Below are 115,343 nucleotides of genomic sequence, written 5' to 3'. Positions count from 1 at the left end.
TGCTGACACGTTAAAGTCAACTGGTGGATTAGGTACTGTAGCTACACGAGCTGATATTATCGACAAGTTATTCAATTCGTTCTTACTTGAAAAACGTGGTAAAGATATTCATATTACTTCAAAAGGCCGTCAGTTACTTGATTTAGTGCCAGAAGAACTGAAATCTCCTACACTAACTGGTGAATGGGAGCAAAAGTTAGAAGCTATCGCTAAAGGAAAATTAAAGAAAGAAGTATTCATTTCAGAAATGAAGAACTATACGAAGGAAATTGTTACTGAAATTAAATCAAGCGATAAAAAATATAAGCACGACAACATTTCAACAAAGTCTTGTCCAGACTGTGGTAAACCAATGTTAGAAGTAAACGGTAAAAAAGGTAAAATGCTTGTATGCCAAGATCGCGAATGTGGTCACCGTAAAAATGTATCCCGCACTACAAACGCACGCTGTCCTCAGTGTAAAAAGAAACTAGAACTTCGTGGTGAAGGAGCAGGCCAAATTTTCGCATGTAAATGTGGCTATCGTGAGAAACTTTCTACATTCCAAGAGAGACGTAAAAAAGAATCTGGAAACAAAGCTGATAAACGTGACGTCCAAAAATATATGAAACAACAGAACAAAGAAGAAGAAGAACCATTAAACAATCCATTCGCAGAAGCATTAAAGAAATTAAAATTTGATTAAACAAAAAGGTTCCTACCACTATCGGTAGGAACCTTTTATTTTTAATGAATAATTTTACTTCCTTTTGCGTTCTCAACAAACTTTTCACTTGATTTGTTAATTGGTTTTTTCAGTAATAATGCAGCTACAACCATGATTACTACGAAAGCACTTAACACAAGTAAATCTCTAGTTACTATATCCCAAAGCATTCCACCTACTGTTTCACGAATTGCACTAATAGCATATGTGAATGGTAAGAACGGATACAATGCTTGGAAGAACGGTGGTGTCATTTGAATTGGGAACGTGCCGCCCGATCCTGCTACTTGCAGTACAAGTAAAATGATCGCCATCGATTTCCCAACGTTTCCGAAAATAGAAACGAGTGAGTACACGATACAAACAAATACTCCCCCAATAAATAAACTAAATAACACAAACCAGAATTTATCGACTACGTACGTACCGAGTAAGAACATATCCCCCATCGATACGATAAACGCCTGTGAAAGACCTATCGTTAAGAATGTTAATAAACGTCCAAAGTATATTTCATGGCTCTTATAATTAGCGCCCTCTTCATGTACTTCTACCGTTAATAATGAAACCATTAATAATGCGCCTACCCATAATGCAAGCACTGTATAGAATGGTGACATTGCTGAACCGTAGTTCGGCATCGCAAATAATTTATTCTCTTTTAAATTTACTGGATTCGCGAAGTAATCACTTTGCTTTTCAACATCATTTTTCAATAAGCGTATGATGTCTTTTATATCCTCTTCTGATTCAAAATCACGAATTTTATTTGCTAATTCTTTAATCTTTTTCTGAGTAGCTGGCATTTCAGCTTTAATATCTGCAATTTTCTTTTGGCCATCTACTAAGCCTTTTGATGAGTCTTCAAGTAATTTTTTCACATCTGGAAGCTTCTTATTTGCCTCGCCTAAAATTTGAGATGTATTTTTAGACATCTCTTTTGTACGAGCAATTGCTGTGTTAAAGTTTGGAACAATTTCTGAATCGTATGTTGCTAAGAAATCTCCTAATTGAGCTGAAGCATTTTTAGTTGCTTCATTAATACTTTCTACAACCTCTTTTGTAGGCTTCTGTCCATTGTTAATTAGTGTAGTTGCCTTATTCGTTGCATCTATACCTTTTTGAACAGTATTTTGTGCTTTATTCAATTTTGCAATTCCATTATTAAGGTTTTTGCCACTATTTACATCTGCTAATACCTTATTTGTGCTTTCTAGAACCGGAATCGCATCACCAATTAGATTCTTAGTAGCTTGTAATTGACCATTTAAATCGTTTAAAGCTACTTTTGTGCTATCTAATCCATTAACACCTCTATTATTTACGTCTGCTATAACACCTTCAAAATTATTTTTTGCCTTATCATATTCATTTTTCACAGTATCGTATGCTTCATTTGCATCAGCTTTAGCTTCATTTGCATCAGCTTTAGCTTGATCAACTGTGCTAACTGCTTTTTTATAATCTGCTACAAATGTTTCATTGTAATCTTTTTCAGCTTGATCAATTAATCCATTTGCTGCATCTAGTTTTTGATTTGCTACATCTGTTACATCTTTCTTTACTTCTTGTCCTGTACCAATAACATTTACAATATCTTTAATACCGTTGTTTGCATTTTCCATACCGCTTTTAAGCTTAGTTAAGCGATCCACTCGCCCTTGGAAAAAGCTTTGACCAAAATCAGTCGTAGCCGATTTTTGAAGTTCAGTAAATACATTAATAAGGTATGCAACACTATCTGTACGACCTTGAAGATTTTCAGAAACCGCATTAAGATCTTGCTTTGCCTTTTCTGGATCAAACTGTCCATTTTGCAATCCATTCACAACACTTTTTCCATATGCTGTTCCTGCACGTGCTGAGTTTAAAACATTATTCGCCGTTTGATTAATATTTCTTGCAATATTTTTATAACCTTCATCATTTAACTTTGAAAGATCTGGACGTGCTGGAAACTCAGGTAATCCCTTCATACCAGAAAGGTCTATCCCTGGATTCATTAAAAAGTTCGTAAACGTATTTGCTTTGTCCATTACATCTTTAGCCGTTGTTAAATGATTTCGTATCGTCCCAGGTGCATTTTGCAATGTTTCATCATTTCTCGCAAAGAACTTATCTAAATTCCCTAACGCTTCTTGCCCATCATTAATAACACTCTCTACAACTGGCAACTCTTTCTGCGCTACCTTCACAACATCTTCTGCCCGAGTCGCATCATCTAATGCCTTATCCACAAGTGTATTCATTTCTGGGAACTGCGCTTCTAACTTAAATACGAGATCCTTGACCTTCTCAATACTTGGTAAGTTAGTTTCTAAATCGATTCCAAGGTCATTGAAGATTTTAAAAATCTCACCGTTTGCTGTTTTAACAAAGTTTTTACTAACCTCTTCTGTAAGACCCGATGCACCTTTAGCTGTAATCTTCGGTGCAATGGCATTCACCTTTTCATTTACGTAATAATCAATTTCCGGTTTCTGTGGATTTTCATTCAAGACTGTTGCAATCTTTTCAGAAAAATCTTTTGGAATAGTAATACTTGCGGAATAATCTCCACGCTCTACTCCATAAATTGCTTGCTTTTCATCGACAAACTTCCACCCAAAATTTTTGTCCTTCTTAAGTGAATCTACAATTTCTTTCCCAATGTTAATATCTTTCCCTCTTAAATTCGACCCAACATCTTGGTTAGAAACTGCAATCTGGATTCCTTTCGTATTTCCGTAAGGATCCCAAGAGGCTTTAATGTTAAACCATGCATATAACGATGGTAGAACCATCAAACCTAATACAATAACAATTGCAGCCCAATGTTTGGCTACATTCCGTAAATCTGTCTTATAAATACGCCAAATCTGTTTCATATAAGCAATCACCTAATTATATATTTTTCCTTCTTTAGAAAATGATACATACATTTTGTAATTATATCACTTTCTACATCGTGGATTAAACGAAAACATACTATTTTTCCCATTAAATATTTCACTTACTTCATTATATAACGAAGTAAAAAAAGTATGCATACAAAATGACCAAATTAGTTTTACATTCAATAATAACAAATATATAGGAAATGTCATAAAAAATACAAGTATTTTCTCTTGGGAATACTTGTATTTATCAAAAAACCCTCCCAGCTTTTCATTATCTGTGAGGGTTTCTTCTATTATATACCTAATTGTACTTCTACACCGAAATGATCAGAAATTACATTTCGATTTGTGCCATTAAAAATGACTTTTGAAGAATTAACTGTTTTACTTTGATTGCTTAATATTAGGTCGATTCGTAAGTTTTGTTTATTTTTATCCCAACCAGCAATTTCACCTTGGACAGTTGTTCCTTCATCCTTCTCTATCGCTAGTTCATATGTGTCATATAAACCTTTTTGCATCATATACTCATAGCCCTCTCCTTCCAAACGAGCATTGTTATTAAAATCACCCATTAAGAAGGAAAGTTCATTGCTATTTACACGCTCCATTAAACGATCAACTTGGTCTTTGAATGATTCTTCTTCATCATTCCACCAACCGAGATGGCAAGAATAAAACGTTATATTCTTATCATTATAAGCAATTGTTGCACTTACAATTTTGCGTGTTTTCCAATACGTTGTATCCTTATTTTCTGAGACAAAGAACGTATCTTCCTTTACAATGTTGTGCTTTGTTATAATTGCTAATCCTTCTTCGTACACATCATATCCAATATGAGAGAAATCCCAAATAATATTGTATTCTTTTACATTTAATGCTCTTAACTCTTCTAGCAGTAAAAGTCCAAAATTATCTTTTTTCTTGTTACCGCATACATTTTCAGCTTGTATAGACTGACTTACTTCTTGCAATGCGATCACATCATAATCTTCTTCTTGAATTACTTTAGCAAGATACTTTATTTTTTCAATTTGATTCTCTTCTTGCCAAGAGTGACAATTTAAAGTTAGCAATTTCATATTATTACGCACCTAACATATCTTGAATGTCTGACTTTAATACGTCAGCTTTCGGGCCATATACTGCTTGTACACCTTTATCTTTAACGATAAGTCCTAAAGCACCATTTTGTTTCCATTGTGCTTCTGGTGCAACAACATCTAAATCTTTTACTGTTACACGTAAACGTGTCATACAAGCATCTACGTCAGCAATATTATCTTTTCCACCCAATAAATTAATAACTTTTGTTGCTAATGAACCATCTTGTACATTTCCTGTTCCTTCTGATGACTCATCTTCATTATCAATATAGTTACCTGCACGTCCTGGTGTTGGTAAATTGAATTTTTTAATTAAGAAGTTGAATAATGTAAAGTTAAGACCGAAGAACACTAATGAAACAATGACAAAGTTGATTAAATCTCTCGTTAAACCTGCATTGACCATCATTGGTGTACGTGTAATTAACTCAATAAACCCAAATGCATGAACACGTAAATGAATCAAATCTGCTAATGCGAATGCAAGTCCTGTTGTAATTGCATATACAACATATAATACTGGTGCAATAAACATGAACATGAATTCAATTGGTTCTGTAACACCTGTTAAGAATACTGCTAATGCTGCTGATAAGAACATTGGTTTATATTTTGCACGCTTATCTTTATCTACGTTACGGAACATCGCGAATGCGATACCCATTAATGCTGCTGATGAACCAATAACTTGTCCAGCTTTGAAACGAGCTGGTACAACATTATTTAATAAATCGTTATATGCTTTCGTATCTCCATTTGCTAATAAGTTATTTAAATCTGTAATCCATGCAAGCCATAATGGATCTTGTCCTGCTACAATTTGTCCAACCTTTGAGCCAGTTAACATCGTATATGTTCCGCCTAGCTCTGTGTAGTTCATCGGAATCGTTAACATATGATGTAATCCAAATGGTAATAATAAACGTTCTAACGTTCCGTATACAAACGGTGCAACAACTGGTGCACTATCTTTAGATGCTGCAATCCAGCGACCAAATTCATTTAATCCACTTTGGATAAATGGCCATACAAGTGATAATACAATCGCAGTGACTGTAGACCAAACAATTACAACGAATGGTACGAATCGTTTTCCATTAAAGAATGCTAGTGCCTGTGGCAGTTTATTATAATTGTAGTATTTGTTATATAGAGTAGCTCCTAAGAAACCTGTGATAATCCCTACGAAAACTCCCATGTTTAATGCTGGTGCACCAAGTACAGAAGTGAAATAATCTTTTACAAGTAAATCACCTGCTAATGATGAAGAAACTGTCGCTTTTGAATCCGCTAACATTTGGGCGTTTACGCCAAAGATAGCTCCTGTAATTCTGTTTGTTAAGACGAATGCTAATAGTGCTGCAAATGCACCACCTGCGCGATCCTTCGCCCAAGATCCCCCAATTGCTACTGCGAATAAAATGTGTAGATTTGTAATAATTGCCCAACCGATGTCTTCCATTACGCGAGCAATTGTATGAACTGCGTTAATATCCCCAGCAGACATCCCAATTAACTTACCGATGGAAATCATTAAGCCAGCTGCCGGCATTACAGCTACAACAACTAATAACGCTTTCCCGAACTTTTGCCAAAAATCAAAAGACGTAATTTTCATCTGTTCTTCCTCCCTTTATTTATAACAACATAATGATTTAAATTATAATTTCTGTTTCTATTATGAAAACGATTCCTTACATCCCTTCTTTTTTGTTACGCAACCGTTTTCATAAATCTATTTTAATAAAAGCGTTTTCACATTGCAATAGAAATTTATTTTTTTTCATAAAAAAAGATGCTCTAAGAGCATCCTTTTTTATTATGCAATGCGATAAACCCTTGTTTCATAAGGTTTTAACGTGATTGTAGTTAATTGATCATGTTCGGCAACTTTATAGTTATTTAAAAGCAAACGTTTGCGTTCTAGTGCAAATGTATCCTCATTATACACTGCTTCCTCTTTCGAGATATTACTAATAACAATGATTTTTTCATCGTTTAATGTACGAGTATATGCGTAAATTTGCGGATTATCTTCTAAAAGTAAATCATACGTACCATAATTTAATACATCGTTCTCTTTTTTCAAGGCAATCATTTTTTTATAGAAATTGAAAATAGATCCCTCTTCATTTTTCTGCTTTTCAACATTAATTTCTTCATAATTTGGATTCATGCCAAACCAAGGTGTGCTCGTTGTAAATCCAGCATTACTTTCAGCACTCCACTGCATAGGTGTACGTGAATTATCGCGGCAAGAAGCCCATATAATTTCCATCATATCTTGATGCGATACTCCTTCTGCAATTTTCTCACGATATAAATTTTTAACTGCTACATCATCATAATCTTCAATATTTGGGAACTGAACATTTGTCATACCAATTTCTTGTCCTTGATAAATAAACGGTGTGCCGTGCATAAAGAAATACATCGCGCCTAAAGCCGTTGCACTTTCACGCCAATATTCTTTATCATTTCCCCAAGTAGACACAATACGTGGCTTATCATGATTTTCAATGTATAAAGCATTCCATCCCTTATTTTCTAAACCTTTTTGCCACTTTGTTAATACTTTTTTCAACTCAACAACGTCAAGATCTTTCTTCTTTTCTGCATCCCATAAGCTTAAATGCTCAAATTGGAATACCATATTGAATTTACCGTTCTCTTCTCCAACCCAAAGATCAGCATCTTCAACTTTCACACCATTTGCTTCTCCAACAGTCATAATATCGTATTTAGCAAATGTGTTTTCTTTTAATTCTTCTAGTAATGGCTGAATACCATTGACATTCATATGTTTGTCAAAAGAAGGCACATACTTTAACCCTTTTGGGTTTGGCATATCCTGTAAACCATCTTCTTTTTTTATGTGGCTAATCGCATCGACGCGGAAACCATCAATACCTTTATCAAGCCACCAATTAACAGTATCATATAAAACTTCACGAACTTCTTTATTCTCCCAGTTTAAATCTGGTTGTTTACGCGAGAATAAATGTAAATAATATTGCTCTGTCACTTCATCATATTCCCATGCAGAACCATTAAAAATACTTTCCCAATTGTTTGGTTCCACGCCGTCTTTACCATCCTGCCAAATATACCAATCACGCTTCGGATTCTCTTTAGAAGAACGTGATTCAATAAACCACGGATGTTCATCACTTGTATGATTAATAACTAAATCAATAATAAGCTTCATGTCACGCTTATGAACTTCATCTAGTAATGCATCAAAGTCTTCCATCGTACCAAATTCATCCATAATATCTTGATAATCACTAATATCATAACCATTATCGTCATTAGGTGATTTATACATTGGACAAATCCAAATTACATCTATACCTAAATCTTTTAAATAATCTAGTTTTGCAATAATACCTTGTAAATCTCCAATACCATCACCATTTGAATCCATAAAGCTGCGTGGATAAATTTGATAAGCAACCGCTTCTTTCCACCATGTCTTATTCATAATCATTCTCTCCTTTTGCACCCCATTGAAATTTATGCAAACGTTTTCGTAACACTATCATAACAAAATATGAATAGTTTGCAACTGTTTTCATTGAACTCTATGTAGATTCCTTATTCTTATGCTTTATTTATTTCTCACAAAGGCAAATCTCATTCCTCACCTGCTCTTGTCCACGCACGTTACATACGCTTTTCATATATTAATTAAAAGCACTGCTTATTTTAGAAAGGAGTGATAAATTGAAACAAACAAAATTAACAGGTCGTATCGTTGTTCCCTCAGATCCTGACTATGACGTAGCCCGAATGAATTTAAATTTAAGTATTCCAAAACTCCCTTGTATTATTGTTTTTTGCCAAAATAAAAATGATGTCTGTAACGCCTTAAAATGGGCACGCGAACGTCATATACCATTTCGCTTAAGAAGTGGACGTCATAGCTATGAAAATTTCTCTCTTTTAAATCACGGACTTATTATTGATTTGAGTGAAATGAATAGAATTACTGTCCATACAGGGAATTTAGCAGCAACAATTGAGGCTGGCGCAAATCTAGGTACTGTTTATAAAGAGCTTTGGAAATATGGTGTTACAATACCAGCTGGTACAAGTGCAAGCGTTGGAATTGTTGGATTAACACTTGGCGGTGGAATCGGCATGCTTTCACGCTTATTTGGATTAACATGTGATCAATTAGTAGAAGTTGAAATGGTACAAGCATGTGGAAAGTTTGGTGCAAAAACCATTCGTGCCAATGAAAAGGAAAACCCTAACCTTTTTTGGGCATGCCGCGGTGGTGGTGGTGGAAATTTCGGAATTGTTACTTCCTTAACTTTTCGGACCCATCCTATAAAAAACGTATCCATTTTCTCAATCACATGGGAATGGGATGACTTTGTTGCTGCATTTCAAGCTTGGCAAAACTGGGCGCCTTATATAGATGAGCGTCTTACTTCATCAATTGAATTATTCTCCAAACAACGAAGTAAAATCGAAGTGAAAGGTGAATTTGTCGGCCCTCCCTCTGAACTCTATCTCTTATTATCCCCACTTCTTGAAACTGGTAATCCTTCTCTATTTATAGATGAAGTTCCTTATATAAAGGCTGTTCAATTCTTTAACAGTGGTAATATTCCTGAAAACTTCAAACGCTCTGGTTCCTATGTATATAAACCTATCCCTCTTAAAGGCATTCAAATCTTACAACATTTCCTTTCTCATGCACCGAATAAAGATGCGAGTATTTGGCACCAATCACTCGTAGGTGCTGTAGAAAATATCTCTCCTAATGAAACTGCTTATTTCCATCGCAAGGCAATCATTGCTCAAGAATATATTACCTCTTGGAAATGCGACGATGAAGAAAATCGAAATATACGCTGGGTTAAAGATTTACGAGAAAGCTTAGCGCCTTATACACTAGGTGACTATGTCAATTGGCCCGATATCGACATAAAAAATTGGCAAACTAGTTATTATGGATCTAACTTTCAAAGGTTACGTAAAGTGAAGACTGCATATGACCCTTGTAATGTTTTTCGTTTTCAACAAAGCATTCCTCCTTTCCATACGTAAAAAAGGAGGAATAAAATAAAAAATCATCCAACATGTCCGCTGCCTTATAGCATGTTGGATGATTCAAGTTAATGTTCTATATCGTTTCAAATTATTGCTCCTACTCATAAACTTTCAATTACGGGTTAATTGTATTTCTCATCATTTTCATGCAATGAATGTAATTTAATATTTGGTACTTTATCTTTTTCAATACTGCTATTATAAACAACAGGAATTTGAAATTCGAATTGCTTTGTCTCATGTTTTTGTAAATAGACTGGTTTCGGTACTTGATAACTTTTTGAATTCTCGTTTGCATTATCATATAAAACAACTTTTAATGCTTGTGAATGATTCCGATAATTTTTTAAAGTAACAATGCACTTTTGTTCGATATCCTCTCCATTTTTCTCCATTCTACACTGGCTATCTTCTTTTTTATATTCTATTGCTTCTACCCCTGTTTTTCCTGCGTAGTACCATGTTTTATTCAATGTCTGGAGGATGTTATTTAAAATAAACGGCATCATTAAAATCAATATACTAATGCCTACTACTTTTATCTTATTCATTGTTCTAAATGTACTAGATTCCTTTTTTCCTAGCCATTTTAAGAATAATATAAATGCAATTACATGTAGTACGAAAGAAACAATCAATATATTTGAGACTTTATAATCCATATAAATATATGTATGTACCGGAACCTTATAGAAATTGAATAGTTTTTCTCCAATTAATTCATTATCATTTGGAATTTTTAATAATAACAAAACCCCTATACTGTAACAAATAGCTACTAATCGATCATACTCAATTCGGACCATTCTTTCTCCCCGTCCCTTTGCTTTTTTATTATCGATTTTAGCTATTATTACCATACTATACAATCTTTTTATAGAGGATAACGTAAAAAAGCTCCTTATAAATATATAAAGAACTTTATTAATATGCAGTATGAATTAGAAAATCAATATGCAATTTTCACATAGAGATTTCCTCAAAATATGTTGGATTATGTATTGTAATTTTTTTATCCAGAATTGTAACAATACTATCATTTTTTAATTGTTTTAATACGCCGCTAACCGTCTCTCGAGACGTACCAGATATTTTCGATATTTCAATTGTTGTAAGTGGACAGGAAATTACAATCGTTTCGCCACTCTGTTCTCCTAAATCCTGCATTAAATAATTTAATGTTTGAATGACCCGATCTTGTGCATTAGGAATTGTAATATTTTGCACTCGATTTTCGTTTAGTTTTAATATCGATGATAATTGCTGAACAACGTACATTAATTGCGTCCTACTAGATTTCACCATATCTTCGAAAATTACTGTCGGAATATAATATACCTCTACATCTGTCATCGCTTCTGCCGTATAGTTATATCCTCTGTCTGTAAACATACCACCATAAGGAAAAATAGAATACCGCTTTACATAGTCATCATATAATAAATTTCCACTCTGATTTACCCGCTCTAACTTTACGAATCCATCTAACATGAAGTAAATTCTTTCTCTTGAATCCCCTTCTAAAAATAAAAATTGACCCTTTTTATAAGTTCGCCAATAGACAAACTCCGTCAAACCTTTCAATTTCTTTTCTGTTAAATGAGCAAATAATTCAAACTGCTTTAAATCTTTAACTACGTTCCGTCTATTCATAAAATTCCCTCTCTCTTGCTGTATGTTGGAGCGAAAAATCAAGAAAGCGTATTCAAGTTGAATTTTATCATAATTAACTTATATATTCGGATTTCACCATGAAAACTTTATGAACAATGAGTACAAAAAATATTAATAAATAAAAAGAATGAAGTTACTAACTTCATTCTTTTTTTACCAATAAGTAGAGTACATAATTATTTAAACATACATGCATACATCCTGTTTAGAAATAATAGTACCAGCTTTTTCTTCTAGTGCTTCATATACTTTTTCTAAAGACGTAATAATTGTTTTTCGTTTTGGATTTGTATTAACAAAATTAATAGCAGCTTCAATTTTTGGAAGCATACTTCCCGCAGCAAATTGCTGTTCCTCAATGTATTCTTCTAATTTATTCACTGTGACATGCTCTAATTTTTTTTGATTCAGTTGATTATAATTTACATACACATGATCAACTGCAGTTAAAATTACGAGCGTATCGGCATCTACTAATTCAGCTAATTTCTGCGCAGCGAAATCTTTATCGATAACCGCTTCAGTTCCTTTTAGCCCTTCTTCGGAATCAATTACTGGAATTCCACCACCGCCAACAGCTATTACTATATTTCCATCCTCGACCAAAGAATTAATCACTTTATGCTCATGAATACTTACAGGCTTCGGTGATGGAACAACACGTCTCCACCCTCTGCCAGCATCTTCTTTAAACACTGCTTTTGTTTCTTCCATTAATCTTCTGGCTTCTTCTTCTGTATAAAAAGGACCAATTGGTTTAGTTGGATTTTTAAATGCCTCATCTTTTTCATCCACGACAACGCGTGTTATAACCGTTGCTACGTCTTTTTTTATATTCCGTTTTTTCAATGCCTTTTCAATCGCATTTTCCATCCAATATCCAATCATCCCTTGGCTCATTGCACCACAAGTATCTAATGGCATTGCAGGTGTCTTTTCCGTTTCTGCAGCTTTTTGCTGTAATAAAATATTCCCCACTTGTGGGCCATTTCCATGCGCAATTACTATATCTACATCATTTTCCATTATTTTCACAAGTTGTTCCGCTGTTTTTTCTAACGCTTCTTGCTGTGCTCCCGCAGTAGCTTTTCCAGACTGTATCGCATTTCCCCCTAGTGCAACTACAATTTTTCTTCGTGCCATATTTCAGCCCTCCAGTTGATTTCGCTTTCACAGCGCTTTATAAAGTAATACTGCCTGTAATTAATCCATAAATCGCAAAGAATGCTAAAGCACCAATTGCTACCGATGATGCTAATTCTACTCGAGTAAATATTTGCTTTGAACTCTTTTGCTTTTGAACATTATAAAAAATAAAAATACCTGGCGCATATAAAGTCATTGTTAATAATAAATACTCTAAACCAGCTGCATAAACTAACCACACACCATAAATACTTGCTATCAGGCCAATTATTATATTTTTATTCCGATCTGCTCCTTCAGACTTTAAGCTATGCTTCAATTGATAAAATGCTGAAAAAGCATATGGGATTAAAATAGCTGAAGATGCTAAAGAAAATGCAAAGTTATACGCCTGATCGGAAACGATGAATGTTAATAAGAACATTTGAATTAAGCCATTTGTTATCCATAATGAATTTATTGGAGCCTTATTTTTATTTTCTTTCGCAAACCATTTTGGAAATACTCCGTCTTTAGCCGCTAAATATGGAATTTCAGAAGCGAGCAAAGTCCAACCTAACCAAGCACCTAATACAGAGATTACTAAACCTAAATTAATAAAGATAGCACCCCATTTTCCAACAACACTTTCAAATAAATAGGCCATAGCCGGGTTTTTCAAATTAGCAATATCTGCTTGCTGCATAAGTCCAAGAGACAATAATGTAATTAAAATGTAAATGATGAGTGTACCTATTAAGCCAATAACCGTTGCTTTCCCTACATCACTTCTATTTTTTGCTCGACTAGATAAAACAACAGCCCCTTCTACCCCAATGAACACCCATAAAGTTACAAGCATTGTACTTTTAACTTGGCTGCCAACCGCTCCCCATGAAAAAGAAACAGTTTGTCCCCAAAATCCATCTAGGAACGTATCAATATGAAACGCGAAGATTCCTATGACAATAAATACAAATACAGGTACTAATTTTGCGATTGTAGTTACTAAATTCACAAGTGCCGCTGATTGGACTCCACGTAAAATTAACATGTGAACACACCATAATAATACGCTCGCACCAATAATAGATGCCACATTTTGACCGCCTTCAAAGATTGGGAAGAAATACCCTAATGAAGAAAATAATAATGTGCCATAAGCTACATTACCAAGCCAAGCAGATAGCCAATATCCCCACGCACTATTAAACCCCATAAAATTACCAAATCCTGCTTTTGCATAGCTAAAAATACCCCCATCTAAATCTGGCCGTTTTACAGTTAGATTTTGAAAAGATAATCCAAGCGCAATCATCCCAATTCCTGTTATAACCCAGCCAATAATAATGGCTCCAACACCAGCACCCTTTGCCATATCACTTGCTAAATTAAATGCTCCACCACCGATCATCGAACCAACTACAAGAGCCGTTAATGTAAACAACCCTAATTTCTTATCTTCACCCATTCCACTCACCTCTCTTTAATTGCAATAACAATACTAAAGCAATAGTGAATGATAGTGTCTAAAGGAGGAGAAAGAAGAAAGGAAGACTCCCTTTCTTCTTTACTCCATGTTTCCTAAATTAGCTGCCATAACCGCTTTAATTGTATGCATTCTATTTTCAGCCTGATCAAATACTTTTGAATGTTTACTGCGGAATACTTCGTCAGTTACCTCCATTTCTTTCAACCCATATTTCTCATAAACTTCCTCGCCATACATCGTTTCAACATCATGAAATGCAGGTAAACAATGTAAGAAAATCACATTTTCATTTCCTGTTTCTTTAATCATTTGCATATTTACTTGATAAGGTTTCAATAACTCGACACGTTCAGCAAATTTTTCTTCTTCTCCCATAGATACCCATACATCTGTATAGATTACATCTGCATCCGCAACAGCTTCTTCCACATTACTTGTTATCATTACCTGTTCATTATATTTTTTTGCTAAATCAATTACTTCTTGCTCTGGCCATAAAGATTCCGGTGTACAAATACGTACATCCATTCCAACGATTGCCCCACCAACTAGTAAGCTATTAGCAACATTATTTCTTCCATCGCCAACGTAAACGAGCTTCACGTTTTTTAGTTTCCCTACATGTTCTCTAATAGTTAATAAATCTGCAAGGGTTTGTGTTGGATGCCACATATCTGTTAACCCATTCCAAACGGGTACACCAGAATTTTGCGCTAAAGATTCTACAGTTTCATGATTAAACCCACGAAACTCAATTCCGTCAAACATGCGTCCCAACACTTTTGCTGTATCCTCTACGGATTCTTTTTTCCCAAGCTGAATATCACCTTTCCCTAAATATTCAGGATTCGCCCCTAAATCTGTACATGCTACTGTAAATGCGCATCGCGTACGAGTAGAAGTTTTTTCAAATAAGAGCGCTACATTTTTGCCTTCTAAATAACGATGTGGGATACCATTTTTCTTTTTCTCTTTTAATTCTGCTGCTAAATCTAGAAAATATATTAATTCCTCTTGTGTAAAATCTTTTTCAGCTAGAAAACTTCTTCCTTTTAAATTTGGTCTAGTCATTAACATACTTCATCCCTACCTTCTCCGTTATTTATACTAAATATCTTTACGAACAATTGGCATACTCATGCAACGTGGACCCCCACGACCACGAGATAATTCCGAACTTAGTACCTCAATGACTTCTATACCATGTTCCCGTAATAAAGTATTGGATACATAGTTGCGATCATATGTAACAACTACACCTGGCGCAATTGCTAATGTATTCGAGCCATCATTCCATTGTTCACGAGCAGAAGCAATTACATCTCCTCCTCCACAAGGAATAAGAACTAATTCATTTAAGCCTAATACCTCTTTTAATGCTTCCATTAAAGAAGTACGATGTGTGATTTTAAGAGTTTCTTCATCTGAGCCTTTTTCTAAAATATAAATATTCATATTTCCTTTCGGCCCTTGAATGGCCGGGTGAATTGTAAATTTGTCATAATCGACCATTGTAAATACTGTATCTAAGTGCATAAACGCTCGGCATTTTAGAATTTCTATCGCTAACACTTTCTTAATTTTATTTTGTCGGCTAAAGAGATTTTTAGCTAAACGTTCAATTGCTTTAGCTGAAGTACGGGCAGATACTCCAATTGCAATTGTTTCTTCATTTAAAATTAGCTCGTCGCCACCTTCAATTGGAAACTTATAATCACGATCTAGCCAAATTGGCACATTGTGATTTGCAAATCTTGGATGATATTTAATGATGTACTCCATGAATAATGATTCACGTCTACGCGCCGGTTCTCTCATCTTATTTATCGTTAAGCCATCACCCACGGTAGCTGCTGGATCACGAGTAAAATATAAATTAGGCATTGGGTCTAAGTAAAACGGATAATGGTCTTCCATTAATTCGTATAAATGTGTCTTCTTACTTGTTTCAATTTCGCTTTTCCGTACACCACCCATAATTTTTTGAATTAATTCTTCATTTGAAAAGGAAAGTAAATATTCTTTTAAAGTTTGATGTGCAACATTTACGTCAGCCTGTCCTTCTTCTAAAATACGATCAACAAATTCTTCTCGAAGTTTTTTATCTACTAATGCCTCAGCAGCTAGTTTTTCTAAATAAAGAACTTCAACACCCCGATTGCGTAATGTTTGTGCAAAATAATCATGCTCTTTTTGAATAATTGGTAAGTATGGAATATCATCAAATAATAATTGTTGCAAATAATCTGGCGTTAAGTTTTCCACTTCTTTACCAGGTCGTTTTAATAAAACCGTTTGTAATTCCCCAATTTCTGAAGTAACATGTATCGGATGCTTCATTTGTTGTACCTCCTTTTAAATATGTTTGATGTCTTACAAGTACATAATAAATGCTATGCGCTTTCATCTTTGTGAAAGCATCCACATTATCATTGTGAAATATTAAACAAGTTATTTTTTAAAAATCATATAAATTTGTATTTTTATAACACTTTATCCCACTTTTTCAACAAAAAAAAATATATATTACGCATATATGTTGAATATTTAACTTCCGTATTTAAACAAAAATCCTGTTTTTAATTTTTATTAAAAACAGGATTTTTCATCTAAATAATTAAATTTAACCTTTCTTCTAAAATCTCCCTATCTGATTTCGACTGAGAAATTATAAGGCATGTATCATTTCCACATATACATCCTATTTTTTCTTTCCAATCTAACTCATCAAATAAAACACCAATAACATGTGCATTACCAGGTAATGTTTTAATAACCATTAATTGATCTACACAATCAATTTTTACAACAACCTCTCGTAATTTTTTCTTTAACTTTATATCAGTTTGTAAATGCTCTTCTGAGAAAAATTTATATATCATTAATCCTTCTTGAGAAGGTACCTTCGTTAAGTTTAACTCACGAATGTCTCGAGAAACCGTAGCTTGTGTTACTAATACATCTTTTTTTGCTAACAATTCTACTAATCTTTCTTGCTTCTCTATTTCATACTCCTTTACAAATTGTTTAATTAATCGTTGTCTTTTTTCTTTTTTCATAAAAGACACCCCTTTTAATATTATAGCTCGCTATAATTTTCATCCGAAAGGGACAGAACAGAATGTTGCGGAAACGTTCATAGTTTATATCTTTTAACTATAGATATTAAATCTAGCTAAAAAAGAGAAGGACAGCATTCTGTTCTTTTCTTTACATTGAAAATCGTTCAATCGTTTGTTTTAAATCGGCTGCTTGCTTCTCTAAATCTTTTAATAATTGATCGATTACCACCATATTTTTGGACTGTTGTAGCATCACACGCGCCACTTCTTGTGAACCAGCTGACGTTTCCTCTGCAATTGCTGCTACAGCCTTTGTTTGTGATCCTGTTTGCTGAATGTGACTTACTTGTTCATTCATATAACTACTAATTTGCTTCGTAGCATCGGCTACTTCTATAATACTTGATGACATTTCTTGTAAAATCAATTCAGTAGCCTCACCACGTTTTGCTTCTTCTTTAGCTATTTTCACTTGCCTTCTCATTTTCAACGCTACTTGTTGCACTTCTTCTTGCATATTCCGTAATAATTGCGATATGTTTCTCGCAGAATGATCACTTTCATCAGCAAGTTTTCGTACCTCTTCTGCTACAACTGCAAAGCCTTTTCCATGTTCTCCTGCACGAGCCGCCTCAATAGAAGCATTTAATGCTAATAAGTTTGTTTGGCTAGCAATCTCACTTACCACAGAAACTATTTGTTCCACCTGTTTCATTCTTTCTTCTAATTTCTGTACATTTTGCAGTGAATTTTCATTTTCTTTCGCCAATGTTTGAATGCCTTGAATTAAAGAAACAAAAACACGTGTGCTTTGACCTAAATCTTGAACCATTTCTGAAGACAACCCGTCAGACTGCTTTGCTTTTTCTTCTACTTCACTCGCAATAGAAGTCGTTGTATCTACAGTAGAAACAATGGCATGAATCGATGCTGCTGATTGCTCTGCACCTAAAGAAATTTCTGCAAGTGTCTCAGATACACCTTGCGATTGCCTTGTTGCTTCGCTTGTTTGTTTCCTAATTCGCTGAACTTGATTATTCGTATACGAGAATGTAGTATCAATATTTTTCACCATTATCCTTAAGTTTCCTAGCATCATATTAAATGCAACACTTAAAGATTTAATCTCATCATCTGTCTTTGGCAATGGGACATCTTCACGAATATCACCATCAGCCGCTTTCCTTGCAGCTTCCTCTAACTTCCGAAGTGGTTTAATTAAAAATATGGCTGCCCCATATGCTAAAATTCCAGACCATACTACACCTAATAACATAACGATAATATTATAAACAGTTTGACTTACATAACTTTGAAAATAATCATATATAACGTAAATAAAAAATAAACTTGTTGAATATGTAATTAAAGCTAAAACTGTAGTAAATAGCATAAGCTGTATACGTAAACCAAAGGAAAATGTTTTCCTTTCTTTTCCCATCTCTTCTTTCCCCCTTCTTATAAGCAATATAAGTACTACCTATATATTATTATCCATATTTTCGCTATAGAAAGATATAGAGATTTTAAAAATCATAATTTCCTTGAATATCAAATCCCACCGAAAAAAATAAAGGATTCTGACAATTTATGACTAATAACACAAATAAGGGGCGACATTTGTAAAATCTATTTTTGACTGGGGGTTTTGTATGATTCAGGTTCGCAATCTAGTAAAATCATTTGGCTCACTTGATGTTTTAAAAGGAATTGATTTAGAAGTAAAAGAAAAAGAAGTTGTCGTTTTAATCGGCGCCAGTGGCTCTGGGAAAAGCACTTTACTCCGTTGCCTTAATTTTTTAGAAATGTACGATGAGGGAGAAATTCACTTACAGGAGGAAAAAATCAACCCCAAAAGTACAAACTTAAATAAAATCCGCGAAAATGTTGGAATGGTGTTTCAACATTTTAATCTCTTTCCTCATATGACCTCACTAGAAAACATCATAGAAGCACCTATTCATGTAAAGAAATTAGACGTAACAAAGGCGAAGGAGGCCGGTAATCTTTTGCTAAAAAAAGTCGGCTTACAAGATAAAGCAACTGTAACCCCGCACCTATTATCAGGTGGACAAAAGCAACGTGTTGCAATTGCACGTGCACTTGCAATGAATCCAAAAATTATGTTATTCGATGAACCTACTTCAGCCCTAGACCCTGAACTTGTTGGAGAAGTGTTGCAAGTTATGAAAGAACTTGCTGAAGAAGGAATGACAATGGTCATTGTTACTCATGAAATGAATTTCGCAAGAGATGTAGCTGACCGCGTCATCTTTATGGATGACGGGAAAATTGTAGAGGATGCTCCGCCAGCGCAATTCTTTTCAGCTCCATCGCATGAACGAGCAAAACAATTTTTACGCAACGTTTTATAATGTAACTTCTATTTCAAACGTAAGGAAATACATTCATACGGCGCACAACTAATTGTCCAAATAAAATATCTCGATAACATACTTAAAACCATCCGTATGATCAATATATAGGAGGGGTTTTATGAAAAGAAAGCTATTAACCATTATTGCGAGTATTACACTATGTACATCCTTCATACTAGGAGCCTGTAGTAAAGAAAGCTCTACCACTTCATCTAATGGTGAAAAAGAATTTCGTTATGCGATGAGTGGTTTATACAAACCTTTTAACTATAAAGAAAATGACGGGAAACTTGTCGGTTTTGATGTAGAAATAGGGGAAGCTCTCGCGAAAAAGATGGGAATGAAACCTGTTCCTGTTACAAATCCTTGGGAAACATTGATTCAAGGTCTACAATCAAAAAAATATGATGTGATATTAGGAAGTATGGCAATTACAGAAGAACGATTAAAAGCCGTGAATTTCTCAAATCCATATTATCGCTCTGGTGCACAAATTTTTGTAGCTAAAAAGAATACATCTATCTCTTCTCCAGAGGACTTGAAAGGTAAAAAAATAGGTGTTGTAAAAGCAAGTACTTTCAAAACCCTTGTTGCAAAATATACAGATCAAATTACAGAATATGATAGTGATATTACTGCACTTATGGACTTAGAACCAGGACGTGTAGACGCAGTTATTACTGATCAAATGGTTGGTCTTCGTATGATTAAAGAAGGTAAATCAAATATAAAAGAAGCTGGAAAACCGTTAAACCTTGATGAAATGGGGATTGCTATTCATAAAGACAATAAAGACATGGTTGAAAAGGTAAATAAAGCGCTAGATGAAATTATTAAAGACGGCACGTATGAAAAGATTAGTAAGAAATGGTTTGGGCGTAATATTCTTGGAGACGAAGCAAAAACAAAGTAAGTTGGCTATTCAAAGATTTCATAAATCATGCCCCACTTTTTATGTGGGGCATTTCATTCCCTACTAAAATCCATACAATATGAGGTGACACATATGTTTGAAATTTTTATCTCTACCTATCCCACACTCTTAAAGGCTACTATTGTCACATTACAATTAACACTAACATCCCTATTACTCGGTTCACTAATTGGATTACTAGTCGCTTTCTTTCGAATCTCTAACAATAAGGTTTTAAATAGTATTGCTCATGTATACATCGCCATTATTCGTGGTACACCTTTAATTGTTCAAATTGCCATTCTCTATTTTGGGATTACATCTGTTGTTGTTTTTACCCCTTTTTGGGCAGGAGCAATTGCTTTAGCAATTCATAACGGTGCATATATTACTGAAATTTTCCGCGGATCAATTCAATCCGTTGACCGTGGACAATTAGAAGCTGCTCGCTCTTTAGGGATGCCTTACCCTTTAGCGATGCGCCGGATTATATTACCACAAGCATTTCGTCTGTCTCTTCCCCCTCTAGGGAACCAATTTATTATTGGATTGAAAGATTCTTCTCTTGTTGCTTATGTAGGAATGTCCGAATTATGGGGATCCGGTTTATCAATTGCCGCAGGTAACTTCCAGCAATTAGATACATATATCATTGTTGGTGTATACTATCTCGCACTAGTTCTTCTATTTACTTATCTTGTTAGTCTTCTAGAAAAACGACTACAACGGAAAGAAAATAACTCTGTCCACGTCAAGACAAAGAACAAGAAAGAAGATTCTTTATAACAAAAAGCAAGCTCTAAGAGAGCTTGCTTTTTCATCGTAAAATATATCTATTATTGATTTACTTTTTTTATAGTCTCTTTTTCCTCTATATGATCCTCACGATATGAAATATTATAAGGATCCAATCCATTTCCTAAAGAACCATAGAAATGCTCCCTATGCGGATCAACTAATTCACTTCCGTGATAATACACACGTGGTGTATTCCAAAGTGCTGCCAATGCTTTTGTCATCGGCATTTCGTGATAGCGTTCCGGCCACATTTCTTTAATTTTATCTTTTACTAATGGATAGTATTTAGAACTCATAGCAGGAAACAGATGATGTTCTGTATGGTATGAGAAATTGAAATGTAAAACGTCTACCCAACGCGGCACTGTTACCGATAAACAGTTTGCTAACGGATCATTTACTGGAACAATTGGATTTAAGCGGTGATTTGTTGCGATATACGCCATTACAATAAAGTTAGCAATTAACAACGGAATCACGTATGCAAAGAACCACTTTGTAGGTCCCATAATAAACAATAAACTAATCCAAACTGTCCAGGGCAAAAGAAGTTGCAGCCATACAGATTTTTGATTGGATGACTTAAATTCTTTTATAAAATGAAAGAACATTCGAGTCGAATGTAACGTAAATTGAATTGTTAGTGACAGAAAACTAAAAAATGAACGTACATGAAGAGGCATGCGATATACCCAATTCAAAAACTTACTCTTTTTAAGTTTCTCAAATGTCGGCCATGCATCTGGATCATTCTCTTCATGCTGTGTATGAACATGATGCGTTGCATTATGCCACTTTCTCCAAAGTTTTGGGCCAGTTGATAATGGCATAAATGCTATCGCACCTAAAAAGTCGCGAAGCCATGCCTTTCTTACAACCGTTCCATGTAAAATTTCATGTCCTAAAAATCCAAGTGAAGCAAAACATAATCCAAGAACAATTGCAATTCCTAGATTCGCCCACACATTCAATTCAAATACACCGATCGTTATTAAACCAGCCAATGCCACAAGTAAATAAGCCAGTCCACCAAATAAACGAGTAGGAACTGGTTTAAATGCTTTTTTTGGCAAATGTGGTGATACACGCGCTGCATACCACCCAAACGTATGAAGCTCCTTCATCCTTTTGCCCCTTTCTTATGCCGCGCCCTACGCGACTTGCATATATCAATTCTTGCTTCCAGATTGATTTTACTAGGTGATCCAAAAAAGCATTTATCATAAGGAAAATATACTCACTCTATCGTCACTTATTTCTCGCTTTTATTATCAATGAAAAACATTTCTCTTTTTACTCTCTATCAACCTTTCCACATGATGAATCATAACAATAGAATTTCTATATTGTCAACAACTTTTATGACCTAGTAATAAAAGTTGGTTATATTTTTATAATTATACTTTATTCCACTAAAGAAAAAGTATAGATTTCACAAGGTTTTACCGCTATACATACACATCCACTTAAACTCCATAGACTCTACCTTATTCAAGAACTCTCTATGTAATCCACAAATGGAATCACTTAAATTTAGCTTTATATAAATCCTACTTCCTCATACTGCCCTAATAAAATAATTATATTAAAATAATTTTATATTTCTTTTAATAAAAATAGGATGCTACTAAAACAACATACATGAATTCCATATAATATGGAAATATTAAAAGGAAAATTGTTCTAAATTCAGGAGGTTTCCAAAATGACAGATGACACATTTCCGCAGTTACCATCATCCTATTGGATTGAATCTACTCAATTGCCTACTTTTCCTCATTTATCCGAAAATATAAAGACAGAAGTTGCTGTTATCGGTGCTGGTATTACAGGCATTACTACCGCCTATTTACTCGCTAAAGAAGGAATGAAAGTCGTTTTAATTGATTCTGGTTCTGTTTTAAATGGGACAACTGGGCATACAACCGCAAAAGTAACAGCTCAACATGATCTTATTTATGATGAATTAATAAACAATTTTGGCGTTGAAAAAGCTCAACTTTACTACGAATCAAATAGTAAAGCTCTACAATTCATAAACGAGACTGTGCAAACATATAAAATCGACTGTAATTTCACAAATGAAGATTCGTATTTATATACAACTACCCATAATGGCCTGCGAAATTTAACGAAAGAATATGAAGCCTATCAAAAATTAAATATTCCTTGTGACTATGTTCAATCCCTGTCGATTCCTATTCCCGTACAATCTGCACTTGTGATGAAAAATCAAGCGCAATTCCATCCCCTCCTTTATTTAAAAACACTTTTAGAAAAGTTTGTGGAAATGGGCGGAAAAGTTTATGAGCAAACAACAGCTATTGATGTGGAAAAAGGAGATTATCCACAAGTAATTACAAAGGGTGACCATCGCATCAATTGTAAATATATTGTCTCTTGTTCACATTTTCCTTTTTATGATGCTAATAGCTTTTTCTTTACGCGAATGTACGCAGAACGCTCCTATGCTCTTGCAATAAAAGCAAAAACAGATTATCCAGGGGGCATGTATTTAAGTATCGATGATCCAAAACGCTCCATACGTTATACGACAAACAATGGAGAAAAGCTGATATTGATTGGCGGAGAGAGCCATAAAACAGGCCAAGGAATTAATACGATGCTTCATTATGATGCACTATATTCCTTTGCTGAATCTACTTTTGGAGTAGATGAAATTCCTTATAGATGGTCTGCACAAGACTTAATTACTTTAGATAAACTTCCTTATATCGGGCATATTAACGAAAATAATCCTAATATATTTATTGCAACAGGATATCGTAAATGGGGTATGACAACTGGAACTGCTGCAGCTCATTTACTGAAGGACTCCATTCTAAAAATCCAAAGTCCATATAAAGAACTGTTTGCACCATCACGTTTTCATGCAAACCCGGATATAAAAACATTTCTCTCACAAAACATTGACGTTGCGAAACATTTAATTGAGGGGAAAATTGAAGTTGCTTTACGTAAGCCAGAGGATCTTGAAACTGGCGAAGGATCTGTTGTACATGTAAATGGAAAACGAGCAGGTGCTTATAAAGATAAAGAAGGAAAATTACATATCGTCGATACGACTTGTACACACCTCGGCTGTGAAGTTGAATGGAACAACGGTGATTGTACTTGGGATTGTCCTTGCCACGGTTCTCGTTTTTCAATTGATGGGAATGTTATGGAAGGCCCAGCAGATCAACCATTAAAACGAGTTGATAACGAGTAAAAAAATAAAGAAGTTCAACGGGAATCCTGTTGAACTTCTTTATTTTCTATGGCACCTTTTCAGATAAATTTCGACACAAGAAGGAAAAAATTAACATTAAGTAAAATAATATATTCATCTACAAATAAAGTAAAACTTTAATCAGAGGAGGTTTTGTCCATCCCCTCTGATTATTAGCCCGCACCAATCGGGCTTTTACGGGCAGTTAATCTCCCACCTAACTTCCTCCCATGTGCCTAATTTGAGGTGTGAGTCTTACTGCCCGCAAAAAGCGTGAACAAAAAAGAGCACAAACTTACTTGTGCTCTTTTTTGTTCACTTCAAACAACATGTTTCTAAATAATGTATTCAAACTCTCAATATCAATCCCTAATCCCTTTTCAATCCCTTTTACGTATTGCTGGTAGTAATCAATTTGCTCTTCTAAAAATTGATTTAACACATTAATTTTTAGACCAATATCCAATTCAGTACCTGATTTTTTCTTTATTAACAACTTTTCAATTTCATTCAATACACTAGGCTCTACTGATAGTTCCGTAATTAACCGGTCAAACTCTACTGGGGGCAATGTCCCTTTCTCTTCTAACCATTTACAAGCTAAAATCGGACGTAATACATAGAAGTACTTTTTCAACTTTACATTTTCACCTTGTAAAAATTCACGATAGTTTTTTGAAGCCATATGTAAGTAATGGTATATTGTTGATTTCGGATCAAAATCCTTTTCACTCATTTGCTGAAGTTGTTCTGGAAGGCTAGAGTTTTTCGAATAAAAAATTGGTGATCGAATCCATTCGAGTAACGCTGGATTTGACTTTGCAAATAGTTGCAATGCCTTTTTAATATCCCAGCCACTTATATCTAAATCATCACTAATTGGATACTCGATTACATCACGTTTATCATGAATTGATAAATACCATTCTACAGGACGTATATAAACAAACCTAACATCATAATCACTATCTTTCGATGGAAATCCCCACGCCCTGCTCCCTGATTCTACAGCAAATAAAATTTTCACATCATTCTCTTTTTCAATTCTTTCTAGTTCCAACTCAATTTTTTCTCTCATTTCATACCCTCCCCATTTTTTGATCATTTCCCTGGAAATTCGACAAATATAAGACTAATTTTACTACATACTAAAATAGCTGTCAGAAAATTCCCGACAGCCTAACAAAACACCTATTTTTTCTTTTCAATTACAGCAACTGCAATTCGTTCAATCTCTTTTTGGATTTCTTCTTTATATGCATCGACTTTTGAAAAATCCATAGCGGCAATATAAATTCGTTCTAATTTATCACGAACTGATTTTGCCTTTGCTAAGAAAGACATCGCCTCATTCATTTTTGTTTTATACTGAATTGAAACGTCGCGAATTTCCGTAGCATACTTCTCATCTGTCCCTGGTGCAACAATGAGATCATACATATCGATAATCTCATCCCCCTCACGGCTTGGGAAGTATTCATGCGGTGCTGTACTATCAAAAATTGCAAATCCTAATTCCCTTACAATAATCATATCGAGACTATTTGGATCAAATCCACAATGATACACTTCTACTTCAAACCCTTTTTCTTCTGCTGCCTTAGCTAATTTTTTGAGCATCGTTGATTTTCCAGAGCCTGGGCGTCCCTTTATAAAATAACGATGTGGTAACCCTTCTGTTAAATTAGGAACAAAATCAACTGCTCCTTTCGGTGTAGCAGCCCCTAAAAAACGGTGTTTCACGATTGATTTCTTCCCGCCTTTATCTGCAAATAGTTTCTGTATAAGCTGATCTGTTAATTCGTTTGCTTTATTAAAATCAATGTTATTAATATATATTTTTTCCCACTCATCATGTATAACTAACGCTTCTTTAAAACATCCATAAGCTGCTTGAAAGGCTTTACTCGCTTCTGAAACAAATCGTTCAATCTCTAATTTTTGCTTTCTTAATTTATCTGAGTCCCAAGCAACGCCTAAATTTATATACTCTTCTACAACTCCAGGCATTTTCGGCTCAATAACGTGTGGCGATGTCCCATCGACAATTCCTACATTTAGCTTCGGAATAATTACACCGTCAACTGACTTATTGTCAGAAGAACAATGTAAAAATTCAATATCATATCCTTTTCCAGTCCATTCACGCCCAATTGCTTTTATTAAAGAAGACTTCCCTGTTCCTGGACCGCCTTTTAAAATAAATAGCCTATCTAGCCCTTTTAAGCTCTCTTCATACAAGCTATAAAATCCTCTAGCTGTATTTCCACCAGCAAAATAGTTCAATACATTCCCTGTCACTGCACCCACCCCTTCGCAGCATTCTACTTACATAAGCTACAATATGCGAGAACCTTTATTTGGGTGAATACCTATTTTGTATTGCACTAAAAAAGGAAATGAATTACAATTTAAACGTACAGAAAATTCTAAACCTTAAAACTAAATAGACCTTTATCAAGAGAGGCAGAGGGACCGGCCCTTTGAAGCCCAGCAACCTCAGTTTATAAGAACTGAATAGGTGCTAATTCCTACAAAATACTTTGCATTTTGGAAGATAAATTTAACTACTGCATGTAAGGCTCATCTTTCTTGATTATGAAAGATGAGCTTTTTATTATTTGAAATACATATATTGGAGGTATTTAAAATGAAAGTAATTGACCTATCACAAACATTTGAAAACAATATGTCTCAATTTCCTGGGACACCAGAAATCCAACTAGAAGCAATTACAAGTGTTGAAGAGACAGGATATCAAGTTACAGATTTTCATTCTGTCGTTCATGTTGGCACGCATTGCGATGCTCCTGCACATTTTATTTCTGGTGCAACAACAATTGATCAATTATCTCTTGACCAATTTGTAGGCGAAGCAGTTCTAATCGATGTAACACATGTTCAAGGGCGAAAGTTACCTAAGGAAGTATTAAATACTACCGACATAAAAGAAGGAGATATTGTTATTTTCCACTCCAATTTATCTAATAAATGGAACACAGAAGCTTATGCGAAAGAAGCATTTTATCTTTCTGAAGAATTAGCTGAAGAACTAGTTAATTTAAAAATAAAATCTGTCGGTTTAGATTTCATTTCTCCCGATGAGGTAACTACAGAAACATCGCCTATTCATCACATATTACTAGGGAATAACATTTATTTAATTGAAAATCTAACAAATCTAGATGCCATTAAAATGAAGCGTTTCTTTTTCTCAGCAGCACCTTTAAAAATTAAAAATAGTGATGGTGCTTTTGCAAGAGCATTCGCCGTTATTTTTTAAAATAAGAACTACTTAAGAACACAAAAAAAGCAAAGATCATTTTTGACCTTTGCTTTTATATTTTTTATTTAAGTTAAGAAAGAATTGTTCCACCCTCGGACGTACCCAAGCTAAATAATCTTTATCTTTTTTCTTTGTACAAGCTATCTCTTCTCCATCTACCATTCCGACAAGTTCTAGCTCTAACAGCTGCCTCGTGAATGCTAGCATATTTACTTCTTCTGCTGGATACTCTTCTTTTAATTTCTCCTCAATTTCTCCCAATAAAAAACCGTCACGCATCATTGCTAGTGCATCAATCCAAAGTGGCGGCATTTCATATGTCTCTCCTGTAATCGTATCTTTTACAATATAATTCTTTTGCTCTTTTCGAAATTGAATCGTGTGTAAACATACAGTTGAATTTAATGTCAATTCCATCATACCACCCCTTTCATCATATCTGCATAGAAAAAAGGATGCGCGTGCACCCCTGCTTTTCTTTTCATAACACTACCGAACCGTTACACGAGCTAAAAGCTGCATGTCGATATTTTCCTCCATTATAAACGAAGTGTTTTATAAAAAAAACCCTTCTTTAAACATTTTATAAAATGTTTATATTTACACAACAAGAACACTTTTCTGAAAATAGTTTCTTCTAATGTACTACACTGTGGGTAAATAAATTTCCACTTTCGTTCCTACGCCCATACTACTTTGAATCGCGATACTCCCTTGATGTTCCTCAATAATTTTATATGTAATCATTAGCCCAAGGCCTGTACCATTCTCCTTTGTTGTATAAAACGCCTTTCCGATTTTCTCTATTTTCTCATTCTCTATACCAAATCCTTGATCCTCGACAGAAATACACAAATGTCCCTCAGTTTTTTCATATGCACAGATATGAATGTCTCCACCTTCTGGCATTGATTCTATTCCATTTTTAATAATATTTAATAAAACTTGTTTTAATTGTTTATCATCACCGTTTATAACTGGTAAATTTTCATCTACTTGCAAATGAAATTTCACTCCATATTTTGTTGCATAACTTTCCATTAGCTGTACAACATATAAAAGAATTTCCCGTATATTACACCATTTATAATTTGTTGGTTTCGGTTTTCCTAATAACATCAATTCACTAGCAAATCCGTTAATCCTTTCAATTTCTTGTAACATAATGTCGTAGCTCATCGTATCAGCAGGGTTTCTTTCTTTTTGCATTTGCGTAAACCCTTTCAAAGCCGTTAATGGATTTCGAATTTCATGCGCAATTGTTGTAGACATTGTCCCAATTACAGCTAAATTTTCTGTCTCTTTCATATTGTTCATCATCTCAACAACCGTTCTTACATAAGACTGAAATCGTTTTAACAAAGAATGTGAAATAATGAAATAGAATACACATAAAACAAGTGGAATCACAACTTTTAGATCTTTTAATATCAACGTAAAAAATACATATTTTCCAATGACACTAAAGGAAACTAAATAAAAATATTTTCTGTTCACGAAAACCGGTGCAAATAAAACTAATAATATTTCTACCATACTACCATGTTCAAAAGCCCTATCCGTTCGCAAATAAATCATTAAATTATTAATAAGGTTGATAAACATGTACCCAAATAAAAATAAATATTTTACAAAATATACATAGCCTCTTTTTTGAAGATATATCGAAATAGGAAATAATGATATTACAAATATGTATACACCTATCCCAAGACTACCTTCTGGCCACCCTATCGCTGTCCCATTAATATTCATAGCGGGATACATAAAATAATATATAGCGTCATATAAAAATAATATAATATAGAATAATAATATAAATACTTTTAAAGCTTCTCTTTCTTCATAAATCAAGCTCTTGTATTTGTTCATATAAAAACTCCTCTTGATCAATCCCCAAAAAACATTTCAAATGTTATCTCTTTAAATTATAAATATGAAATTGCTTTCAGGGCAATATGTAAACTTCTAATACTAAAACAGCTCCTTCCTTTTCAGTCACAATTTATAACCACCTTACCCTATCATGTAGCAATCCATCTGTAAAATTATTATGCCCTATTACAAAATCCTTCATATATAAATTAAAATATTCCCCATACTTACTTTCAGTATTTAATAATAATTCTTCTACATAATAAGCACCTTGTCCAAAGGTATCTAAAAGTAAACTACACAAGCCCGCATAAATCCCACATCCTACTTGGAAGTAAGTTGCGTTTGTTTTATACTTTTGAAAAACTTGGCTACTATTCATTACATTATACATGTATGTCTCGCTATTTTCATATACGAGTAACACACCAACTAAGTCCTCTCCCGTAATATCTTCTTCTGCGGGATTAAATACTTTACGATTCCAATTCCATAAATCTTCTACTTTATCTAAGTTCTGTCTAATTAAATTTGTTGTATATTCATTAATCCGATAAAGAAAACCAACTTCCATATTAAAAGTTTTCCCTAAAATTAGGACTTCCTCATGCGGCATTAAGCAACCATAAAATTCTTTTGCTCCTAACTTCACTTTATACTCTGAAGCATATACATCCTCATAAAAATAAAGAGGACGATGATGGCTCATATACATCGGATAACTCCATATCGCTTCATCTAGAAATCGTTCTACTGCCCATGAAGCGTAAAGTGTATGAGGCTTTATGAGTGCTGTATCATTCAAAAACGACGTATCATGTTCTACAATATAGCATGCTCGTGGCTTTTCATTTGGCCGTTCTTTCATGAGTTCAACAACCATCCATTGAACAACCCCCGGATTCATACCTGAACCTATAATCGCTTTTGTATTTGTAAATTTTTCTTTCTCCTTCTCAAATCTCGTATATCTTTCCGTAAGCTGAAAGCCGAGTAAACTATCGTCCTGATCTACTGCCTCATTTTCCAAAGCTGAATTAATATAAAAAATTCCAAGTTCATTACAACAGCTCAGTACCCTGATCGTATCTGCACCAGAGACATCAATAACAACACTTGTTCTTTTTTCTTTTAAATGTTGTTTAAATTTCACTACATCTTGAAGGTCCATTTCATATAAAAACAATTTCTCCTTTAAATTCGGAAACAGCTCATCATAATAAGTCCTATATTTTTGTTTTATATCAACCAAATGAAATTTAACATTCTTTATCGCTTCATAAATTGGATCTTTTTCATTTGCTATCGCTTGATTTACAATTGCTAAAACTGCCTTTGCTGCTCCACCAGCACTACCAAGTAATGTAATCGATAACGAATTTGGAAACTGCTCCACAAACAAAACCCCTTTAATAGATTAGTTGAGCAGTACTTCCTCAAAAAATGAATTGAATACAACAAAAGATGGCTCGTACATATTTTTTATAATTTCGTACAAGATTACCTTTTCATAAGTAAAAAAACAGTGACATACTTATATATTCAATTCACTTTCCCCCTCATATCCAAATAGCGATAAACAAATAGGCTCGACCTTTTCTTCCGCATATATAAAAGAAAAAGCCAGCCCTTTAAACTAGCCTACGGACAATGGACAGATTTTACATGTTGAATATTCACGTACATTTTTGCGTCACGTGCTTTTAATATTTCAATATGCCCTTCATCAATTTTCACCATTTTTCCAATTTTATTAGATTCCTCACCTAAATCAAACACCATAATTCTCCCAGCCATTTTAATAAGCTGTTCTTCAAACGTTCTAGCTAAAGTAATATTTAATGGATTTACGGGGAGTTCATTTTTATTGAGGGAATAAGGTACTTGGTTCTCTTTATAAGGAATTAACCATTTCAAATGCTTTAAAGATATATATACCGTTTTATAAACTGGGCTATAAAAAACAATATAATCGTTCATTACACTTGTAACATAACCATGTATTGGAGCATTTCCTGCTACATAAACTTCTGTAAAAATCCCTTTAGAAGTGCTTAATACTTTTCTCAAAGAAATTGAAGGTGATTCCCTCTTAATTACAGAATCAACATCTGGTTTTAATATTTCTTCATCATATGGTCTTAAAAATTTATAATATTGGATATGGTATAAAGATATATATACATAGTCTTGTCCATTGTAGAGAACAACAATATCATTTCCTACATCAATTAATACACCTTTAAATCTTTTTTCACCGATTAATTTAACGCATATATTTTCCCCAATGCTCTTGTTTAATTCATTCATCTATATCCTCCTTCCTATGAAATGCTGCTTTTCCTGTCTTCTATTTCTAAAAAATAATCAGGGGCAATGTTTCGTCTTTTAATAGTAAGGAATTCCTTTTCATAATATCGCAACATAATTGTATCGATATAAGAAATCGTTCTTCACTTCCAATCATAATGCCCCTCTTATTTATTAAACATTATTCATCTTCATTCTTTTTACATTTAACTACTTGACTCACACTCTTAATATGATAAATAATCACGTAAATAACTTCATCACCATTTACTAGTGTTATACATTCATCATGTACTTCACTTAATAAGCCTTCCACACACTCTGGTCCACCACGGTTAATTTTTACCCACTTATACTTCAAGTCACGTAATACATCGACAAAATTATCATCATCAGAGTAGAAACGTGAGATATAGCCATCGCCACATTTACTTTCTTTCACTTTCTTAACTAGACTCTTCACATGTTTCAATTGGTAATATACTAATTCTCCATGAGGTAGTTGTAGTGTAAGGTAATCTCCCCCTAACGATACAAGTATTCCCACTCGACTTTCTGGTCCGCGAAGATTTACTTTTACATTCTCACCAACTAAACTTTTAATTTGCTCACAGTATAATACACTCTCCAAATTTGTATCCTCCTTTCTTATTATCATTATCTTCTTGATTGTCTTTGTGCACGAGCTCGACTTGAATTATTGCTACTTTCATCACTTTTCTCATCGCTCTCTTCGCATACTGGTTCGTTATAACTAACACTTTTAATATGAGCTAGTGCTATTAATACAACTTCTTCTTTTATAATTAACGTTACGTAATCGCAAGAAACGTCTTGTAAAATCCCTTCAACTTTCTCTGGGCCACCACGATTAATTTTTACCCAACGGTATTTAAAGCTTAGAAGTAATTTTTCGAAATCTTCTGCATAATCATATTCCAACCATCCACAATCATCTTCTACACAATCTTTCGTATTTTTTGTAACACTTTTCAGATGACGAAGCTGATAGTAATAGTGCTCTCCTTTTTCATTCTTTAATACGAAGTAGTCCGTACATACTGATACTATTGTCCCTTTTTGAGATTCTGGTCCACCTCTGTTTACTCTTACATAAGATCCAATTAAATCTTTCAAAAAATCACAATGAAGTAAACTCACGAGAAAACCCCTTCCATTAATTTATAAGCTTTTGCACTGATAGTATATGTATCTGTACAGGTTATGTTCGCTATGTTTGTCCCCGCTATGAAAAAATATGCTTTTAACTAATAGTACTAATCCCTATAAAATCTTCTTTCACTTAAAGTAAATCTAGGATTTCGGATGACTTTTTCATCCCTTAATATAAAAAGCCCCCGTATTAAGATACATTTCTGCATATCTTAATACGGGGGCTTTTTATAAATTTAATCTTCGTCTTTAACATCCATATCTTCTGGAATTGGTTCGTTTAATATTTCTTCCACTAACTGCTTATATTTCTCCATTTGTTCTAAATGTGTATTAAACTGTTCCTTGTTTATTAAATATTGCTCTCCATCAAACAGTGCACGAACTTTCTTTTGCTGAATTAAGTCTTCAACATACGATTTTGGTAATTTCAAATACTCCGCAGCCTCTTCTATCGTTATATACAATGTGTTCATTCCTTTATTGTTTTTTCATATATATACTGTATCTTACTTTATTTTTGTAAACAAATAAAAAAGATTTTGTAAATACGAATCAAAAAGCAGGTAGATGCATTCCATATATTGTATAATAGTATAGTAAGTATTTTTTTAAAATATAGAATGGTATTACCCATTTACACAAAGGAGAGTTAACATATGGCTACTCGTCACATCATTACAATGTTAGAAAAAACATTACGAGTTGAAACAGAAAACACAATTTCTCATCTATCTAAGTCTTTATCCGATCGTATTCTTTCACAAAGTGCAGCAGTACATGAAAGCAATTGCTACCATACGATTGGTGAATGGTACAAAAATCATTTCTTGTTCCAACAAGATGATTTCCTTTGGGCTAAATACGTTTTCTATGACGCATATTGTGAGGCTATAAAAAAACAAGGTCATCTTACAAAACGCGTTCGCCAAATATTAGAATCATTAGCTCGACAACATGGAAAACAATATATTGTTTCTATACAAAATATTCCATTCCCTAATGAACAGGCAAAAGGGACCGCATAATTTAATAATGATCAGCACAAACCAACTATAGATTCATTGTTTCCTAAAAAGATTTACAAATAAAATGTTCAAGTCTTTGTATTCCCTTTTTATAGAAATACATTTGTATGACATGAACTAATGAAACCGGTGTCATAATAATGATTGAAAATATAGTAAACAGGAAAACCCCCATTTACACCTCTCTTCCATAGAAATAGAGATGTAAATGGGGGTATACTTGTTTCTTTATTAATTCATCATCTGCTTTATCAATTCTCGATTTCTCTTCTTAAATACTTCATTATGCGAAGAAACCATTCCGTACTCACTTGCATCTGGTTGAATAAATTGTTTTGCTTTATTCACAGCATTTCCAGCATCTTGGAACGCTCCTGCGATTAAATGTAATTTTCCGTCATGCTTTAAAATATCTCCAGCGGCATATAATCCGTCTACCGAGGACTCACTATTTGCATTCCCTGCAATATAATAATTATCAACAATAGCGACATCTAGCTCACTATTTTCCAATAATGTAATGTCACGTTCATATCCATGATTAATAATAACTTCTTCAACAGATAAATGAGAAACCTCTCCAGTTTCATGATTTGTTAATTCTACATGTTCAATCGCTTCATGGTTATCACCGGCAATTAATTTTGTAATCGATGTATTAAAGAAACATTCTGCTGAACTGTTCATAAGTTGTTTTACTTGTGCTTCATGACCAGATAATTCTTCTTTTCTATATGTTAAATAAACTTTTTTCGCGATTGGTTCTAATTCGTTCGCCCAATCAATTGCCGAGTTCCCTCCGCCTGAAATAATTACCGTTTTATCTTTGAAACGTTTTAACGATTTAACTGTATAATTTAAATTTGAGACTTCGAATCTCTCCGCACCCTCAATTGATAACTTTTGTGGATTCAATATACCACTCCCAGTTGCGACTATCACTGTTTTTGAAAAATGTTCTTCCCCAGAGCTTGTTTTCAACGTAAAAATGCCATCCTGATTACGAATAATCGATTCTATTTTTGTATTCAATACAACTTCAGGCTGAAATGTTAATCCTTGTTGTACAAGTTGCTCAATTAATTTTTCACCAGTAACTGGTAATAATCCACCAATATCCCAAATCATTTTCTCCGGATAAACATGTATTTTACCACCTAACTGTGGTTGAAATTCTATTATTTTCGTTTTCATCTCTCTTAGTCCACTATAAAACGCTGAATAAAGTCCTGCAGGTCCTCCGCCTATCACGGTTACATCAAACAATTCTTCTTGATTCATTCATGCCCACTCCTCAGCTATTAATCATTGATTATCATTCTCAATAAAATATAACTTGTTTTTATAAAATTTACAATCAAAATTACTATTGACAATACACCTATATAAAATTATAGTATTTAAAGAATCAATAGTGATAATCATTATCAATTTGTTAATTATTAGCAACCGTGAGATTACATCCTCTTCTATTACTATGGTGAATACTATATGGTAAAATCTCAAGTTCAAGATTGTTAATAAGACTTTTGTATTACCACTAACTTTTCAAAAGATCAAAGCTAAACAATTTATTGTATATCACATATCATCTATCAAAAGGAGAAAGACGATGAAAAAATTATTTATTTCACTAACAGTTCTGTTCGTCTTTGTTATGAGTGCTTGTAGCAATGGTTCAACAGACAAGAAGAACGACGCAAAAGGTAAAAAATCAGAAACAATTACATACCAATCAGAAAATGGTAAAGTGGAAGTTCCAGCAAATCCACAACGTGTTGTTGTCCTATCATCATTCGCTGGTAACGTAATGTCATTAGGTGTAAATCTTGTTGGGGTAGATTCATGGTCTAAACAAAACCCACGTTTTGATAGCAAACTTAAAAACGTCGCTGAAGTATCAGATGAGAATGTTGAAAAGATTGCAGAATTAAATCCAGACTTAATCATCGGTTTATCAAATATTAAAAATGTTGATAAGTTAAAGAAAATCGCTCCTACTGTAACATACACTTACGGAAAAGTTGATTACTTAACACAACATTTAGAAATCGGTAAGTTATTAAATAAAGAAAAAGAAGCAAAAACTTGGGTTGATGATTTCAAGAAACGTGCACAAACAGCTGGAAAAGAAATTAAAGCGAAAATCGGTGAAGATGCAACAGTTTCTGTTGTTGAAAACTTCAATAAACAGCTTTACGTATACGGCGATAACTGGGGCCGTGGAACAGAAATTCTTTACCAAGAAATGAAATTAAAAATGCCTGAAAAAGTAAAAGAAAAAGCATTAAAAGAAGGTTACTACGCATTATCTACTGAGGTATTACCTGAGTTTGCTGGTGATTACTTAATCGTAAGTAAAAACAAAGATACTGATAACTCATTCCAAGAGACAGAATCATATAAAAACATTCCAGCAGTAAAAAATAATCGTGTATTTGAAGCAAATATGATGGAATTCTATTTTAATGATCCACTTACATTAGACTTCCAATTAGATTTCTTCAAGAAAAGCTTTCTTGGTCAATAATACAACAATGAGGAATTCTTAATTTAAGAATTCCTCTTCCTTTATTCTATGAAAAGAAAAGATGTGAAACTGATGACGAAAGATCATGACAACCTACGTTCTACCGCTTTTACATACAAATTAATTTTGAGCGTTATTGCATTCTTTCTTATTTTTATGGTGGCAATGGTATTCGGTGCTGCAGATACTTCTATAAAAGATGTATGGTTAGCACTCACTTCCTCTGCTAAAGGAGATAAGCTATCTATCCTTCGTGAAATACGTTTACCACGTGAAGTTGCTGCTATTTTTGTAGGCGCTGGACTCGCTGTTTCTGGTGCAATTATGCAAGGATTAACACGAAACCCTCTTGCTGATCCTGGATTACTCGGCCTAACTGGTGGTGCAAACGCAGCGCTTGCACTGACACTTGCTTTCAATCCTTCCATAAGCTACCTTTACTTAACGCTAGCTTGCTTTATCGGTGCTGCCATTGGTGCTATTATGGTATTTGGAATTGGTATGGTAAAAAAGGGAGGACTTTCTCCTCTTCGAATTGTATTAGCTGGTGCTGCTGTTTCAGCGTTCTTACTCGCAATTTCAGAAGGTATTGGTATTTACTTTAAAATTTCACAAGATGTATCAATGTGGACTGCTGGGGGCGTAATTGGAACGACTTGGAGCCAATTGAAAATTATTATTCCGGTTATTTCAATAAGTATATTTATCGCTATTTTACTCGCAAAGAAATTGACAGTCCTTAGTTTCAGTGAAGAAGTTGCCATTGGACTCGGTCAAAAAATTATCGTCATTAAAACGATTTTATTTATCATTATTATCTTGCTTGCTGGTGCTTCCGTAGCACTTGTCGGGAATATGGCATTTATCGGCTTAATGATACCTCATATGGTTCGTCCAATCGTTGGGCCAGACTATCGTTTTGTCATACCGATGTCAGCAATCGCTGGTGCGTCCTTTATGCTACTCGCAGATACAATTGGGCGTACAATTAACGCTCCGTACGAAACGCCAGTTGCTGCAATTGTCGCTATTGTAGGGTTACCAGTCTTCCTATTTATCGTTCGTAAAGGAGGAAGAACTTTCTCATGATGCAATCTATTCTAAGAAAACAACGTATTATCATACTCGCTTTACTTATATTGACCATTACAACCATTGTAGTTGGAATGGGGCTCGGTTCAGCATCTTTATCTTATGATCGATTACTCCCAACACTAATGGGACAAGGTACATTTAAAGAGGAGTTTGTTTTATATTCTTTACGACTACCTAGAATTGTCATTACATTATTAGCTGGTATGGCGCTCGCTTTATCTGGTGCTATCCTGCAAGGTATTACACGTAACGATTTAGCTGAACCTGGTATTCTTGGAATCAACGCTGGAGCTGGTGTTGCAGTTTCCATTTTCTTTTTATATTTTCCAATTGACGTAGGTTCGTTTCTTTACTTACTACCAGTCGTTGGGTTTATCGGTGCTTTCCTTACTGCTGTTCTAATTTACGTATTTTCATATAGTAAATCAACAGGACTTCAGCCAATACGATTAACATTAACCGGTATCGGATTTTCATTTGCACTATCTGGAGCAATGATTGTTCTTATTTCATCAGCAGATCGTATGAAAGTGGACTTTATTGCAAAATGGATAGCCGGAAACATTTGGGGAGATGACTGGATCTTCGTTTACGCAATGCTTCCATGGTTAATCGTATTAATCCCATTTGTTTTCTATAAAGCAAATCGATTAAACATTCTAGCATTAAACGAACCGGTCGCAATTGGTGTCGGCATTGAAATTGAAAAAGAACGAAGATACTTATTAATTGCAGCCGTTGCGCTTGCAGCTGCAGCGGTTTCCGTAACAGGAGGAATTAGCTTTATCGGGCTGATGGCTCCTCACATCGCAAAATCTTTAGTCGGACCAAGACATCAAATATTCATGCCAATCGCCGTTTTAATAGGCGGATGGCTATTACTACTAGCAGACACAATTGGACGAAACATCGTCGAACCTAGCGGTATTCCAGCCGGTATTGTCGTTGCTTTAATTGGTGCACCTTACTTTATGTATTTGTTGCTTAAGAAAGCGTAAAGAAACCCCCTCAAGATTTTTTCTTGAGGGGGTTTTCATTTTACTGTTGCCCATACCCTTCAAACTTCTTCGCCAAATTCTCCATCTCGTCTTCTGGCAGTAGCTTCGGTTCGCCGACGCTTTTCGTTTGATAATAAATTTGAGCACAAAACTCAATTTCTTCTGCAATAGTAAACGCCATTTTTATATTATTTGCACCAGCCATTAAACCATGATTCGCAAGTAACACAGCACGTCGATCAATCATGCCTTCAAAAGCAGCATCTGCTAATTGCTTCGTACCAAATGTTTCATACGGCGCACAGCGTACGTTCGGGCCTGCAAAAGCAATTAAATATGAAACAGCAGGAAGCTCCCATCCTAATGATGCAATCGTCTTCGCATAAGGAGAGTGTGTATGCACAAGCGCATTTATATCTTCACGATTTCTATAATAGATAAGATGCATATCTAATTCACTTGATGGTTTTCTCTCTCCCTCTACCACTTCACCATCTAAATTCAATATAACTACATCCTCGGGCGTTGTTTCATAATAATCTAAACCACTTGGGCTAATTGCAACAAGTCCTTGTTCACGATTAAAAATACTAATATTACCGCCAGTCCCTTTTGTTAAACCACTAGAAATCATTTTCTTTCCGTACGCTACAATTTCTTCTCTTTCTTTTTGCAGTAACATATACATCCCCCTAGTAAGAAACTTATGATGACTATTTTCTGAAAACTATCTACTTATTGAAATAGCTTTTTTAAATTCTCCGTAAACGGTTCTTTCACAATTCCTTTTTCCGTAATAATCGCTGTTATATTTTCATGTGGCGTAACATCAAATGCCGGATTGTATACTTTACTTTCTTTCGGAGCCGAATATTGTCCGAAACGATTGATCACTTCAGAAGCATCTCTTTCTTCAATCGGAATTTCTTTTCCTGTCAGTGTTTTCAAATCGATTGTCGGCGTTGGTGCTGCTACATAAAACGGAATGTTATAATATTTAGCCAAAATCGAAACACCTAATGTTCCAATTTTATTTGCTACATCACCATTTGCCGCTACACGATCACATCCAACGATTACTGCATCGATTTTCCCTTGTGACATGACCATAGCCGCCATATTGTCCGTAATGACTGTTACATCAATCCCTGCCCGTTGCAATTCTAATGCCGTTAATGTCGAGCCTTGTAATCTAGGTCGTGTTTCATCCGAATAAATTTTAAGGTCCCACCCTTTTTCTTTCGCTAAATACATCGGAGCTGTTGCAGTACCATACTTAGTCGTTGCTAACGCACCTGCATTACAATGCGTTAATACACCCATGCCATCTTGGAATAAAGTTAATGCATTCTCTCCAATTTGACGGTTAATCTCTTCATCTTCTCTATGAATTTCCTTTGCCTCTTCTAATAGTCTATCTTTCAATTGTGCGATTGATAAGTGAGCATTAGCTGTCGCTACATTTTCCATTCTTTCAAGGGCCCAGAATAAATTTACTGCAGTCGGTCTTGATGTCGCTAAATATGCACATACCTTTTTTACTTCCGCTATAAGCTCTGCCACCGTACTTTTAGCAACGTCATTTACCCCTAAATATATGCCGTAAGCTGCTGAAACACCTATTGCTGGAGCTCCTCGCACTTTCATTACTTGAATTGCATCCCAAACACCCTCAGCTGTTTTAAAAGATTCATAGACTACTTCGTTTGGTAATAAAGTTTGATCCAATAAAACTAAAGCATCATTTTCCCACTGAATTGGTATTAATTGCTCTTCCATCATCTTCTCCCCTTACTTCGCACTATGCATGGACTGTTTTTTTAACGTTTCTACAAAACTCGTACCTGTTTTATATTGATTTGCTCGTAAAATAAACTTCTTCGCTACTTGAAGACAAATTCGCTCCGCTCTAGCACGTGCTTCATCATTCTCAATACAGGTAATATCCTTTACTTTCGCTAATCCAACAATACGACGAATTAACTCAAGACCCGTCACTGCAGCTGTATCCTCTAACACAGATTGTAAATATACGTGGTTAAAGCCTTCTTCCTTCGCCATAATTTCTGTCACATGAATATCCCAAGCATCTAAAAATTTCTTCTTAAATAAATCAATTACCTCTACCATCGTAGTTTTTAGCCAATCCATATACGTATCTTTCTCAGCTCCAGGTGGCATCGTTGCATCTGCATTCACCCAAGCGAACATTAAATTCGCCATTACATTCCCAATGTCATATCCCATAGGTCCATAAAAAGCAAACTCAGGATCAATAACCTTTGTAGAATCATTTTTTACAAAAACAGAACCAGTATGTAAATCACCGTGAAGCAACGCCTGCGCGTTCGTCATAAAAGAAAATTTAAGTTTCGCTACTTCCATACGAAGCTCTTTATCACTATAAATATGCTCTCTAATCCACCCTTCATTTAATTGAAATAATTCGTTGCGTTTATTATGATTTGTAAATGGCTCTGAATATACGAGGTCCTCTGTAATCTCACATAACTCTGGATTTATATAATTCTTCACGAGTTCCTTCTTCTCTTTATGATTCATTACAACATCTGATGTTAATAGAAGCGTATTTACCATAAAAGTAGTTAAATCTTCAGCAAGCCTCGGAAATATTTGATGATTTATAAGTGCTGTACGTAATATTGTGTGATCTGATAAGTCTTCCATTACGCAACAATTCATTACACTATCAAATAAATACACCTTTGGAACAAGTCCTGATGCTAACTCCTCCTCTAACTGCAAAACATCAGATTCAATACGAATACGATTCGTCGACAACTTAAACTCATCTGAAATACGTGCTGTATCCCCAGCCTGCTTCACGATAATGGAATTATTACTCTCCTCATCCCAAACACGAAACACATAATTTAAATTTCCATCTCCTATTTCTTTACATTGTAACCCCTTTGTATCCTCAAACTTAGATAATTTCTCTTTCACATATGCAATCACATCTTTAGCTTCCATTAAAAAATACTTCGTGAACTTAGACATGGTTTCCCCTCCACACTAAATGTAAACGTTTTCTAAAAGCCATAAAAAATAATAGACTGAAATTTTTTCAATCTATACTATATCTTTTTTATTGCAATACATATCTCGTTTTTATTATATCTTTTTAGAAATGAGCGTCAATGTTTCTATTTCTCATTGCAATATACTTCTTATTATATATATTTAAGATGACAATAATTGTTCAAAAAGATTCCGATACATTTTGTTGTATTTATTGCACAATTCTTTGTACAATAAAGTAAGAAGTTACTTTTCAAATCCACAACTTCTAAGAAAGATTTCCTTCCTAAGAATTTATACTTACACCATATCTCTAATATAAACACTAACCTTTCAACCACTCATTTAAAATTTATAAACTTAAAATTACCTTTCCAGTCCCTAGTAGCTTTAATTGAGAATAAATATTAATTAAATTGGAATAAAGTTAGTTTATTCTCTTGACAAAATAACCACTTCTATATGATAATTAATATCGAATTAGAATTATTATAGTTAATTAAAAAATATATTTTATGAGCAAACTAATTTCCGATGCTCAAAACCAACCTTTAGGAGGAATTTTAATATGTTATTAATCGGCACAGAAGTAAAACCGTTTAAAGCTAATGCTTATCATAATGGAGAATTTATCCAAGTTACTGACGAAAGTTTAAAAGGAAAATGGAGCGTAGTTTGTTTCTACCCAGCAGACTTCACATTCGTTTGTCCAACTGAACTTGAAGACTTACAAAACCAATATGCAACTCTAAAAGACTTAGGCGTTGAAGTATACTCTGTATCTACAGACACTCACTTCACTCACAAAGCATGGCATGATAGCTCAGAAACTATCGGCAAAATCGAATACATTATGATTGGTGACCCAACTCGCACAATCACTACAAACTTCAACGTTTTAATGGAAGAAGAAGGTCTTGCTGCTCGTGGTACATTCATCATCGATCCAGACGGCGTTATCCAATCTATGGAAATCAATGCTGACGGTATTGGCCGTGACGCAAGCATTCTTGTTAACAAAATTAAAGCAGCTCAATACGTACGTAACAACCCAGGTGAAGTTTGTCCAGCTAAATGGCAAGAGGGTTCTGCAACACTTAAACCAAGCCTTGACCTTGTAGGCAAAATCTAAGGAGTTCGATCAAAATGATACTAGATGCAGATATAAAAACACAACTATCCCAATACCTTCAGTTAATGGAGAACGATATTTTACTTAAAGTAAGCGCAGGAGACGATAACGTATCTAAAGATATGTTATCTCTAGTAGATGAATTAGCTACTATGTCATCTAAGATTACAGTAGAAAAAGTTGAACTAGAGAGAACACCAAGCTTTAGCGTAAATCGCCCTGGCGAAGACACTGGTGTCGTATTCGCTGGTATTCCATTAGGACACGAATTTACTTCATTAGTGTTAGCTTTACTGCAAGTTAGTGGACGTGCTCCAAAAGTTGAACAAAAATTAATCGATCAAATCAAAAACATTCAAGGCGAATATCATTTTGAATCTTATATCAGCCTAAGTTGTCATAACTGTCCTGATGTTGTACAAGCTCTTAACGTAATGAGCGTTCTAAACTCTAGTATTACACATACTATGATTGATGGCGCTGCATTCAAAGAGGAAGTAGAAAGCAAAGACATCATGGCAGTACCAACTGTTTACCTAAACGGCGAATCTTTCGGAAGCGGTCGTATGACACTTGAAGAAATTTTAGCTAAAATGGGTAACGGTCCAGATGCATCAGAGCTTTCTGATAAAGATCCATACGATGTTCTTGTTGTTGGTGGCGGCCCAGCTGGTGCAAGTGCAGCAATTTATGCAGCACGTAAAGGCATCCGCACTGGTATCGTTGCTGAGCGCTTCGGTGGTCAAGTAATGGATACTATGGGTATTGAGAACTTCATCAGCGTAAAACGCACTGAAGGTCCTAAGCTAGTAGCAAGCCTTGAAGAGCACGTAAAAGAATACGACATCGATGTAATGAATCTACAACGTGCGAAACGTTTAGAGAAAAAAGAACTTATTGAAGTGGAACTTGAAAACGGCGCTATTCTGAAAAGTAAGAGCGTAATCGTTTCAACAGGTGCTCGCTGGCGTAATGTTGGCGTACCAGGTGAAGCTGAGTTCAAAAACAAAGGTGTAGCATACTGCCCACACTGTGACGGCCCATTATTCATCGGAAAAGATGTAGCGGTTATCGGCGGAGGTAACTCTGGTATTGAAGCAGCTATTGACTTAGCAGGTATTGTTAAGCACGTAACTGTTCTTGAATTCATGCCAGAATTAAAAGCTGATGCTGTATTACAAGAGCGTCTTAACAGCTTACCAAACGTAACTGTTCTGAAAAACGTTCAAACGAAAGAAATCACTGGTACTGACAAAGTAAACGGTATTTCTTACATCGATCGTGAAACTGAAGAAGTTCATCACGTTGAATTACAAGGTGTATTCGTTCAAATCGGTCTTGTGCCAAACACAGACTGGTTAGGCGAAACTGTTGAACGCGCTCGCGGTGAAATCGTAACAGATAAGCACGGCGCTACAAACGTACCAGGAGTGTTTGCTGCAGGTGACTGTACAAATAATCCGTACAAACAAATCATCATCTCTATGGGTTCAGGAGCGAATGCAGCTTTAGGTGCATTTGATTACTTAATCCGTAACTAATAAAACAGATTTGAAGAAGCATAGCTATCATTTCGGTAGCTATGCTTCTTTTTTTTATAAGATTATATAATTAAAATAATAATATCAAAAGGAATTACATCTGTATTCTCTGTGTTTCCAGTTCTTCTGAAATAACATCAATTTGACGATCTAGCTTATAAAATTTCATAATGATAATTCCTAAAATTGCTGCGAGCAGCGGTGCCCACAAATAATTTATTTTTATCGCAACAAGTGCGGAATGTGCTTGTTGTTCTGCACCAGGTACATATTTCCCAAAAGAAAGCATCGCTGCCGATAGTGCTCCTCCCACTCCCATGCCTACTTTTGCTCCAAAACTAATAGCCGCAGATAATAACCCTTGAGCTCGAACACCAGATTTCCATTCTCCATAGTCAACAGTGTCTGCAACCATCGCAAATGCCATACTCATAGAAAAACCTTACCCTAAGCTGTTTATAACCATCCCTGTTAAAATGAGAGGAATCGATTGAATATTACTACCGAATAAGGCAGTAGTATAGCCAATAATCATAATCGAAGAACCCATAATCATCGTATTTCTCTTCCCAATTTTCTTAGATACAAATACTGAAAGTGCCAGTGTGATTAATGATACTAGAGATAAAGCCATCGTAACTGCTATAAGATCTGGTCGTTTCATATTATATGTCCAAAAATAAACTGTTGTCTGCGTTTGCATCGTCATAATAGTCATTTGAACAAATCCACTCGCTAAAAGTAGGAACCATGGTACATTTCCTTTTACCGCCTTTATAGACTCACGAAACGGCAAGGGTTTATCATTTGGAGAAACAACCCGTTCCTTAACGTTCAAGAAAGTAATAATGAAGAAAATCCCGCCAATGACACTAAATAAAATCATTGTGAAGAAGAAACCTTTCTGCTGATCACCACCACCAAGTGCTTTAACAATTGGAAGGGTACCAACAGATACCATAATTATCCCAATAAAAGCGAAAAACATTCTAATAGAAGCCAGTTCTGTTCGCTCTTGCGGATTACTCGTCATGCTAGGTAAAATTGATGTAATCGGGATATTTATACCAGAATAAATAATACCAAGAAGTGTATAAGTGATGTAAGCGTATACAATTTTACCTGTAGAACCAAGGTCTGGCGTATAAAATGTCATGACTGCAATAATAGCAAACGGAATACCTAACCACAAAAAGTAGGGCCTGCTTTTCCCCCATTTTGAATTTGTTTTATCAATGAGAATCCCCATCATCGGATCAGCGAAAGCATCCAATACACGTGTTATTAGGAACAAAGAAGCAACAGCGGTAGTACTAATCCCATATACATCCGTATAAAAAAACATCAAATATATAGTAATCATTTGAAAAATCAAATTGGAAGCCGTATCTGAAAGCCCGTAACTAATTCTTTCTCTCCAACCTACTTGTTTCTTCATCATCTCAACTTGCTCCTCTCCTACATATATTCATTCCTATAAGAAAGCTTGCTCAAAAACATTTTTTCAAGCAAGCTTCTAAATTTAGATAAACACTCTCTTAATCTCTTTCGCAATTTCATTCATTAAATCTTCTGCTTGTGGATATAAACCAATCTTATCCATGAAGGCATGATCTGTACCATTGTACTGAATAAGCTTAGTAGTTACACCACTGCGCGCTAGTTTCGCTGCATAAGCTTCACACTCTACTTTTAAATAATCGAATTCAGCAGTTACAATTAGTGTTTGCGGCATGTTACTTAATTTATTTGATAGTAATGGTGAAACATGAGGGTCTGTAATTTCTCCATTATTTTGTAAATACAATTGGAAAAGCAGCTCACTACTTCCAGCCATACCTTCAAGCATTGGAATAATTAATTCCGAATGGTTACGGATTTCATACTGATCGCGGCTCCACTCAAAATCCTCTGTTTGAACACCTGCCATATTCACTGTAGGATAAATAAGTGCTTGAAGCTTAATCATCTTAGTTCCTTTTTCACTATCCATTAGTGCACATACAGTAGCTAAATTACCACCCGCGCTATCTCCAGATACCGCAATTTGTTGTGGGTTCACTCGAAGCTCTGTAGCATGTTCATATACCCATGTTACAGCCTCAAAAGAATCCGTTAGCCCAGCTGGATATGGATGCTCAGGAGCTAATCGATAATCAACAGAAATTACCACAGCGCCAGCCTTTTCAGCTAATGCTTTACAAGGATTTTCTACAACATCGACACTGCCGCCAATAAACCCTCCACCATGGAAGAAAACTACAGCAGGCAAGTTACCTTCATTAGAAGGTGTATAAATTCGTAAAGGAATTGTTCCATTCTTGCCCTCAATTACTTTATACGTCGTTTCAATTTTACTTGTCGTAACGTCTTCATTATTCCAGCCCATCATAGCTCGCATGCCATTAACAAAACTCATAGTATCCGCCGGGTCAAATGATTGATTACCCATCATAGCCATTTGCTCTGCTACTTGTAAATTTACGTGAAGAACCCTAGGATCTAATCCACCAGTTACACTAGAATCGGGAATCGGTTTAGCGATAAAATCAAATCCTCTTTTTTTAACAACGGATGTCTCTTCACTTAAATTCGAAAGAAGATTAGTATATAAAGTTTGATTACTCATCGTTATCATCTCCATCTTAAATATTTTCGAATATAGCTTTCATATATGAATGAACGGTCAATAACTAAAGATTTCTACGATATGTTTTCGTACGAGAATCTTCAATTACATCATTCCAATTCATTCCAAAGGCAAAGTCATATACATGTCCTTCAGAATCAATATGGCATTCCATATCATGTGCCACATCTTCCAGTTGTTCCTCGACTGTTTTCATATTTAGCGGCATTTGCATCGGTAACAAACCGGATGGTTCATAATGCCCAGACAAGATATCCATAATTACTTGATCTTGCACCCCAAAATTCGCTACAATGGCATCCACTTCAGATTCAAATTCTGCAACAACAGTTGGATTCGATAATAAAATTGATACGATGACTGGCTTGCCCTTCATCATTTTTTTTGTTTCCAGTACCATATCTAAATCCGATTCATTATGAGCTGTAACCGTCTTACCTTTATATGAACGATTCATTACATCATTTTCCCTAGAATCACCAGCTATACTATGTGAACGGGCATACTCAGCTGTGTATGGCTTGTATTGAAGACTAATTGGTACATAACCATTTCCTCCATTAGCAGCATCGTCTTGACTGTATCCCGTTCCTGACTTTGGACTTTGAATAAACACAAGTCCGAAATCAGCTTCATCTGAACTAGTAGTAATATCGAAATATTGAGCCACAACGTCAAGATTGACTGGACACTCTAGTTTCTCTTGTGTTGGCATACCAAGCCAGTCTTTCCCAGCCGGTAAATAACGCTTCGGAATATATACTTTGCTTCTAGGCTTCAGCGGCAACGTCTGTCCTTTGTTCTTCAGAAGTACAACTGACTTCAACTGCGCTTCATAACCTGCTCTCATAAATTCTGGATTACTGACGACCTCTTTACTTTTTTCCGACTGTAAATAAGGATTTTCAAAAAGTCCAAGGCGGAACACGTTTAACAACAGGCGTATCGCTGATTGTTCAAACCGATTTCTCATATACTCCGTACCATGTTCGGATACCCCTAATTGATAAGCCTCTAGAACCGGTCCAACTTCATTATTACCGCCAAATTGATCCACACCGGCCATTAATAATTTGTAATGCCGCTCCGCAACACTTAGATGCTCAACTCCCCATGACTTCCCTGTCAAAAATGTATCTTTATCTTCATGCTCATCAGCAGTAATCAACCAGTCTGTGCAAACTACACCATCATAACCATATTGCTCACGTAATAAATCAGTAATTAAATAGGAGCTATAAGAGTTACCTACATTTTCACCATTTTCCTTATCCTGATTGAAAGAAACCGTATAATATGGCATAACTGCAGAAGCCCTACTTGTCTTTTTATCCAATTGGAAAGCACCTTCCACAAAAGGTTTCAAATGTTCTTCAAAATTATTACCTGGATAAACAGCGTACTTTCCACAACCGAAATGTGCATCTCTTCCGCCTTCACCAGATCCTCCTCCAGGCCAATGTTTCACCATGGCGTTCACACTATCTAGCCCCCAGCCATCTTCTAATTCTCGTTCACCTTCTGATGTTTGGAAACCATCTACATAAGCACGAGCCATGTCTGTAGACAAAGTTGAATCCTCACCGAATGTACCGTTGAAACGGAACCAACGTGGATCAGTCGCAATATCAATTTGCGGTGAAAGTGCTGTCGTCATACCAAGCGCCCTGTACTCCTTAGAAGCAACTTCACCAAATGTACGTGTCACCTCTGGATCAAATGTAGCAGCAAGCCCAAGTGTTTCCGGCCAAAATGATACTCGAGAAGCTGTTCCTGCACCAACGTTAAATTCCGAACTTGCATCGGAACCATGACGCGGGTCTGAGCTATTATTTGCAGGAATGCCTAAAGTTGTTCCTTCTGCGATACCTTGCAGCTTATTATTCCAATGCGCAGCCGTTTCTGGATTTTCAACAGTTGTAATAAGAACATGACGGAGATGATCTTCAGTCAAAAATGCAATTTGCTCATCTGTTAAATCCCAAGGCTTCGCACCACTCTCTTCATAAGATTTCCCGCCATAAGTTCCTGAGAACCAACCGCCACTCGCAGCTGGAATTGCTTGATGCCGGCTATATAACATTAATCCCGCAATCTCCCCAATGGACATACGTGAAGCGAGGTCTTTCGCTCGTTCTTCAGCCGATAATCTCCAATCTTCATACGGTTTTAAAATTCCATCCTTACTTAAATTCTTAAAAGATAAACCATTTTTTTCAATAATTCGAACACCTGATAAAGTAGAATAGCCTAGTTTAGGCCCTCCTTCGTTACAAACATATTCAATCACGGGTTGTTGACTATTTATAGCAGTTTTTTCTTGAGCTGACATAACAGCCTCCTCCATTTCTTTAAACTAGATTATTACTTATCAACATGAAGTAAAGTAATAATCCACACGATTAGAAAGCGTTTACAATTTAATTATAAAAAAACCACGCCTCTTTGAAGAGACAGTGGTTTATCGCTTTTTATTACTCTATTTAACCTATTTCTACTTTTAAACCTACAATTTTAAATAAAAGAGATTAAATTTTAACCTAGTTGATCAATACACCGGAATTAGCTCAATTAACTCAATCCCATGTGGTTCCAAAATAGAAATACATGTTTGACCATTATGTACCTCAATATATTGACTAGTCATGCGCGGATGAGTCGCTGCTTTCAAGTATTCCACATCCTCAGAACATAAAGATTTTGGAGCCCCCATCTCTACCCAGCGATCATAACTACTTCCATGCTTTCTACCAAGTGTACGAGTAATCATGCGATATGTACCACTCGGTAAATTAGTAAGTTCCAACTCAATTTTCATAGTCTTTACATCCTTGAAACCATTATAACGATTGACCTCATCAATAAATGAAATATCCCCCAGTGCATATAAATCATCAAAATGACAATAATTAAAAACTAACACTTGATATCCCCCGTGGCCAGAGGTAACTATATAACAATCCCCACGTTCAATGAGTTGATTCCCTAATTTCCCTAGCAATTCGTAAGCAATCATCCCAGCCTTAGGAATACCATATTGGGCGAATAAACCTAATCCACCATGGAACAAATCTGGTGAAGCTACTGTTTCTTCAATATTATCGCTCAGTACCCAGTAACCAAATCCTTCAATACTATCCAAATTATCAATAATATTTTTAACAATATAAGCCGCTTTGTACAGCGTATCATTCGTTAACTCACGATGATATGCTGTCGAATTCCACTCTGTTAAATAAAGATCAATATCATATATTTCATAATCTTCGAGTAGCCTTTTTTCACTTGCAAGCCTATCCTTTAAAAGGTCTGGATTGGGAGATATACCACCAAACTCCTCAATTAACTTTTGAAACGATTCTAATTGTTGGATCTCACTGAACTTCTCCAGCTTATCCATCCTTTCATGTGGGTAAAAATGAAGTGGGATAAAATCCGGCAAACATTGCCGCTCATGACAAAAAGGAAAAAACTCATCATAAATCTCCCCTTCATAAAGCGTAATAACTCGGCCAGGAGCCCCAATTTGCAGATGCGGTGATACTCGTTTTATAGTCTCATAGGTTTTGGCATATAACTCCATGTATTCCTCCATCGTTCCGGGCCAGAACGCCTTCACTTCCGGCTCATTCCAAAATTCAAACTTCCAAGCTTCTACCTCTTCTTTACCATAACGATTCATACAGTGGCGGACAAAATGTTCAACAAGCTCACACCATTTATCTACAGACTTTGGCGGACTAATATAACTTTTCATATAAAAAATAGTTTTATCCTGATCCCTTGCTAACGCCGAGGGCATAAAACCAAGCTCAACAAACGGCTTAAGATTAATAGAAAGAAGAAAGTCAAATAACTCATCAACTAATCTAAAATTATATTTAGCTCTTCCCGCCTCATCTTCTGAGTACACCATCATAGGATCATCGAATATACCATGAAACCTTAAATAGCGGAAAGGACAGCGCTTCTGAACTAGTTTGAGTTGTTGTTGTATATCCGCATGTAATCCTTCTTTCGCTTTACCAATTGTTATTAAACTTTTCCATGTATGCCTTAAATGTCTATCTTTCTTAGAAACATCTATCTGATATGTTACCGTTTCTAGCGGCGTAATCTCCTCCATCTGCTGCGAGGGACTTCTCTTTAAGTACTGACTAATAATACCGAGCGCACTAGATTGATTAAACGTCAAATAATTAGCCGTTACTCTCTCCTTTTTATCCCCCACATCTAGCCGAAAATGCTTTCGATATTCACTTGGCGTTTCATTGTACCTTGCTTTAAACGTGGCATAAAATGACTTAACATTTGGAAACCCATGCTTCAGTGCTATATCAGCAATAGGTGTTTCAATATTATAAAGCAACTCCTCCACCGTATGTTTCAAACGAATACTTGCCAGATACGATTGAAAGTTAAGTCCAATATTCTCTCTAAAAAACTTGGACAAATATGGAATAGATAAATATTCACGCTCAGCAATTGAATGTAATGTAATAAATTCTTTATAATGATCATCAATGTAAGTAATGATACGAAGCATACGCTCCATATACTTCTCACTCATGATCTCCTCTGATTCCTCAAGCCTAAATTGTTTCAATAGGATAGAGAATACTTCTAGCATTCGAATTTGCATGTCAATCTTATATACATTACCTTGATGATACTGTAATTGCACCATCTCAGCCAGCAATCGTCGAATCTGATTTAAAGCATGACGTCGTTCCTTCCCTTTATCTCCTGAATAACAATGAAAGCTAATCTCCTCTACCTGCACCAATTTTTCCTTTATATAACTAGAAGGGATAAGGAACGTTGCAATTATATTTCTATCAAGACCTATCACTTCATGCACATGACATTGATTAATTAACAATACGTCACCTTCCGAAAGCATCCTTCTTTCATCATTCACTCTAACTTCTACTGTACCACGTAATACAAAAATGATTTCTACGCTGTTATGCCAATGGCTCGGCACATAATTGATACTATTCAGTGAAACATCGAAAGGTAGACTGTTGTTAACCTCAATTAACTCATATATGGCATTTCGCATGAAGTTCGCCTCTCTTTCCTAATAATTGCATGCCTGCTTAATCAATACTCCTACCAACGTATATAAGCCAATACTTCCATTCACACCATTTATCTCTTAGTTCCCCAATCTATAAATTAAAAACCTCTCATTTCCATTCTTCTCATACGCCCCTGGCAACCTAATTTCCTTCTTCAATTCAAATGCAGTCTGATTCTCCAAGAAGAAAATATAATCTTCAGAAGGATAGTATAAAATAATATCAATTTCTCTCTCCACCGCTTCTACCGAAAGCAAAATGTTATTTACTACGTTCATAAACACTTGTACAGAAAATGGATTGAAGAAATAAAATTGGTTATCACGCGGATCAATCTCGTATTTCTGTGCTAAACAACATTCAAATTGAATTTTATCTTTACTGTTTCTTACCTTCCTTGCATAACGCTCACGGTTTTCCATTGCTTCTTTATAAAACTCTTCATTCATTTCAATCCCAACCGCTGATGCACCGCACTTATGGTGCATGTAAAAGTTTAGCCGCCCTTTTCCGCATCCAAAGTCTACAATTCGATCACTACTTTTAATTTCGTATTGGCTCAATAATTCCTCTAACCCACTATATGGCGTTGGCTCATAGCGGTGGTAATGCATAGACTTATTAAAGCCTTTTTGCTCACCGACAGTTTTTATATGTAATACAGCATCGTAATATTGTTCGTTCATTCGTTTGCTCCTATTAAGAAATATTACTATTATTATACACCACGTACTGAATGCTCATTTTTCATCAAATTAATTGGTACGTGAAATTATATTGTCGCAAATGAAAATATATCGACTTAACGACAAATTCCTACAAAAAAAACAGGAGCTTTCTAGCCCCTGTCTTCTAATACTTTCAATACAGTTTGTTTTAATATTTCTACTCCATCCATTATACAGCTATGATCAAACTTCATATACGGATGGTGTAATCCAGGTTGTAAGTTCGCCCCTAGTCCAAGCATGACAGCTTTTAAATGGGGTCTTTTCACTGTATAGTAATGGAAATCATCGCTTCCTGTCGTATACAGTGGTCCAGTACATCCCTCTTCCCCGTACACTTCAAGAATACCTTTTCGCATAAAGCGCTCAGCTTCTTCTGACACTTCAGCTCCTGGTACGAGATCGATCCACTCATAAGAAAGTTTAGATCCCATTGATTCAGCTGACTGAATTACTTGCTCTATTTTTCGCTTCAATTCATCTAGTAATATGTTATTTTCTGCTCTTACATCTAAACTAAAATGCCCGTTACCTGGAATAATATTTAGATTATCACCGCCAGCTTGGCATCTCGTCATCTTAACAGAATAAGACGTCTGCGGCGGTAACCATATATTTTTCAATCCAATATTAATCATTGAGATGACATCAATTGCATTTATCCCTTGATGTGGGCGTGCCCCGTGTGCATCATCTCCGTGAATCATCCCTTCTAAAAATCCTGCAGCTCCGTGACGAATAGATGGGGCAGCTTGTTTCAAAGGCAGTTCTTCAATCGGCCTTAAATGAACACCAAATAAGAAATCAGCATCATCCACGGCGCCCTTCTCTACCATCTTTAAAGAACCATTTCCTTTTTCCTCTGCCGGCTGAAAAATAAATCTAACAGTACCGCTATCCCATCTCATATTTTTCAATTGTAAAATAAGGCCCATCACAATTGTCATATGAGCATCGTGGCCGCATGAGTGATTCGCTTTAAATTCTCCGTCTACTTCTTGCCATAGCGCATCCATATCAGCACGAATCGCGATAACTGGATTCCCGCTTCCGATTTCAGCAATCACGCCAGGGCAATCATCAAATATTTTATATGAAATTCCTTCTTCTTTTAGAAAGTTAGTAATATAAGCTGTCGTTTCATATTCCTTCCAGCTTACTTCAGGGTTTTCATGTAAATGCTGAAAAATTTCAGTTAAACGCTCTTGTAGTTCTAATGTTTTCAACTTTTCATTCTCCTTCCCAAATTACAAACCATTAAAGTTAATTATATTTCTGAAAAAACAGATGTTTTTATGAACATATTGAATTTTAAGAAAAAAGTCAATTATTTATTTTAAAATGCTATTAATACCAATATTTACTCATTTTATAAAGATATCCATACAGATAGAACATTCCTTATTTTCTGTTTTTTATTGACGCTTGCATTTATTTTTAGTTATTATAACTTAATAAACGTCTATTTTGCGACAATTCTAAAAATACAAACATACATAATGAGGAGGCATTTTATGAAAAAAGAAATACCTTTTGGAGTAGCAATTATCCCTATTATCATTACAGTTGCAGTTATGATGGTTACAATTGTTGTATTAAAACAAGGCCCTCACGTCCCACTTATTATCGGTACAACCGTTGCTTCTATCGTTGCCTGGCGTTACGGTTACAAATGGAATGACATTGAAGAAGCAATGTATAAAGGAATTCGCCTCGCATTACCCGCTATCGTTATCATTATTCTTGTAGGTTTAACGATCGGTGCTTGGATTGGCGGCGGAATCGTCGCAACAATGATTTATTACGGTTTAAATCTTTTAACTCCATCACTATTTTTAGTTTCAATTACAATTATTTGTTCTATTGTTGCATTAGCTATCGGTAGCTCTTGGTCTACAATGGGAACAATTGGTGTTGCAGGAATGGGAATTGGCCTAAGTATGGGAATCCCAGCTCCAATGGTTGCCGGTGCTATAATTTCCGGTTCTTATTTCGGCGATAAAATGTCACCGCTTTCAGACACGACAAACTTAGCCGCAGGATTAACAAATACAGATTTATTCACACATATTCGTCATATGTTATTTACTACAATTCCAGGTTTAATTATTACTCTTATCGTTTATGCGTTCTTAGGAAGAAGCTTTGGCGCTAACAATATTGATGCAAAAAGCATCGATCAAACATTACAAGTATTGCAACAAAACTTTGTTATCTCGCCTTTTCTATTAATTATACCAGTAGTCGTTATGGTATTGGTCGCTAAAAAAGTCCCTGCTATACCAGCTATTCTCGTAGGTGTTATTTTAGGATTCTTATCACAAGTCTTTATTCAAGGTGGTTCTGTCTCATCAGCTGTCGGTGCACTCCAAAGTGGATTTGTTATAGACACTGGAAACAAGCTAGTAGACGAACTATTTAACCGTGGTGGCTTAAGCTCTATGATGAATACAGTCTCTATGACAATTGTCGCTATGACTTTCGGAGGAGTACTAGAACATACTGGCATTCTTCGCTCAATTGTAAATCAAATTTTAAAATTAGCGACATCATCAAAAGGACTTATCGCTTCTACTATCGCATCTTGCTTTGCAACGAATCTTACTTGCTCTGAACAATATATTTCGATTGTTGTTCCTTCAAGAATGTATGCAAATGCGTACACAGAAAAAGGACTACATTCTAAAAACTTATCCAGAGCATTAGAAGATGGTGGAACATTAACTTCTGTTTTCGTACCTTGGAATACATGTGGTGTATTTATACTCGCAACACTTGGAGTAGGCGCATTCGAATATGCTCCTTATGCTATATTGAATTTCATCGTACCTATTATTTCAATCATTTATGGTATAACTGGCCTCACAATTACGAAGCTATCGGATATTGAAAAAGCAGACCTATTGAAAAAACAAAAAGCGCAACTAGAAGCTTAAAATTTTTGAAACGAATACAATGGTAAATTCAGCTCATATATTGCGCGAGGGCGCCCTTGTTGATAGGGCATTTCCTCGCCGCAAATATTGGCATACCTGTAATCAACTAATTTCTTTAACAGCCTTTCCGTCGATCGCCGAGTCACTTGTAAATACTCAGAAAGATCGGCCGCTGTAAATTTCAATGATGGATGCGATTGACTAAACTGAATAATTTTTGACAAGTTTGCAGGACTAAGCTTCATTTCCTTCGCTATTTTCATTAATTCAGGATTATCGTTTTTTAAACTTTGTACCCTCTGTTCTTTCGGGAACGGACCAAATAATTCTTTATCACTTGTTAATATATAAAAGCGGCGCTCTATCGGATTATTTTTTGCGAAACCTTGAGCGATTTTTGCATTTTGTTCCGCTTCATTTACTGTTTTTCCGTAACCAAATCCAATAGATACCACTCCTTCTATATTCGTAAATAAACGATCTATCGTATTTGTTTTTGTACTCGATTCGATATCACCACGAGTTGTATACAAAATAAAAGTCATTTCATCAACTTGTTTAAATGAACCACGTAATTCTTTTGAAATTACATTTAATTGTTCAAACGATCTTTCTTGTAACTCTATAAAGGATATAATACAAGCACCAACAGTAGCTGAATGGCTTTTTGCTAACTCAGCTTTTATTTTTGCATCTTTTAACCCCTGTATAATTGATTGCGTTGGATCTATCATACGCTCTGAAGGAATACCTATTTTTTGAAGTTCGTCGTAGACAGCGTGAATACTAGTTAAAGCTAAATCAACCTCTCCAGATTGATATTTAGCTAAATGAAAATCAATGATTCTCTTAATTTCATCATTACTCCATAACATATTTTCATAATCCATCACTTGCGGCGTTTCTTTCAGACCGATATCATGGAACACATTTGTAATAAACGAACGATCTACTAAATCAATTGAAATTTTATGAGGTTGAATACCTTGATGATATATTATAGAAAGAAGTGAAGAAGCGACAGTTGTCTCGTCTTGCTGTAAGTACATACTTGGAATTCGTAATTGTTCTCTTATTTCTTTTGCCATATAATAAGGTAAGGCACCCGAGAAAAAGATAACATCACAAGGTTTTAAACGCTTTAATATTTCAGAAGATTCCGCCGGATGAAGGTAAATATATGGATCAATCTCTATTTCTTCTAGTTTATGAGCAATAGGTAAAAGATTCTCCATAAACTCTTTTGAACCGACAACTGCAATTTTTATCATCATTTTCTCTAACTCCTTATCATTAATTAACGACTATTTAACGTCAACTATATCAAATGTACAAAACCATTGTAAACAGGAAGGGGTCTTTATTCAATGAAAATTACAGCTATTCATCTTTATGCAATTCGGTTACCGCTTCGCGATCCGTTTGTTATTAGTTATGGTTCTTATTCTGATATGCCTTCTATTATCGTCAAAATGGAAACAGATGAATGTATTATCGGTTACGGCGAAGGCGTTGCCGATGATCACGTTACAGGTGAATCATGGGAAAGTACTTTCCATGTTTTAAAACATACACTAGCTCCTGCTCTTATCGGACAAAACCCAATGAATATCGAGAAAATACACGATATGATGGACAATACAATTTACGGTATTCCTACTGCGAAAGCTGCGATTGATATCGCTTGTTTTGATATAATGGGCAAAAAATTAAATCAACCTGTATATCAATTAATTGGCGGACGCTACCATGAAGAGTTTCCTGTCACTCACGTCTTAAGTATCGCCGAGCCAGAAAATATGGCCGAGGAAGCTGCCTCTATGATTAAGAAAGGTTACCAGTCTTTCAAAATGAAGGTCGGCACGAATGTAAAAGAAGATGTAAAACGAATTGAAGCTGTACGAGAACGTGTAGGAAATGACATCGCGATTCGCGTTGATGTAAACCAAGGGTGGAAAAATAGCGCAAACACATTAACAGCACTTCGTTCATTAGGACATTTAAACATCGACTGGATTGAACAACCTGTTGTAGCGGATGATATTGACGCAATGGCTCATATTCGTTCGAAAACAGATCTTCCGCTTATGATTGATGAAGGACTAAAAGGCTCTCGTGAAATGCGCCAAATTATTAAATTAGACGCAGCTGATAAAGTGAATATAAAACTAATGAAATGCGGCGGCATATATCCAGCTGTAAAACTCGCTCATCAAGCTGAAATGGCAGGCATTGAATGCCAAGTTGGATCCATGGTCGAATCATCTGTTGCCTCTTCCGCAGGATTCCATGTCGCTTTCTCAAAAAAAATCATTACTAGCGTCGAGCTGACAGGACCATTAAAATTCACGAAAGACATCGGAAACTTACATTACGACGTACCATTTATTCGCTTAAACGAAAAGCCGGGACTCGGCATTGAAATAAACGAAAATACATTACAAGAATTAAGCGTCTTTCAAGACGTTGTACGCTAAAGGAGGACTAACACATGACGATTCTTTACGAAGGAAAATTAAAACAAAACAAAGATCCATTTCACGTTACATTACTATCTTTAGAACATATGGAACAAATTTTATCATTACAAAACGTTGTAGTTGAAGCGCTAGAAGATAAAGGTCGTTTACAACCACTCTCGCTAGAAGAATTTCAATATATTTTAGAAGGAAAGGGCATGATGATCGGTTCCTTTATAGAAAACGAGCTCATCGCATTTCGTGCCCTACTAATCCCTCCTATCGACGATGAACATTTAGGGCTTGATATTGGTCTACCAGAAAGTCAGCTACACCGCGTCATCTATCAAGAAATCTCAAACGTTCATCCGAACTGCCGAGGAAATGGCATGCAAAAAATATTAGCCACAGTCATCATGGATGAATTACAAAAAGAAGACAGCAAATACGATTACGTTTGCTGCACCGTTGCACCTTTCAACATCCCTAGTTTAAAGGATAAGTTCGCGCAAGGAATGGAAATTGCTGCGCTGAAGGAGAAGTATGGTGGTAGTATGCGGTATGTTTTTGTGAAGGAATTGCGTGAGAATAAGGAGACAGATTGGAAAGATGTGAAAAATGTTGCGATGAGTGATTTTAGTGGGCAAAAAAAATTACTTACTGAAGGCTATCGGGGCCATAAGATGGAAAAAAATCATGAAACATATTCTGTTCAATTTAAAAAGTAAAAATCAAACTTTTATTTTTTAGAAACCAAGAGAGATGAAACCTTAACAATAATCAGGTTTCATCTCTCTTAAAAAACACATTTTAACGTCCATTTAAATCAGTTAAAAAAGTACTTAATTCATTTCCTGGTTGAAATTTAAACATATATCCATAATGTATAAGGCTTTTCCCTTTGCTCTTTCTCTTAGGGAATTGTCTTAACGCTGTATTATGGTATTTACCACTACTTCTATTCATTAAACTATCATTATTTTCTACAGTTTTAGGATTTAACACAATGCTAATTTCGACATTATGTAACAAATATACTACTTCTTTACTTTGGCTATTCTCAAATTCTATAGCCTTGCTAGTTTCTCTTATGAACGTATAATTATTTTCAACAAAAGCTGCATTTAACCCCTTCATTTCATACTCTCCCCTACTCCATGTCATATACTATTATTGTGATATAAACAGAAGTATCTGTCTAGCATTTCTCTGTCCCATCTTTAAAATAATAATCACCCCTAAACCGTCATCTTCCAACTCGATAACGCTAACCAGTTTTCCATTTCCTTATAGTCAGGCATTATCTTCCCGACAAGACGCCAAAAAGATCGATCATGATTTAAATGAACCATATGGCACATTTCATGAACAACTACATAATCAATTACCCTCTGAGGTGCCATTGCTAGCTTCCAATTAAACGTTAACTGTAGATTTGAATCACAAGTTCCCCACGTACGACTACTATCTGTAATACGAATAGAACGCGGTTTTGTTTTAAAGTTACTTTGATGCGCTTTAATACTTTTCTCTACTAATGCCTTGCACTGCTTATAGTAAAATCGTTTTAAAGCTTGTTGTATTTTCTCATCCTTAAGCTCATTCACATAAATGTGTAGCTTATCCCCTTCAAAAACTGCATTGTCTTGCGTAATACTTGCATCTTGAGAAATCTGTATCGGATACGTATTCCCTAAATACAGAAAGCCCTCTCCTTGATCATAATCCTTTTCCTGTGGACCAAGCGCTCGATCCTGCATTTCCTTACGGGTTTTCTGAATCCAATCCCATTTCTCCTCTAGCAACTGGACTAAGTATTCAACAGGTGTCCCTTTCGGAGCTTGCACTTCAACATTACCGTAAGAATCTACATAAAGACGCACGGACTTTTTCTTCTTATAAGTTATATGAAAATTAATTGTCTCACCTAAATATGTATGTACCATTTCATCACCTAACGTATTCGTTCATAATTATTTTTACAAATAAAAAAGAGCAGGCTACTAACGTCCTACTCTACCTATTATATCATTTACTGCTTTAACAAACTTATTATCCTCTATACTTTACAGCCAATCCCTTAATGAAATTCCTTGCGTATCTATCGCCGCACTCTTTGTAATGCTTATGGCCTTTCTTTCTTAATAAAGCGCCTAATTCTCCTTTTGTTACGATGACTCCTACGCTGTCTAATATATCAAGCACATCCTCACTCGTTAAAGATAGTGCGATTTTCATTTTCTTTAAAAGAAGGTTATTGGCACTTTCATTGCTGCGTAAAGGTGCTGCTTGTCCCGCAGGTTGCCCTGGTTTCGGGTCTTGCTTTCCTCTTTTTAAAGTAATAAATCCATTTAAAAATGACTCTAACATCATCATATCGCATGTTAGTACGTACTCATCTTCGACTACATCAGCATCTTCCGCTTCATGTTGTGGACTTCTCTTTACTTTTGTAAGCATATCAAGTACGTCCTCTTTCGTTACTTCAATGCCACCAAGATTAAATATTTCAACCATATCTATATCTTTTATATCCATAGCATATCTTACTCTTTTTAATATATCATTGTTGCTCATTGCCATTGGTTTTCCTCCTGAAATGTTGATTATAGTAATGCTTTTAGCATGTGTAAATTAATGTCGTTAAGTTACTACTTTAACATTTTAGAGGTTGGTTTTGTAGTCTTAGGTGGATTAATGCTTTTGGGGATGATTTTAAAACAGCAACATATGTTGTTTAGGTACTTTAAATTATCCATTTTAACCCAATTAAATTATAATGATACTAGAGTTACTATGGGAGGGAATCAATATTGAATTATCTAATTGGTTATAAAGATGCTGAACGAAACTTCGGACATGAGGACCCAATGCTAACAGAATATACATATGGAGAGTCAGAATCTAATACCGAAAAGCTCCTAAAAGTACAAAAGGGAGATTTTCTATTCTTTCATAAAACAATACATAACAAGCGCTATATAACCGCATATTATGTGATCGAAATGCTTTAAATCAAATTAAACATTATATCAAACTATGTAAAGAAGAATTAAAATTAAATACTGTAAAAGGTATTTTAGTTGGTAATGGGATAGCTCCTTCCTTTGACGATGATATTAATAAAGCAAAAAAGGATGGGATAATCGTGCGAAATTACGGATGGGGATTTACTATTAATTAACACACTTGAAAATGGACTAACCTGATATAGGTTAGTCCATTTCTTTTTATGCAACTCTAATTTAGTGGGCAACTCAAACATGAATGTTACGCAAAATTCAGATGAACTATATTGATTATGTTTACTTAGGTTTTACTTTTTATTTGTGGCACGGTTCACCGTAACTAATCTAAATGAGGTTATTGTTCATTATTTTCATAATTAAATTTAACAAAAAAGGTAGTGCCTTCCGATCCTGTTTGAATTTCTATTTTTGCATTATGACGGGCAGCAATGGCATAACATATGCCTAACCCCAATCCAGTTCCATTATCTTTGGTCGTGTAAAATGGAGTACCCAGTTTCTCTAATACTTCAGGCCTGATACCTTTTCCTTGATCACGCACTGCAAGCACCACACAATTTTGACCTTCCTTGTAGGTGCTAATGGTTAGAACTTTCCCTGTGCCCATCGCTTCTAAGCCATTACGGTATAGGTTTATTAATAATTGCCGTATCTCATTACGATTTAAAAGTAATTCCGGAATGTCATTTGTATCGACTTGAATATATTTATTTTGATTATACGTATCAATCTTTATTAAAGGAATAATATCGTGGATAATTGAATTTAAATCTAACATCTGCAAATCCGATTTCCTTGTATTACCCATTGAGAGAAATTCAGTAATAATAGAATTGGAACGGTCAAGTTCTTCAATCATTAAATTAAAGTACTTATTATGTTTCTCATAGATGTTCTCTTCTTTTAATAACTGCAAAAATCCTCGTACTGTTGTCATTGGATTTCTAATCTCATGGCTGATACCTGCTGCCATTTGCCCTATTAAATCTATGTTGGATAACCTTTTCAATTCCTGCTCATATTGCTTTTTTTCCGTTATGTTTTTAAAAATACAACAAATACCATCATCATACGGGTATGCAATAACTTCGTGCCAATATTCATCAGAGGTAGAAAGAAATTCGAAATGAACTGTAGTTCGCTCTGACATTGCACGATGAAATTCCTTATACATAACTGTGTCGACGCTCCTCGGGAAAACCTCCCGTATATTCTTGCCTAATACATCTTTTGCTGTTTTTCTTTGTGGAAAATATTGATGCTTATTTACGTACGTAAATTCCCATTTATTATTCAAAGTAAAGAATCCATCCGTAATACTTTCAATCACACTTGTAACTTTTTCATTAGCAGCAGCTAGTTCTCTCGTTCGCTCTTCCACCATGCTTTCAAGTTGATCCATATATAACAAGTTTGAAAACGTAGGAGCTGTGGCATCAACGATAGATTTTGCCAGTTGAATTTGGGAATTATCGTAATTGTGAGCTTTTCCCTCTTTGCCAACGACGATTAACCCTAATACTTCTCCCATTGAAACCAATGGAATCATCAGTAGACCCTTACTATCTATATTTTTTGTTTGAATAACCTCTTGGATCTTGGCTTCATAGCTTTTCTCCATCCAATCCGCTTCTGTCCGATCACAGTCCTTGCTTAACTTCGTTGTTTTAATCGTTGTTTTGTCTAGCGGGTCTAAAAGGTGGGCAGCCACGTTTTTACTCTCTAAAATCTGTCCTAAGTAAAAAAAACATTTATCAAAACTCTCCTGTATCGAGGAACACATTGATAAATCACGGGTAACATTTAGTAACAGCTGCTTCTCGGCAATAAGGTTTTCCTTTTGTGTTAAATTATTTGCGTTTTGAATTGCGACCGCAGCCATATTTACATAAGCTTCAACACTTTGAATTTCTGAATCTGTTAAGTTCATTGGAGTTCCATAATCAAATAAAAAAACCAGACCAAATAACTCTTGCCCAAATGAGATAGGCAGGGCTAATAAGGACTTAATTTTGAACGCATCAACTGGTCTCGGATCCGGCCGATGATCCTTTGAGGTATCAGGGATATAGATGGTTTTTTGGGTTTCAATAACTTCTTTTGCCAGTAAGTCTATTTCAGGATCAATTACCTGAGTATCGAGCGTTACGCCATTTATGGTCTCTGGTTTTCCTGCAAACCCTCTAAATGTTCCATCTTCCTGGGGTAAATAAATTCCAACAGCGTTGCATTGAACAATCTCCTCTGATATCGCCATTGTTACACGCTGCAATACTTCACGTAGTTCTAATTTTGTATTTATTATTTTTGTTATATCCGCGAGCCTAGAATATCTCGCCTGATCACTTAACATTCACATAGCCTCCAATTATAGGCATAATAAAATAAACATGATAATATCAGTGAAAATCAAGACCAACCTGCCATTTTCAATTTTCTCCTGTATTCTTTTCTTACCCTTGTTTTACATAGAATACCTCACTTACTTATGATACGGTTCACCTTAATTAAAATGAAACAAACACTCATAAAATCGCTACACCCCATCCCCTCTAACTTTCAAAAGTTACACTGTTTCACTATCTCCATCCTTATCAACACTAGCCTCAAACTTATCAAGCAATGCACGCACTTCATCAGTTGATTTCGTGTTCATCAATTGATTTCTTAATTCAGCAGCTCCAGGGAATCCTTTTACATAAATTTTGAAAAAGCGATGAAGCCCTGTGATTGAACGTGGTAGTACTTCTGCATATTGATCTTGAAGATCAAGTTGTAGTCTTAGAAGATCAAGATGTTCTTTACTGCTATGCTCTCTCGGCTCTTTTTCAAAAGCAAACGGATTTTTAAAGATACCTCGCCCGATCATAACGCCATCAATACCGTATTTTTCAGCAAGTTCCATTCCAGTTTGACGGTCAGGAATGTCTCCATTGATTGTTATTAGCGTATTTGGTGCAATGCGGTCACGTAATTTTTTAATTTCCGGAATTAGCTCCCAATGCGCATCTACTTGGCTCATTTCTTCTCTTGTACGTAAATGAATAGAAAGGTTCGCAATATCTTGTTTGAAAATATGCGTTAACCACTCTTCCCACTCATTTAACTCTTTAAAGCCAAGTCGTGTTTTCACGCTGACAGGTAGTCCGCCAGCTTTTGCGGCTTGAATAAGTTCTGCCGCAACGTCTGGACGTAGAATAAGACCACTACCTTTTCCTCTTGATGCTACATTCGGTACTGGGCAGCCCATATTAATATCGATGCCTTTAAATCCTAGTTCCGCCATGCCAATACTCATTTGACGGAAATATTCAGGATTATCCCCCCAAATATGTGCCACCACCGGCTGTTCATCTTCTGTAAAAATTAAACGGCCACGTACACTTTTCATACCCTCTGGATGACAGTAGCTATCCGAGTTTGTAAACTCTGTGAAAAATACATCCGGTCGACCGGCCTCACTTACTACGTGACGAAAAACAACATCTGTCACATCTTCCATTGGTGCAAGTACAAAAAATGGTCGTGGTAAATCACGCCAAAAATTATCTATCATTTCAAATTCAAATCCTCTCACTATGAATACAATTTCAAACTCTCAATTAAAAAATATAAAGCCAAATGTTACAATTATTTATTATCAAACGCCAGTACATTTGGACATTTATAATTTGTGAAAATCAGCAATATTTATTTTAACTAAAATCGTTGCTGAATGGTATTTTTATAAACCAAAAAGCAGATGGTATAGATTTTTTCTATATCAACTGCTTTTCTATTATACCAACTTAAGCCAAGCTACACACTCTACATGCGTAGTATGCGGGAACATATCAACAGGTTGTACTTCCTGTGTTTTATATCCGCCTTCTTCTAGTACTTTTAAGTCGCGTGCTAATGTTGCTGGATTACATGATACGTATACGACGCGCTTTGGCTTCATGTCGATGATTGTGTTTAGTAGTGCTTCATCACAACCTTTACGCGGTGGGTCTACGACCATTGTGTCGGCGATTACGCCTTCTTTGTACCATTTTGGAATAACTACTTCTGCTTCTCCTACGCCAAATTCAGCGTTTGTCATGTTGTTTAGTGCTGCGTTTCGGTTTGCGTCCTCGATTGCTTCTGGAACAATTTCAACACCGTACACTTTTTTCGCTTTTTGCGCTAAGAATAAGGAAATTGATCCGATTCCGCAATATGCATCGATTACTGTTTCGTTACCATTTAATTTTGCATATTCTAACGTTTTATCGTATAGCACTTTCGTTTGTTCTGGGTTTACTTGATAGAATGAACGTGCTGAAATCGCAAATTTAATGTCACCGATAAAGTCATAAATATATTCTGATCCGCACAGTACTGTCGTCTTATCTCCGAAAATAACGTTTGTACGTTTCGTATTTACGTTTTGAACGATTGATTTTACTTCTGGGAATTTCGCTGCGATTTCTTCAATGATTGCTTCTTTATTTGGCAGTTCAGCCGTACGTGTAATAAAGACAAGCATAATTTCCCCTGTTACTTGTCCGTAGCGAGCCATTACGTGGCGAAGTGTTCCTTTGTTACGCTCTTCATTGTAAGCCGAAATACCGTACTTTTCACAAATACGTTTTACTTCTTGAATTAATGTATCGTTTTCTTCTGCTTGAATTAAGCATGATTCCATATTAATGATGTCATGCGTTCCTTGACGATAGAAACCAGCTACAAGTCCACCTTCACGTTCTCCAATTGGCACTTGTGCTTTATTACGGTATACCCATGGGTTCTTCATGCCAAGTACAGGATGAACAGGAACTTCACTTAATCCACCGATGCGCTGCATAACGTCACGTACTTGTTTTTCTTTCGCTTTTAATTGTCCTTCATATGTTAAGTGCTGAAGTTGACAACCGCCGCACTCGTTGTATACGGGGCATTCTGCATCTTTACGATATGGACTTTCTTGATGAAGCTTCATTAAACGACCAAACGCGAAGTTTTTCTTCACTTTAATAATTTTAATTTGCGCTTCCTCACCTGGTAATCCGTTTTTTACGAAAATAGGATATCCTTTCACTTTCGCAACACCGGCACCATCATGTGTTAAATCTTCAAACACTACATCTATAAACTCGTTTTTTTCAACTGGTGGCGTCATTTTTGTACTCATTTTCCGACCTCTCTTTTTCATAACACTGCGTTACATTTTATCATACTTATATGGTCTATTTCTATCGGAAGAAAAAAAGCTATTGACGATAGTTCTCTAGTAATGTTACGCTACTACTAATTTAATACGGACGATGTTACCTCATATATAGTCGATAATATGGATCGAGAGTTTCTACCCGGCAACCTTAAATTGCTGGACTATGGGGAAAACTAATGAATATTAGCTTGTTTTTTGTATAAAAAGACTCATATTGATTAGCTTTCTCTCATAGATGAAAGTGAATCCATATGGGTCTTTTTTTATTTTTACTTTTCCAAAAGGTCAGACATCTTACGTATGACATAAAACCTTTACTACTTTATTTATTAGTCATATAACGAGTGTTTTATGTAAAAACTTTATACGAACTTCTGAAAGGGGCAACTACATGCAATATGTAATGAGCGTTATCGGTATCCTTGCCGTGTTAGGTTTATGTTTTGCTTTCTCAAACAACAAAAGTAAAATCAACTTCCGTGCAATTGCTATTATGATTGGTTTCCAAATTTTAATCGGTTGGTTTATGTTTGGCACAAAAATCGGTCAGCAAATCATCATTTTAATTAGTAAAGTTTTCAACAAACTAATTAAACTTGGTACGACAGGTGTCGATTTTCTCTTCAATGGAATCCAAAGAGATTTTGTCTTTTTCTTAAACGTATTATTAATTATCGTATTTTTCTCAGCACTACTTTCTATCTTTAGTTATTTAGGTGTTTTACCATTCATCGTTCGTATTGTCGGCGGTGTAATTTCAAAAATTACTGGTTTACCACGTGTTGAATCATTCCACGCAGTGAACTCTGTATTCTTCGGTTCAAGTGAAGCATTAATCGTTATTAAAAACGATTTACAGCATTTTAATAAAAACCGTATGTTTATCATCTGTTGCTCAGCAATGAGCTCAGTTTCTGCTTCTGTAACAGCATCATACGTAATGATGTTAGATGCAAAATATGTACTAGCAGCTCTTCCGCTAAACTTATTCTCAAGCTTAATCGTTTGTTCATTATTAACGCCTGTTGATACGCAAAAAGAAGAAGAAACGGTACAAAAATTTGATAGAAACCTATTTGGTGATAGCCTTATCGGTGCAATGATTAACGGTGCGCTTGATGGTTTAAAAGTAGCTGGTATCGTTGCTGCATTAATGATCGCCTTCATCGGCGTTATGGAAGTTGTAAACTACGTAATTAGTGCTGCTTCTGGTGCAATGGGATACGCTGTTACTTTACAACAAATCTTCGGTTATATACTTGCTCCATTCGCATTCTTAATGGGTATTCCAACTCAAGATATTATCCCAGCTGGTGGTATTATGGGTACGAAGATTGTCTTAAATGAATTCGTAGCAATCCTTGATTTAAAAGGCACTGCTGCAACATTATCTCCACGTACAGTTGGAATCGTTACAGTATTCTTAATTAGCTTCGCAAGTATTAGCCAAATTGGTGCGATTGTTGGTACAATCCGTGCCCTTTCTGAAAAACAAGGAAGCGTCGTATCTAAATTCGGCTGGAAAATGCTATTTGCATCAACACTTGCTTCTATTTTATCTGCAACAATCGCTGGATTGTTTATTTAATAAAAAATCACCTTACTCTTTTAAGTAAGGTGATTTTTTTGATTCTTTATGAAATCGAACGGAATTCAATCACTTCTTCTTTACTAATAAGCTTTCCTTCGTGTATACCTTTTACTGAAATATCAATAATGGATTTATCCTCTCCTTCAAGCTTACCCAAAGAAAATATATAAATTAAATTTTGTTCTTTTAGCATCCATTGCTTGCCATGCCAGGGCCCCGTTATCTTTTGTTCCAAAGATGTTTTTTCTTCTCCAACATACTGACATTCTCCAAACGAAGTTTTTACTATATTTTTCTCAGTATCAATTACTATATTTCGAAATAGCTCTAAGTTTTTACTTGAAACAATTTCTATCTCATGGTTACTTTTTTGCTTAAATTGAAGTTTTCCGTCACTTGTATTAGATAAACTACTATTCTCAACGGCGTTCCTAAAAAAGTTATATTCTTCTTCCGTAACACCAAAATTCGGATGATAAGGCTTCACCTGCTTATCTATATGCCCCGATATATATTTTACATACCATTCTCTATCATTTTCCACATGCTCTCTCATTTTTTTAGTAATAGCCTCTACTTTTTTACGGGTATCACGATCCATCTCAATCGTCATAATATCCGCCGTCACTTCCGCGTTCATAAGATGCGGCGGAATATACTCTTCCACACTATTCGCCTTACTCACTTCGCTTTGACAACCGACTATAAATAGCGATATGAGAAGGATATATACTATTTTTTTATATTTCATTTCTGTTCTCCACTCCGTACATCATTCTTACTTAAATTTATAGCGATTCTTATTATAGTCCAAAATCCTTATATTTTAATAAGAACCACTATTTATATGCAAAATTGCATATTAACAAGCTTTCCTCTTACTTTAAAATTAGCTTAAAACACTTTCCAAATTATACAAATAACAAGCACATAATGTTATAATTTGGAAAAACACATTGGAGGACTTTATGAAAATTCACGCCCTTATCGATTTCTTACATTTACTAGTCTTGACCATGAAAAGCTATTATGTATGGGGAATGCCAATCTATGTCTTCATTATTCCTCTTATTTTTGTAGTAGGTTATATCATTATCAGCTCTAATAAAAAACGAAAGACTACATCTATTCAAAGTCACTAATCTATCGCTCTAATAGCTCCTCCTAAAAATCATATTCCCCTCATTTTCTTCAAATGATATGATGAACAAGGGTATATCCCCACCACTCTTATAGCGGTGGGGATTTTAATGTAAGTATGCAACATAATACACAATAGAAGGTGATTTCATGAGAAAATACGCAGCGATTGCTTTATGTACGTCTGCCATTCTAGCAGGTTGTAATACTAGCAATGTAAGTCAAGAACCTAAAAAAGAGAAAAAGGTTCAAGAAGTTAAGAAACAAGAAGAGACTGTGCAAGAACAAGGTAAAATTTCTTATAATCCGATTACACACGAATCTACAAACACAAGTATTCAAATTACAGACATAAAAGATTCTTTAACCGAAGTGCAGTATAAAATTTGGCGTACTGCTGATGGAAAAGAAACTACTAAATCTTTTTCTTCTAAAGAAAAGGAAAAACAATTCACAATTTCTTTTGATATAAAAGAATTTGAAGGAAAACGCGGTGAATATCAAATTGAAGCAACAGGAACAACAGAGGGCGGACAAGCTATTCCACTTACGAAGTCTACTATTACTTTCGAGCAAAAAATTCCTGTTCTTATGTATCATGCAATTGATGATTATCACGGGCAAGGCATTAAAGACTTATTCGTATCACCTGCTAACTTTGAAGCACAAATGAAATATTTAAAAGAAAACGGTTATACATTGTTAACGTTTGAACGCTGGGGCGATATAAATAAAGTGAATAAGCCGATTTTCGTTACATTCGATGACGGTATGAAAAATAATATGAATGCATTTCGTGTTTTACAAAAGCTAAAAGACGATACTTTCAAACCAACAGCAACAGAATATATGATTGTTGATAATGTTGCTGTAGAAGGAGCTCTTTCTACATCTGAAATAAAAGAAATGATTGATTCCGGTATTTTCTCTGTACAATCTCATACAGCAACGCATGCAGACTTACCAAAGATTACAAACTATGAAGAAGAACTAAAAGGATCGAAGGAAAAGCTAGAAAAAATAACAGGTAAGCCTGTTATCGCAATTGCTTATCCATTCGGTCATGTAGATGATAAAGTTGTCGCAGAGACAAAGAAATATTATCAATTTGCAACGACAACGAAACCTGGGCAGTTCATTACGAAAGGTGAACCAGATGAGTTGTTAAAGATGAAGCGTGTTCGTATACATCATACAACTACAATAGAACAGTTTGCCTCTTCAATTAAGTAAATGTGAGGGCTCAATATATTTTGAGCTCTCTTTTTACGTTATATTTATATATATTTTTTGAATTTTCTTGTATTATATATAGTAAGAAATCTTTCAAACTAAAGGAGATTATACATATGTCATTTGAACAAACGTTAGAGAAATATGCTGCCCTTGCAGTCAATGTTGGTGTTAATATTCAACCCGGACAAACTTTATCAATTAGTGCACCTCTTGAAGCTGTACAATTTGTACGCCTCGTTACAGAAAAAGCATATAAATCTGGTGCAAAACACGTATATGTGGATTGGAATGATGAGACATTAACACGCTTAAAGTTCGATCTAGCTCCTGAGGAAGCATTCGCTGAGTTTCCATCTTGGAAAGCACATGCTCGTGAAGAATTAGCAAAAGAAGGCGCTGCATTTATGTCTATTTATGCAGAAAACCCTGATTTATTAAAAGGTGTAGAACCAACACGTATCGCAACTGCTCATAAAGTAGCTGGAGAAGCGATGAAAGTATACCGTGATTATGTACAAGCTGATAAAGTTAGCTGGTGTGTAATTTCTGTTCCTACAAAAGAGTGGGCTGCAAAAGTATTCCCTGACGTAGCACCAGCGGAACAAGAAGCAACGCTATGGGACGCTATCTTCAAAGCTACTCGTGCTGATTTAGAAAATCCTGTGGAAGCATGGAAAGAACATGATGAAACGCTACATAAAAAAGTTGATTACTTAAATGAAAAACATTATAAAGCTCTTCACTATACAGGCCCTGGAACAGACTTAACGATCGAACTTCCAGAAAAGCATGTATGGGCTGGTGCTGGTAGCTTAAATGAAAAGAACGTACCATTTATGGCTAACATTCCAACAGAAGAAGTATTTACAATGCCACTTAAAACAGGTGTAAACGGACAAGTGTCTAGTACAAAACCGTTAGCATTTGCAGGTAACATCATCGATAACTTTACGTTAACATTTGAAAATGGACGTATCGTGGACTATAAAGCTGAAGCTGGTGGGGAAGCTTTAAAACATTTAGTAGAAACAGATGAAGGTTCTCACTTCTTAGGAGAAGTAGCTTTAGTACCTCATGACTCACCAATTTCAAATACAAATATTTTATTCTACAATACGCTATTTGACGAAAATGCATCTTGCCACCTTGCAATCGGAAATGCTTATGCATTTAACTTAGATGGCGGAAAAACAATGACGAAAGAAGAACTTGCTGAAAATGGTGCGAACGCTAGTATTACACACGAAGATTTCATGATTGGATCAGCTGAGCTTGATATTGACGGTATTACAGCTGATGGCAGACATGAGCCTATCTTCCGTAAAGGTAACTGGGCGTTTTAAATTCATTAATATAAAAACACATTGGATTACCCAATGTGTTTTTATTTGTTAGGCTTCAATTCAAATTTTATCGTTCTATTCTCATGTGTAAACTCAGGCCTATATGTGGCGATATATGTATTTTCTTTTGTTACATCAAATAGCATGACGTCTTGGATTTTTTCATCTGGTGCTAACTTTTTACTAATGAAGCTATCATATTTATATTCTTTAAATTTTGTACCTTTCTTATCCGTAATCTCAAATTCGTAAAATGCAAAAGGTATTTCTTTTTTACTATTATTTTTCACCGTGAAAACAATCCCTAAAATATCATCTTTCTTTTTATCTGTGGTGTAATCTGGATACCCTAATTGAACTGAATCGAGAGTTACTTGCAAACCATCCACGTCCACTGTCTCTCCTATTTTATAAACTTTATCTTGAACGTCCTCTTGTTTACTTTCATCGCTATTTTTAGATTCCATACAAGCACTTAAACTAAAAGCCATTCCACAAATCAACACAATTCGACTCACTTTTTTTAACATACTCTTCCCTCCTTATGAGACAAGATTTTTATATTTATCATAGCAAAGCTCTTTACGTTTTCTTGTCATATTTTGTCGTATTAATTGCTAACTGCACAAATAGAAAAAAGCTATCTTATACAAAAGATAGCTTTCATGATGCCGATGATACTTTAAGTCCAATTACTCCTAGAACAATAAAGAGAATACAACACGCTTGGAATAAGTTAATATGCTCTTTAAAGAAGTACACACTAATAATTGTAATAAGTAGTGTCCCTAGGCCGGACCAGATCGCATAAGCAATGCTTAAGTTAATCTTCTTTACAACGATAGCAAAGATACTGAAACAAATACCATAAAAAACGAAAATAAGGACACTTGGAACAAGCTTTGTTAAACCGTTCGATAACTTCATCGCAATCGTTCCAGCTACTTCAAAAATAATTGTTACGAGTAATAATAGCCAATATACCATACTAGAATCTCCTTCTCTGTTACCTTATAGAGATTCTAGTATACTACTTATAGCCCTAACGAAATATATTTAATTTCTAAATATTCCTCGATACCGAAATGGCCTCCTTCACGACCGATACCACTTTCTTTAAAGCCACCAAACGGTGCTTGTGCAACTGATGGAAGGCCATCGTTTAAGCCGATAATTCCGTACTCTAACGCTTCGCTAATTTGGAATGCTTGGCTAATATCTTTTGTGAAAATATAAGCAGCCAAGCCATATGGTGTATTATTTGCTCGCTCGATTACTTCTTCAACTGTTTTAAATTTAGCAACTGGTGCAACTGGTCCAAATGTTTCTTCATTCATACAAAGCATCGTGTCATTTGCCAATCCAATTACTGTTGGCTGAATGAAATATCCATCTAACTCTGCAAATTTTTGGCCACCATATAAAACTTCTCCACCCTTTTGAATAGCATCTTCAATATGTTCTTGCACTTTCGAAATTGCATTCGCATCAATAAGTGGACCTACAGTTGTTCCTTCGCCGAATCCGCCTCCAACTTTAAGCTGCTCTACAGCTTTTGTGAACTTCTCTGCAAATTCTTCGTACACTTCTTCTTGAACAAAGACGCGGTTTGTACATATACACGTTTGTCCTGCGTTACGGAATTTCGAACCGATTACCGCTTCTACCGCCTTATCTAAATCAGCATCATTCATAACAATAAATGGAGCGTGACCACCTAATTCAAGCGAAACCTTTTTCATCGTTTGCGCAGCGCTAGCCATTAATTCTTTCCCAATTTCAGTTGATCCTGTAAAGGAAACTTTTCGAACGCGCTCATCTTCCATCCACGTATCAGCAATTGCTTTTGCGCTACCTGTTACAATATTTATTACACCTTTTGGAATGTCTGCTTCATGGGCTAGTTCAGCTAATTTCAATGCAGTTAACGGTGTTTGACTTGCAGGTTTTACAACTGCCGTACAGCCTGCTGCAAGTGCTGGAGCTACCTTTCTCGTAATCATAGCAGCTGGGAAGTTCCACGGTGTAATAGCTGCCATAACCCCAACTGGTTGCTTCATAACTAAAATGCGCTTATTCGGATGAGAAGCAGGAATCATTTCACCGTATATTCTCTTTCCTTCTTCTGCGTACCATTCAACAAAACTATTTGCATAATTCACTTCACCAAGTGCTTCTGCAAACGGCTTCCCTTGTTCTCTCGTCATAATTGCTGCAATTTCTTCTTTATTTTCATCAATGAGTGTGAACCACTTTTTTAACTTTACTGCACGATCCGCCGCCGTTAATTTTGACCATAATTTAAAAGCCTCATGTGCAGCATCAACTGCTTGCTTTGCCTCTGTAATCCCGCCCTTTGGTACAGTTGCAAATACTTCCTTTGTCGCTGGATTGTTTACTTCGATTTGTTCTTGCAGTGTAATCCACTCACCATTTATATACATCGCCTTTTTCTCTAAGTTTACGAACATCGCTTTTTTATCCAATGTTTTCTTCCTCCTCTATAAAGTGAAACTTTAATCAGTGGGGGACCCACTGATTATTAGTTGAACCAATCGGGCATTTACGGGCAGTTGTTCTCCCTCTTATCCATTTGTCTTCATCAATTTTCAAGTGGGTCCGTACTGCCCGTTAATGCGGGATAAACTTCTTAATTTTTCTAGTAGCAGCAGATTGACTTATTTGCAAAAATTCAGCTACTTTATAACTTGATCCATACGTTTTATACGCTTTAATAATAATATTTCTCTCTACCTCTTCCAGCATTCTATAAAGACTTTGTCCGGATTGTTCAACTGTAGCCTCTTGCATAGATAGTGGCAAATCTTCTACCATTACAAAATCATCTGTAGTGATAACAATTCTTTCAATTACATTCTCTATTTCCCTATTGTTTCCTTCCCATGGATATCCGACAAACATTTGTAACGTACTAGGTGCTAACTTCACATCACGTCCGTACTTTTTATTAAAATGCTGTAAATAATGATAGATGATCGGCAAGATGTCCTCTGTTCTTTCCCGAAGTGGCGGAATTGAAATTGGAATGACATTCAGACGATAGTATAAATCTTTCCGGAATGTTCCTTGTTTCACCATCGTACTTAAATCTCTATTTGTTGCCGCTACAATTCTAACGTCCACCTTTTTTAATTCTCTTCCGCCTATAGGGCGAAACGTTTTTTCTTGCAATACTTGCAAAAGCTTCGCTTGAATTTCAAGCGGCATTTCACCAATTTCATCTAAGAAAAGGGTCCCTTTATGTGCTGATTCTAGTAATCCCTTTTTCCCTTCACGATTTGCACCTGTAAAAGACCCACCTGAATATCCAAAAAGCTCAGATTCAATTAAATTCGTCGGCAATGCCGCACAATTAATTTCATAGAAACTTTCATGCTTCCGGTTACTCACTTCATGTAAATGACGTACTAATCGGCTTTTCCCCACTCCAGTCTCACCTAATACGAGAACAGTACTATCCACTACAGATACTTTTTTTATTGTTTCGATTATTTTTTGCATAGCGATGCTTTTAAAAATAAGTCCTTCATGCTCATATGTTTCTCTTAATTCTTTCTTATATGTCTTTAGCTGATTATCCATTTCCTCTATCTTTTGACGTAATTGATAGAGTTCTGTAAGATCACGAGAATAACTAATCACTCTTCTTAAATTTCCCTCATCATCAAAAACAGGCCTTGTACGAACATGCAAATACTCTCCTGATTTCGTTGTTTGAACAAGTTCAACTGGTCTCTTTTTTTCAATCACTTCTAATGTTGCCGATGGATAAAAAATCCCTTCTTTCTGTAGTTCTTGTACATGCTTTCCTACTAATTCCTTAGCAGAGAGCTGGTAATGTCTTTCACACATACTATTTACACGTACAACGATTCCCTTATCATCCGTAACAAAAATTTCGTCAAATGCATATTCAAATACATCTTGTAAATCCATCAACACTCGTTCCTTTTCTGCAACCATCCTAGCCACTCCCTACTTCAAATCCATCGATTCACTTTACTACCTTTATTATAAAATGAATTTTCTGTATTTTATATAGAGCCGGCTAGAATGTTTGTGATTTATAATTCAGTTTTTATACACGAGCGATGTTTGCTTGCTCATAACAAGCTTGCAATGATTCTTCAATTATTGTTAAACCTTCCTCAAGTTGCTCATCTGTAATCACTAATGGCATTAACACACGAATAACAGTTCCATATGTTCCTGCTGATAGTAGAAGTAATCCACGCTTATTTGCTTCTGCACATAAATTAGCCGCTAATGCTTTATCAGGCGCTTTTGTCTTACGATCTTGAACGAGCTCGAATGCGCACATTGCCCCTAAGCCGCGCACATCACCGATGCAATTATATTTGTTTTTCATCTCTTGGAATCGGTTCATTACGACTTTCCCTACTTCTATCGCTCTATCATTTAATTTCTCTTTTTCTATTACATCAAGTACAGCTAATGCAGCCGCACATCCTAGTGGGCTTCCTGCATACGTTCCGCCCAGTTCTCCCGGTGCAGACTCATTCATAATTTCTTTACGCCCAATCACACCGCTTATCGGTACACCAGCACCTAATGATTTAGATACCGTAATTAAATCTGGAACGACATCATAATGATCAATTGCAAAGTATTTTCCGGTACGACTAAAGCCTGTTTGAATTTCATCAGCTACAAATAAAATACCGTGCTCTGAACAAATACTGCGTACTTCTTGAACAAATTTCTTACTTGGAACGATAAATCCACCTTCCCCTTGAACAGGCTCCATTACAACAGCTGCAATTGTTTCTGGTGCTACTTCTGATATGAAGAAGTTCTTAAACTCTTCAATGATAAAGTCATCATACTGCTCTTCTGTTAACCCTTCTGGGCGACGGTATTCATATGGGAATGGCGCTTTATATACTTCTGGAGCAAATGGGCCAAATCCAAATTTATATGGTTTTACTTTACTTGTCATCGTCATTGTCATTAATGTACGCCCATGAAATCCTTTAGAAAATGCAATAATTCCAGGTCTCTTCGTATATTTACGAGCAATCTTCACTGCATTTTCAACCGCTTCTGCCCCACTGTTTAAAAACAGCACTTGTTTATCGAAATTACCTGGTGCTAATGCTGCCAGTTTTTCTGCCAATTCAATATATGGCTCATACATCATCACATTAAAACCAGTATGAATATATTGATCTACTTGTTTATGAAGCGCTTCTTTAACAGTAGGATGACAATGTCCTACATTAATTGTCCCGATTGCTCCTGCGAAATCAATATACTGGTTTCCATCCACATCTGTTACGAGTGCACCATTTGCAGACTGTACAAATGTTGGAATACCATTACTTACTCCTTTTGGTACTATATTTTGGCGGCGTTCTAATAAAGACGCTGCTTTCGGTCCTGGAATTTGTTCATTTACTTTAGCAAATTTTTTTGTGTTCATTGTGTACCCCATCCTTTTCTATACAATGTTTTCTCTTTATATTGCAAGATGTATGCCAACTTCCTCTTTCTAGTATTGATCCCATTCTCTTACTATCTCGGCATAAAAAATAAGTCTATAAAGACTCATATAGAGTCCTTATAGACTTATTCATTTATACATTAGACTTTCCTTGTTTCCAAATAAACTCACCTGAATGAGAAATTAAATCTTCAACAGATTGTAATACTAAATCTGCAAGTGGTTCTAACGTTTGACGATCACCCGTACCAGATAGTACGCCAATCGCATAACAGTCGCCACCATTTTTCGCTAAATGTAAATCCGTCGGTGTATCCCCGACGACCGCTATTTCGCATGTCTCTAAATTAAATCTCTCACAAAACGATTCTACAATTTTTTTATCTGGCTTCTGTGCTGGAAATGTATCTGAAGCTATAACACAATCAAAAAAAGCTTCCAATTGATATTGCTTTAAAAATAATTCTGTCGGCGCGAAATCATCAGCTGTAACGACACCTAGAATAAATCCTCTATCCTTTAACGCTTGTAAAACTTTCGGTAAATCTGCCGTCATTCTCATATGTGAACGATGCTCGTACATAAGAGCAAACAACTTTTCACTCACCCATTGATGCATCTCTTCTTCTCTAGATGATGCAATATACTTACAAAGCCCCTTGGCAACATCAAGACTCGTTCCAGCAGCGAGCGCACTACGCGGATGAACAAATGCTCCGTCTACGCCAATCTCCTTTAATAACGTTGGTTGCATTGATTCTGGTAATTGATATAAATTTATACATTCTGCAACAAGCTCTTCAGCTACTTTTATCCAAATCGAATGAAAATCCATTAATGTCCCATCTTTATCAAATAGTATTGCTTTTACCTTCTCCATAGCACCCTACCTCTCATTTCTTATCTCTTCCAGTGTATCAATAAAATATGGATAAAAAATAAACGGATTGTAAAAATACCATAAAAATCAAACTAACTTCCAATTTACAATTCATCTGTATAAAGAGAAACTTTAATCAGCGGGGGCTGTCCATCCCCCGCTGATCATTAGCCCACTTCCGCCTAACTTCTTTGCTTGGGTCGAATTTTGATTGGGAGTCTTATTACTCGCAAATAGCTGGGAAAAAGCAAAAAAGGATGCCTTTACAGGGCATCCTCTTGATGTTCAGGAACAAATAGTTCCAGACAATGATATATATTTTCGAATTCCATCGGTGCATCTCCGCCATATTCACCATCTAAGTTGATCATTAATTTATCAGGTGAATGCACTTTAATACGATTCGCTTGTGTATATAGCACTTTTGGATTGTTAATATGTTCCCCACGCTGCGCTTGTGTTGCTGCTTTAATTAAATCAGCGATAGAACCTTTTTTCAGTACTAATAAATCAAATAATCCATCGTTAATAGATGCATATGGTGCTACTTTTTCGAATCCACCAACTGAACGAGTATTCGTAATTAAAAACATCGTAATTTCTTCTTGTAGCAACTTCCCATCATACTCGATTTCAACATATGTTGGATGTAATGATGGTAACATTTCGATTCCTTTTAAATAGTAAGCAAGTTGACCTAATACTGTCTTTAGCTTGCTTGGTACTTCATATGTTAATTCTGTAATACGGCCGCCACCAGCGATATTAATGAAATATGTATCGTTCGCTCTACCAAGATCTAACGGTACCGTTGTTCCTTCACAAATAATATCCGCAGCCTCTTCAATAGCACGAGGTACACCGATCGCACGCGCAAAATCATTTGTCGTTCCAACTGGAATAATTCCAAACTTTGGACGATGCTCATGTCCTACTAAACCGTTCACTACTTCATTTAATGTACCATCACCACCAGCTGCGATAACAACATCAAACTTACGATCCGCAGCTTGCCTCGCTGCCACAGTCGCATCTCCAGGACCAGTTGTCGCATGACAAGATGCTTCATATCCAGCTTGTTCTAATTTTTGTAATACTTCTGGTAAGCTCTTCTTAAATAGCTCGCGCCCAGAAGTAGGATTATAAATAATTCTTGCTCTCTTCATCATTTATTAGCATAGGAAATTCCATATTCATTGAAAAAAGAATACACCGAACTCTTATTCAGTATCCCTATGCCTACCTCCTCTCATCTTCCTATCCTTCTTTAATTCCGCTCAAACAGGCAGTAAGAACCCGATTCGTGTAGCCCATCAAAAGTAACTGTTTACTCCTGATAGTTTTGTTTTATTTGACCAAAAATTTATGTCTATCCATTCTCTCACATCAATTTACATATAATGAATAATAATTATCTATTATTTCATGAGATGAAAAAAAACCTCTATGTCTAGATTTATCATTATTCCCACCTTTTTGCAACTATCATACCATAGTTGCTATACAAACATTTTTTCACTTTTCAAAGTTAATCAAACGTTTGTTTAAATTATTGTTTAAATTATTTTTTATCATTTAAACAAACGTTTGATTAACTCAGAAAAAACACCCAAATACGGGTGTTTTTTCTGTTTAATCTTTAAGAATATATACTATTTTAGCGTTCAAAAATAAGAATTCCGCTCTTATTTTTAGCGCTTATTAATCTCTTCAAGTAAGATTTTGTTAACAAGCGGTGGATTTGCTTGTCCTTTTGTAGCTTTCATAATTTGACCAACTAAGAAGCCAATTGCACGGTCTTTACCGTTTTTAAAGTCTTCAATAGATTGCTCATTATTATCAAGAATTTCTGTTACAACTTTACGAAGTGTACCCTCGTCAGAAATTTGAACAAGACCTTTCGCTTTAACGATTTCTTCTGGGTCTCCACCTTTTTCAATTAATTCGTTAAATACTTTCTTCGCGATTTTAGAAGAAATTGTACCTTTTTCAATTAATTGAACCATTTTAGATAAACCAGTAGGTGTTAATGCAACGTCTTTTAGTTCTTTTTGTTGTTTGTTTAAGTATGCAAGTACTTCACCCATTAACCAGTTTGATGTTAATTTCGCATCAGCACCGTCTGCAACTGTTGCTTCAAAGAAATCAGACATCTCTTTCGTTAATGTTAATACGTGTGCATCATAAGCCGGTAAGCCAATTTCTTCAACATAGCGAGCTTTACGTACATCTGGAAGTTCTGGAATAGAAGCACGAATTTCTTCTTTCCACTCATCGTCGATGTAAAGTTCAACTAAGTCTGGCTCTGGGAAGTAACGGTAATCGTCAGATCCTTCTTTTATACGCATTAAGATTGTTTTCTTCGTTGCTTCATCATAACGACGTGTTTCTTGTTGGATGATACCGCCAGATAATAATTCTTTCTCTTGGCGCACTTGCTCATGCTCAAGACCTTTTTGCACGTAAGTGAAAGAGTTTAAGTTTTTCAGTTCTGCTTTTGTACCGAACTTCTCTTGTCCAACTGGACGAAGTGAAATATTCGCATCACAACGAAGAGAACCTTCTTCCATCTTACAATCAGATACACCTGTATATTGAATGATTGATTTTAACTTCTCTAAGTAGGCATATGCTTCTTCTGGAGTACGCATATCTGGCTCAGATACGATCTCGATTAAAGGCATACCTTGACGGTTGTAGTCTACTAATGAACCTTCAGCTGTATGCGTTGATTTACCAGCATCTTCTTCTAAATGAAGACGTGTAATACCGATACGTTTCTTTTTACCGTCTACTTCGATTTCAATCCAACCATTTTCACCAATTGGCTTATCAAATTGAGAGATTTGGTAAGCTTTCGGATTATCTGGGTAGAAATAGTTTTTACGGTCGAACTTCGTTTCCGTTGCGATTTCACAGTTTAATGCCATTGCAGCTTTCATTGCAAAGTTAACTGCTTCCTTATTTAAAGTAGGAAGTACCCCTGGGTATCCTAAGTCAATTACACTTGTTTGTGTATTTGGCTCCGCTCCGAATTCTGTTGGACTCGCAGAGAAAATTTTCGAATTTGTTTTTAACTCAACGTGAACCTCTAAACCAATAATTGTTTCTAAATTCATCTATGCTCGCCTCCTTACAGACTTGCTTTTTTTGTATGATAGTCTGTTGCTTGCTCAAACGCATGTGCAACGCGGTAAATTGTCGCTTCATCGAAGTGTTTACCAATGATTTGTAGACCAAGTGGCATGTTGTTAGCACCAAATCCACATGGAACAGAAATCGCTGGAACACCCGCTAAGTTTACTGGAATTGTTAAAATGTCATTTGCATACATTGTCATTGGATCGTCCACTTTTTCGCCCACTTTAAATGCCGGAGTTGGCGTTGTTGGTCCAATAATAACATCATAGTTAGCAAATACATTTTCAAAGTCATTTTTAATTAATGTACGTACTTGTTGTGCTTTTTTGTAATATGCATCATAGTAACCAGAGCTAAGAGCAAATGTACCTAGCATAATACGACGTTTTACTTCATCACCGAAACCTTCGCTACGTGTGTTTTTGTAAAGATCTAATAAATTATTTACATTATCAGAACGAACACCGTAACGTACGCCATCAAAGCGTGAAAGGTTAGCAGATGCTTCAGAAGAAGATAGTAAGTAATACGTTGCTAGAGCGTATTTAGAGTGCGGAAGAGATACTTCCTCCCAAGTTGCGCCCATACCTTCTAATACTTTTAAAGCAGCTAGTACTGACTCACGAGCTTCTTCGCCAACACCTTCGCCTAAGTATTCTTTCGGTACAGCAATGCGTAAACCTTTAACATCGCCTGTTAAACCAGCTAAGTAGTTTCCTACTTCAACGTTTGCAGAAGTTGCATCCATACGGTCAATACCTGAAATAGCTTGTAATAAGTATGCATTGTCTTCTACTGTACGTGTAATCGGTCCGATTTGGTCAAGTGAAGATGCGAATGCTACTAATCCGTAACGAGATACACGTCCGTAAGTTGGTTTTAAACCTACAACGCCGCAATATGCAGCTGGCTGACGGATAGAACCACCCGTATCAGAACCTAGAGAGAATAATACTTCTCCTGCTGCTACAGCTGCTGCAGAACCACCACTAGATCCACCTGGAACGTAATCTAAGTTCCATGGATTTTTTGTAGCGTAGAAGCCTGAATTTTCATTTGAAGAACCCATTGCGAACTCGTCCATATTTAATTTACCGATTGTAACTGTGTCAGCAGCTTTTAGCTTTTGTACAACTGTCGCATCGTAAATTGGATCGAAGTTTGCTAACATTTTGCTCGCACAAGTTGTACGAAGACCGTTAGTTACAATGTTATCTTTTACACCGATTGGCATACCGAATAATAAACCATTATCCTCAGCACCAATCTTTGCATCTAATTCTTTCGCTTTCGCGCGTGCATTTTCTTCATCTAATGTAAGAAAAGCTTTTACGTTATCTTCAACATCCGAAATACGTTTGTAAGATTCTTCTACTAAATCCGTAACGGAAATTTCTTTGTTGTTTAACTTCTTATGTAACTCTGATACAGAATGATCAAATAATGACATCGAAATTCCCTCCTCTATTCTAATACTGCTGGAACACGGATTTGATTATCTTTGTGATCCGGTGCATTTTTTAATACTTCTTCTACTGGTAAACCTTTTTCTGGCACATCTTCACGCATAACATTTTTCATAGTTAATACATGAGTTGTTGGTTTTACATCTGTTGTATCTAATTCATTTAACTGTTCTGCAAATGTAACAATTGCATCTAGTTGTTTTTGAAATTTTTCTGCTTCTTGATCAGTAATTGCAAGACGTGCTAAATGTGCTACGTGCTTTACATTCTCAACGGAAATTCTTGACACGGCTAGGCCACCTCCATAATATATCGTTCAATCTACAATACTATTGATGATACCAAATTTTCAGTACTTCAAGCAAGTCAACACACGGCACTTACGGTATTTTTACATAAAAAAAGAAAGGCAAGTGCCTTTCTTTACAATTTACTCTTTATCTAACGATTTATTTTTCGGAAATCTTTCATTATCTTCCTCATTATCACGAATTGTTTTTTGTAATACAAAACAAGACATCGTTAAAAATAATGTTCCGATTAAATAGTACCCTTTTACACTAAGCGTTTCATCTAACGTGTAAATCCCAATTAGCATTCCTGACAGCGCACAAACAAATGAAGTCCATGCTAAAAACGTGAACGCTTGCGTATTTCTTCTCCTCATCGTTCTCCCCCTCGTTAGCTGCACATCCATTATAGATAAATATATTTACCCTAATGGATTTTTATGTAAATTTTATTTTTCTATTTATTAATCTATCACAAAAAATTGCTATTTTGAAGATATTTTTTCTTTCTAATCTGAAAAAACAGTTAAAATTATTGACATTTATTTCAATTCCACATAAAATAAAAACAAATATTACGAATCTCGAAATATACGGGAGTGGAAATAATTGTTGCAATATGAACATTTTTTAGACTTACTGCTAGATAACGCCAAGAAACTTTTCTATCCTGAAGAATGGGTAAGCCTTGATTTAACACTTTCCAAGACAGAAGTATTTTGTTTACTTTGGATGGAGCGAAATACAGATATTACAATGACAAAGATCGCTGACCTTCTTGATATACCGATGAGTACAACGACAGGCGTTGTAAATCGCCTTGTAAAAAAGGGGTATATTGAACGCTACCGGGATGAAAGCGATCGACGCATTGTATTAATTCGTTTAACAGAAAACGGCGTAATGCTCGTTCAAGAAGTAAAACAAAATGCGGCCCATTACTTTAGCCTAGTGACAGACGCACTATCAGAAGAAGAAAAAGCATTCTTACTACAAATCTTCCAAAAGATCATGAATCACATTGCTACGTCACAGCAAAAAACAGAAGAAAAGGTTTCTACACCTAAAATGAAAAACATTCCGATTGAATAAAGCCCTAACTGGGTTTTTATTCAACCATTTACTTCGATACTCGTAATATTCGACATTCGAAACAAAGGGGATAAAATGATGAGAATTATTTTGTATACAGGTAAAGGCGGCGTAGGAAAAACTAGTATTTCAGCAGCAACAGCAATCCAAAGTGCAAAACAAGGATTAAAAACATTAGTAATGAGCACAGATCCCGCTCATAGTTTAGGAGATTCATTTGGCATAAAACTATCTTCTGAACCACTAGAAATTCGCGAAAACTTGTGGGCACAAGAAATTAATACTATTTATGAAATGGAAAAAGGCTGGGGGAAATTGCAGAAATATATTACACTACTCTTCACTTCCAAAGCAGCTGATGATATTACGACAGAAGAATTAACGATGTTCCCTGGTATGGAAGATTTAATTAGCTTACTTCGAGTACTAGATTATTATAAACAAAACACATACGATGTCATCATCATTGATTGTGCACCGACCGGAGAAACATTAGCAATGCTCAGCTTTCCAGACATGCTCGGCTGGTGGATGGAAAAACTCTTTCCTATTAAAAGGAAGATTTTAAAAGTTGTTCGTCCTGTAGCTCAACCACTTCTTGGTGTCCCCCTTCCAACCGATGATATTATGGACGAATTAACGAATACGCTTGAACAACTTGGAGAAATGAGAGATATTTTATCAAACCGAGAAGTAACGAGTATTCGCGTTGTTGTGAATCCTGAAAAAATGGTCATTAAAGAAGCTCAGCGTAGTTTTAATTATTTAAACTTATACGATTATAACGTAGATGCCATTATGATTAACCGCGTCATCCCTAACACTGTCACCGATCCTTACTTTCAAGCATGGAAAGATACACAAAAGAAATATAAAGCCTTAATTCAAGATAGTTTTCAGCCACTTCCTATTTACGAAGCTCCGATGTTTGAACAAGAAGTTGTTGGTTTGCCTATGTTAGAGCGTGTAGGAAATGCTTTATTCAAAACTGATCCTTGTCCTACTGAGGTGAAATTTAACGGTCGCACACAATATGTCAAAAAAGATGGCGATGAATATATTTTCGTTCTTTCTATTCCATTCTCAAACAAGAGTGAACTTTCATTAAATCAAAAAGGTGATGAACTTATCCTTCGAGCTGGTTCTGTTAAACGAAACATAACATTGCCAAAAACATTAACACACCTCTCTATTCAAGGAGCAAAGTTTGAAGAGGATGTACTAAACATTCGGTTTGGAGGTGTAGTACATGCATGATGAACTACTAAGAAAGGTAATTCGTACAAAAATAAAAGTCGGTATACGTATATTAGAAGAGCTACCAAATCCGATTCAGCAATCAGCTAAGCAAGCACTAAACATTTTACAGGAGGAGCTCTCTTCTTTTGCGGAAGAACAACCGCAACCTGAAGGTAATTTAAAGAGCATCATCATTGAATAACTATACCCTTGTAGAAAGCCTTTTCTTATAGGCTTTCTATCCCTTTATTGGAGCTGATGTAAATTGATGAAAACATCTTCTGCAAGACATGTCACTACTCGTACAATCTGGCTAATCCCCTTTTTATTTTTCATTCATAACCTTGAAGAAGCTTTCCAGATGCCACAATATCTTGCTAATCAATTTTCAATTCATCTTATAACTAGCCAACAATTTTTCATTGCAATTTCCATATTAACAACCTTTGTCTTAATCATAGTCTTTCTATATCAATTAAGCATCATATCTTCTATTTACTGGATCATTTTTATACAGGGCTGTATCTTTTTTAACGCCGTTCAGCATATTATCTTGTATTTCATTTATCGTTCTTATAATCCAGGTGTAATATCAGCAACTTCCATTATTCTGTTTTCTATTTTCTTCTTTTCATCAGAAAAATGCTTAATCAATAAAAGGAATTTAGCAATTACACTCATTTTCAGTTTACTCTCTTACCCAATCATAATTTGGATTACCTTATTATTAGCTAACTGTTTTAAATAAAAAAAGACCAGGAAAACTCCTGATCCATCACTCTACTTAACAAACATTGGATTCTATGTTATACAAAATTGGAAGGTACAGAATTAGGGTTTTGTTTGTTAAGTAGATTATATGTTGAACGAGCTAACAGTGGAGGGGTTCCTACTGTTAGCCGTTAAACCCAATAATTATTTTACGATTTTTTCAAGCTCATCAAGTGAAAGATCTACTGAAATTGAACCATCATTTGTTTCTTTCTTAATTGCATCTGTTACTTCTTTTGAATGATATAGTTCAATTACTTTTTTCAGTGTTGGATCATCTTTATCTTTCGTACGAGCTGCGAAAATATTAATATAGGCCTTTGCATTTGTATTTTTTGGATCTTCTAAGAAAATTGGATCCTTCGCTGGGTCTAATCCAGCTTGACCAGCAACACCATTATTAATAACTGAAGCCGCTACATCTTTTAACACACGAGGTGTTTGCTGTGCGATAACCGGTGTAACCTTTAACTTCTTCGGATTTTCAGCAATGCCGCTTGGATCTCCAAATAGACCGAAATCTTTCTTAAGCTTTAATAATCCAGCTGCATCAAGAAGTTTTAATGCACGCGCTTGGTTCGTTGGATCATTTGGAATAGCAATTTCTGAACCATCTGGGATTTCATTTGCTTTCTTATATTTTTCAGAGTATAAGCCCATCGGTGCAATTTGCGTTGTACCAACTGCTGTAATATCTATCTTATGCTCCTTCTTAAATTGCTCTAAGAAAGCAATATGCTGAAATGAGTTTAGTTCAATATCTCCATCAGCTAACGCTTTATTTGGCGTTGTGTAATCAGAGAACTCAACCAGTTTAATTTTAATTCCTTCTTTTTCAGCTTTTTTCTTTAAAATTTCCCAAGCGTCTCCATCTGTTCCAGTTACACCTACGCGAACTACTTTCTCTTTCGCTCCTGCACTTGTGTCTCCACCTGTGCAGCCGCTTAAGGCTGTAATTCCTACAATCGCTGATAATGCAAATGCTAAAATTTTCTTCATTTTCTTTTCCCCTCTTCCTTTTTATGATCTGCGTAAAAAGACTTTCGCAAAGTAGTTTCCTAAATTTTGAGCTACCTGTACAAGAATAATAAGTAAAACGACCGTTACGAACATAACTGACGTATCAAAGCGTTGATAACCATATGTCATTGCTAAGTCACCAAGACCGCCACCACCGACAAGCCCAGCAACTGCAGAAAATTCAATTAAACCAACTGTCATAAACGTGACACCTAAGATTAATGGTGCTAAAGCTTCTGGCACGAGGATTTCAAAAACAATTCTAAGTGGTGAAGCGCCCATTGCTTGTGCTGCTTCAATTACCCCTTTCGGAACAGAAACAAGATTTGTTTCAACCATTCTAGCAATACCAATTGATGCAACTAACGTCATTGGGAAGATTGCTGCTGTTCCAATCGTCGTTCCAATAACACTTCTTGTTATCGGACTTAAAGCTACTAAAAAGATAATGAATGGAACCGGACGAATTGTATTAATTACGATATTAAGAATAGAAAAGACCCATTTGTTTTCTAAAAAGTTTCCTTTTCTCGTTACGTATAAAAGTAAACCTAGAGGTATACCAAGAATTGTAGCAAATATAAGGGTTACAATTACCATTAAGAGGGTATCCCCTGTCGCATCTAATATGCGAGGCCAAAATATACTCCAATCAACTCGCATGAGCTTCCACCTCCTTCAGCTGTACTTGCAGTCTTAGATGTTGTAATGCTTTTTGAATTTCTTTCTGTTCACCTTGTAGTTCTACAAGAAGATTTCCAAATAGCACATTTTGGAGTTCAATAATATTTCCGTAAAGAACATTTACATCGACGTTATAGTTTTTCGCAATATATGATAGTACAGGCTGCCCTGTCTCTTCCCCAGTAAAAGTCAGGCGATAAATCTGACCTCCGTTTTGAATTTTCGCTAGAACACTTTCTGGTAAGTGATCATTAATAACAGAGCGTACAAAATTTTGAGTTGTCTTTGTTTTTGGTTGTGTGAAAACATCAAACAGTTTTCCTTCTTCAATTACTTTTCCTTTTTCCATAACGGCTACACGGTGACAAATTTCTTTCACAACGTGCATTTCATGTGTAATAAGTAGAATCGTTAAATTGTACTCTCTATTTACTTTCTTTAATAAATTTAAAATTTCTGTCGTTGTTTCCGGATCTAAAGCTGATGTTGCCTCATCGCATATGAGAATATCTGGTGATGTCGCAAGTGCTCTTGCAATCCCAACACGCTGCTTTTGCCCCCCTGATAACTGTTCTGGATAATAGTTCGCTTTATCTTCTAAACCAACAAATTTTAGTAGTTCATTCACTCTTTCTTTTATCTCATTCTTCGGCAATTTCGCTAACCTTAATGGATAAGCAATGTTCCCAAACACCGTTCTTGAATTAAATAGATTAAAGCTTTGAAAAATCATTCCAATTCTTTGTCTTAGTTTCCGTAATTCTTTCGCCGATAATGATGTAATATCTTTATCATCTATTGAAATTGTTCCTGCAGTTGGTCTTTCTAACATATTTACTAAACGTAATAACGTACTCTTCCCTGCACCACTAAATCCGATAATGCCAAAAATTTCGCCCTTTTCAACTGACAACGTTACATCCTCCACGGCATGAACTGATTGTCCGCCTGATTCATATACTTTACTTACATTGTTAAAAGAAATCATTTTCTTCCCTCCTATATGCTGTAAAAACTTGAAGTAGAGCTTTCGAGATAAAATAAAAAGTGCTCTCCTTCTTATCAGTAATAAAGATAAGAAGGAGAGCACTTATATATGTACTCATTCACATCTTCTCATCTTCCAAGCCTTTATAGGCTTGCTGGAATTAGCACGGTATTAAAAAACCCGTTGCTGAGGTATCGTAGGGCCAGTCCCTCCACCTCTCTGGATAAGAGTGTATCGATTTAATTGTCATTATAGAACTCAGAATAATAAGAGTCAATACATTTTTTAGAAAAACATTAATTATCCCTCTATTAAAATTTTCAAATAAAAAATCACAATACAATAGTAATTTTTATAGTTATGTAAAATCCTCCTCACTCATACTTTTAAAAAGGAGAATCTTCTCTACTAATTGAATAACAGTATTTGAATATGAAATCGGAGGAAGATAAATATATGAAAACAGCCCTTTTGCTCATCGATATTCAAAATGATTATTTTCCAAATGGAAAGATGGAATTACGTAATCCAGTAGAAGCAAGTGAATATGCTAGTCAGCTACTACAACATTTTAGAATTAGAAACGAACCTATTTTTCATATCCAACATGTAGCTATAAAAAATGACGCTACTTTTTTCCTACCCAATACAGAAGGTGTCCATATTCACGAAAATGTCCGTCCACTTAGAAAGGAAACTGTTATACTGAAACACTATCCAAATAGCTTTCGAGAAACTGACCTTCTAGAGCGATTACAACGTTCAGAAATTGAGCACGTCGTAATTTGCGGAATGATGACCCATATGTGTATTGATGCTACAGTAAGGGCTGCTTTTGATTTTAGCTTTCATTGTACCGTTATACACGATGCTTGTGCGACAAAAGATCTTTCATTTAAAAACGCTACTATACCAGCTGTTTATATTCACAATGCAATTTTAGCGAGTTTAAATGTAGTATATGCAAATGTAATGAGTACCGAAGAATTTTTAACCACCTAAAAAAACACTCCTTTCAGTTAGCAAAACCGAAAGGAGTGTTCTCTTGTCGAACCATAGATTTTCTTTCAAATTGTATTATACAGGAAATTCTCAAAATGAATACTAAAAAATATGACTAATAAGTCAATTTTTCTCGTTGTTTTGTTTCTATTTTCATGTTTATCCCGATATTAATAGGGTTTAGCTGGTTTTAAATAACACATAGTAATATTTGGTAAATATTTCTCGGTTCAAATTAACTAGCTTCTATTATAGAGAGTTTCTCAAAAAGAAGAGATCTTCACAGACTGTGAAGATCTCTTCTACTATTTCTTATAAAGTTTCAGAAGTAGTTTTTGCTTGCATGTGAAGTGCTAAGTAATCAGGGCCACCAGCTTTAGAGTCTGTACCAGACATGTTAAAGCCACCGAATGGTTGGTAACCTACGATTGCACCAGTACATCCACGGTTGAAGTATAAGTTACCAACGTGGAAGTCTTCACGTGCTTTTTCAATATGGTCACGGTTGTTAGAAACAACTGCTCCTGTTAAACCGTATTCTGTATTGTTTGCAATTGCAAGTGCATGATCAAAGTCTTTTGCTTTACAGAATGCTACTACTGGCCCGAAGATTTCTTCTTTCATTAAGCGAGCATCTTCTGCAACGTCAGCAACGATTGTTGGTTGGATGAACCAGCCTTTAGAATCGTCTCCTTCGCCACCTGATACGATTTTACCTTCTTCTTTACCAATTGCAACATAGCTCATTACTTTATCGAATGCAGCTTGGTCATTAACAGGTCCCATGTTGATATCTTTTGCATCTGGGTTACCTACTGTTAATTCTTTTGTTAATTCAACAGCACGATTTAATACGTAATCGTACACATCTTCATGGATTACTGCACGAGAACATGCAGAACATTTTTGTCCTGAGAATCCGAATGCTGATGCAACGATAGATTTAGCTGCTAACTCAAGATCTGCTTCTTTATCAACAACGATTGTATCTTTACCGCCCATTTCAGCGATAACACGTTTCAACCAAATTTGTCCTGGGTTTACTTTTGCTGCACGCTCGTAAATACGAATACCTACATCGCGAGATCCAGTGAAGCTCACGAAACGTGTACGAGGGTGATCTACTAAGTAGTCACCAACTTCAGAACCATTACCTGGAACGAAGTTTACTACGCCAGCTGGTAAACCAGCTTCTTCTAATACTTCCATAAATTTCGCTGCTACTACAGGAGTTGTACTAGCTGGTTTTAGTAATACTGTGTTACCAGAAACTAAAGCAGCCGTTGTCATACCTGCCATAATTGCGAATGGGAAGTTCCAAGGAGAAATGATAACACCTACTCCTAATGGAATGTAAGAGAAACGATTATATTCAATTGGACGGCTTTCTACTGGAATACCGTCTTTTAATTTTAACATTTGACGAGCATAATATTCCATAAAGTCAATTGCTTCTGCTGTATCAGCATCTGCCTCATTCCATGGTTTACCTGCTTCTTTTACAAGAATAGCAGAGAACTCATGTTTTCTACGACGAACGATTGCTGCAGCACGGAATAAAATGTCTGCACGCATTTCTGGTTTTGACTTTCTCCAAGTTTGGAATGTTGCATCCGCTACTTGCATTGCTTTTTCAGCTAATTCACGGCTTGCTTTTGAAACGCGACCAACAAGTTCCTCTTTATTTGCAGGGTTTACAGAAACAATTTTGTCTTCTGTAGTGATTTTTTTTCCCCCGATAATTAATGGATAGTCTTGTCCAAGATAAGATTCTACTTTCTTTAAACCCTCTTCAAACGCTAATTTGTTAGCCTCTACTGAAAAATCTGTAAATGGCTCATGTTTGTATGCTACTACCATTTTTTTAGCCTCCCCTTAGAAAAACGTTTACATTTTACAACATTATTCTACACGATAATTTAGATTTATTCAAATATTCCTAGACTTATATTTTAAAAATTAATAAATTTTTAAAATATAATAAAAAAAAAGAGATTCATACATACGTATGAATCTACAAAATATGAGTATATTCCAAAACATTTTTCCCGATTAATAAAATAGTAACTAATAAAAATAAAGTCCTTACATATCCAACACCTTTTTGAACCGCAAACTTCGATCCAAAATAAGCACCTAAAATCATTGATAATCCCATAATTATACCGTATTCAAAATGAATCACATCTAAAAATAAAAAAGTAATTAAAGATACGATATTACTAACGAAATTCAAAAGTTTTCCAGATGCTGCCGCTTGAATAAAATCCAAACCAATTAATAAAAATGCAAAAATTAAAAAGGATCCTGTCCCTGGTCCAAAAAATCCATCATAAAACCCTATCATTAAAATAACAAAGAAAAACATTAATGTTTTCCCTTTTGTCATCTTTTTATAGGTAGATGCACTTCCCCAATCTTTTTTCGCAATAATATAAATGGCAATAAAAACCAACATTACGAGCACTAGTGGACGCAAAATATCCGGCGGAATAAACTTTACTACTAAAGCACCTGCGACCGCTCCAATAATAGTTAACGGGATTAACTTTCCTACAATCCGAAAATCAACCTTACCTGATCGAATAAAATAAATTGTACTCGTAAGCGTCCCCATCGTTGCTGCCAATTTATTCGTTGCGATTGCCGAGGCTGGTGATAAACCAACAAACATAAGTGCAGGAAGCGAAATTAACCCTCCCCCTCCAACAACCGAATCAATAAAAGCAGCTAAAAACCCGAATGCAATTAATAAAATAATGACTTGAAAGCTTAGTTCTTCCATGAATTTACCCCTTACCCCTTTATTTGTAACATTTAAAATTATAACAAAATTTTCCGAGAAAAAAAGCTGTTCCTTTATGGAACAGCTCTCATCTTTAATCTAAAATTTTTACAAACGGTTCATCTTGCTTCGCTTCACGTATAATAATTGCTTCTGGACGTTCTACAGATTTAATTGTTACTTGTACTTTCATATAATTTGGGAAGTATTCCATAACAAGTCCTGCTACATATTGTGTAAAACCAATTACTTCAGCTTTCCCATTAAATTGGACAGGAATATCAAGTTTCATTTCTTTTAGTTCATCGTCTTTATACATTCCAGTACCGATAACAGCTGTATAATCCCCTTGGAAATACTCGCTTAATTTTATTTTAAAGTTTGTCACCCTCATAATGTCTTCACGTTTATCGGCTTTTGCTTGTTCAGACGGGAACAAGTAATATTTCTCATTGATTGGTTGCCAATCCTCAACCGTTTCACTGCCTTTTTCTACCTTAGCATAAGAAACAAAATTCCCTGGCACAAGTGAAGACTTTGGACCTTGACGATAAATTGCAAATGTTATCGGAACATTTTTTGTGTCAGCGTCTTTTTGATGCATGAATTTCAAGATTTCTTGTGCCATTCTTTTCCCTTCAGCTAACATTTTTTCATCTGGGATTGCAGCCTCACGTGGATACCCATGCTCTTCCTCATAATATTGAACAGAATTCATCGCCAATCCAATTACAATGCCACCACGTTCAACATCGTTCTCACCTTTTTGTACGTAGTAATCATGCTCTAAAATATTTGAGATATACATTGGATTTTTTTTATTTTTCACTTCTAGTGACTCTGAACCTTCACTTAAGGCTGGATTCAGTCCGATATTCGGAAATTTAACTGCATCCTTTTTCAACTTGTCCTCTAGCTCTTTTTGTTCAGCATCTGTACGCTTTCTTTTTACAAGCATTTGTATATTTTGAGCATCTAGAACCTTTCCGCCTTTAAAGAAATAGTCTTTCGTGCTAAATGATTCTTTCGCAATGCGCATTAATCCAGTTTCAAACTCATCTATATCAAGGCGACTGTTTAAACCTTGTACAACTAAACCACGTGCCTCACCTGGAGCAAATGGAACCGTTGTCTTATAATATTCATCCGAAATGGAGTATTTCGGGATAACCGCTTGTTCTTTCGCTTTCCCCGATTTCTCAACTACTTTTTCATCCTTATTGGAACCCATGCTACACCCACTTACAAGTAGGCTAAGACTTAATACCGCTAACGCTATTTTTTTCATCGTAAGTTTGCACCTCTTACTTATTCAGCTCTTGTAAGAACCTATCTTCATTCCAAACTTCAACATTGTGCTTCTCTGCTTGCGCTAATTTCGAACCAGCAGCTTCACCAGCAACAACTAAATCCGTACTTTTACTAACACTTCCTGTTACTTTTCCACCTAATGCCTCAATCTTCTTCTTCGCTTCACTGCGTCCCATAACTTCTAATTTCCCTGTTAAGACGACAGTTTTCCCTGCAAAGTACGATTCAACATTTTGTAGATCAGCAACTTTTATACCTTTGTATGCCATGTTCACGCCATACTCTTTAAATTGTTGTAATAGCTCTAATACGTCTTCATTATCGAAATACGTTACAACGGATTGAGCCATTTTTTCACCAATCTCGTTAATTGTTTTTAGTTCTTCTTCCGTTGCTTTCACAAGCTCATCCATCGTTTCGAAATGCTCAGCAAATGTACGTGCCGCTTTCGCTCCGACGTGACGAATACCAAGACCGAATAATAATCGCTCTAATGAGTTTTCCTTAGAATTCTCAATTGCTTGTACTAAATTTGTTGCTGATTTTTCACCGAAACGTTCTAGCTGTAATAATTGCTCTTTCGTCAATGAATATAAATCAGCAAACGTACGAATATAATCCGCATCAAAGAGTTGTGTAATTACACGTTCTCCAAGTCCATCAATATTCATTGCATTTCTTGAAACGAAATGGATTAATCCTTCACGAATTTGAGCTGGACAAGTCGGATTTATACATCGAAGTGCTACTTCTTCTTCTAAACGAACAAGTTCACTCTCACATGCTGGACAATGCGTTGGCATATGATATTCTTCTTCCTCACCAGTACGCTTATCAAAAATAACGTTCACAACTTCAGGAATGATATCCCCAGCCTTTTTCACAACAACGTAGTCACCAATTCGAATATCCTTTTCACGAATTAAATCTTCGTTATGTAAAGAAGCACGACGAACGATAGTTCCAGCCACTCGCACTGGCTCTAGCTCTGCAGTTGGTGTTACAACCCCTGTGCGGCCGACACTTAATTCAATCCCTGTTAATCTCGTCACAACTTCTTCAGCCGGAAATTTATAAGCAATTGCCCACCTCGGACTCTTTGCTGTGGTTCCTAAGCTTTCTTGAATAGCAACATCGTCTACTTTTATAACGATTCCGTCAATCTCATAATCAAGATGCGGGCGTTTCTCTTGCCACTCTTCTACATAGGCTATTACGTCTTCAATTGTTTCACATGTACGACGATTTGGATTCGTCTTAAATCCAAGCTCACCTAAGAAATCCAGTGATTCACTGTGGGATGGAATTGTTTTTTCTTCTACATTAGCAAGACCATACACAAACATAGATAAGTTACGCTTCGCTGCAATTTTCGGATCAAGTTGGCGTATCGATCCTGCTGCCGCATTACGTGGATTCGCAAATACATCTTCACCATTTTGCTCTTTTTCCTCATTTAATTTAACGAATGAACGCTTCGGCATATAAGCCTCGCCTCGCGCTTCTAACGTTACTTCTTCATTTAATCGAAGTGGAATTGCTTTAATCGTTTTCAAGTTTTGGGTAATATCTTCACCCGTTACACCATCACCACGTGTTGCACCTTGAATAAAGCGTCCTTTTTCATAATGAAGTGAAACAGCAAGTCCGTCAATTTTTAATTCGCATATATATCTTACATTCGTATCATCAATTCCTTGACGTACTCTTCGGTCAAAATCACGCAAATCTCCTTCATTAAATGCGTTACCTAAACTTAACATCGGTGATTTATGCGTTACCTTTTCAAATATATCAAGTACAGTTCCCCCAACTCGAATAGAGGGGGAGTCTTCCGTTACAAATTCAGGGTTCTCTACTTCTAATTTCATAAGCTCCTGCATATCACGGTCATATTCCGCATCAGAAACAGAAGGATTGTCTAATACGTGATATTGATAGTTAAATGTATTTAACAAATCACGCAGTTCTTCTATACGTTTTTTGGCTATCTCTTTTGACATATCCTCAGTCCTTTCCTATTGTTTCGTCACAGGTGCAAATTTTGCTAATAAACGTTTAATACCAATTGGGCTTGGGAAAGCAATATCTAATTCTTTTGCATCACCTTCACCCTTTACACTTACAACTGTACCAACTCCCCACTTCTGATGAGAAGCTTTATCTCCTATTGCCCAGCCAATTTGCTCGCCACCTGTTGTCTTAACAGCCGGACGCACGAAAGCTGAACGAGAACGTGTTGTAGTTGCGCTTGTCGTTCTTCCTTTTGCACCAAACGAAGTTTCACGCTTCGGTGCTGTTTCGTTTAATGGTTCTACTAATTCTGCCGGAATTTCTGTAATAAATCGAGATGCTGCATTCATACTTGTTCTACCAAATAAAGTACGCATTTGAGCATTGGATAAGTATAGCTCTTCTTCTGCACGAGTAATACCTACATAGGCAAGACGACGCTCTTCTTGCATTTCATCCTCTTCCATAAGAGAACGAGTATGCGGGAATATCCCTTCCTCTAAGCCAACAATAAAGACAACTGGGAACTCTAATCCTTTTGCTGAGTGCATCGTCATTAAAATAACTTCTTCACCAGCAGTTGGATCTTCATCTACACGATCAATATCCGCAACAAGAGCTAAGTCTGTTAAGAATGCAACAAGGCTCTTATCTTCGCTTTGAGATTCGAATGTTTGCGTAACAGATAAAAACTCGTCTAAGTTTTCTAAACGACCTTCTGCTTCTAAAGAACGCTCATTTTTCAACATATCGCGATAGCCTGTTTTTTCAATAACTTCTTCTACTAATTCCGTAACAGATAAATACTCTTGCATATTTACCCAGTTGTGTAATAAACCTGCGAATTCTTTGACTGCCTTTGTAATTTTTGCACTTACTCCAACATGCTCAATCTCATCTAATACAGCAGTTAATGAAATTCCATTTTGTACACCGTAGTTAATAATTTTATCAATAGAAGTCGCACCAATCCCGCGCTTTGGCATGTTAATAATACGTGCAAAACTAATCTCATCTTCTGGATTCCCAATTAAACGTAAGTACGCCAAAATGTCTTTAATCTCTTTACGGTCGTAGAACTTAGTACCGCCGACAATTTTGTAAGGGATATTAGATTTTAGGAAAATCTCCTCGATCATACGAGACTGGGCATTCGTACGATATAATACTGCAAAATCAGTATATTTTCGGTTCCCCATTTGAATATCATCACGAATTTTTTTCGCAACAAAATACGCTTCGTCCTTTTCAGTTGCAGCACGATAATACGAGATTTTGCTTCCAATTTGATTGTCTGTCCATAATTTCTTCGGTTTACGGTTTGAATTTTTTTCAATTACAGCATTAGCTGCATTTAAAATATTTTGTGATGAACGATAGTTTTGTTCTAACAGAATAACTTGCGCATTCTCATAGTCTTTTTCGAATGACAAAATGTTAGAAATATCAGCACCACGCCAGCGGTAAATAGACTGATCCGAATCACCAACAACACAAAGGTTTTTAAAACGTGATGCCAAATGTTTAACAAGAAGGTACTGCGCTTTGTTCGTATCTTGATACTCATCAACGTGAATATATTGGAACTTACGCTGATAAAACTCTAGTACTTCTGGAACACGCTCAAATAGCTGAATCGTCGTCATAATTAAATCATCAAAGTCTAATGAGTTATTTTTCAGAAGGCGTTTTTGATATTCTGTATATACATCGCTCGTTAATTTTTCATATGGATCAGCGATTGTAATTTTTTTTGCATATTTATCTGCAGATAACAGTTCATTTTTCGCATTACTGATACCCGCTAAAATAGAGCGCGGCTCAAACTTCTTCGGATCAATATTACGCTCCTTCATAATTTTCTTCACGACAGTTAACTGGTCGCCCGCATCTAAAATTGTGAAATTACGATTTATACCGATACGATCTATATCACGTCGTAAAATACGAACACACATTGAGTGGAACGTAGAAATCCAAATATCTTCTGCCTCTGGTCCAACAAGTTTATCAATACGCTCACGCATTTCACGAGCAGCTTTATTTGTAAAGGTAATTGCTAGTACATTCCATGGCGCCACACCTTTTTCACCAAGTAAATATGCAATACGGTGTGTTAACACACGTGTTTTCCCACTCCCTGCGCCTGCCATTAATAGAAGTGGTCCATTTGTTGTTTGTACTGCTTTTTGTTGTTGCGGATTTAAACCATTTAATAACTTATCTGTCATACTCATATGCGCCTGCACCTACTCTCCTTTTACTGCTTTAACTGTTTTTAACGCAGCTTTTATATCATCATAAATAACATTTCCAACAACTACTGTATCAGCATACTGTGCCATTTCTTTCGCTTGTTCTGCATTGGAAATACCACCGCCATAATATAGCTTAGCTTGTTTCAATTCTGCTTTTACATTTTTAACAAGTTCAATATCTCCATACGTCCCGCTATATTCTAAATAGAATATCGGTAAATGTAATAGCCTGTCTGCTAAACGTGCATATGCAATAACATCATCTTCTGTTAAATCACATTTTGCATCTGTAAGCTGGGCTACTTTCGCTTCTGGATTTAAAACACAATACCCTTCCATGAAAATTTCGTCCCAGTCCATAATATCCCCAAATTCTTTCAATGCCTCATGATGAACACCTGTTACCCATTCTACTTTTCGGCTATTTAAAACACTTGGGATGTAATAAAAATCAAATCCCGGTGTAATTGCTTCCAAATCAGACACCTCTAACACACAAGGAACTGCATATCTACGAATGCTAACTAGCATGTGTAATACGTTATCAATTGTAACTCCATCACTTCCGCCTACAATAACAGCATCCGTTCCAGATTCACAAATCATTTCTAAATGTTCGTCGCTTAACTCCTTATTTGGATCAAGCTTAAATACATGTTTCCATCCGGAAATATCGTACATGAAAACACCCTTTCTTTTCTCTAGTCATATCTATATTTCTGTTCAAAATAACAGTTGATTTTTATCAGGAGTTTTTAAATTCCTTGCTATATCTTTACCGGACTTTTTGAACTTCCTTTTACGCATTCTTTCATTATAACAAAAAAAGCTACCTACACACACGCCCAATCCAACATCTTTTTCAACGTCAAATGTTGGATTACATATCAAAAAACTTATACGGAATACTAACAAATGAAATAGCATTTCTATTTCGAAGTTAATTAAAAAGGAGTGCTTTTCTAATGAAGCAAAACATTGGCACAATTAGTGCTCTGATTCGAATCACACTCGGACTCATCCTCTTCGGTTGTAGTACAGCTAAACTCGTACGTAAACCTTGGTGCACTTGGTCTAAAGTTTTGCTCTGGATTGGTGCCATGAAAATTGCGGAGGGAATCGTTCGTTTCTGCCCTATTGTTGAAGCCTGTAAGTTTGGAAAATATATGAATATGAGCGCATTTAAAATGCCTAGCATGAATTTCACTGAAAAAGGACATAATAAAGAAGAAGTTAATTCAGCTTCCAGTCATGACAAGCCAAAGTCAAAGTCAGATGGAAGTTATGACACTTCTGACAAAGAGATTGAGTCAGCGATTGAAGAATTAATCCTGGCAAAACCGCTTTGAATCATTTGTCACGATGCAAGATGCTCTCAAAGAGACTTAGCCGCTGCAGTGGGCGGCTAAGTCTTCTTTATTTTACCACAAAACAGAACGTACATTCTTATCCTTTTGGAGTTTTATCCCTAAAAAGTACATAAAAGATATCAATCGATAAATTCCAGAAAATTAGGTATAAAATCCTTGCATGTAATGATATAAAAATGATATCATTTTTATATCAGGAGGCGATCATATGAAAGAAAAACAAGTTTTTTATGTAAATGGTTTTCTCGGTATTATCGGGATTTTAATTTTAGCCGCTATCGGCGTGTTTTTCCTTGTGCAAGAAGTTTTTGTAGTAGCAGCATTAACTATTATTTTAGCCGCAGTTCTCGCTACAGGTATTGGTATTGTTCAACCAAACCAAGCAAAAGTAATTACGTTTTTCGGTAGTTATTTAGGAACAATTCGTCAAAATGGTTTATTTTTAACAATTCCATTCGCGTTTCGTCAAACTGTATCTTTACGTGTTGAAAACTTTAACAGTAAGAAATTAAAAGTAAACGATGTTGAGGGCAATCCAATTGAAATTGCAGCCGTTATCGTATATAAAGTTGTTGATTCCGCAAAAGCAATGTTTGGTGTTGAGCATTACGATCGATTCGTAGAAATTCAAAGTGAAACAGCAATCCGCCACGTTGCTACAAAATATCCTTATGATAATTTCCAAGATGAAACTTGCATAACGTTACGAGGAAATACTGAAGAAATCTCTGAAGAATTAAAGCGTGAGTTAGAAGCACGACTTGAAATCGCTGGCGTAGAAGTATTAGAAACTCGTTTAACACATTTAGCTTACGCAACAGAAATTGCCCATGCAATGTTGCAACGTCAACAAGCAAAAGCAGTATTAGCTGCTCGAAAAGAGATTGTTGAAGGTGCTGTGAAGATGGCGAAAGATTCAATCCATATGTTAGATGAAGAAGGCGTACTTGAATTAGATGACGAGCGTAAAGCAAATATGGTGAACAATTTATTAGTTGCCATCGTTTCAGATAAAGGTGCGCAACCAGTTATTAATACAGGAAGCCTATATTAAAGGTTGTAAGTAATTATGGCTAAAAAGAAAAGCTTTCCATTACGTATTGATCCTGAATTACACGCAGTCATCGAAAAATGGGCGAATGATGAATTTCGCAGCGTCAACGCACACATCGAGTATTTACTTCGAGAAATGGCAAAGCAAAAAGGAAAACTAAAAAAAGATAAAGATGCATAAAAAATCCCGCTGAGAAATCAGCGGGATTTTTTATACATTAGCTTCTCGCCATCTCATGCCCAATGGCACGATATCCTATATCACTTCGGTAAAATAAACCATCACTCTCAATTTTACCGATTTCTTTATAGACCTTATCTTTCGCTTCTTGTAAACTATTCGCTTTACAAGCAACAAATAATACACGGCCACCGTTTGTTACAAAGTCACCATGTTCCATCGCTGTACCCGCATGGAAAACAATTACTTCTTGCAGTGCATCTAATCCGTTAATAATTTCACCTTTTTTATATGCTTCTGGATATCCTTTTGAAGCAAGTACGACACCAATAACTGCTTCCTTTGACCATTGTAACGTTAATTCACTTTCATCTAATACAGCGTTACATACATCAACTAAATCGTTTTCTAAGCGAGGTAATACAACTTCTGTTTCAGGATCACCAAAGCGTGCATTGAACTCAATTACCTTTGGACCATCATTCGTTAAAATAAGCCCCGCATATAAAATCCCTGTAAACGAACGATTTTCTTGGATCATCGCTTTAGCGGTTGGATGTAATACTGTTTGAATCGCTTCTTGAACCGCTGACTCCGGAATTTGTGGTACTGGAGAATATGCGCCCATTCCGCCTGTATTAGGACCTTTATCGCCATCAAAAGCTCGTTTATGATCTTGAGCAATTACCATTGGATGCACAGTTGTTCCATTTACAAATGCCATTAATGAAAATTCTTGTCCATCTAAAAACTCTTCAATAACGACCTTCTTGCTTGCTGCGCCGAATTTCACATCTTGTAGCATTTCTTTCGCGGCCTGCAATGCATCTTCAAGCGTCATTGCTACGGTTACACCTTTACCAGCAGCTAATCCATCTGCCTTAATTACAATCGGTGCACCAACTTTTTGAATGTACCTTACTGCCTCTTCATAGTCTGTAAAAGTTTCATAGGCCGCAGTTGGAATATCATACTTTTTCATCAATTCTTTTGTAAAAGCTTTACTACCTTCAATAACAGCAGCCGCTTTATTAGGCCCAAATACACGAAGTCCCTCTTCCTTAAAGCGATCAACGATTCCGTTCATAAGTGGAATTTCTGGTCCAACGAAAGTTAAGCCTACATTGTTTTCTTTTGCAAATAAAACTAGTGCATCAAAATCATTCTCATCAATATCAACTGGTGTTGCAACATCTCGTATACCTTCATTACCTGGCGCTACATATACTTTTTCTACCTTTTCAGATTGCGCAAACTTCCAGGCTAAAGCATGCTCACGTCCACCGCGACCAATTACTAAAACATTCATATTTCATCCCCCAATAATTAAATAAGTACAAACTAGAAGCTATGCTCCTAGTTTGTTTTCATATCAATAAAGTGAAACTTTAATCAGTGGGGGGTTTCTCCATCCCCCACTGATTATTAGTTGAACCAATCGGGCTTTTACGGGCAGTTATCTCCCACCTAACTTCCTCTCATTCACCGAGTTTTGAGGTGGGAGTCTTACTGCCCGTTAATGCGGGATAAAAGTTTAAAAAAGAGGATCAAGAAAACCGAGCAGGTCGAGGCGCAATTGCCAGGAGGACACGGCGTGTAGCTTTCCTACATGAGTACCGCACTGGCGATGCAACGACGACATGCAACAGTTATCTTGACCGGACCTTTTAAACAACCGTATCAATAGAAGTTTAAAAAGGAGGATCAAGAGAGCCGAGCAGGTCGAGGCGCATTCGCCAGGAGGACACGGAGTGTAGCTTTCCTACATGAGTACCGCACTGGCAATGCAACGACGACATGCGACAGTTATCTTGACCGGACTTTTTAAACATCCTCTATTAGTGTTTGAAATGACGTACGCCAGTGAACACCATCGTAATCCCATACGCATCTGCCATTTTAATAGAATCCTCATCACGAATCGATCCGCCTGGTTGGATGATTGCTGTAATTCCAGATTTTTCTGCTTCTTCTACTGTATCTGGCATTGGGAAGAAAGCATCAGATGCAAGTGCGCTACCTTGTGCTTTTTCGCCAGCTTGTGTGATTGCAATTTTCGCAGAACCTACGCGGTTCATTTGTCCAGCACCGACACCAATTGTCATATCATCTTTCGCTAAAACAATTGCATTTGATTTCACATGCTTTACAACTTTCCAAGCTAGTTTTAAATCTTTCCATTCTTGCTCTGACGGTTCACGTTTCGTTGGAATTGAAATTGCACTTTCATCTAATGATAACGTATCTTCCTCTTGAACAAGAAGACCACCTTGTACAGAAGTTAGCTTTTTGCTTGCAGTCGTTGCCTTTTCAATATTTACAGTTAGTATGCGCAAGTTTTTCTTACTTTGCAACACTTCTAAAGCTTCTTGTGAGAAAGAAGGTGCAATAATAATTTCTAAGAAAATTTCATGTAACTTTTCAGCTGTAGCTTTATCAATTTCACGATTTGCTGCAATAATACCGCCGAAGATTGATACTGGATCCGCTTCATAAGCACGTGTATATGCTTCATGAATATCAGTTCCTACCCCAACACCACATGGATTCATATGTTTTACCGCTACTACTGCTGGTTCTGTAAATTCTTTCACGATGCTAAGTGCTGCATCCGCATCGTTGATATTGTTGTAAGATAATTCTTTACCGTGTAATTGTTCTGCGTATGCAACAGAAGAAGTTGCAGCAAATGGTGCCTTATAGAAAGTTGCCTTTTGATGTGGGTTCTCACCATAACGTAAATCTTGTTTTTTCTCAAATGTCACCGTTACTGTTTCAGGGCTTTCTTCGCCCATTTGCTCTGTTAAATAGTTAGAAATTAACGCATCATATGCTGCTGTATGACGGAATACTTTCGCTGCTAATTTACGTTTCGTTTCCTCTGTTACTTCACCGTTCTCTTTCAGTTCTACTAATACAACATCATAATCTACTGGATCTACAATTACCGATACAAATTTATGATTTTTCGCAGCAGAGCGAATCATTGTTGGGCCACCGATATCAATATTTTCAATTGCATCAGCAAATGTTACGTCAGGCTTAGCGATTGTTTCTTTAAATGGGTATAAGTTAACAACAACAAAGTCAATTGGTTGAATACCTAATTCATTCATTTGCGCTACATGCGTTTCATTATCACGAACTGCTAATAGACCACCATGAATATTTGGATGTAATGTTTTTACACGGCCATCCATAATTTCTGGGAAACCAGTTACTTCAGAAATACCAATTACTTGTAAGCCGTTTTCTTCTAGTAATTTTTTCGTACCACCTGTTGAAATAACTTCAATCCCTTGTTCAAGTAAACCTTTAACAAATTCTACTACTCCTGTTTTATCTGAAACACTTACTAATGCGCGCTTTTTCATTTATCCTTCACCCCTGGTTGTATGTTAGTTAACAGTTGGTTCTTCCACAGACTGAACAATTTGATTCACTGTATTTACGTACAATTTATGTTCAACTTGTTGAATTTTCTTTTGTAAGCTTTCTCTCGTATCCCTTTCAGAAACAACTACTGCTTCTTGTGCAATAATTGGACCTGTATCCATACCTGCATCTACATAATGAATTGTTACTCCAGTTACTTTCACACCTGCTTCTAACGCTTGACCAACAGCATCTTTACCTGGAAAGCTCGGTAATAGTGATGGATGAATATTAATAATTTTCCCGCCGTATGCTGCTAGTAAAGTCGGTCCAATTAAACGCATATATCCAGCTAAAATAACATAATCAATTTCATACTCTTCTAGCTTCTTTAATATCTCTTTTTCAAATGCTTCTTTTGACTCATATGCTTTCGCTGAAAAGGTGAAACACGGAATATGATGATAATGCGCCCGTCCAATAGCGCGTGCCTCTGGTTTATCACATACTAATAAACTAATATCTGCGTCCAATCTTTTTTCTTCTACCGCATTAATGAGAGATTGAAAGTTAGAGCCGCTCCCAGAAGCGAAAACTGCTACTCTACTCATAGTTCTGTTCCCTCATTAAAAGTAACACCAGATCCTTGTACAGTGCGTCCAATAATACGAGCTGTTTCTCCTTGCTCTTCAAGAAGACGAACAATATCTTTTGCCTCTTCTTCCTTTACTGCTACTACCATACCAATACCCATGTTAAAAATATTGAACATTTCTTTCTCTTCTAGTTTTCCAAATTCTTGAAGTAAACTGAAGATCGGCTGAATTTCCCAAGCTCCTAGTTCAATTTCCGCACCGATTCCTTCTGGCAACATACGTGGAATATTTTCAATGAACCCGCCACCTGTAATATGCGCCATACCGTATACTTCATGTTTCTTCAATAGTTCTAAAATAGGTTTGACATAAATTTTCGTTGGTTTTAATAATTCTTCACCAAGAGGTAGTTCTAAGCGCCCATAAATACGATCTAAAGATAATTCTCCATCTTCTAGTAACACTTTTCGCACTAAAGAATAACCGTTACTATGAATACCGCTAGATGCTAAGCCAATTAATACTTGACCAGCTTCAATCTTTTCACCTGTTACAATTTTCTTTTTATCAACAATACCAACTGTAAAACCAGCTAAATCATATTCTTCCGTAGAATACATACCTGGCATTTCAGCTGTTTCCCCACCAATTAATGCACAACCAGCTTGGCGACAGCCCTCTGATATACCTTTGACGATGTTTTCAATTTTACTAGGTTCAGCTTTACCACAAGCAATATAATCGAGGAAGAAAAGCGGCTCTGCTCCTTGGACAACAATATCATTTACGCACATTGCTACTGCATCAATACCAATTGTGTCATGTTTATCTGCCATAAAAGCGAGCATCAATTTTGTTCCCACGCCATCTGTTCCAGATACTAATACAGGTTCTTCTAATGCAAATTTTGATAGATCAAACATACCTCCAAAACCGCCTAAACCGCCTAGTACTTCTTTTCTCATTGTTGTTTGTACGTGTTTTTTCATGCGAGATACCGCTTCATATCCAGCTTCAATATCTACTCCTGCTTGCTTATATGCATTCGCCATCGTTTTTTACACCTCGTCTTTTAATTTCTCCCCATCCAGGGCGGGCTGTTTTAAGAAAGAAGCTAGCTTCTACATCAAAAGAAGTAGAAGCTTTTTTCACTTTCTTATTTCATACTTTCTAAAAGCTCTTGCTCATAATCATAAAGAGCTGTTGGATAGTCCCCATTGAAGTAAGCCATACATAAGCCACCGTATTTCCCTTCATATGGACGTCCAATTGCATCTATTAATCCATCTTCACTTAAAAATGTTAAAGAATCTGCTCCGATGATTTGACGAATTTCTTCTATTGAATTATTTGCTGCGATTAATTCTTTTCTCGTTTGAATATCAATTCCGTAGAAACATGGGTACTTAAGAGGTGGTGAAGCGATTCTTACATGAACTTCTGTCGCTCCAGCTTCACGAAGCATACGAACAATTCGTTTACTTGTCGTTCCTCTTACGATAGAATCGTCAATCATAACAACTCGTTTTCCTTCAACTACGCCTCTTACTGCTGAAAGCTTCATCTTAACCCCTTGCTCACGCAGTTCTTGAGAAGGTTGAATAAACGTACGTCCAACGTAACGATTTTTAATTAATCCTAACTCATACGGAATTCCTGTCGCCTCCGCATAACCAATCGCTGCTGAAATACTAGAGTCTGGCACACCAGTAACTACATCAGCTTCAATAGGAGCTTCCGCCGCTAAACGTTTCCCCATGTTTTTACGTGCTGCATGAACATTAATGCCAGCGATATTAGAATCTGGACGTGCAAAGTAAATGTATTCCATACTACAAATTGCATGTTCTACATCATTTGTGAAACGATCTACGTGAATTCCTTCATCATTAATGATAATTAATTCACCAGGTTCTACATCACGAATGTATGTTGCACCTACTACATCGAAAGCACATGTTTCTGATGCTACAACGTAAGCATCCCCTATCTTTCCAATTGACAGAGGGCGGAATCCATTCGGATCTAGCGCAACAATCATTTCATTTCCAGTTAGTAAAAGATATGCGAACGCACCTTTCACTTTATTTAGGGCCTCTTTTACACTATCAATTAAAGAATCTTTCGTACTACGTTTAATGAGATGTAAAAGTACTTCTGTATCTGAACTTGTTTGAAAAATACTTCCCTCTGCCTCTAATTCACGACGAAGCATCTTTGCGTTAATTAAATTTCCGTTATGAGCTAGCGCCATACTATGATCAGAAAAACGGAATAATAATGGTTGAACGTTAGCAACTTCACTTCCACCAGCTGTTGCATATCGTACGTGTCCAATTGCTGATTTTCCGTTTAATCCTTCTAGCTCACCTCTTGAAAACACTTCTGATATTAAACCTAATCCCTTGTGACCGATGATTTTTTCCCCATTATTTACAACAATGCCTGCGCCCTCTTGTCCACGGTGCTGCAAACTGTGCAATCCGTAGTACGAAACTTGTGCTGCATTTTCATGCCCCCAAATTCCAAAAACGCCACATTCTTCATTTAACCCCTTTATTTCAGCAAGCATGGGATTGCCCCTTTCCAAGCCTTTCTCATTTCATCTACATTTGCTGTAAGTAATACTTCATTTTCTTCATTATGAATTGTTACTTCATTTGTATTTGTAACTTCTCCAACTTGAATTGCTTCAACCGCTTTCTCAAATGCTTCTTTATTTTCACGTTTTACAGTTATAACAAAGCGAGATTGTGATTCTGCAAATAGTGCTGCTGTTGCTTCCCCGTCTAATTTCACAGTAGCACCTAAACCGTTAGTACCAATTGCACTTTCAGTAATTGCAACTGCTAAACCACCTTCTGCAACATCATGTGCAGATTGAACAAGTCCAGCTTGAATTGCTGCTAGTAATTGTTTTTGGCGTTTTAATTCTACATCTAGATCAATGCTTGGTGATTGACCGAAAATTTTGCCGTAAATCATTTTCTGTAATTCACTTCCACCAAACTCAGCTTTCGTTTCTCCGATTACATAAACTAAATCGCCAGCTTGTTTAAATTCTTGTGTTGTTACGTGTTTTAAATCGTGTACAAGTCCAACCATCCCAACAGTTGGTGTTGGATATACAGCTTCACCACTACGCTCGTTATACATTGAAACGTTTCCGCCGATAACTGGCGTTTGTAATGTGCGACAAGCTTCACTCATACCATCTACTGATTTCTCAATTTGCCAGAAGATCTCTGGCTTTTCTGGATTACCAAAGTTTAAGCAATCTGTAATTGCAAGTGGCTCCCCGCCAGAACATACGATATTACGTGCCGCCTCTGCTACTGCAATTTTTCCGCCCATTTCTGGATCTAGATAAATGTAGCGAGAGTTACAATCTGTCGTCATTGCTAATCCTTTTTCTGTACCGCGTACACGTATAACCGCTGCATCTGAACCTGGTGTAACGATTGTGCTAGTGCGCACTTGATAATCATATTGATCATATACCCACTCTTTACTTGCAATCGTTGGTTGTTGTAATAGAGATAATAACGTGTCTTTATAATTTTCTACTTGTGGTGTTTCCATTTTCATCTGCTGGAACTCAGCAAAGTATGCTGCTTCTTTTGACGGTTTATGATAAATTGGCGCTTCTTCTGCAAGAGCATCCGCCGGTACTTCAGCTACCATTTCATCTTTATGGAATAAGCGAAGCATTTTATCTTCCGTTACTTTCCCCATCGTAACTGCTGCAAGACCATACTTTTCAAATAAATCTACTATTTCTTGCTCTCTACCTTTTTTCACAACGATTAACATACGCTCTTGTGATTCAGATAACATCATTTCATATGGAGTCATTCCAGTTTCACGCTGTGGTACATCATCTAAGTACATTTCAATACCCATACCTGCTTTACTTGCCATTTCTGCAGAAGATGATGTTAAACCAGCAGCTCCCATATCTTGAATTCCAACAAGTGCATCAGACTGAATAAGTTCTAAACATGCTTCAATAAGAAGTTTTTCCATAAATGGATCTCCTACTTGAACTGCCGGACGTTTCGCTTCTGAACTTTCAGATAGCTCTTCAGATGCGAATGTTGCACCGTGAATACCATCACGACCAGTTGATGCTCCTACGTACATTACTGTATTACCAGCACCATGTGCTTGCCCTTTTTTAATATCTTCATGATTAATTAGGCCTACACACATTGCATTTACAAGTGGATTTCCTTCATAACATGGATCAAACTGTACTTCTCCACCAACAGTAGGAATACCGATACAGTTACCGTATCCTGCGATTCCTGCTACTACTTCTTCAAATAAATATTTCACGCGTGGTGATTGTAATTCACCGAAGCGAAGTGAGTTTAATAGAGCTACCGGACGTGCTCCCATAGAGAATACATCGCGAATAATACCGCCGACACCTGTTGCTGCCCCTTGATATGGCTCAATTGCAGAAGGATGGTTATGACTTTCCATTTTAAATACAACGGCTTGATTATCACCAATGTCTACAATTCCAGCGCCTTCTCCAGGTCCTTGCAGAACGCGCTCACCTGTCGTTGGAAACTTACGAAGAACTGGCTTTGAATTTTTATAACTACAATGTTCAGACCACATAACAGAGAATAGTCCCGTTTCTGTATAATTCGGCAAACGGCCTAAAATCTTTTCAACCATGGCAAACTCTTCGTCTGTTAGCCCCATTTCCGCATATATACGCTCTTCTTTAATTTGTGTTGGACTTGGTTCAAGCATTAACGACATATGTTTCCCTCCACTGTTTTAAGATAGATTGAAAGACTTTTAACCCTTCAGCACCGCCAAGTAATTCATCTACAGCACGCTCTGGGTGTGGCATCATACCAAGGACATTCCCTTTTTCATTTACAATACCTGCAATATCTGAAACGCTTCCATTCGGATTTTCTACGTAACGGAATGCGATTTGATTATTCTCTTCTAATTGTTTAAGGGTCGCTTCATCACAATAGTAATTTCCTTCGCCATGTGCAATTGGAATGTTAATTACTTCATCTTTTTCATATTGTGATGTAAACATCGTTTCATTATTTTCAACACGTAACTGAACAGTACGGCACATAAACTTTAAGTTTTCGTTTCTCATTAATGCTCCTGGTAGTAATCCCGATTCAACAAGAATCTGGAATCCATTACATACACCTAAAATCGGCTTTCCTTGCTCAGCAGCTTTTTGCACTGCTTTCATTGCATTAGCAAAGCGAGAAATAGCACCACAGCGTAAGTAGTCACCGTAAGAGAATCCACCTGGTAATAGAATCGCATCATACTCATCTAAGTTCTCTGTATCATGCCAAACGTAATCTACTTCTTCGCCAAGCTCATCTTTAATTGCATGAAACATATCAACATCACAGTTCGAACCTGGAAATACTATTACGGCAAATTTCACTGTGCGACAACCTCCTCAACTTCATAACGGTAGTCTTCCATTACAACGTTTGCTAATAGTTTTTCGCACATTTCTTTTACCTTGCTATCCAGATCAGATACTGATTTATCAATTGTTAATTCCATATACTTTCCGATTCGAACGTCTTGTACTTCTGTAAATGAAAGACTATGAAGTGCTCCCTTTACCGCAGTTCCTTGTGGATCTAATACACTTTCTCTTAACGTTATATATACCTTAACTTTATACATGTGAAGCTCCCCCTAAACGTTTTAAAATTTCTTCATATGCTTCTGTTAAATTCCCAAGATCACGACGGAATACATCTTTATCAAATTTTTCATTGCTCGTTTCATCCCATAAACGGCAAGTATCTGGTGAAATTTCATCTGCTAATATGATTTCCCCTTCTTCTGTTACGCCAAACTCTAATTTGAAATCTACTAATCTTACACGACAGCTTGCGAAATGCTCAATCAACACTTGATTGATTTGTAGAGCTGCATCTCGTAATACGCTTACTTGCTCTGGTGTTGCAACATTTAACAAACGAATATGATCTTCCGTTACAAGCGGATCTCCTAAATCATCATCTTTGTAGTAAAATTCTACGATTGGTGTTGTAAGAGCAGTTCCTTCTTCCATTCCTAGCCTTTTTGAAAGACTACCTGCAATTACGTTTCTTGTGACAACTTCTAATGGAATAATACTCACCTTTTTGACAAGTTGTTCTGTATCAGATAACTTCTCCACAAAGTGTGTTTTAATTCCAACTTCTTGTAACTTTCTGAACAATAAAGTTGTAATCTCATTGTTCAAACGACCTTTTCCTGTAATTGTCGCTTTCTTCTCCCCATTGAAAGCAGTCGCACTATCTTTGTACTCTACCCAAACCATATCTGCTGCTTCTGTACGATAAATTCTTTTTGCCTTACCTTCATACAGCAATTCTAGCTTTTGCATTTCGCAAGCCCCCTGTAGTTTGAAAAATGTGAATAATATTTTTATAAAGAATGGCACAGAATGACTCTATTCTGTGCCATATGAAATTTTACGCTTCGTTTAATCCAAGGCGTTCAAAGATTGTATCAACGTGTTGCATATGATGTTCATAATTGAAGCATTCGTTAATTTCTTCTTGCGTTAACTTACTTGTAATGCGCTCGTCAGCTTCTATAAGCTCTTTAAATTGTACTTGTGTTTCCCAAGCTTCCATCGCTTTAGGCTGTATGATATCATAAGCTTCTTCACGTACCATGCCTTTGTCGATTAGTGTAAGCATTACGCGCTGAGAGTAAATTAAGCCGTATGTTCTTGTCATATTGCGTTTCATATTCTCTGGGAATACAGTTAAGTTTTTAACGATATTACCAAAGCGATTTAACATGTAATTTAACGCGATTGTAGCATCTGGTAAAATTACGCGTTCTGCAGAAGAGTGAGAGATATCACGCTCATGCCATAACGGAACATTCTCGTAAGCTGTCATCATATAACCGCGGATAACACGAGCTAAACCAGTCATATTTTCAGATCCAATTGGATTACGTTTATGCGGCATTGCAGAAGAACCTTTTTGACCTTTTGCGAAAGCCTCTTCAACTTCACGTGTTTCACTCTTTTGTAAACCACGAATCTCAACTGCCATCTTTTCAACAGATGTTGCGATTAGTGCAAGTGTTGACATGTAATGTGCATGACGATCACGTTGCAATGTTTGTGTTGAAATTGGCGCTGCTTCTAATCCTAAGTTTTCACAAACATACTTTTCTACGAATGGATCAATATTTGCATATGTACCAACCGCACCAGATAATTTACCAACGCGAACTGTATCAGCAGCTTGTTTGAAACGCTCTACGTTACGTTTCATTTCTTCATACCAAAGACCAAGTTTTAAACCAAATGTTGTTGGCTCTGCATGTACACCGTGTGTTCTTCCCATCATAATCGTGTACTTATGCTCTTTCGCTTTATTAGCTAAAATGCTAACAAAGTTTTCTAAGTCTTTTAACAAGATTTCATTTGCTTGTTTTAAGATGTAAGATAAAGCTGTATCTACTACGTCTGTAGATGTTAAACCGTAATGAACCCATTTACGTTCTTCACCTAATGTTGGTGTTTCTGATACAGCACGAGTGAAAGCAACTACGTCATGACGTGTTTCTTTTTCAATTTCATAAATACGATCAATATCAAATGATGCATGTTCACGAATTTTTTTCACATCTTCTTTTGGAATATCGCCAAGCTCCGCCCATGCTTCACACGCTAAAATCTCAACTTCTAACCACGCTTTAAATTTGTTCTCTTCCGTCCAAATCGCACCCATTTCAGGGCGTGTATAACGATTAATCATCTTTTTCCCTCCAACAGTTGTTCTTGATGGTCCCAAATATGCAAACTCTTCGCTTTTTCTAGAGCGACTTCAATATTATCATTTAAAATATTAACATGCCCCATTTTTCGCTGTGCTTTTGCTTCTTCTTTTCCATACAAGTGTAAATAGCACCCGGTTAGTCTATTCACTTGTCCTAGGACCCCTTCTATATGTTCGCCTAAAATGTTCACCATGACAACTGGTTTTAACAAATTTGTTTCTCCAAGAGGTAAATTACAGATTGCTCGAATATGTTGACCAAACTGACTCGTTTCACATGCATCAAGTGTATAATGCCCTGAGTTGTGCGGTCTTGGTGCTAATTCATTAATGTAAATCTCACCATCAGCTGTAGCAAACATCTCTACCGCTAGTGTTCCCACAAGCTTTAATTCATCCGCAAGTACTTTTGCATATTCAATCCCTTTTCGCGAAAGCTCTTCTGTAATACGAGCTGGAACGATAGATTCGTGCAAAATGTTATTCACATGAATATTTTCTGCGACTGGGAATACTTTCGTTTCACCACTTACACTGCGAGTTACAATAACTGATATTTCCTTTTCAAATGGCACCCATTTTTCTAGAATACATTCAGCTTTACTAACAAGCTCCCTTGCCCTCTCAACATCAGCTTCACATCTTAAAACAACTTGCCCTTTACCGTCATATCCACCTGTCGTTGTTTTTAGCACCGAAGGGAAGGACAGCTCAGCAATTGCTTCTGAAAGTTCATCTTGATTCTGAACTAGTCTATAAGATGCGACTGGTAAACCAGCCTTTACAATCGCATTTTTTTCTGTAAAACGATTTTGCGTTTTGTTTAATAATTGACTACCTTGTGGTAAATACGCATGTTTCTCAAGCCATTGTAAACATCTATAATCAATATTCTCAAATTCATATGTGACAACATCGCTTATCTCTGCTAAATGCTGAATCGCTTTCAAATCATCATAAGATGCAACAACTTCAACATCGGCAACTTGTGCACATGGTGAATGTTTAGTAGGATCTAAAACAGCTATTTTATAACCCATTTCCTTAGCTGCCAGCGCCATCATTCTTCCAAGCTGGCCACCGCCAATAATTCCAATTGTCTTTCCAGGTAAAATGATTCTCGTCATACTAGTTCACTACCTTCACGCACAGTTTTCTCAATAGCTTCTCGTCTCAACTCTAATACATCATGTATATCATCATGAAATAATCCAAGTATTTGTGCTGCCAGTAGTCCAGCATTTGTTGAACCAGCCTTACCAATTGCAACTGTTGCAACTGGAACCCCTCCTGGCATTTGGACAATTGATAATAACGAATCTAGGCCGTTTAACGCTTTTGATTGAACAGGGACACCGATTACAGGAAGATTTGTCTTCGCTGCAACCATTCCTGGTAAATGTGCTGCTCCACCAGCTCCAGCAATAATAACTTTTAATCCACGTTCACGAGCTGTTTCTGCATATTCAAACATATAATCCGGAGTCCGATGAGCGGATACAACTTTTTTCTCATACGGTATATTTAATTCATCTAAAATGTCACAAGCATATTTCATTGTTTCCCAGTCTGACGTGCTTCCCATTATGACTCCAACTAGTGATTTCATATTAGAATCCCCCCGATTCAAATAAAAAAAGCCTGAAATAGAACAGTTTCTCTTTTACTATGAGAGAAAGCGCTCTACTCAGGCATACGTATCCCTTGTGAATAGAAAAATACCGAGTGACTTTCCCCCATAGTCCAACGAATAACGGTCGTTAGGTAGAGACTTGCAGGCCATATCCCCGCGATTATATGAGGTCTTATATATTATTGTTTCTATGGCTATATTAACAATATTTCATAAACAATGTCAATAAATAATCGAATGTTTTTTTATTAGTTGTTGCTAACGTTCGTGTTTTAGTTATATTCAAAAGAAGAATTGCAACTATATGCAAGAAGGAAAGGGAATTAGAATATATATTTCTAGAGATCTATTTTATACATAACTGTTCATATACTACCTCAGTATGCTTTAATTCAATATATACACTGTTGTGTCTACAAATCAATATAATTTATATGGTGGTGATTTTATTTATAAGGAGGATAACCGTGAAAAAAATAACTATGCTATTATCATATTTATTTTTCTCTGTCGCAGTAATTGCTGTAATTATTGAATACTTATTTATATCATCCCATTTTTTCTACTCTCATTATTTAAAATATATACTTATGATAGAAATAATGTTTCCTATCTTAGGGATTATTTTAGGAGCATTTGGAAAATCAGGAGCACAAAAAATCATTGCCATTATTTTAAATAGCCTCTATTTTATTCTTTTTTCTTCTTTAGGATTATTAAATTTATGGATTTTAACCTTCGGTAAATAAAAATAAACACAAAAAAACCTAAGTCGAAACGACTTAGGTTTTTGCTTGGCGACGTCCTACTCTCACAGGGACAAGGTCCCAACTACCATCGGCGCTAGAGAGCTTAACTTCCGTGTTCGGTATGGGAACGGGTGTGACCTCTCTGCCATCATCACCAAACTATTGAAGGTATATTCCTTCAAAACTAGATAACATTTGCTTCATATTATATGGTTAAGTCCTCGATCTATTAGTATTCGTCAGCTCCACATGTCACCATGCTTCCACCTCGAACCTATCAACCTGATCATCTTTCAGGGATCTTAC

Annotated in this window: 100 protein-coding genes, 2 rRNA genes, 1 pseudogene and 4 riboswitches (1 of these 107 running past the window's edge); of the genes and pseudogenes, 29 read left to right on the top strand and 74 right to left on the bottom strand. The window is 36.0% G+C overall.

Features of this window, described 5'->3' with window-relative positions; all coding sequences use genetic code 11:
• Nucleotides 1–685, top strand: partial view of a DNA topoisomerase III gene (topB, locus tag MR071_RS10840; RefSeq protein WP_242236002.1) — the end only. Its footprint begins 1,508 nt before the window's first position; only the last 685 of its 2,193 coding nucleotides appear in the window; the start codon falls outside the window, past its left edge; its stop codon occupies nt 683–685.
• A 41-nt stretch (nt 686–726) separates the two neighbouring features.
• On the opposite strand, the gene MR071_RS10835 is transcribed toward topB, so the two are convergent.
• The 4 genes from MR071_RS10835 to MR071_RS10820 all read right to left on the bottom strand — a co-directional run bounded on the left by MR071_RS10835 (nt 727) and on the right by MR071_RS10820 (nt 8,178).
• Nucleotides 727–3,573: a YhgE/Pip domain-containing protein gene (locus tag MR071_RS10835; RefSeq protein WP_242236000.1), complete on the bottom strand. Its 2,847-nt coding sequence runs from the start codon at nt 3,571–3,573 to the stop codon at nt 727–729.
• A gap of 305 nt (nt 3,574–3,878) precedes the next feature.
• Nucleotides 3,879–4,670 carry an endonuclease/exonuclease/phosphatase family protein gene (locus MR071_RS10830; RefSeq protein ID WP_242235999.1) on the bottom strand — a complete coding sequence of 264 codons (792 nt, stop codon included), beginning with the start codon at nt 4,668–4,670 and terminating at the stop codon, nt 3,879–3,881.
• Nucleotides 4,671–4,674: 4 nt separating this feature from the next.
• Nucleotides 4,675–6,312, bottom strand: a complete 1,638-nt coding sequence (locus MR071_RS10825) for a PTS transporter subunit IIBC (RefSeq protein WP_242235997.1) — start codon at nt 6,310–6,312, stop codon at nt 4,675–4,677.
• A gap of 201 nt (nt 6,313–6,513) precedes the next feature.
• Nucleotides 6,514–8,178, bottom strand: coding sequence for a glycoside hydrolase family 13 protein (locus MR071_RS10820; protein ID WP_242235996.1), 1,665 nt, complete (start codon nt 8,176–8,178; stop codon nt 6,514–6,516).
• A gap of 242 nt (nt 8,179–8,420) precedes the next feature.
• Between MR071_RS10820 and MR071_RS10815 the strand changes: the two genes are divergently transcribed.
• Nucleotides 8,421–9,755 (top strand): FAD-binding oxidoreductase, encoded by a 1,335-nt coding sequence (locus tag MR071_RS10815; RefSeq protein WP_242235994.1) that lies wholly within the window; start codon nt 8,421–8,423, stop codon nt 9,753–9,755.
• 125 nt (nt 9,756–9,880) lie between these two features.
• Here MR071_RS10815 and MR071_RS10810 read toward each other — a convergent pair whose 3' ends face one another.
• The 8 genes from MR071_RS10810 to MR071_RS10775 form a co-directional block, all read right to left on the bottom strand.
• Entirely contained in the window at nt 9,881–10,564 is a 684-nt protein-coding gene (locus MR071_RS10810; protein ID WP_242235991.1) for an ABC transporter permease, read from the bottom strand.
• 157 nt (nt 10,565–10,721) lie between these two features.
• Complete coding sequence (locus tag MR071_RS10805; protein ID WP_001081909.1) at nt 10,722–11,411, bottom strand: Crp/Fnr family transcriptional regulator; 690 nt, start codon at nt 11,409–11,411, stop codon at nt 10,722–10,724.
• A 201-nt stretch (nt 11,412–11,612) separates the two neighbouring features.
• Nucleotides 11,613–12,575: a carbamate kinase gene (gene arcC, locus MR071_RS10800; protein WP_242235987.1), complete on the bottom strand. Its 963-nt coding sequence runs from the start codon at nt 12,573–12,575 to the stop codon at nt 11,613–11,615.
• Nucleotides 12,576–12,612: 37 nt separating this feature from the next.
• Nucleotides 12,613–14,028: an arginine-ornithine antiporter gene (gene arcD / locus MR071_RS10795; protein ID WP_242235985.1), complete on the bottom strand. Its 1,416-nt coding sequence runs from the start codon at nt 14,026–14,028 to the stop codon at nt 12,613–12,615.
• A 99-nt stretch (nt 14,029–14,127) separates the two neighbouring features.
• The gene (argF, locus tag MR071_RS10790; protein WP_242235983.1) at nt 14,128–15,126 is read right to left on the bottom strand and encodes an ornithine carbamoyltransferase; all 999 of its coding nucleotides are present in this window, start codon (nt 15,124–15,126) and stop codon (nt 14,128–14,130) included.
• A gap of 30 nt (nt 15,127–15,156) precedes the next feature.
• On the bottom strand, nt 15,157–16,389 hold the full coding sequence (gene arcA / locus MR071_RS10785) for an arginine deiminase (RefSeq protein ID WP_242235981.1): 1,233 nt from the start codon (nt 16,387–16,389) through the stop codon (nt 15,157–15,159).
• Nucleotides 16,390–16,658: 269 nt separating this feature from the next.
• Nucleotides 16,659–17,108, bottom strand: coding sequence for an arginine repressor (gene argR / locus MR071_RS10780; protein ID WP_000711835.1), 450 nt, complete (start codon nt 17,106–17,108; stop codon nt 16,659–16,661).
• A gap of 151 nt (nt 17,109–17,259) precedes the next feature.
• Nucleotides 17,260–18,552 carry a methyl-accepting chemotaxis protein gene (locus tag MR071_RS10775; protein ID WP_242235979.1) on the bottom strand — a complete coding sequence of 431 codons (1,293 nt, stop codon included), beginning with the start codon at nt 18,550–18,552 and terminating at the stop codon, nt 17,260–17,262.
• Between the two features lie 211 nt (nt 18,553–18,763).
• Here MR071_RS10775 and MR071_RS10770 point away from each other — a divergent pair, with 211 nt between their 5' ends.
• From MR071_RS10770 to MR071_RS10760, 3 genes are all read left to right on the top strand, one after another.
• Nucleotides 18,764–19,486 carry an amino acid ABC transporter ATP-binding protein gene (locus MR071_RS10770; RefSeq protein ID WP_242235976.1) on the top strand — a complete coding sequence of 241 codons (723 nt, stop codon included), beginning with the start codon at nt 18,764–18,766 and terminating at the stop codon, nt 19,484–19,486.
• A gap of 121 nt (nt 19,487–19,607) precedes the next feature.
• Nucleotides 19,608–20,402 (top strand): ABC transporter substrate-binding protein, encoded by a 795-nt coding sequence (locus MR071_RS10765; RefSeq protein WP_105586271.1) that lies wholly within the window; start codon nt 19,608–19,610, stop codon nt 20,400–20,402.
• Nucleotides 20,403–20,495: 93 nt separating this feature from the next.
• Complete coding sequence (locus MR071_RS10760; protein WP_242235975.1) at nt 20,496–21,188, top strand: amino acid ABC transporter permease; 693 nt, start codon at nt 20,496–20,498, stop codon at nt 21,186–21,188.
• A gap of 50 nt (nt 21,189–21,238) precedes the next feature.
• Here the strand turns inward: MR071_RS10760 and desB are convergent, their stop codons facing one another.
• Entirely contained in the window at nt 21,239–22,324 is a 1,086-nt protein-coding gene (gene desB / locus MR071_RS10755) for a Delta(10) desaturase DesB (protein ID WP_242235973.1), read from the bottom strand.
• Between the two features lie 581 nt (nt 22,325–22,905).
• Between desB and MR071_RS10750 the strand changes: the two genes are divergently transcribed.
• Nucleotides 22,906–24,432: an FAD-dependent oxidoreductase gene (locus MR071_RS10750; RefSeq protein WP_242235971.1), complete on the top strand. Its 1,527-nt coding sequence runs from the start codon at nt 22,906–22,908 to the stop codon at nt 24,430–24,432.
• A gap of 295 nt (nt 24,433–24,727) precedes the next feature.
• Here MR071_RS10750 and MR071_RS10745 read toward each other — a convergent pair whose 3' ends face one another.
• The gene (locus MR071_RS10745; protein ID WP_242235969.1) at nt 24,728–25,510 is read right to left on the bottom strand and encodes a nucleotidyltransferase domain-containing protein; all 783 of its coding nucleotides are present in this window, start codon (nt 25,508–25,510) and stop codon (nt 24,728–24,730) included.
• Nucleotides 25,511–25,623: 113 nt separating this feature from the next.
• Nucleotides 25,624–26,733, bottom strand: a complete 1,110-nt coding sequence (locus MR071_RS10740; protein WP_242235966.1) for a PRK06851 family protein — start codon at nt 26,731–26,733, stop codon at nt 25,624–25,626.
• Nucleotides 26,734–26,883: 150 nt separating this feature from the next.
• Nucleotides 26,884–26,996: riboswitch (SAM riboswitch) on the top strand.
• Between the two features lie 86 nt (nt 26,997–27,082).
• Here MR071_RS10740 and MR071_RS10735 point away from each other — a divergent pair.
• Nucleotides 27,083–27,715, top strand: coding sequence for a cyclase family protein (locus MR071_RS10735; RefSeq protein WP_242235964.1), 633 nt, complete (start codon nt 27,083–27,085; stop codon nt 27,713–27,715).
• A gap of 36 nt (nt 27,716–27,751) precedes the next feature.
• Here the strand turns inward: MR071_RS10735 and MR071_RS10730 are convergent, their stop codons facing one another.
• The 7 genes from MR071_RS10730 to MR071_RS10700 form a co-directional block, all read right to left on the bottom strand.
• The gene (locus MR071_RS10730; RefSeq protein ID WP_105586265.1) at nt 27,752–28,135 is read right to left on the bottom strand and encodes a hypothetical protein; all 384 of its coding nucleotides are present in this window, start codon (nt 28,133–28,135) and stop codon (nt 27,752–27,754) included.
• A 228-nt stretch (nt 28,136–28,363) separates the two neighbouring features.
• The gene (locus MR071_RS10725; RefSeq protein WP_242235962.1) at nt 28,364–29,590 is read right to left on the bottom strand and encodes an ATP-binding protein; all 1,227 of its coding nucleotides are present in this window, start codon (nt 29,588–29,590) and stop codon (nt 28,364–28,366) included.
• A 133-nt stretch (nt 29,591–29,723) separates the two neighbouring features.
• Nucleotides 29,724–30,989, bottom strand: a complete 1,266-nt coding sequence (locus tag MR071_RS10720; protein WP_242235960.1) for an S-adenosylmethionine decarboxylase related protein — start codon at nt 30,987–30,989, stop codon at nt 29,724–29,726.
• A gap of 245 nt (nt 30,990–31,234) precedes the next feature.
• A complete protein-coding gene (locus MR071_RS10715) occupies nt 31,235–31,903 on the bottom strand; it encodes a DUF2642 domain-containing protein (protein WP_242235958.1) in 669 nt (222 codons plus the stop codon).
• A 181-nt stretch (nt 31,904–32,084) separates the two neighbouring features.
• The gene (locus MR071_RS10710; RefSeq protein WP_242235955.1) at nt 32,085–32,534 is read right to left on the bottom strand and encodes a spore coat protein; all 450 of its coding nucleotides are present in this window, start codon (nt 32,532–32,534) and stop codon (nt 32,085–32,087) included.
• A 26-nt stretch (nt 32,535–32,560) separates the two neighbouring features.
• A complete protein-coding gene (locus MR071_RS10705; protein ID WP_242235953.1) occupies nt 32,561–33,064 on the bottom strand; it encodes a spore coat protein in 504 nt (167 codons plus the stop codon).
• A 248-nt stretch (nt 33,065–33,312) separates the two neighbouring features.
• Nucleotides 33,313–33,552, bottom strand: a complete 240-nt coding sequence (locus MR071_RS10700; protein WP_002010190.1) for a helix-turn-helix domain-containing protein — start codon at nt 33,550–33,552, stop codon at nt 33,313–33,315.
• A 183-nt stretch (nt 33,553–33,735) separates the two neighbouring features.
• Between MR071_RS10700 and MR071_RS10695 the strand changes: the two genes are divergently transcribed.
• Complete coding sequence (locus MR071_RS10695; RefSeq protein WP_105586259.1) at nt 33,736–34,104, top strand: hypothetical protein; 369 nt, start codon at nt 33,736–33,738, stop codon at nt 34,102–34,104.
• A gap of 231 nt (nt 34,105–34,335) precedes the next feature.
• On the opposite strand, the gene MR071_RS10690 is transcribed toward MR071_RS10695, so the two are convergent.
• On the bottom strand, nt 34,336–35,385 hold the full coding sequence (locus MR071_RS10690; protein WP_105586258.1) for an NAD(P)/FAD-dependent oxidoreductase: 1,050 nt from the start codon (nt 35,383–35,385) through the stop codon (nt 34,336–34,338).
• A 331-nt stretch (nt 35,386–35,716) separates the two neighbouring features.
• On the opposite strand from MR071_RS10690, the gene MR071_RS10685 reads away from it, so the two are divergent.
• From MR071_RS10685 to MR071_RS10675, 3 genes are read left to right on the top strand one after another with little or no spacing between them, the layout of a single operon-like run.
• Nucleotides 35,717–36,634, top strand: a complete 918-nt coding sequence (locus MR071_RS10685) for an iron-hydroxamate ABC transporter substrate-binding protein (RefSeq protein WP_242235951.1) — start codon at nt 35,717–35,719, stop codon at nt 36,632–36,634.
• Between the two features lie 48 nt (nt 36,635–36,682).
• Nucleotides 36,683–37,723 (top strand): FecCD family ABC transporter permease, encoded by a 1,041-nt coding sequence (locus tag MR071_RS10680; protein ID WP_242235949.1) that lies wholly within the window; start codon nt 36,683–36,685, stop codon nt 37,721–37,723.
• Nucleotides 37,720–38,727, top strand: coding sequence for a FecCD family ABC transporter permease (locus tag MR071_RS10675; protein ID WP_098361705.1), 1,008 nt, complete (start codon nt 37,720–37,722; stop codon nt 38,725–38,727). Before MR071_RS10680 ends, MR071_RS10675 begins: the two co-directional genes overlap by 4 nt.
• A gap of 40 nt (nt 38,728–38,767) precedes the next feature.
• Here the strand turns inward: MR071_RS10675 and MR071_RS10670 are convergent, their stop codons facing one another.
• Genes MR071_RS10670 through mtnK form a run of 3 tightly spaced genes read right to left on the bottom strand, consistent with a single transcriptional unit; the run spans nt 38,768 to nt 41,748 of the window.
• The gene (locus MR071_RS10670) at nt 38,768–39,409 is read right to left on the bottom strand and encodes an L-fuculose-phosphate aldolase (RefSeq protein WP_242235947.1); all 642 of its coding nucleotides are present in this window, start codon (nt 39,407–39,409) and stop codon (nt 38,768–38,770) included.
• A 53-nt stretch (nt 39,410–39,462) separates the two neighbouring features.
• Complete coding sequence (gene mtnA / locus MR071_RS10665) at nt 39,463–40,506, bottom strand: S-methyl-5-thioribose-1-phosphate isomerase (protein ID WP_242235946.1); 1,044 nt, start codon at nt 40,504–40,506, stop codon at nt 39,463–39,465.
• 12 nt (nt 40,507–40,518) lie between these two features.
• Nucleotides 40,519–41,748 carry an S-methyl-5-thioribose kinase gene (mtnK, locus tag MR071_RS10660; RefSeq protein ID WP_242235942.1) on the bottom strand — a complete coding sequence of 410 codons (1,230 nt, stop codon included), beginning with the start codon at nt 41,746–41,748 and terminating at the stop codon, nt 40,519–40,521.
• Between the two features lie 589 nt (nt 41,749–42,337).
• Here mtnK and ahpC point away from each other — a divergent pair.
• Together ahpC and ahpF are read left to right on the top strand one after the other, a co-directional pair.
• Nucleotides 42,338–42,901 carry an alkyl hydroperoxide reductase subunit C gene (ahpC, locus tag MR071_RS10655; protein ID WP_000924420.1) on the top strand — a complete coding sequence of 188 codons (564 nt, stop codon included), beginning with the start codon at nt 42,338–42,340 and terminating at the stop codon, nt 42,899–42,901.
• A 14-nt stretch (nt 42,902–42,915) separates the two neighbouring features.
• Nucleotides 42,916–44,442 (top strand): alkyl hydroperoxide reductase subunit F, encoded by a 1,527-nt coding sequence (ahpF, locus tag MR071_RS10650; protein WP_242235939.1) that lies wholly within the window; start codon nt 42,916–42,918, stop codon nt 44,440–44,442.
• Between the two features lie 94 nt (nt 44,443–44,536).
• Here the strand turns inward: ahpF and MR071_RS10645 are convergent.
• The 6 genes and pseudogenes from MR071_RS10645 to MR071_RS10620 all read right to left on the bottom strand — a co-directional run bounded on the left by MR071_RS10645 (nt 44,537) and on the right by MR071_RS10620 (nt 54,130).
• Nucleotides 44,537–45,880: pseudogene (locus tag MR071_RS10645) on the bottom strand (glycoside-pentoside-hexuronide (GPH):cation symporter).
• An 84-nt stretch (nt 45,881–45,964) separates the two neighbouring features.
• The gene (locus MR071_RS10640) at nt 45,965–47,071 is read right to left on the bottom strand and encodes an alpha/beta hydrolase (protein ID WP_242235937.1); all 1,107 of its coding nucleotides are present in this window, start codon (nt 47,069–47,071) and stop codon (nt 45,965–45,967) included.
• A gap of 64 nt (nt 47,072–47,135) precedes the next feature.
• Nucleotides 47,136–49,424 carry a glycoside hydrolase family 3 protein gene (locus MR071_RS10635; RefSeq protein ID WP_242235935.1) on the bottom strand — a complete coding sequence of 763 codons (2,289 nt, stop codon included), beginning with the start codon at nt 49,422–49,424 and terminating at the stop codon, nt 47,136–47,138.
• Nucleotides 49,425–49,640: 216 nt separating this feature from the next.
• A complete protein-coding gene (locus MR071_RS10630) occupies nt 49,641–52,157 on the bottom strand; it encodes a GH39 family glycosyl hydrolase (RefSeq protein ID WP_242235933.1) in 2,517 nt (838 codons plus the stop codon).
• Between the two features lie 96 nt (nt 52,158–52,253).
• Entirely contained in the window at nt 52,254–52,862 is a 609-nt protein-coding gene (locus tag MR071_RS10625) for an SAM-dependent methyltransferase (RefSeq protein ID WP_105586245.1), read from the bottom strand.
• A 152-nt stretch (nt 52,863–53,014) separates the two neighbouring features.
• On the bottom strand, nt 53,015–54,130 hold the full coding sequence (locus MR071_RS10620) for a M20 peptidase aminoacylase family protein (protein ID WP_242235931.1): 1,116 nt from the start codon (nt 54,128–54,130) through the stop codon (nt 53,015–53,017).
• Nucleotides 54,131–54,418: 288 nt separating this feature from the next.
• On the opposite strand from MR071_RS10620, the gene nhaC reads away from it, so the two are divergent.
• The gene (gene nhaC / locus MR071_RS10615) at nt 54,419–55,840 is read left to right on the top strand and encodes a Na+/H+ antiporter NhaC (RefSeq protein ID WP_242235929.1); all 1,422 of its coding nucleotides are present in this window, start codon (nt 54,419–54,421) and stop codon (nt 55,838–55,840) included.
• On the opposite strand, the gene MR071_RS10610 is transcribed toward nhaC, so the two are convergent.
• On the bottom strand, nt 55,837–57,114 hold the full coding sequence (locus MR071_RS10610; protein WP_105586242.1) for a transcriptional regulator: 1,278 nt from the start codon (nt 57,112–57,114) through the stop codon (nt 55,837–55,839). The genes nhaC and MR071_RS10610 overlap by 4 nt on opposite strands.
• Nucleotides 57,115–57,207: 93 nt before the next feature.
• Here MR071_RS10610 and MR071_RS10605 point away from each other — a divergent pair, with 93 nt between their 5' ends.
• The gene (locus tag MR071_RS10605; RefSeq protein WP_242235927.1) at nt 57,208–58,317 is read left to right on the top strand and encodes a mandelate racemase/muconate lactonizing enzyme family protein; all 1,110 of its coding nucleotides are present in this window, start codon (nt 57,208–57,210) and stop codon (nt 58,315–58,317) included.
• Nucleotides 58,318–58,331: 14 nt separating this feature from the next.
• Nucleotides 58,332–59,027: an N-acetyltransferase gene (locus MR071_RS10600; RefSeq protein ID WP_105586240.1), complete on the top strand. Its 696-nt coding sequence runs from the start codon at nt 58,332–58,334 to the stop codon at nt 59,025–59,027.
• Nucleotides 59,028–59,109: 82 nt separating this feature from the next.
• On the opposite strand, the gene MR071_RS10595 is transcribed toward MR071_RS10600, so the two are convergent.
• From MR071_RS10595 to MR071_RS10585, 3 genes are all read right to left on the bottom strand, one after another.
• Entirely contained in the window at nt 59,110–59,436 is a 327-nt protein-coding gene (locus MR071_RS10595) for a hypothetical protein (RefSeq protein ID WP_242235926.1), read from the bottom strand.
• A gap of 101 nt (nt 59,437–59,537) precedes the next feature.
• The gene (locus MR071_RS10590) at nt 59,538–60,245 is read right to left on the bottom strand and encodes a M48 family metallopeptidase (protein ID WP_105586238.1); all 708 of its coding nucleotides are present in this window, start codon (nt 60,243–60,245) and stop codon (nt 59,538–59,540) included.
• Between the two features lie 106 nt (nt 60,246–60,351).
• Nucleotides 60,352–60,882: a YehS family protein gene (locus tag MR071_RS10585; protein WP_242235923.1), complete on the bottom strand. Its 531-nt coding sequence runs from the start codon at nt 60,880–60,882 to the stop codon at nt 60,352–60,354.
• A 230-nt stretch (nt 60,883–61,112) separates the two neighbouring features.
• Between MR071_RS10585 and MR071_RS10580 the strand changes: the two genes are divergently transcribed.
• Nucleotides 61,113–61,313 (top strand): hypothetical protein, encoded by a 201-nt coding sequence (locus MR071_RS10580; protein ID WP_105586235.1) that lies wholly within the window; start codon nt 61,113–61,115, stop codon nt 61,311–61,313.
• 349 nt (nt 61,314–61,662) lie between these two features.
• Here the strand turns inward: MR071_RS10580 and MR071_RS10575 are convergent, their stop codons facing one another.
• The 3 genes from MR071_RS10575 to rlmD all read right to left on the bottom strand — a co-directional run bounded on the left by MR071_RS10575 (nt 61,663) and on the right by rlmD (nt 66,483).
• Entirely contained in the window at nt 61,663–63,681 is a 2,019-nt protein-coding gene (locus tag MR071_RS10575) for a GAF domain-containing sensor histidine kinase (RefSeq protein ID WP_242235921.1), read from the bottom strand.
• 213 nt (nt 63,682–63,894) lie between these two features.
• Entirely contained in the window at nt 63,895–64,884 is a 990-nt protein-coding gene (locus MR071_RS10570) for a tRNA dihydrouridine synthase (protein WP_242235919.1), read from the bottom strand.
• A 222-nt stretch (nt 64,885–65,106) separates the two neighbouring features.
• Entirely contained in the window at nt 65,107–66,483 is a 1,377-nt protein-coding gene (gene rlmD / locus MR071_RS10565; RefSeq protein WP_105586232.1) for a 23S rRNA (uracil(1939)-C(5))-methyltransferase RlmD, read from the bottom strand.
• A 121-nt stretch (nt 66,484–66,604) separates the two neighbouring features.
• A riboswitch (purine riboswitch) is annotated at nt 66,605–66,706 on the top strand.
• A gap of 207 nt (nt 66,707–66,913) precedes the next feature.
• Here rlmD and MR071_RS10560 point away from each other — a divergent pair.
• The gene (locus MR071_RS10560; protein ID WP_105586231.1) at nt 66,914–68,110 is read left to right on the top strand and encodes a NupC/NupG family nucleoside CNT transporter; all 1,197 of its coding nucleotides are present in this window, start codon (nt 66,914–66,916) and stop codon (nt 68,108–68,110) included.
• A 46-nt stretch (nt 68,111–68,156) separates the two neighbouring features.
• Here MR071_RS10560 and MR071_RS10555 read toward each other — a convergent pair whose 3' ends face one another.
• Entirely contained in the window at nt 68,157–68,864 is a 708-nt protein-coding gene (locus MR071_RS10555; protein ID WP_242235917.1) for a hypothetical protein, read from the bottom strand.
• A 539-nt stretch (nt 68,865–69,403) separates the two neighbouring features.
• Between MR071_RS10555 and MR071_RS10550 the strand changes: the two genes are divergently transcribed.
• Together MR071_RS10550 and MR071_RS10545 are read left to right on the top strand one after the other, a co-directional pair.
• Nucleotides 69,404–70,486 carry a polysaccharide deacetylase family protein gene (locus tag MR071_RS10550; protein ID WP_242235915.1) on the top strand — a complete coding sequence of 361 codons (1,083 nt, stop codon included), beginning with the start codon at nt 69,404–69,406 and terminating at the stop codon, nt 70,484–70,486.
• A gap of 116 nt (nt 70,487–70,602) precedes the next feature.
• On the top strand, nt 70,603–71,832 hold the full coding sequence (locus MR071_RS10545; RefSeq protein ID WP_242235913.1) for an aminopeptidase: 1,230 nt from the start codon (nt 70,603–70,605) through the stop codon (nt 71,830–71,832).
• A 41-nt stretch (nt 71,833–71,873) separates the two neighbouring features.
• On the opposite strand, the gene MR071_RS10540 is transcribed toward MR071_RS10545, so the two are convergent.
• From MR071_RS10540 to MR071_RS10490, 11 genes are all read right to left on the bottom strand, one after another.
• Nucleotides 71,874–72,362, bottom strand: a complete 489-nt coding sequence (locus MR071_RS10540) for a DUF4352 domain-containing protein (RefSeq protein ID WP_105586227.1) — start codon at nt 72,360–72,362, stop codon at nt 71,874–71,876.
• A gap of 133 nt (nt 72,363–72,495) precedes the next feature.
• Nucleotides 72,496–72,819 carry a DMT family transporter gene (locus MR071_RS10535; RefSeq protein WP_071772037.1) on the bottom strand — a complete coding sequence of 108 codons (324 nt, stop codon included), beginning with the start codon at nt 72,817–72,819 and terminating at the stop codon, nt 72,496–72,498.
• A gap of 47 nt (nt 72,820–72,866) precedes the next feature.
• The gene (gene gabD / locus MR071_RS10530; RefSeq protein ID WP_105586226.1) at nt 72,867–74,318 is read right to left on the bottom strand and encodes an NADP-dependent succinate-semialdehyde dehydrogenase; all 1,452 of its coding nucleotides are present in this window, start codon (nt 74,316–74,318) and stop codon (nt 72,867–72,869) included.
• 145 nt (nt 74,319–74,463) lie between these two features.
• Complete coding sequence (locus tag MR071_RS10525) at nt 74,464–75,816, bottom strand: sigma-54 interaction domain-containing protein (RefSeq protein WP_242235911.1); 1,353 nt, start codon at nt 75,814–75,816, stop codon at nt 74,464–74,466.
• A gap of 115 nt (nt 75,817–75,931) precedes the next feature.
• Nucleotides 75,932–77,296 carry a 4-aminobutyrate--2-oxoglutarate transaminase gene (gene gabT / locus MR071_RS10520; RefSeq protein ID WP_242235909.1) on the bottom strand — a complete coding sequence of 455 codons (1,365 nt, stop codon included), beginning with the start codon at nt 77,294–77,296 and terminating at the stop codon, nt 75,932–75,934.
• Between the two features lie 154 nt (nt 77,297–77,450).
• The gene (locus MR071_RS10515; RefSeq protein WP_105586223.1) at nt 77,451–78,197 is read right to left on the bottom strand and encodes an HAD family hydrolase; all 747 of its coding nucleotides are present in this window, start codon (nt 78,195–78,197) and stop codon (nt 77,451–77,453) included.
• Between the two features lie 263 nt (nt 78,198–78,460).
• Nucleotides 78,461–79,366 (bottom strand): diacylglycerol kinase, encoded by a 906-nt coding sequence (locus MR071_RS10510; RefSeq protein WP_105586222.1) that lies wholly within the window; start codon nt 79,364–79,366, stop codon nt 78,461–78,463.
• Between the two features lie 522 nt (nt 79,367–79,888).
• On the bottom strand, nt 79,889–81,316 hold the full coding sequence (gene gatB / locus MR071_RS10505) for an Asp-tRNA(Asn)/Glu-tRNA(Gln) amidotransferase subunit GatB (RefSeq protein ID WP_105586221.1): 1,428 nt from the start codon (nt 81,314–81,316) through the stop codon (nt 79,889–79,891).
• 14 nt (nt 81,317–81,330) lie between these two features.
• Nucleotides 81,331–82,788, bottom strand: coding sequence for an Asp-tRNA(Asn)/Glu-tRNA(Gln) amidotransferase subunit GatA (gatA, locus tag MR071_RS10500; protein ID WP_002113505.1), 1,458 nt, complete (start codon nt 82,786–82,788; stop codon nt 81,331–81,333).
• Between the two features lie 14 nt (nt 82,789–82,802).
• Complete coding sequence (gene gatC / locus MR071_RS10495; RefSeq protein WP_000086999.1) at nt 82,803–83,093, bottom strand: Asp-tRNA(Asn)/Glu-tRNA(Gln) amidotransferase subunit GatC; 291 nt, start codon at nt 83,091–83,093, stop codon at nt 82,803–82,805.
• Nucleotides 83,094–83,234: 141 nt separating this feature from the next.
• On the bottom strand, nt 83,235–83,471 hold the full coding sequence (locus MR071_RS10490; protein WP_002029490.1) for a YiaA/YiaB family inner membrane protein: 237 nt from the start codon (nt 83,469–83,471) through the stop codon (nt 83,235–83,237).
• Nucleotides 83,472–83,703: 232 nt separating this feature from the next.
• On the opposite strand from MR071_RS10490, the gene MR071_RS10485 reads away from it, so the two are divergent.
• From MR071_RS10485 to MR071_RS10470, 4 genes are all read left to right on the top strand, one after another.
• Nucleotides 83,704–84,186: a MarR family winged helix-turn-helix transcriptional regulator gene (locus MR071_RS10485; protein ID WP_070140662.1), complete on the top strand. Its 483-nt coding sequence runs from the start codon at nt 83,704–83,706 to the stop codon at nt 84,184–84,186.
• 75 nt (nt 84,187–84,261) lie between these two features.
• Nucleotides 84,262–85,443, top strand: coding sequence for an ArsA family ATPase (locus tag MR071_RS10480; RefSeq protein WP_242235906.1), 1,182 nt, complete (start codon nt 84,262–84,264; stop codon nt 85,441–85,443).
• The gene (locus MR071_RS10475; RefSeq protein WP_105586219.1) at nt 85,436–85,627 is read left to right on the top strand and encodes a DUF3926 domain-containing protein; all 192 of its coding nucleotides are present in this window, start codon (nt 85,436–85,438) and stop codon (nt 85,625–85,627) included. The genes MR071_RS10480 and MR071_RS10475 overlap by 8 nt, the downstream gene beginning before the upstream one ends.
• 63 nt (nt 85,628–85,690) lie before the next feature.
• Nucleotides 85,691–86,173 carry an HXXEE domain-containing protein gene (locus MR071_RS10470; RefSeq protein ID WP_242235904.1) on the top strand — a complete coding sequence of 161 codons (483 nt, stop codon included), beginning with the start codon at nt 85,691–85,693 and terminating at the stop codon, nt 86,171–86,173.
• Nucleotides 86,174–86,340: 167 nt separating this feature from the next.
• Here MR071_RS10470 and MR071_RS10465 read toward each other — a convergent pair whose 3' ends face one another.
• From MR071_RS10465 to MR071_RS10455, 3 genes are read right to left on the bottom strand one after another with little or no spacing between them, the layout of a single operon-like run.
• Nucleotides 86,341–87,195, bottom strand: coding sequence for a MetQ/NlpA family ABC transporter substrate-binding protein (locus tag MR071_RS10465; protein ID WP_242235902.1), 855 nt, complete (start codon nt 87,193–87,195; stop codon nt 86,341–86,343).
• A 21-nt stretch (nt 87,196–87,216) separates the two neighbouring features.
• Nucleotides 87,217–87,879, bottom strand: coding sequence for a methionine ABC transporter permease (locus MR071_RS10460; RefSeq protein WP_242235901.1), 663 nt, complete (start codon nt 87,877–87,879; stop codon nt 87,217–87,219).
• A complete protein-coding gene (locus tag MR071_RS10455; RefSeq protein ID WP_002029486.1) occupies nt 87,869–88,888 on the bottom strand; it encodes a methionine ABC transporter ATP-binding protein in 1,020 nt (339 codons plus the stop codon). The genes MR071_RS10460 and MR071_RS10455 overlap by 11 nt, the downstream gene beginning before the upstream one ends.
• 125 nt (nt 88,889–89,013) lie before the next feature.
• Nucleotides 89,014–89,118, bottom strand: a riboswitch (SAM riboswitch).
• 202 nt (nt 89,119–89,320) lie between these two features.
• Between MR071_RS10455 and MR071_RS10450 the strand changes: the two genes are divergently transcribed.
• Entirely contained in the window at nt 89,321–89,890 is a 570-nt protein-coding gene (locus MR071_RS10450; RefSeq protein ID WP_242235899.1) for a cysteine hydrolase family protein, read from the top strand.
• Nucleotides 89,891–90,202: 312 nt separating this feature from the next.
• Here the strand turns inward: MR071_RS10450 and pruA are convergent, their stop codons facing one another.
• The 6 genes from pruA to pcrB all read right to left on the bottom strand — a co-directional run bounded on the left by pruA (nt 90,203) and on the right by pcrB (nt 98,938).
• On the bottom strand, nt 90,203–91,750 hold the full coding sequence (gene pruA, locus MR071_RS10445) for an L-glutamate gamma-semialdehyde dehydrogenase (protein ID WP_242235897.1): 1,548 nt from the start codon (nt 91,748–91,750) through the stop codon (nt 90,203–90,205).
• 154 nt (nt 91,751–91,904) lie between these two features.
• Complete coding sequence (locus MR071_RS10440; protein WP_016128243.1) at nt 91,905–92,675, bottom strand: TSUP family transporter; 771 nt, start codon at nt 92,673–92,675, stop codon at nt 91,905–91,907.
• A 94-nt stretch (nt 92,676–92,769) separates the two neighbouring features.
• Nucleotides 92,770–93,963 (bottom strand): CamS family sex pheromone protein, encoded by a 1,194-nt coding sequence (locus MR071_RS10435; RefSeq protein WP_105586214.1) that lies wholly within the window; start codon nt 93,961–93,963, stop codon nt 92,770–92,772.
• Between the two features lie 16 nt (nt 93,964–93,979).
• Nucleotides 93,980–95,989 (bottom strand): NAD-dependent DNA ligase LigA, encoded by a 2,010-nt coding sequence (gene ligA, locus MR071_RS10430; protein WP_242235896.1) that lies wholly within the window; start codon nt 95,987–95,989, stop codon nt 93,980–93,982.
• Between the two features lie 15 nt (nt 95,990–96,004).
• Entirely contained in the window at nt 96,005–98,236 is a 2,232-nt protein-coding gene (gene pcrA, locus MR071_RS10425) for a DNA helicase PcrA (protein WP_242235894.1), read from the bottom strand.
• A gap of 12 nt (nt 98,237–98,248) precedes the next feature.
• A complete protein-coding gene (pcrB, locus tag MR071_RS10420) occupies nt 98,249–98,938 on the bottom strand; it encodes a heptaprenylglyceryl phosphate synthase (protein ID WP_105586212.1) in 690 nt (229 codons plus the stop codon).
• A gap of 284 nt (nt 98,939–99,222) precedes the next feature.
• Here pcrB and MR071_RS10415 point away from each other — a divergent pair, with 284 nt between their 5' ends.
• The 3 genes from MR071_RS10415 (at nt 99,223) to MR071_RS10405 (ending at nt 100,861) form a co-directional block, all read left to right on the top strand.
• Entirely contained in the window at nt 99,223–99,606 is a 384-nt protein-coding gene (locus MR071_RS10415; RefSeq protein WP_002124877.1) for a YgaP family membrane protein, read from the top strand.
• Nucleotides 99,607–99,835: 229 nt separating this feature from the next.
• Nucleotides 99,836–100,681 (top strand): SPFH domain-containing protein, encoded by an 846-nt coding sequence (locus tag MR071_RS10410; RefSeq protein WP_105586210.1) that lies wholly within the window; start codon nt 99,836–99,838, stop codon nt 100,679–100,681.
• 15 nt (nt 100,682–100,696) lie between these two features.
• A complete protein-coding gene (locus MR071_RS10405; RefSeq protein ID WP_001085171.1) occupies nt 100,697–100,861 on the top strand; it encodes a type II toxin-antitoxin system antitoxin in 165 nt (54 codons plus the stop codon).
• A gap of 37 nt (nt 100,862–100,898) precedes the next feature.
• Here the strand turns inward: MR071_RS10405 and purD are convergent, their stop codons facing one another.
• From purD to purE, 12 genes are all read right to left on the bottom strand, one after another.
• Nucleotides 100,899–102,170 (bottom strand): phosphoribosylamine--glycine ligase, encoded by a 1,272-nt coding sequence (purD, locus tag MR071_RS10400; protein ID WP_242235892.1) that lies wholly within the window; start codon nt 102,168–102,170, stop codon nt 100,899–100,901.
• 529 nt (nt 102,171–102,699) lie between these two features.
• Complete coding sequence (gene purH, locus MR071_RS10395; RefSeq protein WP_242235890.1) at nt 102,700–104,235, bottom strand: bifunctional phosphoribosylaminoimidazolecarboxamide formyltransferase/IMP cyclohydrolase; 1,536 nt, start codon at nt 104,233–104,235, stop codon at nt 102,700–102,702.
• A gap of 24 nt (nt 104,236–104,259) precedes the next feature.
• Nucleotides 104,260–104,847 (bottom strand): phosphoribosylglycinamide formyltransferase, encoded by a 588-nt coding sequence (purN, locus tag MR071_RS10390; RefSeq protein WP_105586207.1) that lies wholly within the window; start codon nt 104,845–104,847, stop codon nt 104,260–104,262.
• The gene (purM, locus tag MR071_RS10385; RefSeq protein WP_105586206.1) at nt 104,844–105,884 is read right to left on the bottom strand and encodes a phosphoribosylformylglycinamidine cyclo-ligase; all 1,041 of its coding nucleotides are present in this window, start codon (nt 105,882–105,884) and stop codon (nt 104,844–104,846) included. Before purM ends, purN begins: the two co-directional genes overlap by 4 nt.
• A 104-nt stretch (nt 105,885–105,988) precedes the next feature.
• Nucleotides 105,989–107,404 (bottom strand): amidophosphoribosyltransferase, encoded by a 1,416-nt coding sequence (gene purF / locus MR071_RS10380; protein ID WP_105586205.1) that lies wholly within the window; start codon nt 107,402–107,404, stop codon nt 105,989–105,991.
• Entirely contained in the window at nt 107,389–109,608 is a 2,220-nt protein-coding gene (gene purL, locus MR071_RS10375) for a phosphoribosylformylglycinamidine synthase II (protein WP_242235887.1), read from the bottom strand. Before purL ends, purF begins: the two co-directional genes overlap by 16 nt.
• Nucleotides 109,592–110,275, bottom strand: coding sequence for a phosphoribosylformylglycinamidine synthase subunit PurQ (purQ, locus tag MR071_RS10370; protein ID WP_002159503.1), 684 nt, complete (start codon nt 110,273–110,275; stop codon nt 109,592–109,594). Before purQ ends, purL begins: the two co-directional genes overlap by 17 nt.
• A complete protein-coding gene (purS, locus tag MR071_RS10365; protein ID WP_002159504.1) occupies nt 110,272–110,526 on the bottom strand; it encodes a phosphoribosylformylglycinamidine synthase subunit PurS in 255 nt (84 codons plus the stop codon). The genes purQ and purS overlap by 4 nt, the downstream gene beginning before the upstream one ends.
• Nucleotides 110,519–111,238: a phosphoribosylaminoimidazolesuccinocarboxamide synthase gene (gene purC, locus MR071_RS10360; protein WP_002010014.1), complete on the bottom strand. Its 720-nt coding sequence runs from the start codon at nt 111,236–111,238 to the stop codon at nt 110,519–110,521. Before purC ends, purS begins: the two co-directional genes overlap by 8 nt.
• Before the next feature lie 88 nt (nt 111,239–111,326).
• Nucleotides 111,327–112,634 (bottom strand): adenylosuccinate lyase, encoded by a 1,308-nt coding sequence (gene purB, locus MR071_RS10355; RefSeq protein WP_105586203.1) that lies wholly within the window; start codon nt 112,632–112,634, stop codon nt 111,327–111,329.
• The gene (gene purK / locus MR071_RS10350; RefSeq protein WP_105586202.1) at nt 112,631–113,782 is read right to left on the bottom strand and encodes a 5-(carboxyamino)imidazole ribonucleotide synthase; all 1,152 of its coding nucleotides are present in this window, start codon (nt 113,780–113,782) and stop codon (nt 112,631–112,633) included. Before purK ends, purB begins: the two co-directional genes overlap by 4 nt.
• A complete protein-coding gene (purE, locus tag MR071_RS10345; protein ID WP_105586201.1) occupies nt 113,779–114,264 on the bottom strand; it encodes a 5-(carboxyamino)imidazole ribonucleotide mutase in 486 nt (161 codons plus the stop codon). The genes purK and purE overlap by 4 nt, the downstream gene beginning before the upstream one ends.
• A gap of 110 nt (nt 114,265–114,374) precedes the next feature.
• Nucleotides 114,375–114,476, bottom strand: a riboswitch (purine riboswitch).
• Nucleotides 114,477–114,755: 279 nt separating this feature from the next.
• On the opposite strand from purE, the gene MR071_RS10340 reads away from it, so the two are divergent.
• Nucleotides 114,756–115,037: a hypothetical protein gene (locus tag MR071_RS10340; protein ID WP_105586200.1), complete on the top strand. Its 282-nt coding sequence runs from the start codon at nt 114,756–114,758 to the stop codon at nt 115,035–115,037.
• Nucleotides 115,038–115,080: 43 nt separating this feature from the next.
• Here MR071_RS10340 and rrf read toward each other — a convergent pair.
• Both rrf and MR071_RS10330 read right to left on the bottom strand, forming a co-directional pair.
• A 5S ribosomal RNA gene (rrf, locus tag MR071_RS10335) occupies nt 115,081–115,196 on the bottom strand.
• Between the two features lie 50 nt (nt 115,197–115,246).
• Nucleotides 115,247–115,343: ribosomal RNA gene (locus tag MR071_RS10330) — 23S ribosomal RNA — on the bottom strand; the annotation flags it as partial.

The sequence above is a fragment of the Bacillus cereus group sp. BfR-BA-01316 genome (assembly GCF_022664195.1).
Classification (GTDB): Bacteria; Bacillota; Bacilli; order Bacillales; family Bacillaceae_G; genus Bacillus_A.
Note: the sequence above shows the minus strand (reverse complement) of the source record. Positions and strands in the feature narration are given on the sequence as shown.

What these genes read in the sequence shown, in the direction of transcription:
- MR071_RS10750 (WP_242235971.1), top strand. Translation starts at nt 22,906, where the DNA reads ATGACAGATGACACATTTCCGCAGTTACCATCATCCTATTGGATTGAA.
- purK (WP_105586202.1), bottom strand. Translation starts at nt 113,782, where the DNA reads ATGACGAGAATCATTTTACCTGGAAAGACAATTGGAATTATTGGCGGT.
- MR071_RS10605 (WP_242235927.1), top strand. Translation starts at nt 57,208, where the DNA reads ATGAAAATTACAGCTATTCATCTTTATGCAATTCGGTTACCGCTTCGC.
- arcD (WP_242235985.1), bottom strand. Translation starts at nt 14,028, where the DNA reads ATGGGTGAAGATAAGAAATTAGGGTTGTTTACATTAACGGCTCTTGTA.
- purS (WP_002159504.1), bottom strand. Translation starts at nt 110,526, where the DNA reads ATGTATAAAGTTAAGGTATATATAACGTTAAGAGAAAGTGTATTAGAT.
- MR071_RS10635 (WP_242235935.1), bottom strand. Translation starts at nt 49,424, where the DNA reads ATGTCAGCTCAAGAAAAAACTGCTATAAATAGTCAACAACCCGTGATT.
- MR071_RS10480 (WP_242235906.1), top strand. Translation starts at nt 84,262, where the DNA reads ATGATGAGAATTATTTTGTATACAGGTAAAGGCGGCGTAGGAAAAACT.
- purC (WP_002010014.1), bottom strand. Translation starts at nt 111,238, where the DNA reads ATGCAAAAGCTAGAATTGCTGTATGAAGGTAAGGCAAAAAGAATTTAT.
- gatB (WP_105586221.1), bottom strand. Translation starts at nt 81,316, where the DNA reads ATGAATTTAGAAACAATTATTGGTTTAGAGGTTCACGTTGAGTTAAAA.
- ahpF (WP_242235939.1), top strand. Translation starts at nt 42,916, where the DNA reads ATGATACTAGATGCAGATATAAAAACACAACTATCCCAATACCTTCAG.
- MR071_RS10410 (WP_105586210.1), top strand. Translation starts at nt 99,836, where the DNA reads ATGAAAGAAAAACAAGTTTTTTATGTAAATGGTTTTCTCGGTATTATC.
- MR071_RS10625 (WP_105586245.1), bottom strand. Translation starts at nt 52,862, where the DNA reads ATGAACGAACAATATTACGATGCTGTATTACATATAAAAACTGTCGGT.
- MR071_RS10765 (WP_105586271.1), top strand. Translation starts at nt 19,608, where the DNA reads ATGAAAAGAAAGCTATTAACCATTATTGCGAGTATTACACTATGTACA.
- MR071_RS10680 (WP_242235949.1), top strand. Translation starts at nt 36,683, where the DNA reads ATGAAAAGAAAAGATGTGAAACTGATGACGAAAGATCATGACAACCTA.
- MR071_RS10640 (WP_242235937.1), bottom strand. Translation starts at nt 47,071, where the DNA reads ATGAGTAATCAAACTTTATATACTAATCTTCTTTCGAATTTAAGTGAA.
- MR071_RS10460 (WP_242235901.1), bottom strand. Translation starts at nt 87,879, where the DNA reads ATGCGAGTTGATTGGAGTATATTTTGGCCTCGCATATTAGATGCGACA.
- pruA (WP_242235897.1), bottom strand. Translation starts at nt 91,750, where the DNA reads ATGGTAGTAGCATACAAACATGAGCCATTTACAGATTTTTCAGTAGAG.
- MR071_RS10550 (WP_242235915.1), top strand. Translation starts at nt 69,404, where the DNA reads ATGAGAAAATACGCAGCGATTGCTTTATGTACGTCTGCCATTCTAGCA.
- MR071_RS10555 (WP_242235917.1), bottom strand. Translation starts at nt 68,864, where the DNA reads ATGAAATATAAAAAAATAGTATATATCCTTCTCATATCGCTATTTATA.
- arcA (WP_242235981.1), bottom strand. Translation starts at nt 16,389, where the DNA reads ATGAAGCATCCGATACATGTTACTTCAGAAATTGGGGAATTACAAACG.
- MR071_RS10525 (WP_242235911.1), bottom strand. Translation starts at nt 75,816, where the DNA reads ATGGTTGCAGAAAAGGAACGAGTGTTGATGGATTTACAAGATGTATTT.
- MR071_RS10590 (WP_105586238.1), bottom strand. Translation starts at nt 60,245, where the DNA reads ATGGTACATACATATTTAGGTGAGACAATTAATTTTCATATAACTTAT.
- MR071_RS10510 (WP_105586222.1), bottom strand. Translation starts at nt 79,366, where the DNA reads ATGATGAAGAGAGCAAGAATTATTTATAATCCTACTTCTGGGCGCGAG.
- purD (WP_242235892.1), bottom strand. Translation starts at nt 102,170, where the DNA reads ATGAATGTTTTAGTAATTGGTCGCGGTGGACGTGAGCATGCTTTAGCC.
- MR071_RS10690 (WP_105586258.1), bottom strand. Translation starts at nt 35,385, where the DNA reads ATGAATCAAGAAGAATTGTTTGATGTAACCGTGATAGGCGGAGGACCT.
- MR071_RS10475 (WP_105586219.1), top strand. Translation starts at nt 85,436, where the DNA reads ATGCATGATGAACTACTAAGAAAGGTAATTCGTACAAAAATAAAAGTC.
- MR071_RS10465 (WP_242235902.1), bottom strand. Translation starts at nt 87,195, where the DNA reads ATGAAGAAAATTTTAGCATTTGCATTATCAGCGATTGTAGGAATTACA.
- argR (WP_000711835.1), bottom strand. Translation starts at nt 17,108, where the DNA reads ATGAAAAAAGAAAAAAGACAACGATTAATTAAACAATTTGTAAAGGAG.
- MR071_RS10735 (WP_242235964.1), top strand. Translation starts at nt 27,083, where the DNA reads ATGAAAGTAATTGACCTATCACAAACATTTGAAAACAATATGTCTCAA.
- MR071_RS10830 (WP_242235999.1), bottom strand. Translation starts at nt 4,670, where the DNA reads ATGAAATTGCTAACTTTAAATTGTCACTCTTGGCAAGAAGAGAATCAA.
- ahpC (WP_000924420.1), top strand. Translation starts at nt 42,338, where the DNA reads ATGTTATTAATCGGCACAGAAGTAAAACCGTTTAAAGCTAATGCTTAT.
- MR071_RS10730 (WP_105586265.1), bottom strand. Translation starts at nt 28,135, where the DNA reads ATGGAATTGACATTAAATTCAACTGTATGTTTACACACGATTCAATTT.
- purH (WP_242235890.1), bottom strand. Translation starts at nt 104,235, where the DNA reads ATGAAAAAGCGCGCATTAGTAAGTGTTTCAGATAAAACAGGAGTAGTA.
- gabT (WP_242235909.1), bottom strand. Translation starts at nt 77,296, where the DNA reads ATGAACACAAAAAAATTTGCTAAAGTAAATGAACAAATTCCAGGACCG.
- gatA (WP_002113505.1), bottom strand. Translation starts at nt 82,788, where the DNA reads ATGTCATTATTTGATCATTCTGTATCAGAGTTACATAAGAAGTTAAAC.
- MR071_RS10725 (WP_242235962.1), bottom strand. Translation starts at nt 29,590, where the DNA reads ATGAACAAATACAAGAGCTTGATTTATGAAGAAAGAGAAGCTTTAAAA.
- MR071_RS10585 (WP_242235923.1), bottom strand. Translation starts at nt 60,882, where the DNA reads ATGGCAATGAGCAACAATGATATATTAAAAAGAGTAAGATATGCTATG.
- pcrA (WP_242235894.1), bottom strand. Translation starts at nt 98,236, where the DNA reads ATGAGTATGACAGATAAGTTATTAAATGGTTTAAATCCGCAACAACAA.
- MR071_RS10715 (WP_242235958.1), bottom strand. Translation starts at nt 31,903, where the DNA reads ATGAATGAATTAAACAAGAGCATTGGGGAAAATATATGCGTTAAATTA.
- purN (WP_105586207.1), bottom strand. Translation starts at nt 104,847, where the DNA reads ATGAGTAGAGTAGCAGTTTTCGCTTCTGGGAGCGGCTCTAACTTTCAA.
- MR071_RS10405 (WP_001085171.1), top strand. Translation starts at nt 100,697, where the DNA reads ATGGCTAAAAAGAAAAGCTTTCCATTACGTATTGATCCTGAATTACAC.
- MR071_RS10760 (WP_242235975.1), top strand. Translation starts at nt 20,496, where the DNA reads ATGTTTGAAATTTTTATCTCTACCTATCCCACACTCTTAAAGGCTACT.
- MR071_RS10775 (WP_242235979.1), bottom strand. Translation starts at nt 18,552, where the DNA reads ATGGGAAAAGAAAGGAAAACATTTTCCTTTGGTTTACGTATACAGCTT.
- purM (WP_105586206.1), bottom strand. Translation starts at nt 105,884, where the DNA reads ATGGCGAATGCATATAAGCAAGCAGGAGTAGATATTGAAGCTGGATAT.
- MR071_RS10595 (WP_242235926.1), bottom strand. Translation starts at nt 59,436, where the DNA reads ATGAAGGGGTTAAATGCAGCTTTTGTTGAAAATAATTATACGTTCATA.
- MR071_RS10675 (WP_098361705.1), top strand. Translation starts at nt 37,720, where the DNA reads ATGATGCAATCTATTCTAAGAAAACAACGTATTATCATACTCGCTTTA.
- MR071_RS10805 (WP_001081909.1), bottom strand. Translation starts at nt 11,411, where the DNA reads ATGAATAGACGGAACGTAGTTAAAGATTTAAAGCAGTTTGAATTATTT.
- MR071_RS10440 (WP_016128243.1), bottom strand. Translation starts at nt 92,675, where the DNA reads ATGGAAGAACTAAGCTTTCAAGTCATTATTTTATTAATTGCATTCGGG.
- MR071_RS10435 (WP_105586214.1), bottom strand. Translation starts at nt 93,963, where the DNA reads ATGAAAAAAATAGCGTTAGCGGTATTAAGTCTTAGCCTACTTGTAAGT.
- MR071_RS10450 (WP_242235899.1), top strand. Translation starts at nt 89,321, where the DNA reads ATGAAATCGGAGGAAGATAAATATATGAAAACAGCCCTTTTGCTCATC.
- MR071_RS10630 (WP_242235933.1), bottom strand. Translation starts at nt 52,157, where the DNA reads ATGCGAAATGCCATATATGAGTTAATTGAGGTTAACAACAGTCTACCT.
- MR071_RS10825 (WP_242235997.1), bottom strand. Translation starts at nt 6,312, where the DNA reads ATGAAAATTACGTCTTTTGATTTTTGGCAAAAGTTCGGGAAAGCGTTA.
- MR071_RS10545 (WP_242235913.1), top strand. Translation starts at nt 70,603, where the DNA reads ATGTCATTTGAACAAACGTTAGAGAAATATGCTGCCCTTGCAGTCAAT.
- MR071_RS10575 (WP_242235921.1), bottom strand. Translation starts at nt 63,681, where the DNA reads ATGTTAAGTGATCAGGCGAGATATTCTAGGCTCGCGGATATAACAAAA.
- MR071_RS10415 (WP_002124877.1), top strand. Translation starts at nt 99,223, where the DNA reads ATGAAGCAAAACATTGGCACAATTAGTGCTCTGATTCGAATCACACTC.
- purE (WP_105586201.1), bottom strand. Translation starts at nt 114,264, where the DNA reads ATGAAATCACTAGTTGGAGTCATAATGGGAAGCACGTCAGACTGGGAA.
- MR071_RS10610 (WP_105586242.1), bottom strand. Translation starts at nt 57,114, where the DNA reads ATGATGATAAAAATTGCAGTTGTCGGTTCAAAAGAGTTTATGGAGAAT.
- MR071_RS10745 (WP_242235969.1), bottom strand. Translation starts at nt 25,510, where the DNA reads ATGAGAGAAAAAATTGAGTTGGAACTAGAAAGAATTGAAAAAGAGAAT.
- purB (WP_105586203.1), bottom strand. Translation starts at nt 112,634, where the DNA reads ATGATTAATCGTTATACACGCCCTGAAATGGGTGCGATTTGGACGGAA.
- arcC (WP_242235987.1), bottom strand. Translation starts at nt 12,575, where the DNA reads ATGGCACGAAGAAAAATTGTAGTTGCACTAGGGGGAAATGCGATACAG.
- MR071_RS10560 (WP_105586231.1), top strand. Translation starts at nt 66,914, where the DNA reads ATGCAATATGTAATGAGCGTTATCGGTATCCTTGCCGTGTTAGGTTTA.
- MR071_RS10820 (WP_242235996.1), bottom strand. Translation starts at nt 8,178, where the DNA reads ATGAATAAGACATGGTGGAAAGAAGCGGTTGCTTATCAAATTTATCCA.
- MR071_RS10515 (WP_105586223.1), bottom strand. Translation starts at nt 78,197, where the DNA reads ATGGAGAAGGTAAAAGCAATACTATTTGATAAAGATGGGACATTAATG.
- mtnA (WP_242235946.1), bottom strand. Translation starts at nt 40,506, where the DNA reads ATGGAAGAGCAATTAATACCAATTCAGTGGGAAAATGATGCTTTAGTT.
- desB (WP_242235973.1), bottom strand. Translation starts at nt 22,324, where the DNA reads ATGAAGGAGCTTCATACGTTTGGGTGGTATGCAGCGCGTGTATCACCA.
- purF (WP_105586205.1), bottom strand. Translation starts at nt 107,404, where the DNA reads ATGCTTGCTGAAATAAAGGGGTTAAATGAAGAATGTGGCGTTTTTGGA.
- MR071_RS10540 (WP_105586227.1), bottom strand. Translation starts at nt 72,362, where the DNA reads ATGTTAAAAAAAGTGAGTCGAATTGTGTTGATTTGTGGAATGGCTTTT.
- MR071_RS10770 (WP_242235976.1), top strand. Translation starts at nt 18,764, where the DNA reads ATGATTCAGGTTCGCAATCTAGTAAAATCATTTGGCTCACTTGATGTT.
- nhaC (WP_242235929.1), top strand. Translation starts at nt 54,419, where the DNA reads ATGAAAAAAGAAATACCTTTTGGAGTAGCAATTATCCCTATTATCATT.
- MR071_RS10570 (WP_242235919.1), bottom strand. Translation starts at nt 64,884, where the DNA reads ATGATAGATAATTTTTGGCGTGATTTACCACGACCATTTTTTGTACTT.
- MR071_RS10810 (WP_242235991.1), bottom strand. Translation starts at nt 10,564, where the DNA reads ATGGTCCGAATTGAGTATGATCGATTAGTAGCTATTTGTTACAGTATA.
- MR071_RS10490 (WP_002029490.1), bottom strand. Translation starts at nt 83,471, where the DNA reads ATGAGGAGAAGAAATACGCAAGCGTTCACGTTTTTAGCATGGACTTCA.
- MR071_RS10695 (WP_105586259.1), top strand. Translation starts at nt 33,736, where the DNA reads ATGGCTACTCGTCACATCATTACAATGTTAGAAAAAACATTACGAGTT.
- MR071_RS10835 (WP_242236000.1), bottom strand. Translation starts at nt 3,573, where the DNA reads ATGAAACAGATTTGGCGTATTTATAAGACAGATTTACGGAATGTAGCC.
- MR071_RS10455 (WP_002029486.1), bottom strand. Translation starts at nt 88,888, where the DNA reads ATGATTTCTTTTAACAATGTAAGTAAAGTATATGAATCAGGCGGACAA.
- rlmD (WP_105586232.1), bottom strand. Translation starts at nt 66,483, where the DNA reads ATGAGTACAAAAATGACGCCACCAGTTGAAAAAAACGAGTTTATAGAT.
- MR071_RS10685 (WP_242235951.1), top strand. Translation starts at nt 35,717, where the DNA reads ATGAAAAAATTATTTATTTCACTAACAGTTCTGTTCGTCTTTGTTATG.
- pcrB (WP_105586212.1), bottom strand. Translation starts at nt 98,938, where the DNA reads ATGTACGATATTTCCGGATGGAAACATGTATTTAAGCTTGATCCAAAT.
- MR071_RS10670 (WP_242235947.1), bottom strand. Translation starts at nt 39,409, where the DNA reads ATGTTACTGCAAAAAGAAAGAGAAGAAATTGTAGCGTACGGAAAGAAA.
- mtnK (WP_242235942.1), bottom strand. Translation starts at nt 41,748, where the DNA reads ATGTCTAAGTTCACGAAGTATTTTTTAATGGAAGCTAAAGATGTGATT.
- argF (WP_242235983.1), bottom strand. Translation starts at nt 15,126, where the DNA reads ATGTTAATGACTAGACCAAATTTAAAAGGAAGAAGTTTTCTAGCTGAA.
- MR071_RS10700 (WP_002010190.1), bottom strand. Translation starts at nt 33,552, where the DNA reads ATGAACACATTGTATATAACGATAGAAGAGGCTGCGGAGTATTTGAAA.
- purL (WP_242235887.1), bottom strand. Translation starts at nt 109,608, where the DNA reads ATGTCGTTAATGCTTGAACCAAGTCCAACACAAATTAAAGAAGAGCGT.
- MR071_RS10600 (WP_105586240.1), top strand. Translation starts at nt 58,332, where the DNA reads ATGACGATTCTTTACGAAGGAAAATTAAAACAAAACAAAGATCCATTT.
- ligA (WP_242235896.1), bottom strand. Translation starts at nt 95,989, where the DNA reads ATGTCAAAAGAGATAGCCAAAAAACGTATAGAAGAACTGCGTGATTTG.
- MR071_RS10535 (WP_071772037.1), bottom strand. Translation starts at nt 72,819, where the DNA reads ATGGTATATTGGCTATTATTACTCGTAACAATTATTTTTGAAGTAGCT.